The sequence below is a fragment of the Mycobacterium sp. PSTR-4-N genome (assembly GCF_022348085.1).
Classification (GTDB): Bacteria; Actinomycetota; Actinomycetes; order Mycobacteriales; family Mycobacteriaceae; genus Mycobacterium.
The window spans coordinates 112,832-226,824 of the sequence record NZ_JAKRFN010000004.1 but is presented as its reverse complement, the minus strand read 5'-3'; the positions used below and the strand labels follow the sequence as shown (position 1 = coordinate 226,824).

Genomic DNA, 113,993 nt, shown 5'->3' with positions numbered 1-113,993 from the left:
TGCGGCGCGACACCGCGACACCGCCCGGCCCGCCGGCCGACGGATCAGCCTGCTCGACCGGCCCTGCCGCGGTGACGGTCATGACGCGGGAACCGGTGACGTCGCAGGCGGGGCGGCTTCCAGGCCGGGCACGTCTCCGACGATGCTGCGGATCTTGTCGACGAACGCCTCGGGGGTGCTGGGCGAGTAGTCCTCACCGTTGATGCGGATGGTGGGCGTCGCCTTGATGCCCGCGGCGGCGGCCTGTCCCTTCACCATGTCGACGAAGCGACCCTTCGTGATGCACTCGGGCACGGTCCCGGCGGCGCCGGCCTGGCGGGCCACCTCGACGAGCCGGGCGTTGTCGGGGAACTGGGTCCCGGTCTCGCTGGGCTGCTGTGCGTAGAGCGCGGCGTGGAATCGGCGGAATGCGTCGTTGGAGTCCTCGGCCACGCAGTAGGCCGCTCCGCCGGAGCGTGACGAGTAGTTCTGGTTCTGCGGCCGGTCGAGGATGCTGACCATGTAGTAGTCGCCGGCGATGACTCCGCTGTCGATGAGCTTGTTGATCGTCGGCCCGATTTGCTGTTCGAAGTTCCGGCAGGCCGGGCACAGGAAGTCCTCATACATCGAGACCACTGCCTTGGGCTCGTCGGTGCCGTCCTTCTTGATCACGCTCGCCGAGGCGACCCGGATGGACTGCGTCTCGCCCGCCGTGGGTTGCTCGTCGGCGGACATCACGATGTAGAGCACCAACGCGACCGCGAACACGACCACGATCGAAGTGAGACCGACCTGGACGAGCAGGTTCCGCTTGCGGTCGGCTGCCTTCAGGTCGTATCGCGCGTTCTTCTTGGGTTTGGTGGCCACGGGACACAGAGTACCGGGGCGGGGTGGTGCGCCTCAGCCGACGCGGCTCAGGTGTGCCCGCATCGCCGAGATCACGTCGGCGGTGGCCGTGGCGCTGGCGCCGCCGAGGGTGAAGAAGTTCGCGAACCCGTGCACGACGGCGCCGTACTCCCGGTAGTCGACCGGTGTCCCGCCCGATCGGAGCGCCTCGGCGTAGTGCCGACCCTCGTCGCGCAGCGGGTCGAAACCGGCCGTTGCGATCAGGGCGGGGGCCAGGCCGGAGTGGTCGGCGGCGAGCAGCGGGGACACATCGGGGTGGTCACCCCCGACGGACGCCCCGTCGAGGAACCGGGCGGTGAACCAGTCCATGTCGCGCTGGGTGAGGAAGAACCCGTTGGCGAACAGGGTCCGCGACCGGGTCTGTGCGCCGTGGTCGGTGACGGGATACAGGAGCACCTGCAGCGTGGGCTGCGGCGCGCCGTCGGCGCGGGCGCGCAGCGTGACGACCGCCGACAGGTTGCCGCCCGCGCTGTCGCCGCCCACGGCCACCCGCTGCGGGTCGGCGCCGAGCGCTGCGGCGTTGTCCCTGGCCCAGAGGTACGCCGCGTAGGCATCGTCGGCTCCGGCCGGCGCCGTGTGCTCCGGCGCGAGCCGATAGTCCACCGACAGCACGTGAACCGCCCCGGATCGGCAGATCTCGCGGCAGAGGTCGTCGTGGGTGTCCAAGCTGCCGATGGCGTGGCCCCCGCCGTGGTAGAAGACCAGCAGGGGGGCGCCGGGTTCGGCGGCGCGGTAGTGCCGCGCCCGGATCGGTCCGACCGCCCCGCCGATCGTCAGGTCGCTCACCTGGGTCACCGGGATACGACGCCGGAAGCTCGCGGACAGCAGTTCGAGCTGGGTCCGCGCCGCGGTGACGTCTTCCCCGACGACCAGTCCGTCCAGGCCGAGCGCCTTCTGCCCGGCCAGCATGAGCTGCAGGGTGGTGTCGAGGGTGTTTCCGTCGATGGTGATGGAGCGGCCGCCGAGCATGGCCCGCTTCACGGGTTCGGGGATGTGCGGCAGTCCGCGCAGCGTCAGGCCCGCGATCGTGTTGGCGACGGTCTCACGACGACGGACGTGGGGCCGCCTCGTCGTGGTCAGCGTGTCGGTCATGCGGTGGGCCTTTCGCCGGCGGAACCTGATTGCGCGCAGGCCGACCGGCATGGCGCTGATTAGGTGGGGTAATACTGCGGCAATATAGTCAGTCACGCCCATTGCACGCCCACCCACTTCAGCAGAGAAGGTGACATGACTTCGGCGGCCGCAGTACCCACCGTCACGCTCAACGACGACAACACGATGCCGGTCATCGGTCTCGGCGTGGGAGAGCTGACGGATTCTGAGACCGAACGCTCGGTCCGGGCGGCGCTCGATGCCGGCTACCGGCTCATCGACACCGCCGCCGCGTACGGCAACGAGGCAGCGGTGGGCCGTGCCATCGCGGCATCGGGCGTGCCGCGCGACGAGGTGTTCGTCACGACGAAGCTGTCCCCCGAGGAGTTCGGTTTCCAGTCGTCGCAGGACGCGCTCAAGGCCAGCCTGCAGCGGCTCGGACTCGATTACGTCGATCTCTACCTGATCCACTGGCCGGCCGGCGAGCAGGGCAAGTACGTCGACAGCTGGGGCGGCATCATGAAGTCCAAGGAGGTCGGCGACACCCGCTCGATCGGTGTCTGCAACTTCAACGACCACCACCTCGACGACATCATCAGCCTGTCCTTCTTCACCCCGGCGGTGAACCAGATCGAGCTGCACCCCCTGCTCAACCAGGCCGAACTACGGGCGGTCAATGCCGGACACGGGATCGCCACCGAGGCCTACGGCCCGCTCGGCGTCGGCCGGCTGCTGGAGCATCCCGCCGTCGCGGATATCGCCGAAGCCCACGGCCGAACCCCGGCGCAGGTGCTGATCCGGTGGAGCATCCAGCTGGGCAACATCGTGATCCCTCGCTCGTCGTCGCCCGAGCGCATAGAGGCCAACATCGACGTGTTCGGCTTCGAGCTCACCGACGAGCAGATGGCCTCGCTGAACGGTCTCGACGACGGCACCCGGTTCCGCCCGGATCCCGAGTCGTACACGGGCGGCTAGCCCGATAGGGTGCCAGGCGTGACCAGGCCCTCGGTGCGTGCGCGACAGCTGCGCGGCGCCTTGGTCGGGTCGTGTTCGGCGGTGATGACGGCCGGCGCCCATGCCGCGGCCGGCGGTGGTGTCCCGCGGGGGCCCGCATTCGTCGTCGTCCTGCTGATCTGCCTCACGGCCGGCGCCCTGGCCACCTGCGTGCGCGCGGACCGCGGGGCGTACGCCGTGACCGCCGCCGCCCTGTGCGGCGCACAACTGTCGGGTCACGTCGCGCTCACGATGGCCGCCCACCACCACGGCACAGTCGGCTGGTCGATGGCCGCAGCACACCTCGGTGCTGCGCTGCTGCTGGCGGCCGCGATCACATCGGTCGAATTCCTCTACGCCGTCTGCGTTTCCGTCCTGTGCTGGGTGCGGTTGTTCGCATTGCGCGCACCACGACCGCCCGCACCGCGCATCCGGTATCGCGCAGCCATCGCGCGTCCCCGCCCCGTGCCCATCGGCGGGACGGGTATGCGGGCCCCGCCGGCCCCGTCGGCCTGCTAGCGGCCCCTCGCCGCGTCTTCACCTCCTCGTCGACACGCAGCGTGCGCTGCGTGTCCGTTGCGCGCTGATCCGTCGGCGCAGCTCCCCCTCTTCCGCGCGTCCACGCGCTGACCCGAAAGCATCGTTATGACCTTGTCCGACGACACCGTCGAACCCCTGTCCCCCACCGCCGGTCCATCCTCTGCCCGCCACGACTGGCGTCCGCTGCTGGTGCGCCTGCACTTCTATGCCGGCGTTCTCGTCGGTCCGTTCCTGATCGTCGCCGCGGTCACCGGAGCGCTCTACGCCCTGGCTCCCAGCATCGAGCGCGTCGTCTATCGCGACCTGTTGTCCGTCGACGAACGCCCTGCGATCCCCCTCGACGAGCAGGTGCAGCGCGCCCGCGCCGACCGCCCGGATCTCTCGGTCGCCTCCGTCCGCCCGGCGGCCTCCCCAGGTGACACCACCCGCGTCGCCTTCGCCGATCCGTCACTGCCGCAGGATCATTCACGCACGGTGTTCGTCGACCCCGGCACCGGCGCGGTTCTCGGCGAGCAAGTGACGTGGTTGGGTTATCTGCCCGTCAGCACGTGGCTTGACGGCCTTCACCGTCACCTCCATCTCGGCGAACCGGGACGCATCTACAGCGAGATCGCCGCGTCGTGGCTGTGGGTGGTGGCATTCGGCGGCACGGCGCTGTGGGTGAGCAAGGCCGTGCGGGACCGGCGCCGTGGGCGCCGCGGCCGTATCGTCAGCGTCGACGGCACGAGCACCGGACGGTCCCGCACGCTGAGCTGGCACGGGGCGACCGGTATCTGGCTGCTCGTCGGGCTGGTGTTCCTGTCCGCCACCGGCATCACCTGGTCCACGTACGCCGGCGCGCATGTCACCGAGATTCGTTCGGCCTTCGATTGGCAACGGCCGCAAGTGGATACGACGTCATGGGATCCGCACGCCGCACATCACGCCGGCGCGACTGCCGACGTCCACGCGTTCGACTACGCCGGTGTGGTGGCTGCCGCCGAGGCCCACGGCGTCCACGCACCCGTCGAGATCACGATGCCCGCCGAGGCGGGACAGGCCGCCACCGTGACCGAGACCGACGCGCCGTTCCGCCTGACCACCAACGCGGCCGCCGTGAACCCGGGTGACCTCTCGGTACCCAGCGTCGTCGACTACTGGCGGGACTATTCGACGATGGCGAACCTCGCCGACTGGGGCATCCGGGCGCACATGGGCTTCCTGTTCGGCCTGCTCAACCAGCTCGGGCTGCTGGCGGTCGCCGTGGGCCTGCTGACCGTCATAGTGCGCGGATACCGGATGTGGTGGCAGCGCAGGCCGACTCGTGGTTCGGCGTGGGCGCTCGGACGGCCACCCGCCCGGGGCGGTCTGCGCGCGGTGCACCCCGCGGTCGCCGCGCTGACCGTGGTGAGCGCGATCGCCGTGGGTTGGTTCCTGCCGCTGCTGGGCTGGACACTGGCCGGTTTCGTGGTGATCGACCTCGTCCTCGGCCTGCGCGCGCGCCGCACGATGCGGGACTCCCGTGCGTAGGCTGATCGGGTTGGCCCTGCTGATGGCCCTGCTGATGGTCCTGCCGATGGTTGTGGTGAGCGGCTGCGGCAGCTCTGCGCCTGACGAGAAGACCATGGCCTCGCAGGTGGCAATCAGCGATCAATGGGCCAGTGCCTCCGACACCGGGATGGCCGCTGTCTTCGGTGTTCTCACCAACACCGGCGATCGTGAGGTCCTTATCGTGGCCGCCGACTCGCCCGCCGCGGCCGATGTCGAACTGCACGAGGTGGTGCACGGGAGTGGCGGCGCCGGCATGATGCAGCCGAAGTCCGGCGGGTTCACGGTGCCCGCCGGTGGACGGCACGAGCTGGTTCCCGGCGGCGACCATCTGATGTTGATGCAGTTGCGGCAGCCGCTGCAACCCGGCACCGACGTCGGAATCACCGTGCGCTTCGCCGATGGTTCATCGCTGCCGATCACCGCCCAGGTCCGTGATTTCCCCGGCGGACAGGAGCCGTACCGACCCGGCGTGCACGGCAATGCTTGATCGACTGGCTGACCGACATGGCTGATCGACCCCGCGTCGATCGGCGGCGCCTCTTGGCCGGAGGCGCCGCCGTGGCGGCCACCGGGTCCGCCCTCGCAGGCCTCGGTGTCACCCACAAGGGAACGCACACAGAGGAATTCGGTGATGACCGCGAACCCTTTCACGGCCCACACCAAGCCGGCGTGGCCACCGCGCCGCAGGCGCACGCCGTCTTCGTCGCCCTCGATCTTCACCCCGGGCCGGCGCGCACCTCACGGGAGGCGCTCACGGCGGTGCTGAGACTGTGGACCTCCGATGCGGCCAGGCTCACCCGCGGCGAACCGGCGTTGGCCGACACCGAACCCGAGCTGGCGCTGCGGCCGGCCAGGCTGACGGTGACCGTCGGGCTGGGGCCCGCCGTGTTCGACCGGATCGGTGCCACGCGACTGCGGCCTGCCGGGGTCGCCCCGCTGCCGGCGTTCACCACCGATCACCTGCAGGCGCCCAGATGCGGCGGCGATCTGCTGCTGCAGATCTGCGCAGACGACCTGGTGTCGGTCGCCCACGCCTGCCGAGTCCTGCTCAAGAACGTCCGCAGCCTGGCCAGGCCGCGGTGGCGCCGGCACGGCTTCCGCTCCGCCCGGGGCGTCGGGCCGGACGGCGCCACGATGCGCAACCTGATGGGTCAGGTCGACGGCACCGTGAACCTGCGAACGCCGGCGGAACTCCAGCGCCACGTCTGGGATCCCGGTGTGGCACAGCCGTGGTTCGCCGGTGGCACCGTCGCCGTACTGCGGACGATTCGAGCGGAGCTGGACAGCTGGGACGAGCTGGACCGGATCAGCAAGGAGACAGCCGTCGGCCGCCGACTCGCCACCGGAGCACCTCTGACGGGTGAGCAGGAATTCGACGAACCCGACTTCGCGGCAGCGCCGAACGGCATCCCGGTGATCCCCCCGAATGCACACATCGCCCTGGCACGCGCTCACAGCGACGAGGAACATTTCCTGCGCCGGGGCTACAACTACGACGACAGCACCGGGGAATGCGGCCTGCTCTTCGCCGCCTATCAACGCGATCCGATGAAGCAGTTCGTGCCCGTCCAGCAGCGCCTGGCCGCCGCCGATGCACTCAACCCGTGGATCACGACCGTCGGGAGCGCGATCTTCGCGGTCCTGCCCGGTGTGCCGGTCGATGGATATCTGGGGCAGCCTCTCCTGGAGTCCTGACGTCGTGGCGTGAGCAAAGGCCCTAGCGCAACGCGGCGTCGCAGGGGTCCAATGGAGGCCGGGGCCCGGCGAGAGGAGTCGATGATGATCAGGCGTGCACTCATGACCGCGGGGTTGGTCGCGGCGACGGCAGCAGCGGCGCTGCTGCCGGTGTCGGCTCCGGCAACCTCGATCGCGCAGGAGCCATGGGACCCGGGATGCTGGGGTCCGTTCGCCTGGGGGTCGAACGACTGCGACTGGTCACCGACCACAGGCCCGAATTCGGGTGGGCCCTGGGATCCCTCGGTGACCGGCCCCGGCCAATTCAACCGTGCGGGAACCGGTTCCGGCTCGGCGTCCTGACCTCAGCCCGTCGGGCAGGTCGCGGCGGCATCACGGAGCACCGGTGCCGATGGCGCATCGACCGGTAACCCGTACCCGCGCAGGACAGCGATGAATTGCATGGCGTACTGGCAGTGGAACGCCACGTTCGGCGGCATCCACAGCGCGGGCTCCTTGTCTCCCTTGTCCTGATTGGCCTGCCCGTCGACCGCCAGCAGGTTGGCCGGATCGTTGGCGAACCGGCTGCGCAGATCCTCGGGCCAGCCGCGGGCCCCGAGATCCCAGGCCAGCGCAAGGGGCACGATGTGGTCGATCTGGACCGCGGCACCGATCTGGTTGCCGCGGGTGAACGCGACGACCGTGCTGGTGTACGGGTCGAGAAGGGTGCCGGTGGCCACCGCGGTGGGGCATCTCTTGATCGCGACGTAGGTCTTCTCGCTGAGGTCGCGGTCGAGGATGTCGTTACGGGTGTCGCAGCCGTTGTGCCCACCGGGAGCCGTGGTGTCGTCGCTCCACGATTCACCGAACGCGTCGCGGCGGTAATCGTGGCTGCGGATGCGTGCCGGGATCTCGGCGACACCGGCGAGAACATCCACCCCGGGCGCGACGGTGGGGATGTCGGCTTGGGCGATGAAGCGCGCCGGCCCGCGCGGTGACGTGCCGACCTGGACGGCGACGATGACGGCGAGCGCAGTGGCGACCGTGAGCCACAACAGGTGTCGGCGGGTCACGACATGTCCAGGTACTGGACCTGATCGGCGTCGACGAACGGCGCCGACAGCGTCGCCATCCCGGGATCCTGCGGATCGTCGTCGAAGACCTTCTCGCACAACTCTTTTGCCGCCTCGATGATCTCCCGGTGCGATGCCAGTGACAAGAATCGCAGGGTGATCGCGCGGCCGGACTGGTGCAGGCCGAGCACGTCGCCTTCGCTGCGCTCGAGCAGGTCGAGGTCGGCGAGGGCGAACCCGTCCAGGGTGCCGGCCACGGCCCTGAGGCGCTGACCCGCCTTCGAGGTCTCCGGCAAGTTGGTGGCCAGCAGGCACAGGCTGGGGTGCTGACCGCGCCCGATGCGGCCCCGCAGCTGATGCAGCTGGCTGATACCGAAGCGGTCGGCGTCCATCACCACCATGACCGTGGCGTTCGGCACGTCGACACCCACCTCGATCACCGTCGTGCACACCAGCACATCGATGTCCCCGGCGCGGAACGCCGACATCACGGCATCCTTGTCCTCGGCGGCGAGCCGGCCGTGCATCAAGCCGAGCCGCAACCCCGCCAGCGGGCCGTTCGCCAGGCGCTCGAACATCTGGACCACCGTGACCGGCGGCGGCCCACCCTGCCCCGAGTCCTTCCCGCCACCTTTGCCCGATGTGGCCGGCTTGTCGTTCTCATCGATGCGGGAGGCCACCACGTACGCCTGTCGACCGGCACCGACCTCTTCGACGACGCGCTGCCAGGCACGTGCCAGCCACGTCGGTTTCTCCTTCACGAAGATCGCGTTGGTGGTGATGGGTTGGCGACCCCGCGGCAGCTCCCGCAACGTCGACGTCTCGAGGTCTCCGTACACGGTCAGCGCCACGGTCCTCGGGATCGGTGTCGCCGTCATCACCAGAAGATGCGGTGTGATCCCCTCGGGAGCCTTGGCGCGCAATCGATCTCGCTGCTCGACGCCGAACCGGTGCTGTTCGTCGACCACCACCATGCCGAGGCGGTCGAACTCCACCGCGTCCTGCAACAACGCGTGCGTGCCGATCACGATGCCGGCGATCCCACCGGCGACCTCGCGGCGCGCATCGCGCTTCTGCTGCGCCGACATCGAACCGGTCAGCAATGTCACCGCGGTGGCCTGGTCGGCGGCGCCCAGTTCACCGGCCATCGCCAGCGGCCCCAGCATGGCGCGCATCGACTGGGCGTGCTGGGCGGCCAGTACCTCGGTCGGCGCCAGCAGCGCGCACTGATAACCGGCATCGATCATCTGCAGCATCGCCAGCAGTGCGACAACCGTTTTGCCGGAACCGACTTCGCCCTGCAGCATCCTGTTCATCGGGTGCGCCGCGGCCAACTCGGCGGAGATCACGTCGAGGACGTCGCGCTGCCCGGCAGTCAGGTCGAACGGCAGCTGTGCGGCCATCGCGGCGGCCAGTCCGTCGTCCCGCGGCGGGGCGGCGGGTCCTGTGCCACTCAGCTCGCTGTGCCGGCGCACCACGAGACCCCACTGCAGCCCGATCGCCTCGTCGTAGGTGAGCCGCTCGATCGCCCGTTCCCGGTCGCGGGTGTTCTCGGAGATGTGCACCGCCCGCAGCGCGTCGTCTTCGGACATCAGATCATGTTCTCGGACAACCCATTCCGGTAGCGGATCGGGTACCGGGTCGAGCACGGCGAGCATCTGTCGCATGCAGGCGTAGATGTCCCACGTCTGCACCTTCGACGTCGCCGGATAGATCGGGAAGTACTCCTTCTCGAACGCCGCGAGGACGTCGGTGCCGCCTGCGGCATCGGCGATCGCCGACAGGGATTTGGTGCCCCTGGCGGTGCCGTCGTCGCGAAGGATCAGAAACGCCGGGTGGGTGAGCTGCATGACGCCGCGGAAGTATCCGACCTCCCCGGACAACATCACCTTGGTGCCCTCCACCAGAGAATGCTTCAGATACTTGGCGTTGAAGAAGGTGGCGGTGACCTTCGGTCGGCGCTGCCCCAGCGTCACGACCAGGAATTCGCGCTTGGGTTGCCGGTTGGTCCACCGCACGGTGGCCTCGGTGATGACGTCGACGAACGTGACGTGCTCACCTTCTTCGAGGTCGAGCTCCTCCCCCTCGTCGCGCACACTCATCGCGTCGCTGTACTTGCGGGGGAAGTACCGCACCAGGTCGCCACAGGTGCGCAGACCCAGATGTTCCTCGAGCGGCTCGGCGGCCTTGCGGCCCAGCACGAAGTCGAGCCGATCACTCAGTGTCGCCACGTCATTCGACTCCGATCAGCAGCACGTCGCCGCCGTGGCCGGTGTGGAAACTGACCATGTCGGTTCCCGGGTGTTCGCGGTGGACGTGATCGCGAAGAACCTCGGCGGCACCGGGATCCACGCCGGCGCCGGTGAGCACCGTCACCAGTTCGCCGCCGGCGGCCAGCAGCAGGTCGATCAACCCCGAGCCGACGTCGATCACGCTGCGGCCCACGAGGACGACCTCGTCGCCGGCGATGCCGAGTCCGTCGCCGGGCCGGCACGCCCCGGCCCAGGTCAGGGCCTCCTCGGCGGCGACGCGCACCGAACCGTGGCGCGCGCCGGCCGCGGCCCTGGTCATCGTGTAACCGTCGTCGACGAGGCGGTGGCCCGGGTCATGGACGGCCAGCGCCGCCAGACCCTGCACCATCGATCCGGAGTACACCGGAACCATCGTGATGCCCCAGTCCGACGCGACGGCCCATCCGGCGAGCAGCTCCTCGGCGGCGACGTATCCGTTGGGCAACACCATGACCTGCTCGGCGCCGGTGTTGACGAGCGCGTGCAGCAGCTGGTGGGCGCTGACCGGTGATCCGGGTTCCGGGCGCAGGATCTGCGCTCCCTCGCTGGTGAACAACTCCTCGGCGCCGTCGCCGTCGACGACGGCCAGCACCGCGCGTTCCCGCGCCCACCCGCCCGCCGGATGACGGTCGGCGCCGCCGGTCAGCGAGGTGATCCGGATGCGACTCGGGACACCGACGGCCAGCCCGGCCTCGACGGCGGCGCCCGCATCGTCGACGTGGACGTGGACGGAGTACCGACCCGCCTCTGCGGCGGCCGCGATGGCGACGGATTCGCCGAGCTCGTCCAGACGGGCACGAAGCACCTCCACTGCGGCACGCTCGGCGCCGCTGAGCAAGTACATGACCTCGAACTGGGGAGTCGCAGCGCTGCGCGGGCGGGCCGGCTCGACCGCGCCTGCACCGACGGGTTCGGGGCGGTAACGCGGCCGCGGCTGCGCATGACCGGTGAGGGTGGTGGTCAGCGCGTCGAAGAGCACCAGGAGGCCACGGCCCCCGGCATCCACCACACCGGCGTCGGCGAGCACGTCGAGTTGGGTGGGGGTGCGGTCCAGTGCGGCGACGGCGGCCTGCGCGGCGGCGGCCACCACCTCGGACACGTCGGCTTTCTCGCCGTGACCCCGGTCATCGGCTTCGCGGGCGGCCGCATCGGCGGCGTCCTGCAACACCGAGGTGATGGTGCCGGGAACGGCTTCCCCCATCGACGTGACGACCAGGGTGACGGCGTGACGCAGCGCGGCGGCCAGGAGCGGGCCGTCGATGTCGGCGATGACGCGGTCCTCGGTGGCGGCAGCGGTGACATCGGCGATCGCACGCAGGATCTGCGACAGGATCACCCCGGAGTTGCCGCGTGCGCCGCGCAGCGCCCCGTCGGCCAGCGCGGCGGCCACGGCGGTGACGTCGTCGCTTGCGGCGCGCGAGTCGGCCTGCGCCCAGGCGGCGCGCATCGTGAACAGCATGTTGGTGCCGGTGTCGGCGTCGGCGACCGGAAAGACGTTCAGCGCGTTGATCTCGTCGGTGTGGCTGATCAGGTCCGAGACCGCGGTGTGGGCCCAGCGCCGCAGCGTCGACGCATCGAGCCGCCGAGCCGACATCCTCACCTCCGCACTGCCTGTACGCCGCTACGCCGATGCATGTGGCCGCCCGCGTCAGCCTAGCCACTGCGTCGGACAGGCAAGAGAGGGCGAGCTCACGCCTGTTGACAACCATCGGGACCGGTGGACGCCGTTTTGGCGAACCTCGGGGCGGCCCGGTAGTCTGATCGGGTTGTCGGGTCACCCGTCAGGTCGTTGACCCCCAAGCGCTGACTTACGAGGAGTTCTCACTATGGCTGCCGTGTGCGATATCTGCGGGAAGGGCCCCGGCTTCGGTAAGTCGGTGTCGCACTCCCATCGCCGGACGAGCCGCCGGTGGAATCCGAACATCCAGTCGGTGCGCGCGGTGGCCCGTCCGGGCGGGAACAAGCAGCGTGTCAACGTGTGCACGTCGTGCCTGAAGGCCGGCAAGGTCACCCGCGGCTGATCGGTCGCGGTCGTCGGCGTTTCACTGCGCCCGGCACGGGTAGCTCGCCGGTGACGGCCGAGCAGGGAGCCCGGCCAGGAAGGTGACGATCGCAGATGACGAACGCTCGAGCTGTTCGACCCGCTCTGGTCGCGGTGGCCGCGGCTCTCACCGCCGGATGGATGCTCACCGCGTGCGGTGACGACAGCAGCACCGATACCGACAGTTCGGTGGAGTCGTCGACGGAAACCACCGAGACGACGGACACCACGGACGGCGACAACACCATCGAGATTCCGTCGCCGAGCATCAGCATCCCCTCGCCCAGCCTGCCGGACGTGACTCTCAGCCCGGCACCCTGACGCGGCTCTCCGCGGTCAGGGCAGGCGCCAATCCACCGGCTCGCCGCCCATCTGCGCCAGCAGTTCGTTGGCGCGGCTGAAGGGGCGCGACCCGAAGAAACCCCGTGCCGCCGACAGCGGCGAGGGGTGGGCCGATTCGATGACGGCGGTGTCGCCGAGCATCGGCTTCAGCGTCGCGGCATCACGTCCCCACAGCACCGCCACCAGCGGGCGTCGCCGGGCGACCAGCGCCCGGATGGCGCACTCGGTGACGGCCTCCCAGCCTTTACCCCGGTGGGAGGCCGGCGTGCCGGGTCGTACGGTCAGCACCCTGTTCAACAACATCACGCCCTGCTCGGACCACGGCGTCAGATCACCGGTGCCGGGCGCCGGGTGGCCGAGGTCCTGCTGGTACTCGGTGTAGATGTTGGCCAGGCTGCGCGGCAGGGGGCGCACGTCAGGGGCGACGGAGAAGCTCAGTCCGACAGCGTGCCCGGGCGTCGGATAGGGGTCCTGTCCGACGATGAGCACGCGGACGTCCTCGAAGGGGTAGGTGAAGGCCCGCAACACCTGCTTCCCCGAGGGCAGATAGCTGTGCCCGGCAGCCAGTTCGGCGCGCAGGAACTCCCCCATCTCGGTGACGCGGGCGTGCACCGGCGCCAGGGCGCTCGCCCACGATTCGTCGACCAACTCCTGCAGTGGGCGTGCTGTCACGACAGGCCAACTTAGTGCCCGGGTGATTCACGCGTGCCAACGGGTTCGCTAGGTCCGATAGGACTGCCAGCCCGTGCTGCCGGCCCACGCGGCGCCGTCGACCGTGACCGTGCCCGGGCCGAATTGCGCTGCGGGAGCCTGCACCCGCCCGATGATCCGCCAGCCCGGCGGAGGCTCGGCCGGGAACGTGGCCACCAGCGCGTGATCTTCACCACCACCGAGCACCCACTGCCGAGCGTCGATGCCCGTGGCCTGCGCGGCCGGAAGAAGTGCGTCGAGATCGTCGCGCAGCATCGCGATGGAGAGGTCGATGTGCACCTCCGATGCGGCCGCGAGGTGCCCCAGATCGGCGAGCAGCCCGTCGGAGACATCGGTCATCGCCGTGGCACCCGCCCGGGCGGCGACGGCCCCCTGCCCGTAGGGCGGAGCCGGCACCAGGTGGCGGCGCCTCAAGTCTTCGAAAGCGTCGATGCCGTTGTGCCACAACACATATCCTGCGGCAGACCACCCGAGTTCGCCCGTCACCGCGACCACGTCGCCGGGATCGGCGCCACTGCGCAGCACGGGCGGGCGACCCTCGAGGTCGCCCAGCACCGTCACCGAGACCACCCACTGCGGGGCGGCGACCATGTCTCCGCCGACGATGCCGGCGCCCAGTCGCGCGGCCTCGTCCCACAGGCCGTCGGCCAACGCCACGGCATGTTCGGTTGCGGTGTCCCCGGGTGCGCCGAAACCGACGACGAACGCGGTGGCCCGGCCGCCCATGGCCTCGATGTCGGAAGCGTTCTGCGCGATGGCTTTTCGCCCGATGTCGTGAGGACTCGACCAGTCCAGCCGGAAGTGCCTGTCCTCGATCAGCATGTCGGTGCTCACCGCGGCCGCACCCCCGCAGGCCAGCACCGCGGCGTCGTCGCCGGGGCCGATGAGAACGAACGGCGGTTGTCGGCGGCCGGCGACCAGCCGCTCGATCACCGCGAACTCCCCGTCTCCTGCCAGCGTGCCGTCGCCCATGTCTGCACTCCTCGAGCTGTTGGATCGTGGCCTGAACGCTGGGCTCACCTGCGGTACCTTGAGGTCGCTACAGAGTTTATGCATCTGAGCACTGCCGTCGACGCCGCCGGTGTATGCGCAGACCGAACGGAGGGATCGAGGCGTGGTCGAGGCTTTCGTGCTCATCCAGACCGAGGTCGGCCGCGCCGAGATCGTCGCCAAACAGCTCGCCGGTCTGCCCGGTGTGCTCTCCTCGGAGTCGGTGACCGGACCCTACGACGTGATCGTGCGGGCAGGGGCCCCGACGTCGGCCGAGCTGACGTCCTCCGTCGTTCCGGCCGTACAGCAGGTGGCAGGCATCACCCGGACGTTGACGTGCCCGATCGCCGGTCCGATCACCGAGGTGGGCCGCCCGTAGAGTGTCGCCATGGCCAGCACCGCCGGCGACGGACCACCCCGCGCTGCGCTCATCGCAGCGATCGTGCTGGCTGTCGGTGCCGCGGTCGGCTTCCTGGCGTTCGCCGCGGTCACACAACACCGGCGGGCACCCACGCCTGTCGCGCTGTCGGCGGTGCCGGCCCCGCGCGCGGACGGCCCCGAATGTGCCGGCCTGATCGAGAAGCTGCCCGATCAGCTGGGCGACTACCGCCGCGCACCGCTGGTCGATCCCGCGCCGGCGGGGGCGGCGGCATGGCAACGCGACGACGGTGGCGAGCCGCTGGTGTTGCGGTGCGGCGTGCAACGTCCGGCCGATTTCGTGGTGGGTGCCCCGCTGACGGTGGTCGACGCGGTGTCGTGGTTCCGGGTGCAGGACTCCGGCCAGCCGTCAGACACCGATCGCGCGACCTGGTTCGCGGTGGACCGCCCCGTCTACGTGGCGCTCACGCTGCCGTCGGGTTCCGGTCCCGACGCCATCCAGACGGTGTCGACGGCCCTGGCCGAGACGTTGCCGGCGCGACCCGTGGATCCCGGTCCGGCAGCGTAGCGCTCAGCGCAGGCCCGTGCCGCGGGCGACCGCGGTGTCCACCATCGTGGCGAGCAGCGTCGGATAGTCGACGCCGCTGGCCGCCCACATGCGCGGATACATGGAGATCGTGGTGAAGCCCGGCATCGTGTTGATCTCGTTGATGACCGGGCCGTCGTCGGTGAGGAAGAAGTCGACCCGGGCCAGACCCTGGCAGTCGATGGCCTCGAAGGCGCGGATCGACAGGGCCCGGATCTCGTCGGCGACGTCGTCGTCCACCTTGGCCGGGACGTCGAGCTCGGCCGCATCGTCGAGGTACTTGGTCTCGAAGTCGTAGAAACCGTCGTCACGGCCGCGCACTCCGGCGACCCGGATCTCCCCGACGGTGCTGGCGTCGAGCCGACCGTCGGGGAACTCGAGGACGCCGCATTCCAGTTCACGGCCGACGACCGCGGCCTCGACGATCACCTTCGGATCGTGACGCCGCGCCAGCTCGATGGCGGCGGGAAGTCCGTCCCAGGACGTCACGCGGCTGACCCCGATCGACGAGCCGCCACGGGCCGGCTTGACGAAGACCGGCAGCCCGAGCCGCTCGCGGTCGGTCAGCGACACCGTGCCGTCCTGGGGCCGCAGCACGATCTGGTCGCCGATCGGCAGATCGGCGGCGGCCAGCAGCTTCTTGGTGAACTCCTTGTCCATGCCGACCGCGCTGGCCAGCACGCCGGCACCGACGTAGGGCACACCGGCCAGCTCCAGCAGACCCTGGATGGTGCCGTCCTCGCCGTAGGGCCCGTGCAGGACCGGGAACACCACGTCGACCGAGGCCAGCACCTCGCCGGCGGCCTCCCCCATCGACAGCAGCTGTCCGCGCCGGGCCGGATCGGGCGAGAGCGCGAGCGCGGTTCCGGACGTCTCGCTGACGCCGGGCAGGGTGCCGTCGGTGATGGCCAACCCCTCGGGGCGGCCATCGCCGAGCACCCACGACCCGTGCGGGGTGATGCCGACGGCGATCACCTCGAACCGCGCCGGATCGAGGTTGCGCAGGATGCTGCCTGCGGAGACACACGAGATCGCGTGCTCGGAACTCCGTCCGCCATAGACGACGGCAACGCGGGTGCGGGCAGTCACAGTCTGGAGAGGCTACCGCCCGCCTCCCCCGAGAGCCGACTCGATATCGGCCAGCAGGTCGTCGGTGTCCTCGATTCCACAGGAGATACGGGCGAACCCCTCGGGTACCGGGTCGCCCCACCGCGCCCTGCGGTCGACCGAGGTGTGCACGCCGCCGAAGCTGGTGGCGCCGACGAGCAGCGCGCTGCGGCGGACGAGGTCGTGGACCGCCTCGGCGTCGGCCAGTTCGACGGAGACGATGCCGCCGAAGCGACGCATCTGGCGGGTCGCGATGGCGTGTGACGGATCGTCGTGCAGACCCGGGTACCGCACGGAAGCCACGGCGGGGTGTGAGCGCAGCATCATGGCGAGAGCGGCGGCGTTCTGGCATTGCCGTTCGTAGCGCAGGCCCAACGTGCTCAGGCCCCGCAGCACCAGCCACGCCTCGAAGGCACCCAGGATGGGCCCGGCCAGCAGTCGCTCGCGCTGCAGCCGGTCGATCACGTCGGCCCGGTTGCCGGCGACGTAACCGGCGAGCAGATCATGATGTCCGGAAAGCGCTTTGGTGGCGCTGGCCACCACCAGGTCGGCGCCCAGGGCCAGCGGTTGCTGTCCCAACGGGGTCGCCGTCGTGTTGTCGACGAGGAGCAGAGCGCCGCGCGGTCGGCACTGCATCGCCAGGCGGTGCAGGTCCACGACGTCCAGGCCGGGGTTCGACGGTGTCTCGGCCAGGACCACGTCAGCGTCGCGGGCGGCGTCGCACATCTGCGCGCACGACGCCTGCACGACGGTGACGCCGCGAGGAGCGAGGTACTCGGTGGCATAGGCGCGCACCTGGTAGTAGCCGTCGGCCGGCACGACGAGCGTGCTGCCCGGCTCGGCCACCACGCGCAGTACCGACGTGATCGCCGCCATTCCGGAGCCGAAAGTCAGCGCCGCGGTGGCGCCTTCGAGCTGAGCCAGCGCCGATTCCAGCTGCCGCCACGTGGGGTTGTGTCGCCGGCCGTAGCTGTCCAGCGCATCGTCCTCGTCGACGCCGAGGTGATATGCCGCTGCCGGCACGGGCACCGGACCGACCGGTTCGCCCGGCACGTGTTCGCCGGCGATCGCTGCCAGGCTGCGTGTGGAGTCTCCGTACGCCTTGCCCGGATGTCCATAGGTCATGGGATCACTCCGGTTTCGTGGAGCGCCCGAGGAGCAGCGACACCGCGTCCTCGACCGACAGTCCCTTGTGGCACACGCCGTGGACGGCTTCGGTCAGCGGCATCTCGACGTCGTAACTCGCCGACAGCGCCAGCACCGACCGGCACGAGGTCACTCCTTCGGCGACGTGTCCGCCGGTGGCGGCCATCGCGGCCTCCATCGTGTCGCCCTGGCCCAGCCGCTCCCCGAAAGACCGGTTGCGCGACCGCGGGGACATGCAGGTGGCGACGAGATCTCCGATACCGGCAAGCCCGGCCAGCGTTGCCGGCTTGGCGCCCAATGCGATTCCGAGCCGCATGATCTCGGCCAGCCCGCGGGTGATGATCGCCGCCGCGGTGTTCTCCCCCAGCCCGGCGCCCGCCGCCATCCCGGACGCGAGGGCGATCACGTTCTTGCACGCTCCGCCGATCTCGGCACCGATCACATCGGCATTGGTGTACGGCCGGAAGTATCCGGTCGCCAGCGCTCGCTGCAACGCCACCGCGCGACCGGAGTCGCTGCACGCAATGACGGTGGCGGCGGGCTGCTCCGCGGCGACCTCACTGGCCAGATTGGGTCCGGTCACGACGGCGACGCGGGCGGGGTCGGCACCGGTCACCTGCACCACGACCTGGCTCATACGCATCAGCGTGTCCAGCTCGATGCCCTTGGCGAGGCTCACCAGAGTGGTGTCCGCGCCGAGGTGCGGGCACCACTGGGTCAGGTTGGCGCGCAGCGTCTGTGACGGCACGGCGAGCAGCACGGTGCACGCGCCGTCGAGCGCCTCCGCACAGTCGCCGGTGGCCCGGATCGAAGCCGGGAGATCGACGTCGACGTATCCGGGATTGCGGTGGGTCCGATTGATCTCGGCGGCCCGCTGCGGGTCGCGCGCCCACAACCTGACCCCGTTGCCGGCATCGGCCAGCACCTTCGCCAGGGCCGTACCCCACGCTCCCGCACCCATCACCGCAGCCTCGACCACGCCTGCAACACTAGCCGGGAATAACTGCTGGCAGGATGGCGCTCGTGCCCGGCATGAACACCTCTCCGGCCGCCGGCGCCCGAACCCCGGACGCGGGCGTCAGTGTGGTGATCGCGGTCAAGCGGCTGACCGCGGCCAAGACGCGCCTTGCCCCGGCGTTCCCGCCGGCCACGCGCGGCGGCATGGTGCTCGCGATGCTCGAGGACACGATCACCGCTGCGACGGCGGTGCCGGCGGTCCGGTCGGTCATCGTGGTGACTCCCGATGCCGATGCCGCTGCCGCTGCCGGCCGCCTGGGTGCGCTGGCCCTCGAAGATCCGACACCGGCCGGACATCGGGATCCGCTCAACAACGCGTTGGCCGCCGGTGAGACGCTCGCGCGCAGGAGTACTGCGAATGTGGTTGCCTTGCAAGGAGATCTGCCAGCGCTGCGGGATGCGGAGCTGGCCGAGGCGATCAGCGCGGCACGCGAGCACCGGCGCAGCTACGTGGCCGATCGCCACGGCACGGGGACCGCAGCACTGTTCGCGTTCGGCGTGCCGCTTCGCCCTCTGTTCGGGGCCGGATCGGCCGCCCGGCACCGCCGTTCGGGCGCGGTCGAATTGACCGGCGGCTGGCCCGGGCTGCGATGTGACATCGACACCGCGCAGGATCTGCTCGACGCCCGTCACCTGGGTGTCGGGTCGGCGACGTCGCAGGTGATCGGCGCGCTGCGGTGAACGGGTGTCCCTTCTGCTAGCCGCCGCGCCGGTGCATAGGGAATCATCGGGGCATGACCGAAGCGCAGACCCGGCCTGACACCGCCGACACCCCGGCGGACTCCACGGACCCCGCGGTGCCCGACACTGCACCCGAGGCGCCACCGGCCGCGACGTCACCGACGGTCGACAATCCGCTTCCCGAAGACCGTTACCTCAACCGTGAGTTGAGTTGGCTCGACTTCAATGCCCGCGTGCTGGCGTTGGCCGCCGATCCCTCACTGCCCTTGTTGGAACGCGCCAAGTTCCTGGCGATCTTCGCGTCCAACCTCGACGAGTTCTACATGGTGCGCGTCGCCGGTCTCAAGCGCCGCGACGAGATGGGGTTGTCGGTCCGCTCGGCCGACGGCCTGTCACCGCGCGAACAACTGCGCCGGATCAGCGAGCGCACCCAGCAGCTGGCGAGCCGCCACGCGCATGTCTTCCTCGACGCCGTGCGCCCGGCGCTGGCCGACGAAGGCATCGTGATCGTGACGTGGGCCGAACTCGACGACGACGAACGCGGCCGGCTCTCGACGTACTTCCACGAGCAGGTGTTCCCGGTCCTGACCCCGTTGGCGGTCGATCCCGCGCACCCGTTCCCGTTCGTCAGCGGTCTGAGCCTGAACCTCGCCATCACCGTCAAGCATCCCGACGGCGGACAGCATTTCGCACGAATCAAAGTGCCCGACAACGTGGATCGGTTCGTCGAGCTGGCCGCGCGGGAGGGCACGTCCGATGTCGCCCGGTTCCTGCCGATGGAAGAACTGATCGCCGCGTTCCTGCCGGTGCTGTTCCCCGGCCTGGAAATCGTGGAGCACCACGCCTTCCGGATCACCCGCAACGCCGACTTCGAGGTGGAGGAGGACCGCGACGAGGATCTGCTCAAAGCCCTCGAGCGGGAGCTCGCCCGCCGCAGGTTCGGCTCACCCGTGCGCCTCGAAGTCTCCGACGACATGACCGAAGGCATGCTCGAACTGCTGCTCCGCGAACTCGACGTCGCACCCGGGGACGTCGTGGAAGTGCCCGGACTGCTGGACCTCTCGTCGCTGTGGCAGGTCTACGGCGTTGACCGGCCGGCACTCAAGGACCGCCCGTTCGTGCCCGCCACACCGCCCGCATTCGGCGAACGTGAGACTCCCAAGAGCATTTTCGCGACGCTGCGCGACGGCGACGTGCTCGTCCACCATCCCTATGACTCGTTCTCGACCACCGTGCAACGCTTCATCGAGCAGGCGGCTGCCGATCCCAATGTGCTCGCGATCAAGCAGACGCTCTACCGCACCTCCGGTGACTCCCCGATCGTCAACGCGTTGATCGACGCCGCCGAGGCGGGCAAGCAGGTCGTGGCGTTGGTCGAGATCAAGGCCCGGTTCGACGAACAGGCCAACATCAAGTGGGCCCGTGCACTCGAACAGGCCGGCGTGCATGTGGTCTACGGGCTCATCGGGCTGAAGACCCATTGCAAGACATGCCTGGTGGTGCGGCGCGAGGGATCGATGATCCGCCGGTACTGCCACATCGGCACGGGCAACTACAACCCGAAGACCGCTCGGCTGTACGAGGACGTGGGTCTGCTGACGGCGGCCCCGGACATCGGTGCCGACCTCACCGACCTGTTCAATTCCCTGACCGGTTACTCCCGTAAGGAGTCATACCGCAATCTGCTGGTCGCCCCCTACGGGGTGCGGCGCGGCATCATCGAACGCATCGATCGCGAGATCGCGGCCACCCGTGACGGCGCGGAGGGCCGGATCCGCCTGAAGGCCAACGCATTGGTCGACGAGCAGGTCATCGACGCGCTCTATCGGGCCTCCCAGGCGGGGGTCCGGGTCGAGGTGGTGGTGCGTGGCATCTGTGCGCTGAAACCGGGCGGAGAGGGGTTCTCGGAGAACATCGTGGTGCGCTCGATCCTCGGTCGGTTCCTCGAGCATTCACGGATCATTCACTTCCGCGCCATCGACGAATACTGGATCGGCAGCGCCGACATGATGCATCGTAATCTCGATCGCCGCGTGGAGGTCATGGCGCAGGTCAAAGATCCGCGACTGACCTCGTCGCTGAACGACATCTTCGAATCCGCCCTGGATCCGCGGACGCGCTGCTGGGAACTCGGCGTCGACGGGAAGTGGACGGCATTGCCTCAGGAGGGACAGACGGTGCGGGATCACCAGGTGTCGATGATGGAAAGCCACCGCCATCAATAACCGGCCGATCCACCCGAGCAGGTTCGGCGCGTGAAGGCCGACCCCATCCTCGCCGCCGGCGCGGTGCTGTGGCGCCCGCACGAGTCCACAGGTGCTCCGGAGATCGCGGTCATCCACCGGCCGCGGTATGACGATTGGTCCCTGCCCAAGGGAAAACTCGAGCGCGGGGAGACCGAACCGGTCGCCGCGGTGCGAGAGATAGAGGAAGAGACGGGCTTCCGCGCACATCTCAGCCGCAGGCTGACGACGGTCAGCTACCCCGTCAAAGACACGACGAAGAAAGTCCGGTACTGGGCCGCCCGCAGCGTCAGAGGTGAATTCGCGGCCAACGACGAAGTCGACGAACTGAAGTGGCTGCCCCTCGACCAAGCGATGAGCCAAGTGGATTACGCGCTGGATCGCAAAGTGCTGCGCCGCTTCGCCAAGCTGCCGGTCGACACCAGGACGATGCTCATCGTCCGGCACGCCACCGCGGGAAGTAAGAAGCGGTACTCCGGCGATGACCGCGAGCGCCCACTGGACAAACACGGCCGTGCCCAGGCGGAGTCGCTGGTGGATCTACTGCTGGCCTTCGGCGCCCGCGAGCTGTTCGCCGCCGACCGCGTCCGCTGCCAACAGACCCTCGGCCCTCTCGCCGAGGAACTGGGCGTTCCGGTGATCAGCGAAACCGCCTTGACCGCAGAGGCATACGCGGACAAACCGAAGAGGGGCCGCCAGCGCGTGCTGGAGATCGCCGAGACGGCGTCTCACCCCGTGATCTGCACGCAGGGTGAGGTCATCCCCGATCTGATCGCGTGGTGGTGCGAACGCGACGGTGTGCGTCCCGACAAGTCACGCAACCGCAAGGGCAGCACCTGGGTGCTGACCCTGGCCGGCGGACGGTTGGTCAGCGCCGACCACATCAGTTCACCGCTGGCATCGCACTAGCCAGACACACGACAACGCCGTGGGCATCGGCCCACGGCGTCATCGGTGAAGCTGCGTTGCTCTGACTACGGTGTCGGCGAAACCGGTTACTTGCGACCGCGCTTGGCCGGAGCCTTCTTGGCCGGAGCCTTCTTCGCGGGTGCGGCCTTCTTGGCCGGAGCCTTGGTCGCGGCCTTCTTGGCCGGAGCCTTCTTCGCAGGCGCTGCCTTCTTCGCGGCAGTGGCCTTCTTGGCCGGAGCCTTCTTGGCAGGCGCTGCCTTCTTCGCGGGTGCGGCCTTCTTGGCCGGAGCCTTGGTCGCGGCCTTCTTGGCGGGAGCCTTCGTCGCGGCCTTCTTGGCGGGAGCCTTCGTCGCGGCCTTCTTGGCCGGAGCCTTGGTCGCGGCCTTCTTGGCCGGAGCCTTCTTCGCCGCCTTGCGGGCAGTGCCGGAAGCGGTCACACCGCGCTTGACGGCGGGGCCTTCGGCCGGAAGCTTCTGCGCGCCGGAGACAACCGCTTTGAACTGGGCGCCGGGGCGGAACGCGGGAACGGACGTGGGCTTGACCTTCACCGTCTCACCCGTGCGCGGGTTGCGGGCGACACGGGCCGCGCGACGACGCTGCTCGAAGACACCGAAGCCGGTGATGGTCACGCTGTCACCCTTGTGCACGGCGCGCACGATGGTGTCGACGACGTTCTCCACCGCTGCGGTCGCTTGCCGACGATCCGAGCCCAATTTCTCCGTGAGTACGTCGATGAGCTCTGCCTTGTTCATGCAAAACCTCCGGGAACTGTGGTCCTCTTTGGACCGACTAGAGGACACGGTAAACCCAATGGCTGTTGATTTCCAAGAGCCACGCGCAATTTCAGGCCGAGTCAGCGAACTTTTTTCAATCCGCTTGGCCCCCTTTGTGTCCTACCGAGCCCCCGTAAAAGAGGATTGCAGAGCGGATATTTCACGCCCGCAGACCGCCACTCAGGTCGCCAGAGTGCGAGGTTTCCAGTCGGGCCGGTGCGCCTCGTAATCTTCGATCTGATCGAGTTTTCGCAGCGTAAGGCCTATATCGTCGAGACCCTCGAGCAGTCGCCATGCGGTGTAATCATCAATCTTGAACGGCACCACCATCGTTTCGGCGGCGACGGTTCGATCTTGAAGATTGACAGTGATTTCCGTACCCGGGCGCTGCTCGATGATCTTCCACAACAATTCCACATCGTCTTGTGCGACTTCGGCCGCCAGGAGTCCGGCCTTACCCGCGTTGCCCCGGAAAATATCGGCGAATCGTGACGAGATGACCACCCGGAAGCCGAAGTCCATCAGTGCCCAGACCGCGTGTTCGCGCGAGGAGCCGGTGCCGAAGTCCGGCCCCGCCACCAGAACCGAACCCCGGTCGAACGGCTGCTGATTGAGCACGAACGACGGATCGTTGCGCCAGGCGGCGAACAGCCCGTCTTCGAATCCCGTTCGGGTCACGCGTTTCAGATAGACCGCCGGGATGATCTGGTCGGTGTCGACATTGGTGCGGCGCAGGGGCACGCCGATCCCGGTGTGGGTGGTGAAAGCGTCCATGACAGCGTCTCCGATTCTCAGTGGGTGGTCGCGGGGATCAGATCGGCCGGGGACGACAGGGTCCCCCGAACAGCGGTCGCGGCGGCGACGGCCGGCGACACCAGATGTGTGCGACCACCTTTGCCCTGCCGGCCCTCGAAGTTCCGGTTCGACGTCGAGGCGCACCGCTCACCGGGAGCCAGCTGATCGGGGTTCATTCCCAGGCACATCGAGCAGCCCGCCTGACGCCAGTCCGCTCCGGCCGCGGTGAAGATCTCGCCCAGGCCTTCGGATTCGGCCTGTGCGCGAACCCGCATGGAGCCGGGCACGATCAGCATCCGCACCCCGTCGGCGACGGTGCGGCCGCGCAGCACATCGGCCACCACGCGCAGATCCTCGATCCGGCCGTTGGTGCACGAGCCGACGAACACGGCGTCGACGGCGATGTCGCGCATCGGGGTACCCGCCTCCAGGCCCATGTAAGCCAACGCTTTTTCGGCGGTCTCGCGCTGGGCGTCGTCGAACATCGATTCGGGATCGGGCACGGCGGCGGACAGCGGCACACCCTGGCCGGGGTTGGTGCCCCAGGTGACGAACGGGCTCAGCGTCGACGCGTCGATGTGGACCTCGGTGTCGAATTCCGCACCGTCGTCGGTTCGTAGCTGCCTCCACGCCGCGACCGCCTCGTCCCACGCGGCGCCTGTCGGTGCGTGCGGCCGACCCTGGAGGAACGCGAAAGTGGTGTCGTCGGGGGCCACCATGCCGGCGCGGGCGCCCGCTTCGATACTCATGTTGCAGATCGTCATCCGGCCCTCCATGGACAGCGAGGTGATGGCGCTGCCCCGGTATTCGATGACATGTCCCTGCCCGCCGCCGGTTCCGATCTCGGCGATCACCGCGAGGATGATGTCCTTGGCGCTGACTCCGGGTGGCAGCTCACCGTCGACGGTGACGGCCATGGTCTTGAACGGCCGCAACGGAAGTGTCTGGGTGGCCAGCACGTGTTCGACCTCGGAGGTGCCGATGCCCATGGCCAACGCGCCGAAGGCCCCGTGGGTGGAGGTGTGGCTGTCGCCGCACACGACCGTCATGCCGGGCTGCGTGAGACCCAACTGCGGCCCGATGATGTGGACGATGCCCTGTTCGGCATCGCCCATCGGATACAGGCGCACCCCGAATTCGGCGCAGTTGCGGCGCAACGTCTCCACTTGGGTCCGAGACACCGGGTCGGCGATCGGCTTGTCGATGTCGACGGTGGGCACGTTGTGGTCTTCGGTGGCGATCGTCAGGTCGGGCCGCCGCACCGGCCGGCCGGCCATCCGCAACCCGTCGAACGCCTGGGGACTGGTGACCTCATGCACGAGATGCAGATCGATGTAGATGAGGTCCGGCTCCCTGGCGTCACCCTCGCCACCGCCCGCGACGACGACGTGATCGCTCCACACCTTCTCGGCGAGAGTCCGCGGCTTGTTCGCCATGTCCATTGACTATCTCACAATCTGGGAAGCTAGTATCTCCTTGTGAGACAGGATAGCGGTATCGGCGTACTCGACAAAGCGGTGGCTGTCCTCCACGCCGTCGCCGAGTCTCCCTGCGGCCTGGCCGATCTGTGCGACCGCACCGCGATGCCCCGCGCGACCGCACACCGGCTGGCCGTCGGCCTGGAGACGCACCGGCTGCTCGCGCGCGATGCCGACGGGCAGTGGCGTCTGGGCCCCGCGCTGGCCGAGCTGGGCAGCCACGTCCGAGATCCACTGGTGTCGGCGGGCGCCGTGGTGCTCCCGCGCCTGCGGGAGCTCACCGGTGAGAGCGTGCAGCTCTATCGCCGGGACGGCACCGCACGCATCTGTGTCGCGGCGCTGGAACCGCCTGCAGGTCTTCGGGATACGGTGCCTGTCGGCGCGCGCCTGCCGATGACGGCCGGCTCAGGGGCCAAGGTGCTGCTCGCCTACGCCGACCCTGCCACCCAGCGCAGCGTGCTGGCCGACGCGGCGTTCACCGACCGCGCGCTGGCCGATGTGCGCAGGCGCGGGTGGGCGCAGAGCGCGGCAGAACGGGAGCCCGGCGTGGCGAGCGTGTCAGCTCCGGTACGCGACGGCCGCGGCGCGGTGATCGCCGCGGTGTCGGTGTCCGGACCGATCGACCGGATGGGGAAGCGTCCGGGCGCGCGCTGGGCAGCCGATCTGGTGGCCGCCGCCGACGCTCTGACCCGGCGGCTGTAGACCTGAGGCTGGCCACATGAAAAAACTCGCAGGTCTGTCGAAGACCTGCGAGCAGTTGTACCCCCGATGGGATTCGAACCCACGCTACCGCCGTGAGAGGGCGGCGTCCTAGGCCGCTAGACGACGGGGGCTAGAACTCGTTACGGACGGTCAGCATAGCTGAGGGACACAGTGCTGACCTAATCCGCTCGTTGGCTGGGGTACCAGGACTCGAACCTAGAATGGCTGAACCAGAATCAGCTGTGTTGCCAATTACACCATACCCCATTGGCAGCCCATCACCGCAGGTCACGGGCTATTTTGTGGCCCTGGCGCCGCGCGGTGGTGCCGCGTGACGCCGTCTTGTAGGCCGACGAGCACACTACCAAAGATTCTCGGGTGGTTTTTCCACCCCCGTCACCCGGCCGCCGCGGCGTGGTCCCGGCCGGCTCGTAGCCGGGCCAGCGCCCGGTCTCGCCCCAGCAGTTCCAGCGATTCGTACAGCGGCGGGCTCACCGACGAGCCCGTCACCGCGACGCGAACCGGCCCGAAGGCCTTCCGCGGCTTGAGGTCGAGCCCGTCGATCAGGGCGGCCTTGAGAGCCTCCTCGATGTGCGGGCTGTTCCAGTCCTCGAGCGGCTCGAGGGCGCGCAGCGCGGCGTCGAGGACGGGCACCGCCTCGGGCCGCAGTTCCTTGCCTGCCGACTTCTCGTCGAGCGCGAACGAGCCGTCGTCGAGGAATTTCAGAAGCCCCCAGGCATCGCCGAGAACCACGATGCGGGTCTGCACCAGCGCGGCCGCTTCGGTGAACGCGTCGTCGTCGAGCCCCGTGTCATGGCCGTGGGTGCGGAAGAACTCGCCGAGACGGCGGGTGAAGTCGTGCGGCTCGAGCATCCGGATGTGCTCGGCGTTGAGCGCATCGGCCTTCTTCTGGTCGAATCGAGCGGGGTTGGAGTTCACGTCGACGACGTCGAACGCGGCCACCATCTCGTCGATGTCGAACACGTCGCGATCGTCGGCAATCGACCACCCCAGCAGCGCAAGGTAGTTGAGCAGGCCCTCGGGCAGGAAGCCACGGTCGCGATGCAGGAACAGATTCGACTGCGGGTCCCGTTTGGACAGCTTCTTGTTGCCCTCACCCAGGACCGGCGGCAGGTGAGCGAAGCGAGGCGTGTCGTCGGCGATGCCCAGCCGCACGAGCGCTGCGTAGAGCGCCAGTTGCCGTGGCGTCGACGGCAGCAGATCCTCGCCACGCAGCACATGGGTGATCTTCATCAGCGCGTCGTCGACCGGATTGACCAACGTGTACAACGGTTCTCCGTTGCCTCTGGTCAGCGCGAAGTCCGGGATCGAGCCGGCGGGGAAGGTCGTCTCGCCGCGCACCAGGTCGTTCCAGGTCATGTCCTCGTCGGGCATCCGCAGCCGGATGACGGGGGAACGCCCCTCGGCACGCAGCGCCGCGCGCTGCTCGTCGGTCAGGTCGCGATCGAAGTTGTCGTACCCGAGCTTGGGATTGCGCCCCGCCGCGAGATGGCGGGCCTCGACCTCCTCGGCGGTGGAGAACGCCTCGTAGGCCTCCCCGGCAGCGAGCAGCCGCGCCAGCACATCGGCATAGAGCTCCCGGCGGCCGGACTGGCGGTAGGGCTCGTACGGTCCGCCGACTTCCGGGCCTTCGTCCCAGTCGAGCCCGAGCCAGCGCAGCGCGTCCAGCAGAGCCTGGTAGCTCTCCTCGCTGTCGCGCGCCGAGTCGGTGTCCTCGATGCGGAACACGAATGTGCCGCCCGTGTGACGGGCGTAAGCCCAGTTGAACAACGCGGTACGGATCAACCCGACATGGGGTGTGCCCGTCGGGGACGGACAGAACCTGACTCTGACATTCGACGGGGTCACGATTTTCCTTTGCGCACAACGGGATTGGTGAGGGTTCCGATGCCTTCGATGCTGACGCTGACGCTGTCCCCGTGCTCGAGCGGGCCGACGCCTTCAGGCGTTCCGGTCAAGATGAGATCCCCGGGAAGCAACGTCATCACCGCCGAGATCCACTCGATGATCGCGCCGATGTCGTGGATCATCAACGACGTTCGGCTGCGCTGTTTCACCTCACCGTTGACCTCGGTACGGATCTCGAGGTCCGAGGCGTCCACATCGGTGACGATCCAGGGACCGACGGGACAGAACGTGTCGTGGCCTTTGGCCCGCATCCACTGGCCGTCCTTCTTCTGCTGATCGCGCGCCGACACGTCATTGGCGATCGTGTACCCGAGGATGTTCTCCGCGGCGCGCGAGGCGGGGACGTCCTTGCACGGGCGACCGATGACGGCGGCCAGTTCGCCCTCGAAGTGCACCGGGTGCGCGTCGGCGGGGAGCTGGATCGCGGTGTTGGGGCCGATGATCGCGGTGTTGGGCTTGAGGAAGATGATCGGATCCTCGAACGTGCCACCGCCCATCTCCTCGATGTGCGCGGCGTAGTTCTTGCCCATGCACACGACCTTGCTGGCGAGGATCGGCGCGAGCAGGCGCACATCGGCCAGGGGCCACTGACGGCCGGTGAATGTCGGTGTGCCGAACGGATGCTCGGCGATCTCCCGGGCGATCGCCTCGCCCGGATCGTCGAGGGGATTGTCGATGGGTCCTTCGATGGAGACGAAAGCCACACCATCTGGGCTGGCGATTCGACCGAGACGCATGTCAGTCAGCCTAGCCGCAGCGTCCTGCGCATCCGCGCGTGCACAGGCGACCCTCAGCATTTCTCATCATGTGAGAAGTGAGTTCAACATTTTGAGATACCCGTGCCACCATGGCTCCCATGGACACCTCCGCGATCAGCACCGCGCGGCGCTGGTCGATGCTGATCGTCGCTCTGGCCGCCACGTTGTGCGCCAACGTGTTCATCAACGGCGTGGCCTTCCTCATACCGACCCTGCATCGTGAGCGCGGCCTCGATCTCGCGCAGGCCGGACTGATGTCCGCGCTGCCTAGCCTCGGGATGGTGGTCACCCTGATCGCCTGGGGATATGTGGTCGACCGGTTCGGCGAGCGCACGGTGTTGACGTTGGGCTCGACGTTGACCGCGGCCGCCGGCTTCGGTGCCGCGTCGGTGGACTCGCTGCCCGCGGTCGGGGCCTTCCTCTTCGTGGGTGGAATGGCGGCCGCGAGCAGCAACACCGCCAGCGGCCGTCTCGTGGTCGGCTGGTTCGACGCCGACAAACGCGGATTGGTGATGGGCATCCGACAGACCGCACAACCGCTGGGCGTGGGCGTGGGCGCCCTGGTGATCCCCCGGCTGGCCGAAGCCGGCGGGGTGTCGGGAGCGCTGCTGTTCCCGGCCTCTGTCTGCGCCGTCGCGGCCGCCGTGTGTGCCGTCGCGGTGCTGGATCCGCCGAGGCCGGCGCGGGCAGAAGCCAGCCAGAGCGATCTCGCCAACCCCTACCGGGGTTCCACGCTGCTCGTGCGCATCCACCTCACCTCACTGCTGCTGGTGGCACCACAGGCGATGGTGTGGACGTTCACGCTGGCGTGGTTGATCACCGACCGGGGGTGGTCGGCCGGCTCGGCCGGCGCGATGGTGACGATCGCTCAACTCCTCGGCGCCGGCGGTCGGATCGCGGCGGGCCGCTGGTCCGACTTCGTCCTGCGCCGTTCCGGGGACGTCCTGAGCTCACGGATGAGGCCCATCCGGACGATCGCCGCGGCCGCCGCGGTGTCGATGGGGTTGCTGGCCCTGACCGACTGGCTGGACTCCCCCGTCAGCATCGCGCTGATGGTCGTCGCGTCGGTGGTCACGGTGTCCGACAACGGGTTGGCCTTCACCGCGATCGCCGAGGTCGCGGGACCGTTCTGGAGCGGCCGGGCCCTCGGCACGCAGAACACCACCCAGCTGCTCACCGCCGGCGTCACCCCGCCGCTGTTCGGTGCCCTGATCGGCGCCGCCGGCTACCCCGCCGCCTTCGCCGTGTGCGCACTGATCCCGCTGCTGGCGATCCCGTCGGTACCCGCGACCGCACCGGCTCACGCAGAAGACTCGGCCTGACTCGACCGTGGCAGCAGCATCAGGGCAGCGGCCAGGAAACACAGCGCCCCGACGAACGTGCCGAGGTTGGCCAGCCATTCGTCTTCGGTGACACCGGTCTTGCGCACGAACGCGGCCCCTGCAGACACCGCGAACGCGACGCAGCCGATGAGATTGACCGCTGCGGCCGACCAGTCGCGGGATCGCAGCTCGAACAGCGCGCCGACAGCCAGCATGCCCAGGACCCCACTGACCAGAAACGCCGTGGACCCGAACACGTCGGGAACCCATACGTAGCGCCGCTCACTGGCGACGGCGTGCGCCCACACCGAGGCTCCGGTGCTGACGTTGAACAGCACCGTCCCGGCCAATTGCACCGCTGCACTTGACCATTCCGCGCGACCGGCGCGGTCACTGCGGAGCAGTTGAATCCAGGCGGCGGTGGTGAAGAACCAAGATCCGCAGAAGCACAGCAGGTTCGCCCCGCCCGCGCCCCACCACGCCGCGACGCCGGGCGCGGTGGCAACGGCGAACAGCGAGGAGCCGACGACGAAGAGCCAGCACTGCGCAGACAGCGTGGCCAGTCGCCGGATGGCTACAGCTTTCCGAGGATGCGCTCGCCGACCTGCGCGGTGGAGAGCGCTGCGTCACCGCGAGTCGCCAGATGTTCGGCCACCGCCGCGTCCACACGGGCCGCCGCATCGAGCTCACCGAGGTGGGCCAGCAGCAGCGACACGCTCATGATGGCCGCCGTCGGGTCCGCGATGCCCTGCCCCGCGATGTCGGGGGCGCTCCCGTGCACCGGCTCGAACATCGACGGATTGGTCAGCGTCGCATCGATGTTGCCGCTGGCGGCCAGCCCGATGCCGCCGCACACCGCCGCGGCGAGGTCGGTGATGATGTCGCCGAACAGGTTGTCGGTGACGATCACGTCGAACCGACCGGGGTCGGTGACCATGTGGATCGTCGCTGCGTCGACGTGCTGGTAGGCCACCTCGACGTCGGGGTATTCGGCCGCGACGCTCTGCACGGTGCGCCACCACAGCGAGCCGGCGTGCGTCAGCACGTTGTTCTTGTGCACCAGCGTCAGGTGTTTGCGGCGGCCCTGCGCGCGATGGAACGCATCGAGTACGACGCGGCGCACCCCATAGGCGGTGTTGACGCTGACCTCGGTCGCGATCTCGTGTGGGGTGTCGACGCGGATCGCACCGCCGTTGCCGGTGTAGGGCCCTTCGGTGCCCTCGCGCACGACGACGAAGTCGATGTCCGGATCGCCGGCCAGCGGACTGCGCACCCCGGGATAGAGCCGACCCGGGCGCAGGTTGACGTGGTGGTCGAGCTCGAAGCGGATGCGCAGCAGCAGGCCGCGCTCGAGCACCCCGCTGGGCACCGACGGATCGCCGATCGCGCCGAGCAGGATCGCGTTGTGCGCCTTGAGTTCATCGATCACCGACTCGGGCAGCACCTCGCCGGTCTTGTGGTATTGCCGGGCGCCGAGCTCGTATTCGGTCTTCTCCACCCCGGGCAGGACGGCGTCGAGCACCGTGAGCGCCTGGCCGATCACCTCCGGGCCGATCCCGTCGCCGCCGATCACCGCGAGTTTCACCGGAGCACTCATGTCAGGTCGACCACTTCCAATGTCGCAGCGTGGACGTCCCGGCCGATGGTGGCCAGGACGTCGTCGGGCACGTTCCGATCCAGGCGCAGCATGATCGTCGCGCCCTGTCCGTCGGCGTCCTGGCTGAGCTGGGCGGCCAGGATGTTCACCTCGGCGCCGCCGAGCAGCGTGCCGATCTTGCCGAGCGCACCGGGCTGATCGTCGTAGTTGATGATCAGGTTCACGCCTTCGGCGCGCAGATCCAGGTTGCGGCCATTGATCTGAACGATCTTCTCCACCTGCTGCGGGCCGGACAGTGCGCCGGCCACGTTGACCGTGCTGCCGTCGGCGGCGACCGCGCGGACGTCGACGACGCTGCGGTGGTTCGGGCTCTCGGATTCGGTGTCGATGGACGCCTCGACGCCCCGCTCGGCAGCCAGCGCAGGCGCGTTGACGAAGGTGACCGGATCCTCGATGACCGCCGAGAACAGGCCGCGCAACGCCGAGAGGCGCAGTACCTCGACCTCCTCACTGGCCAGCTCGCCGCGCACCTGCACGCACAGGTTCGTGGGCAGTTCCGCCGACAGCGCACCGACGAGCAGGCCGAGCTTGCGGACCAGATCCAGCCACGGCGCGACCTCTTCACCGACCGCACCGCCACCGACGTTGACGGCGTCCGGCACGAACTCACCGGCCAGCGCGAGCTTCACGCTGGCCGCCACATCGGTGCCGGCGCGGTCCTGGGCTTCGGCCGTCGACGCACCGAGGTGCGGCGTCACCACGACCTGGGGCAGTTCGAACAGCGGGCTGTCGGTGCACGGCTCGGTGGCGAACACGTCGAGGCCGGCACCGCGCACGTGGCCGCTGGTGATCGCGTCGGCGAGGGCCTGCTCGTCGATCAACCCGCCGCGCGCGGCGTTGACGATGATCACGCCCGGCTTCGTCTTGGCCAGCGCGTCCTTACCGATCAGCCCGGCCGTCTCCTTGGTCTTGGGCAGGTGCACCGAGATGAAGTCGGCGCGGCCGAGGAGCTCGTCGAGGGTGAGCAGTTCGATGCCGAGCTGCGCCGCGCGGGCGTGCGAGACGTAGGGGTCGTAGGCGGTGATGTGCGCGCCGAATGCGGCCAGGCGCTGGGCCACCAGCTGGCCGATCCGCCCCAGGCCGACGACACCGACCGTCTTACCGAAGATCTCGGTGCCGGAGAACGACGACCGCTTCCAGGTGTGCGCGCGCAGCGTGGCGTCGGCGGCCGGGATCTGACGGGCCGCCGACAGCAGCAGCGCCAGCGCGTGCTCGGCGGCGCTGTGGATGTTCGAGGTGGGGGCGTTCACCACCAGCACACCGCGGGCGGTGGCTGCGTCGACATCGACGTTGTCCAGTCCGACGCCGGCACGGGCGACGATCTTCAGCTTGGGTGCCGCGGCCATCACCTCGGCGTCGACGGTGGTGGCGGAGCGCACCAGCAGCGCGTCCGCGTCGACGACGGCGGCCAGCAGCTTCTCCCGGTCCGGGCCGTCGACCCAACGGACCTCTACCTGGTCGCCCAACGCTTCGACGGTCGAGGGGGCCAGCTTGTCGGCGATCAATACCACGGGCAGACTCACGAGGCCTCAGCCTAGTGGGCTCTAATGATCGGGTGGTGGGCGGGAGAAACTCGAGCGTGGACGTCACCGTCGTCGGAAGCGGTCCGAACGGGCTGGCGGCCGCCGTCATCTGTGCGCGCGCGGGCCTGTCGGTCCGAGTGATCGAGGCCCAACCCACCGCCGGTGGTGGCGCCCGCTCGGCGCCTGACCCCGAGTACCCCGGCGTCGTCCACGACATCTGCTCGGCCGTGCACCCGCTCGGGGTGGCCTCTCCGTTCTTCGCCGAGTTCGACCTCGCCGCACGTGGGGTACAGCTGCGCACGCCGGAGATCTCGTACGCGAACCCGTTGCCGGACCGGCCCGCTGCCGTCGCCTACCGCTCGCTGGAGCGCACCTGCGCAGAACTGGACGACGGCGCGTCCTGGCGCCGGCTGTTCGGCCCGCTGACCGAACACGTCGACGGCGTGCTCGGCTTCTTCCTCGGCGACAAGCGTTCACTGCCACCGGATCTCGTCACCACGGTGCGCACCGGGTTGCGGGTTCTGGCGATGGGTAGCCCCGCATGGGGACTGTTGCGCGGCGGGGATGCCCGGGCTCTGTTCACCGGGGTTGGCGTACATGCCATTTCGACGATGCCCTCACCTGTCAACAGCGGCGCGGGCTTGATGCTCGGGACGGTGGCGCACACCGCCGGCTGGCCGGTGCCCGTCGGCGGCACGCAGGCGATCGCCGATGCCCTGATCGCCGACCTGCAGGCCCACGGGGGCGACGTGGTGCTCGGCGAACCCGTCACCGCACCGCCCCGCGGGGTCGTCATCTGGGATACCGCGCCGACCGCACTGCTCGACATCTACGGCGACGCGGTACCGGCGCGTTATGCAAAAGCACTGCGGCGCTACACGTTCGGCCCTGGCGTCTGCAAGGTCGACTTCGTGCTCTCCGGCGAGATCCCCTGGCGCGACCCGCGCCTCGCCCAGGCGGGCACCCTGCACATGGGCGGTACGCGAGCGCAGATGGCGCTGGCCGAACGCGAGATCGCCGCAGGCCGCCACGCCGAGTGGCCGATGACACTGGCCGCGCTGCCGCACGTGGCCGATCCGTCCCGCGTCGACGACCAGGGCCGTCGGCCGCTGTGGACCTACGCTCATGTTCCCGCGAACTCGAGCGCAGACCTGACCGAGACGATCACCGGCCAGTTCGAGCGCGCCGCGCCCGGTTTCCGCGATCTGGTGCTCGCCGCGCGGTGCGTGCCCGCCGCCCGGATGGCCGCCCACAACGCGAACTACGTCGGTGGCGACATCATCGTCGGCAGCGCAACGTTGTTCGCGGCGATGGTGGGACCCACACTGCGGGCGAACCCATGGACCACGCCGATTCCCAAGGCCTACCTGTGCTCGTCGGCCACGCCGCCGGGGACGGGTGTGCACGGCATGGCGGGCTACTACGCGGCGCGCACGGTGTTGCGGCGCGAATTCGGCATCACGACCCTGCCGCAGCTGTCGCCCTGATCGTCGCCCCCAGTCCCCCAGACCCGCGCGTAGTCTCGCGTCATGACCAAGCTTGCAGTGATCTACTACTCGGCCACCGGACACGGCACCACGATGGCCAATCGCGTGGCCGCCACGGCGGAATCGGCGGGCGCCGAGGTGCGCCTGCGCCACATCGCCGAAACCCGCGACCCGGAATCCTTCGCCGAGAACCCCGCATGGACCGCCAATTACGAAGCGACAAAAGAACTTCCGGCCGCGACCGGCGACGACATCGTCTGGGCCGACGCGGTGATCTTCGGATCCCCCACCCGCTTCGGCAACACCGCCTCACAGTTTCGGGCCTTCATCGATTCTCTCGGCGGCCTGTGGGCCCAGGGCAAGCTCGCCGACAAGGTCTATGCCGGCTTCACCTCGTCACAGACCGCGCACGGCGGCCAGGAGACCACGCTGTTGACCCTTTACGTCACGCTGATGCACTTCGGCGGGATCATCGTCGCGCCCGGCTACACCGACGGAGTGAAGTTCGCCGACGGAAATCCCTATGGCGTGGGGCATGTGACAGGTCCCGAGAACCGCAACGAGTTGGACGAGGCCACCCTGGCCGCACTCGACCATCTGGCGCGTCGGGTGGTCAGCACCGCCGAGCGCCTCTCCTAGAGACACGAAAGTCGGTGCCGTTCACACAGAACGGCACCGACTTTCGGGGGCGAACCTAAGCGGTTTCGGTGATCGGGCGGTCGACCCAGCTCATCAGGTCACGCAGCTTCTTGCCGGTGACCTCGATCGGGTGCTCGGCGTTCTCCTTGCGGAGCTGCTCGAGTTCCTTGTTGCCACCCTCGACATTGGCGACGAGCCGCTTGACGAACGTGCCGTCCTGGATGTCCTTGAGGATGTCCTGCATCCGCTTCTTGGTGTCGGCGTCGATGACGCGCGGACCCGACAGGTAGCCGCCGAACTCCGCGGTGTCGGACACCGAGTAGTTCATCCGCGCGATGCCGCCCTCGTACATGAGGTCGACGATCAGCTTGAGCTCGTGCAGCACCTCGAAGTAGGCCATCTCGGGGGCGTAGCCGGCCTCGACCATGACCTCGAAGCCGGTCTTGACCAGTTCTTCGGTGCCGCCGCACAGCACGGCCTGCTCACCGAAGAGGTCGGTCTCGGTCTCCTCTTTGAAGGTGGTCTTGATGACGCCGGCGCGGGCACCGCCGATGGCCTTGGCGTAGGACAGCGCGAGCGCCTCACCCTCGCCCTTGGGGTCCTGATCGACGGCGATCAAGCAGGGCACGCCCTTGCCGTCGACGAACTGACGACGCACGAGGTGGCCCGGCCCCTTGGGCGCGACCATGCCGATCGTGACGTTGGCGGGAGGCTTGATCAGCCCGAAGTGGATGTTCAAGCCGTGGCCGAAGAACAGCGCATTGCCGTCTTCGAGGTTCGGCTCGATGTCATTCGTGAAGATCTCGGCCTGCGCGGTGTCGGGTGCCAACAGCATGATGACGTCGGCCCACTTGGCGACCTCAGCCGGGGTGTCCACCTCGAGGCCCTGCTCGGTGACCTTCTCGCGGGACTTCGACCCCTCCTTGAGGCCGACCTTCACCTGCACACCGGAGTCACGCAGGCTCAGCGAGTGCGCGTGCCCCTGGCTGCCGTAGCCGATGACGCCGACCTTGCGGCCCTGGATGATCGACAGGTCCGCGTCGTCGTCATAGAACATCTCAACTGCCATTGTCGTGAATCTTCTTTCTGCTCTTCGCTTGTCGTTGACTACTTGGTGCTGATACCGCGAGGGCCGCGGGACAGCGACACCACACCGGATTGGACGATCTCCCGGACCCCATAGGGCTCGAGCACCCGTAACAGCGCCTCGATCTTCTCAGGTGTCCCGGTGGCCTCGACCGTCAGTGACTCGTTGGAGACGTCGACGACCTTCGCGCGGAACAGGTTGACCGCCTCGATGACCTGACCGCGGGTGGCGGCGTCGGTGCGGACCTTGATGAGGGCGAGCTCGCGGGAGACGGAGGCCTCCTCGTCCTGCTCGACGATCTTGATCACGTTGATCAGCTTGTTGAGCTGTTTGGTGATCTGCTCCAACGGCGACTCCTCGACGTCGACCACGATGGTCATCCGCGAGAGGTCCTTGTGTTCGGTGGCGCCGACGGCCAGGGACTGGATGTTGTACCCGCGCCGCGAGAACAGCGATGCCACCCGGGCCAGGACGCCCGGTTTGTCCTCGACGAGCACCGACAGGGTGTGCGTGGTGGTCATCAGGCGTGTCCCTCTTCGTTGTCGAACAGCGGCCGAATCCCGCGCGCTGCCTGGATCTCGTCGTTGCTGGTGCCTGCGGCGACCATCGGCCACACCTGCGCGTCGGCGCCCACGACGAACTCGATGACCACCGGGCGGTCGTTGATCTCGCGCGCCTGGTTGATCACGTCTTCGACGTCCTCTTCGCGTTCACAGCGCAGCGCGACACAGCCCAGCGCCTCGGACAGCTTGACGAAATCCGGGATGCGACGGGTGTGTGTGGCCAAATCGGTTTGGCTGTAGCGCTCCTCGTAGAACAGGGTCTGCCACTGCCGCACCATGCCGAGGTTGCCGTTGTTGATCAGCGCGACCTTGATCGGCACACCTTCGATGGCGCAGGTGGCGAGCTCCTGATTCGTCATCTGGAAGCAGCCGTCGCCGTCGATGGCCCACACCTCGGTGTCGGGGCAGCCCATCTTCGCGCCCATCGCGGCGGGCACCGCGTAGCCCATCGTGCCCAGCCCACCGGAATTCAGCCAGGTCTTGGGCTTCTCGTACTTGATGAACTGCGCCGCCCACATCTGGTGCTGGCCCACGCCGGCCACGTAGATCGCGTCCGGGCCGGCGATCTTGCCCAGCGTCTCGATCACGTACTCCGGCGAGAGGCTGCCGTCGCTCTGCGGCCCGTAGCTCAGCGGGTACGTCGACTGGATTCCGCTGAGGTACTCCCGCCAGTTGTCCAGCGGTGTGGAGCCGAGGCCACCGTCCCGGCGCAGGGCGTCGATCAGGTCGGCGATGACGGCCTTCACGTCGCCCACGATCGGCACGTCGGCGTGCCGGTTCTTGCCGATCTCGGCGGGATCGATGTCAGCGTGGATCACCTTGGCTTCGGGCGCGAACGAATCCAGCTTGCCCGTCACGCGGTCGTCGAAGCGGGTGCCCAGGGCGATCAGCAGATCGCTGCGCTGCAGCGCCGCCACCGCTGCCACGGTGCCGTGCATGCCGGGCATGCCGAGGTTCTGCGGGTGGCTGTCGGGGAACGCGCCCCGCGCCATCAACGTGGTCACCACCGGGATACCGGTGAGCTCGGCCAGCGCCAGCAACTCCTCGGAGGCTTCGCCGCGGATGATGCCGCCGCCGACGTAGAGGACCGGCTTGCGTGCTGCCGCGATCAGCTTGGCGGCTTCCCGGATCTGCCGGTTGTGCGGTTTGGTGTTCGGCTTGTAGCCGGGCAGCTCGAATTTCGGCGGCCAGCTGAAGGTGCACTGGCCCTGCAGCACGTCCTTCGGGATGTCGACCAGCACGGGCCCCGGCCGACCGCTGGCAGCGATGTGGAACGCCTCGGCGATGACGCGGGCGATGTCGTCGCCGTTGCGGACCAGGAAGTTGTGCTTGGTCACGGGCATGGTGATGCCGGAGATGTCGGCTTCCTGGAAAGCGTCGGTGCCGATCAACCCGCGGCCGACCTGACCGGTGATGGCCACCACCGGAATCGAATCCATGTAGGCGTCGGCCAGCGGTGTAACCAGGTTGGTGGCGCCGGGGCCAGAGGTGGCCATGCACACCCCCACCCGCCCGGTCGCATGGGCGTAGCCGCTGGCGGCGTGGCCGCCGCCCTGCTCGTGCCGGACCAACACGTGGCGCAGCTTCACCGAGTCGTAGAGCGGGTCGTAGACGGGCAGCACCGCACCGCCGGGGATGCCGAAGATGACGTCGACATCGAGTTCCTCGAGTGCGCGGATGACGGCTTGTGCGCCGGTGAGCGCAACGGGCGCAACCTTTTTGGGCTGCGACGGAGTGGGGGCGGCGGTGCGGGTCCCGTTGGCCGGGGTCGCCGGCTGCTCAGGTGCTCGCGTGGTGGGTGCGCTCACGGTGTCCTCTGTGTCCTGTCCGGCCTGGTCTGGCTTGGGTAGATCTTCTCAAATCGGTGCTGGGGCAACAAAAAACCCCCGTCAGCCGGGAGGCTGAGCGAGGGTTGCGCGTCGATGCGGTGGTGCTATGCCCGGACCAGGGCTAGCGCGGCATCAACGCGCAACCCAATTACTACGAGCGAGCCCGGGATCTGCATAGCTCCCGACGGTAGCCCGCGAACCGGACTTCGGTCAAATTGCGGCGTGGGTGGGGATGGGATGATGGGACGCATGGCCTCCACGTCGTCGCCCGCCCCGGTCGTGATCCGCATCTCCCCCATGGCGCACCTCGCGGTCGTGCTCTTCGCGCTGGCTCTGCTGTCTATCGTGTTCGCCGGGCCCGGCTGCTTCGTCCTGTTGCTGTTGATCCCGGTCGCCCTGTCGATCGTGATCGCGCGCTACCGCACGGTCGCCGACCGGGACACCGTCACCGCGCGCACACTGTTCGGCACGCAGACGATGCGGTGGGAGGACATCGACGGACTGCGATTCGGCAAGAAAGCCTGGGCCCTGGCTCGGCGTTCCGACGGGACCGAGGTCTCGCTGCCCGCCGTCACGTTCGCCAGCCTGCCGGTGCTGACGGCCGCCAGCGGCGGGCGAGTGCCGAACCCGTACGACTAGCCCCTCAGGACAGCGGGTTCGCGCCGTTGAGCAGCACCCAGATCGCGACGCCTGCGCCGATGCCGAGAACGAGCGCGGCGAAGGAGCCGAGGAACGGGCGGCGGGCCCACCCGCGCCCAGCGTCCAGACCGTAGCGGCCGGGACCGGCGAGGATGATCGCTGCCACAGCCGCCACGAGCACGATCTGGTACTCGTGACCGTCGGTGAGGAAGGCCGACAGCCGCGCGTCGTTGTGGGCCTCGATCGCCTCGGCGAGTACCGCGTTGATCAGGTAGGCCAGCGCACCCGCGGCCGCCAGCGGAGTGAACAGGCCCAGCACCAGCAGGATGCCGGCGGCGATTTCCCCGCCGGCGGCGACGTAGCCGAGGACCTCCGCGTACCGGAAGCCCGCGTCGGCGATGTAGTCGCGGAACCCGCCCAGCCCGGGGCCGCCCCACAGCCCGAACATGTTCTGCAGCCCGTGCGCGACCAGCAGGACGCCGACGGAGACGCGCAGCACCAACAGGCCGAGGTCCTGGGTGCCGCGGCGGTCCCGCTCGCGGCGCTCATCGAGACTGCCGACCTCGGTCGGGGCGGCCGCGGGCGAGCCGTAGGAGCCGGCGGCCAAGCCCCCTCCCGGCTGGACGTACGGGAGGGGTTCGGCATCTCCCAGCAGTCCGAACGGTTGCTGATCAGCCGGTTTGGCGGTGTCGTAGCGCGGGATCGCCGTGGTCTCGAAGTCGCCGCCGTAGTGCGCCGAGGGCAGATCGTCCTCCGGGTCCACCAGACGTGCCGAGGCGGGCCGGCCGGCCGAGTCGGCGGGCCGCTGCCAGGGTTGTGAGTCATGCGGGCTGGTCACACCTGCCAGGGTAGGTGCTGCTCAAGTCGTGGCCGGGAATTCGCTCGGCGCGCCCGACCACGTGTTTTCTTCCTGGTTGCGGCTGCTCGACCCGGTCGGCGTCCAGGCGCCGTGGCGAGCACTGCGCAACGATCCGTAATCTGGCTCGCATGAGTCGACGCCGCGCATTGCGGGCAGCCACGGTGGTGGCCAGTGCTGCGCTGATCGGCATCACCGGCTGTGCGCGCTTCGATTCGGCCCAGTCGCAGCCCTTCACCACGGAACCTCGGATGGCGCCCGGCTCCGAGTCGACGCCGCCTCCACCGCCACCGCTGCCCGCCCAGCCGTTTCCCAAGCAGTGCCCGGCACCCGGGGTGATGCAGGGCTGCCTCGACAGCACCAGCGGACTGATCATGCTGCCGGACAGTCAGTCGGCACTGGTCGCCGAGCGGGTGACCGGGGAGGTCAAACAGGTCGCGACGAGGGTCGAGCCGTTCGTCAAGATGACGATTCCGGTCGACGCCAGCGGTGACGGCGGGCTGATGGACATCGTGCAGTCCCCGACCTACCAGCAGGACCGGTTGACCTACGCCTACATCAGCACCCCGACCGACAACCGCGTGGTTCGCATCGCCGACGGCGACGTGCCCAAGCCGATCCTGACCGGCATCCCCAAGGGCGCCACGGGCAACACCGGGTCCCTGATCTTCACCAGCCCCACCACGCTGATGGTGCAGACCGGCGACGCGGGCGATCCCGCGCTGGCCGCCGACCCCACGTCGCTGGCGGGCAAGCTGCTGCGCATCGAGCAACCCACCACGGTCAACCAGGCGCCCATCACCACCGCGCTGTCCGGCCTCGGGCCCGGGGGCGGCATGTGCATCGATCCGTCCGACGAATCGCTGTATGTCACCGACCGCACCCCGACCGCCGACCGGCTGCAGCGCATCACCAAGGACTCGAAGGTGTCCACGGTGTGGACCTGGCCGGACCGGCCGGGAGTGGCCGGGTGCGCCGCGCTCGACGGCACCGTTCTGGTGAATCTCGTCAACACCAAGCAGACCGTCGCAGTGCGCATGGCGCCGGACACCGGCGCGGTCACGGGCGACCCCGAGGTGGTGCGCCAGGATCAACACGGCCACGCCTGGGCACTGGAGGTCGCTCCCGACGGCAACATCTGGGGCGCCACCGTCAACAAGACCTCCGGCGACGCGCAGAAGCTCGACGACGTGGTGTTCCCGTTGTTCCCGCAGGGCGGCGGCTTCCCCCGGGCCAACGACGAGAAGACCTAGGCCGGCTCAGGCCTGGCTGGGCCCCGACCCCGGTAGACGCAGGATCAGGCGGGTGCCGCCCAGGGGGCTGTGCTCCAAAGCCGCTGTGCCACCGTGAATCTCGGCCTGCTGAGCAACCAGGGCGAGCCCCAGGCCGGAACCGGAACGCGACGCGGTCGACCCGCGGTGGAAGCGCTGGAACACGTCCTGGCGTTCCTCGTCGGGCACTCCGGATCCGTTGTCGTCCACCGCGATCTCCACGCCGTCGGCCGAGCTGATCACGCTGAGCTGCACGCGCGTCGCACCCCCGTGCTTGACGGCGTTGGCGATCGCGTTGTCGATCACCAATCGCAGGCCGGCGGGCATCCCCAGCATCAACACCGTCGTCGACGAGGCCAGGGTGACCTCCAGCCCCGGATAATTGTGCATGGCGTCGTGAGCGGCCCGGTCGAGCAGCTCGGCAACATCGAGGGGAACGAAGTCGGCCACGGTGGTCAGCTCGCCCTGGGCCAGCCGCTCGAGCGCGGACAGTGTCGCCTCGATCCTCGACTGCGTGCGCATGACGTCACCGATGACCTCGCGGCGCTGCTCGGGGCCGAGGTCGAGCGTCATCAACACCTCGAGGTTGGTGCGCATGGCCGTCAACGGGGTGCGCAACTCATGGGAGGCGACCGCCGCGAAGTCGCGCGCCGATTCCAGCGCCGCTCGGGTCCGCTGCTGTTCGTCGCCGATGCGGGCGAGCATGCCCTCCACCGCCTCGGAGATCTCGACGGCCTCCCACACCCCACGTACCTGCACCTCGTCGGGGTTGGACTGGGCGTTGATCGCGCGGGCCTGCTGGGCCAGCAGCCGGAACGGGTTCACCATGATCAACGCGATCACCCACCCCACGAGCAGCGTGGCCAGGATGACGCCGGTGCAGATCCAGAACACTCGCCAGTGCAACGAGTCGATCCGCGCCTTGGTCTCGGCCAGCGGCGCACCCAGCGCGATGGACGCGGTGCCGGTGGTGATCGTCCGGATGCGGTACGGGACACCGTCGATCGTCGCGTCGGAGTACCCATTGGACAGCTCGGGCAGCACGATGTCGGCAGGAATCGACACCACGACCGAGCCGATCCGCGCCGTGCGTACCAGCCCGCCCTCGGCCGGTTCGGGGCCCACGCCGTCCTGCGCGCTGCGAAGCAGGGTGTTCACATCACCCAGGCTGGACAGCGAGTCCAGCCGGCGGTCGAGCTGGTCGTACTGGTCGTTGGTGACCCCCACCCACACCCAGACGCCGAGGGTCAGCACCAGGATGATCACGCCGACCTGGGCCAGGATGACGATCGAGCGCAGCGACAGCAGCCGCAGCGGATGCGAGAGCAGCCGCAGTACGAGGTCCTGGGCGCGCTTCATCTGCAGCGTCAACTGCAGGCGGCCATGACCAGTTCACGCACGCGCGCGGCGTCGGCCTGGCCCTTGGTCGCCTTCATGACGGCGCCGACGATGGCCCCCGCGGCAGCCACCTTGCCGCCGCGGATCTTCTCGGCGATGTCGGGATTCGCGGCCAGCGCCTCGTCGACCGCGGATTGGATCAGCGAGTCGTCGCGGACCACGGCCAGTCCACGGTCGTTCATGACCTGCTCGGGTTCTCCCTCTCCCGCGAGCACACCCTCGACGACCTGGCGGGCCAGCTTCGTGGTCAGTGTGCCGTCATCGACGAGCTTGACCACTGCGGCCACCTGGGCGGGCGTGATGGGTAGCTCGTCGAGTTCGGCGCCGCGCTCGTTGGCCTTTTGCACCAGGAAGTTGCCCCACCACGCGCGGGCGGCTTCGCTGGACGCACCGTGCTCGACGGTGGCCGTGATCAGATCGAGCGCTCCGATGTTGACGAGATCGCGCATCACCTCGTCGGAAACACCCCAGTCCTGCTGAATGCGCTTGCGCGCCAACCAGGGAAGCTCTGGGATGGTGGCGCGCAACCGCTCGACGAGTTCGTCACTGGGGGCGACGGGTTCGAGATCGGGTTCGGGGAAATAGCGGTAGTCCTGCGCGGTCTCCTTGCTGCGGCCCGGCGAGGTGTAGCCGTCTTCGTGGAAGTGGCGGGTCTCCTGGGTGACTGTGCCGCCAGATCCCAGAACGGCTGCCTGCCTACGCATTTCGTAGCGAACCGCAACTTCCACGCTCTTGAGCGAGTTGACGTTCTTGGTTTCGGTGCGGGTACCGAACTCGGCTTGGCCGATGGGTTTGAGCGAGACGTTGGAGTCGCAGCGCATCGAGCCCTGATCCATCCGGACATCGGAAACGTCCAAGGCGCGCAACAGATCTCGCAATGCGGTCACGTACGCACGGGCGATCTCGGGGGCGCGGGCACCGGCGCCTTCGATCGGCTTGGTGACGATCTCGATCAGCGGCACACCGGAGCGGTTGTAATCGGCCAGCGAGGTCGTCGCGCCGGCGATGCGGCCGGTGTCGCTGCCCAGGTGGGTCAGCTTGCCGGTGTCCTCCTCCATGTGCGCACGCTCGATCTCCACGCGCCACGTGCTGCCGTCGTCGAGCGGTACGTCCAGGTGACCGTCGACGGCGATCGGCTCGTCGTACTGGCTGATCTGGTAGTTCTTGGGCTGGTCGGGATAGAAGTAGTTCTTGCGGGCGAACCGGCCCCACGGCGCGATCTGGCAGTTCAGCGCGAGGCCGATGCGGATGGCGGACTCGACCGCGGCCTCGTTGAGCACCGGCAGCGAGCCGGGCAACCCGAGGCAGACCGGGCACACCTGGGTGTTGGGTTCGCCCCCGAAGCGGTTCGGGCAGCCGCAGAACATCTTGGTCTGCGTCGAGAGCTCGACGTGCACCTCGAGGCCCAGCACCGGCTCGTAGGAGGCGATGACCTGGTCGTAATCCAGCAGCTCGGCGGTGTCGACAGACATGACCCCGATCCTAGTGGGTCACTTTTCCCCGGCGAACAGACGCGAACTCGAGCATTTTCCCCCGCGAGTCACTCGAGTTCATGTCTTCTCGGCGGAAAGAGCTCAGCCGAAGAACTCCGCGGCGTCGTCGTAGCGACTCTGCGGCACCAGCTTGAGTTGGCGCACGGCCTCCTCGAGTGGCACGCGGCCGATGTCCTGCCCACGCAGCGAGACCATCATGCCGTACTCACCGGCGTGGGCAGCGTCGGCGGCGTTGACGCCGAAGCGGGTGGCCAGCACGCGGTCGTAGGGCGTTGGGGTGCCGCCACGTTGGACGTGGCCCAGCACGGTCACGCGCACCTCCTTCTTGATGCGCTGCTCGACCTCGAGCGCCAACTGCTGCGCGACGCCGGTGAACCGCTCGTGACCGAACTCGTCCATGCCACCCTTGCGCAACTGCATGGTGCCCTCCGCGGGTTTCGCGCCCTCGGCGACAACGCAGATGAAGTGCGAATCTCCGCGCTGGAAGCGACGTTTGACCAGTCGGCACACTTCCTCGACGTCGAACGGCTGCTCGGGGATCAGCGTCATGTGCGCACCCGAGGCCATTCCGGCGTTCAACGCTATCCACCCCGCGTGCCTGCCCATCACCTCGACGAGCATGACGCGCTGATGCGACTCGGCCGTGCTGTGCAGCCGGTCGATGGCCTCGGTGGCGATCGTCAGCGCGGTGTCGTGCCCGAATGTCACGTCGGTGCAGTCGATGTCGTTGTCGATGGTCTTCGGAACCCCGACGACCGGCACGCCCTCCTGCGAGAGCCAGTGTGCGGCGGTCAGCGTGCCCTCCCCGCCGATGGGGATCAGCACGTCGATGCCGTTGTCCTCGAGCGTCTGCTTGATCTGGTCCAAGCCGGCGCGCAGCTTGTCGGGGTTGGTCCTGGCCGTGCCGAGCATCGTGCCGCCCTTGGCGAGCAGCCGGTCATTGCGGTCGTCGTTGGCCAGCTGGATGCGCCGGTCCTCGAGCAGTCCGCGCCACCCGTCCAGGAAGCCGACGACCGAGGACCCATACCGCGCGTCGCAGGTCCGCACGACCGCCCTGATCACCGCGTTCAGTCCTGGGCAGTCACCGCCGCCGGTCAGTACTCCGATGCGCATGGTCACCATCCTCCCCTGTCACAGCGCAGTCGGCAGAGCACCCCGGGCAACTTCATAGGCCGCACCCACTCGGTAGAGCCGGTCGTCGGCCAGCGCCGGCGCCATGATCTGCAGTCCCACCGGCAGGTTGTCGTCGCTCGACAGCCCCGAGGGCACCGACATCCCGCAGTGGCCGGCCAGATTCAGCGGAAGCGTGCACAGGTCGAACAGGTACATCGACAGCGGGTCGTCGACCTTCTCGCCCAGGGCGAAGGCCGTGGACGGTGTGGTCGGCGTCACCAAGACATCGACCTTCTGATACGCCTCGTCGAGATCGCGCGCGATCAGCGTGCGAACCTTCTGCGCTTGGTTGTAGTAAGCGTCGTAGTAGCCGGCCGAGAGCGCGTAAGCGCCGATCATGATGCGACGCTTGACTTCTGGGCCGAAGCCGGCCGCCCGGGTCAGCGCCATCACCTCTTCGGCGCTGTGGGTTCCGTCGTCGCCGACGCGCAGCCCGTAACGCATGCCGTCGAACTTCGCGAGGTTGGACGACACCTCCGACGGCAGGATCAGGTAGTAGGCCGGCAGCGAGTAGTCGAAGTGCGGGCAGTCCACCTCGGTGATCTCAGCGCCGAGCGCGCTGAGCTGGTCGACGGCCGCGGTGAACGACTCGAGCACGCCGGGCTGGTAGCCCTCACCGCTGCGCAGCTGCTTGACCACACCGATGCGCACGCCCGAGAGATCACCGGCCGCTCCGGCCCGCGCCGCGGCGACGACGTCGGGCACCTCGGCGTCGATCGACGTCGAGTCGAGCGGATCGTGGCCTGCGATGACCTGGTGCAGCAGCGCGGTGTCCAGCACGGTGCGGGCGCACGGGCCGCCCTGGTCGAGGGACGACGCACACGCGATGAGTCCGTACCGCGACACCGTGCCGTAGGTCGGCTTCACCCCGACGGTGGCGGTCAGCGCGGCGGGCTGGCGGATCGATCCGCCGGTGTCGGAGCCGATGGCCAGCGGGGCCTGGAACGCAGCCAGAGCGGCGGCGCTGCCACCGCCGGAACCGCCGGGCACCCGCTCGATGTCCCACGGGTTGCGGGTCGGTCCATAAGCCGAGTTCTCGGTCGAGCTGCCCATCGCGAACTCGTCCATGTTGGTCTTGCCGAGGATCGGGATGCCGGCGGCACGCAGCCGGGCGGTGACCGTCGCGTCGTACGGGGACGTCCACCCTTCGAGGATCTTCGATCCGCAGGTGGTGGGCATGTCCGCGGTGGTGAACACGTCCTTGAGTGCCAGCGGGACACCGGCCAGCGGCGAGGGGAGCTCCTCACCGGCCGACACGGCTCTGTCGATCTCGGCCGCGGCGGCCAGGGCCTGCTCCCCCGCGACGTGCAGGAACGCGTGGTAGTCACCGTCAGTGGCGGCGATCTGGTCCAGGCAGGCCCGCGTCGCCTCGACCGAGGACACCTCCCCGGTGGCGATCTTGCCGGCCAGCGTGGCGGCGTCGAGCCGGATCAGATCGGTGGAGGTCATTCGGGCTCCCCCAGGATGCGCGGCACCGCGAAGCGCCCGTCTGCGGCGCTGGGCGCCTCGGCCAGCGCCTGCTCCTGCGTGAGGCACGGCTGCGGTTCGTCGGCTCGGAAGACGTTCACGCTCGCGAGCGGGTTGTCGGTGGCGGCGACGCCGGTGACGTCGACCGCCTGGATCTGGCTGACGTGGCCGAGGATGGCGTCGAGCTGACCGGCGAAACCACTCAGTTCCTCGTCGGTCAGGGCCAGACGGGCCAGCCGCGCCAAGTGCGCTACCTCGTCTCGGGAGATCTGGGACACGACCACGAAGCCTAGTTCACCGTGGCACCGGCGCTTCCGTCCGAGTCGCCGCTGCCCAGGAGTCCGTGACACAGTGTTGCGCGTGCCGTCGTATCTGCTGCGCGTCGAGCTGGAGGACCGCCCGGGCCGCCTCGGTTCGCTGGCCGTGGCCCTGGGGTCCGTCGGCGCCGACATCCTGTCGCTCGACGTGGTCGAGCGCGGGTCCGGCTATGCCGTCGACGATCTGGTGGTCGAGCTCCCTCCGGGCGCCATGCCCGACATGCTGATCACCGCGGCGGAGAAAATCAACGGCGTCTACGTCGACAGCATCCGGCCGCACACCGGGCTGCTCGAAGCGCATCGAGAGCTCGAGCTGATCGATCACGTGGCCGCCGCGGACGGCAAGGACCGCCGTCTGCAGGTGTTGGTGGACGAGGCACCCAAGGTGTTGCGGGTCGGATGGTGCACGGTGACACGCCTCACCGAGCAGGGGCCGCACCGCGTGGTTGGTAGCTCCGGGGCACCCGAGACGCAGGCTGCGCAGACGCCGTGGCTGCCGCTGACCGCTCCGACGGCCCTGGACGGCCACGCGGACTGGGTGCCCCAGGTGTGGCGGGACATGGACACGACGCTGGCCGCGGCGCCGCTCGGCGACAGCCACACCGCGATCGTGCTCGGCCGCCCCGGGGGCCCCGAGTTCCGTCCCAGCGAGGTCGCGCGGCTCGGTTACCTCGCCGGCATCGTCGCGACGATCCTGCGTTAGGTCTCGGGCTGCACGGCCTCCGACACCGCATCGGGACCATCGGCGAGCAGCCGCCGGAACCCGTCTTCGTCCAGCACGGGGACCCCGAGCTCGATGGCCTTGTCGTATTTCGATCCCGGGGCGTCGCCGGCGACCACGTACGCCGTCTTCTTCGACACCGAGCTGGCGGCCTTGCCGCCGCGCGCGATGATCGCTTCCTTCGCGTCGTCGCGACTGAACCCGGTCAGTGAGCCGGTGACGACGATCGACAGACCCTCGAGCGTGCGCTCGATGCTGGCGTCACGCTCGTCCTCCATCCGCACACCGGCGGCCCGCCACTTGTCGACGATCGCGCGATGCCAATCGACGGTGAACCAGTCGGTGACCGCGGCGGCGATCGTCGGGCCGACGCCTTCGGTGGCCGCCAGCTGTTCCTCCGATGCCGACGTGATCGCCTCGAGGCTGCCGAACTCGGTGGCCAGCGCGCGCGCCGCGGTCGGGCCGACGTGCCGGATGGACAGCGCCACCAGCACCCGCCACAGCGGTTGCGCCTTGGCCTTGTCCAGATTCGCCAACAGTCGCTTGCCGTTCGCCGACACCTGGCCGGCCTTGGTGGTGAACAACTCCGTGCGCAGCAGGTCCTGCGCGGTCAGCCCGAACAGATCCCCCTCGTCGGTGATCACCCCGGCCGCCAGCAGGGCGGTCGCGGCTTCGTAGCCCAGTCCCTCTATGTCGAAGGCGCCGCGACCGGCGACGTGGAACACCCGCTCGCGCAGTTGCGCCGGGCAGGACCGCGAATTCGGGCAGCGGATGTCGGCGTCACCTTCTTTGGCCGGCGCCAGCTCGGTACCGCACTCGGGGCAGTGCGTCGGCATGGTGAACTCGCGCTCGGAGCCGTCGCGCAGATCCACCACGGGGCCGAGCACCTCGGGGATCACGTCGCCGGCTTTGCGGATCACCACCGTGTCGCCGATCAGCACGCCTTTGCGTTTGACCTCCGACCCGTTGTGCAGCGTGGCCAGCCCGACCGTCGACCCCGCGACCTTGACCGGCTCCATGTAGGCGAACGGCGTCACCCGGCCGGTGCGGCCCACGTTGACGCGGATGTCGAGGAGTTTGGTGGTCGCCTCTTCCGGCGGGTACTTGTAGGCCACCGCCCAGCGGGGTGCGCGCGACGTCGCCCCCAGTCGGCGTTGCAGCGCCACCGCGTCCACCTTGACCACCACGCCGTCGATCTCGTGCTCGACGTCATGGCGGTGCTCACCCCAGTAGGCGATGCGTTGGGTGGCCGCGTCCAGACCCCTGACCTGCGCGGTGTGCTCGGACACCGGGAGCCCCCACGCACCGAGGGCGCGGTAGGCGTCGTGCAGCGTGGCGAACGGAAAACCGCCCGGGCTCTCGATGTGTCCCAATCCGTGGCAGATCATCCGCAGCCGGCGCTTCGCCGTGACCGCCGGATTCTTCTGGCGCAGCGAGCCCGCGGCGCTGTTGCGCGGATTGGCGAACGGCGGCTTGCCCTCGGCCACCAGGCCTGCGTTGAGCTCCTCGAAGTCGGTCACCCGGAAGAACACCTCACCACGCACCTCGAGCACCGGAGGGACCGGGAATTCGTCTGTGGGAGTGAGTGTTTCGGGGATGTCTTCGATGGTGCGCGCGTTGAGCGTGACGTCCTCGCCGGTGCGACCGTCGCCCCGGGTGGCCGCGCGGACGAGCCTACCCTCGCGATAGACGAGCGCGAGTGCCACACCGTCGATCTTGAGCTCACACAGGTATTGGGCATCCGGGCCGATCTCGTTCGCGATGCGCGCCGCCCAGGCGGCCAACTCGTCGGGGTCGAAGACGTTGTCCAGGCTGAGCATCCGCTCGAGGTGCTCGGCCGGGGTGAAGTCGGTCGCGAATCCGGCGCCACCGACGAGCTGGGTCGGCGAGTCGGGCGTGCGGAGCTCGGGGTGCTCCTCCTCCAGAGCCTGCAGGCGACGCAGCATGGTGTCGAACTCGGCGTCGGAGATGACCGGTGCATCGCGCACGTAGTAACGGAACTGATGCTCGCGCACCTCGTCGGCGAGGTCTTGCCAGCGCCGACGCACTTCGGCATCCGGGGCGTCGTCGGCCTGCTCGGCCAGCACTGCCTCGGGATTGGGCGACGCCTCAGGACTCACCCCCGCAGGCTATCGAAACCGACCGACACCTCCGTCCGGGACCGCTGGCTACGCTGCATGGTGGCGTCCTACAAATTGATGACGCAGCTCGACGAAGACCGACCCGGCGCGACCCGGACATGATTCGATCGGAGACACCATGAGCTTCTCGAGCCCCTTCCCCGAAGTCGACATCCCCACCGCGAGCGTCTACGACTACCTGTTCTCGGGACTGACAGGCCCCGACGCCGAGCACCTGGATCGGGTCGCCTTGATCGACTCCACGACAGGCCGGCAGACCAGCTATCGCGAAATGGTCGCGCGCATCGACTCATTCGCGGGTGCTCTCGCTGCCAGGGGGTTGGGCGTCGGCGACGTCGTCGGGCTGTTGGCCCCCAACAGCTCGGCGTTCGCGGTGGCGTTCCACGGCATCCTGCGCGCCGGAGTCACCGCGACGACCATCAACGCGCTGTTCACCGCGAAGGACATCGCCAAGCAGCTGACCGACTCCCGGGCGGCCATGCTGATCACGGTGTCCGCGCTGGCTCCGCAGGCCGCCGAGGCCGTCGCGATGGTCGGGCTGGACGCCGAGAACCTGGTGGTGCTCGACGGGCCGGGCCGGGCCGCCGACGGCCACCCGAACGCCGTCGAGCTGCTTGACGGCAACCCTGCACCTCCGGAGGTGACGTTCGCGCCATCGTCGCATCTGGCCGCGCTGCCCTACAGCTCCGGGACGACGGGCAACCCCAAGGGCGTGATGCTGACGCACCGCAACCTGGTGGCCAACGTGGCGCAGATCCGACCGCTGCACGGCATGGTGCCCGACGACGTGGTGCTGGCGGTGTTGCCGTTCTTCCACATCTACGGGATGACGGTGCTGCTCAACGCCGCGCTGCATGCGCGCGCCCGCCTGGTCATCATGCCGAGCTTCGACCTCGCGAAGTTCCTGGGCAACATCGCCGAGCACCGAGCCACGATCGCGTTCATCGCGCCGCCGGTGGCTGTCGCACTGGCCAAGCACCCGATGGTCGACGAACACGACCTGTCGTCTCTGAAGGTGGTGATGTCGGGGGCGGCTCCCTTGGACGCCGACCTCGGTCGCGCCGTCGCCGAGCGGCTGGGCTGCCGGGTGGTGCAGGGCTACGGGATGAGCGAGCTCAGCCCCGTCAGCCACATCACCCCCTTCGACGCGGGCAAGCACGACATGCACGTCGATGCGCCTTTGAGTTCGGTGGGCTGGACGGTGTCGAACGCGGTGTCCAAGATCGTCGACCCCGAGACGGGCGACGACATCAACCCGCCCGAGGAAGGCCTCAGCGCGACCGGCGAACTGTGGTTCAAGGGCCCCAACGTGATGGCCGGATACCTCAACAACGACGACGCCACTCGTTCCACCATCGACGACGAGGGCTGGCTGCACACCGGTGACCTCGCCCAGGTGGACGCCCACGGTTGCGTCTACATCGTCGACCGGCTCAAAGAGCTCATCAAGTACAAGGGGTACCAGGTGCCCCCCGCCGAGTTGGAGGCCGTGCTGCTCGGCCACCCCGGCATCGCCGACGCGGCGGTGATCGGGGTGCCGGACGACGAGGGTGAAGAGGTGCCCAAGGCCTACGTGGTGAAGCAGCCCGACGCGGAGCTCACCGAGGACGAGGTCATCGAGTTCGTCGCCGGCCAGGTCGCGCCCTACAAGAAGGTACGTCGGGTCCAGTTCATCGACGCCATACCGAAATCGGCGTCGGGCAAGATCCTGCGCAAGGATCTGCGCACGGTCTGAGAGCTACAAGCACCACCCCTAGGCGGAGTCCGGGTCCTCGGCCAGACCGTCGGCGACCTTCTGTGCCGTCTCCACCGCACGCCGGGCCCAATCGACCGTGGCGCCGGCGAGCCCGCACGCGGGGGTGACACCCACGCGGTCGCGCAGCACGCTCCGCGGGAAGCCGAGCCGATCGGTCACCGCGGCCACCGTCGCTGCCACCTCCTCGACCGCGGGGCGGGTGGCGGGCGCGAGCGCGGACACGGCGCCGAGCAGCACCGTCCGACCCGATTCCAGGAACTCCCCCACGCCGTCGAGATCCGTCGCGGTCAGCGTCGAGACGTCCACCATGACAGCGTTGATCGTGCTGCGCTGCAACACCTTCCACGGGACACCGGCGGCGCAGCAGTGCACCGCGACCTCGCCGCCCACGCCGGCGACACACTCGTCGAGCAGACCGGTGACCACCGCATCGTCCACCGGGTGGACCGGGTTGAGGCTGCTCACCCCGCTCAACCGCCCGGCCAGCGCCGCGGGCAGCGTGGGCTCGTCGAATTGCACGACGACCGTCGTCTGCAGTCGCCGCTCCAGCTCGGCACGGTGCACCGCCACGCCCTCGACCAGCGAGGCGGTGAGATCCCGCACGGCGCCGGCGTCGGTGATCGCCCGGTGTCCGCCGCCCAGTTCCAGATGCGCCGCCAGTGTCACCGGCCCGGGCGCCTGCACCTTGACCATCCGGTCGCCGCCGCGCAAACCCGCCTTCTCCCAAGCCTCTTCGAGCGCGTCGACGTCCTCGTCGAGCAGGCTCACCGCGCGGCGCGTCACTGAACTACGCCCCGCCGCGATGCGGTAGCCGCGGGGCACGGTGTCCAGCGCGATGTCCACCAGCAGCGCACCGGCGCGACCAATCAGGTCCGCGCCCACGCCCCGGGCCGGCAACTCGACCAGATGCGGCAACCGATGAAGCTCGCCCACCACCACCTCGGCTGCCTCGCGGGCCGAGGTACCCGGCCACGATCCGATCCCCGTCGCAGTGGCGTAAGCAGTCACTCGCCCGACGATAGGCGACGCACTACTGTCGGGGCATGACGGGCCGTGTGCTGCTGTGCGCGCTGGCGATCGCCGTTTCCGGCTGCACACAGACGGTCCCGGGCCTGGCCACCCGGCCGCCACCCGCCATCGACGAGGACTCCCGGTCGCCGGTCGATGTCGACACCGTGCTGCTCGACCGGTCGCAGATGCAGGCCCTCAGCGGCGCGGGCGCGGACCTCACCGAGATACCCGGCACGGAAAGCAAAGTGCCGGTGGACATTCCGACCGATCAAGGCTTTCTTCCCGACGTGTTCGCCCGGGATCTACCCCAGGAGTGTGACTGGCTCTTCGCCGAGACCGAGGTGTTCGGTCCTGACGTCGAGGAGTTCCACAAGACCACCTATCAAAGTCCCCGGCGGGGCGGCCTGCTCTCGCAGGCCGCTGCCGGCTACCGCGACACTGCGACGGCGGCGGCCGCGCTGACCGACCTGACCCGGCAGATCTCCGCCTGCAGCGGCACCGAGCAGGGCCCTGCGCTGGTCGGCGAGGTGGCCGCGACCGGCGATGCGGTGCGCATCCGGCCGGGCGCCTGCGGCCGCAACTATCGGGTGAAGTCGGCCGTGCTGATCGAGGTGACGTTCTGCTCGTTCCCCGATTCGGTGCCCGACCTCGTGATGACGAACATCGCCGACAACGTGCCGGGCTGACACAGGGCTAGGGCAGGACCGGGGCGGGGTGCGGGAGTGGGTGGGCACCCTGGGGGCGCAACCCGTCGAAGATGATCGCGAGGTAGCGCCGCCAGAGGGCAGGTGGCGGATCGGCGACGTTCTCGACCGCATGGACGGGCGCGCACATGAGCAGGAACACGTCGGCTTCGGTGATGTCGGAGCGAATGACTCCCGCCTCGTGCGCGTGCCTGACGAGTACGGCGAGGCTCTCGTGCAGCTCGGTGCGCGCTCGGACCACTCGGCGATCGTTGTCGCTGGCGGTCTGCAGGAATGTCAGGTCGTGTTGGCGTCGCTGATCCGCGGCGACGGTGAGGAATTCGAGCAGGGCCTCACCGGGGTCGGCAGCGTCGGCGAGTTCCCTTGCCGTGCAGGACAACACGTTGATGTGATGGCAGACGATCGAGGCGATCAGGTCCTCTTTGGTGGCGAAGTGCCGGAACACGGTGCCCTTGGCCACCCCGGCGGCCGCGGCGATGTCGGCGACAGAGGCGGTGTGCCCTTTATCGGCGAACACCTTTTCGGCTGCCGCCAACAGCGACGCGCGATTGCGGGTCGCGTCGGCGCGTTGGGGACGGGCGGGCGACGACATGGCCCCAGGGTACCAAGTTGACCACTCGGTCATCTTCTGCCAGGGTGACAACATGACCGCGTGGTCATGTTCATCGGATGACGAGGAGACCCTCATGCAGATCCACGGCGCCACCGCCCTGGTGACCGGCGCGAACCGCGGCCTCGGCCGCGCCTTCGCCGTCGAACTACTCCGCCGCGGAGCGACGGTCTACGCCGGCGCCCGACATCCCGAGCTCGTCGACGTTCCGGGCGTCCGCGCCCTGCGCCTCGACATCACCGACGCCACCCAGGTCAGCGCCGCAGCCGACCTCGCCGGCGACGTCGACCTCCTGATCAACAACGCCGCCGACACCGCCGGCGGCAATCTGATCACCGGCGACCTGCGCGCGATCAGATCCGTGATGGACACCAACTACCACGGCACGCTGGCGATGATCCGCGCATTCGCCCCCGTCCTGGCCCGCAACGGAGGCGGCGCGATCCTCAACGTGCTGTCCGCGGCCGCGTGGACCACTGTGGACGGCAACGCCGCCTACGCTGCCTCGAAGTCGGCCGAGTGGGGTCTGACGAACAACGTGCGCATGGAACTCGCCGCGCAGGGAACGCATGTCGCAGCGTTGATTCCGGGCCTGATCGGCACGCAGACGCTGTTCGACTTCGCCGAACGACAGGGAATCGAGTTCGGCGAGGGCGCCGTCATCGACCCGGCCGATCTCGTCAGCGTGGCCCTCGACGGGCTCGAAGCGGGTGAGGTGGAGATCTTCGACGCGCTCGGCCGCAAGGCCAAGGAGTCCCTGTCCGGGCCCCCGACCAGCTTTCCGTTCGCGGTGTGACCGTCACGTCTCCAGGCGCGACTCCTCGAGATCGATGTCACGCAGGATCCGGTTGAAGGCCTCGTTGGAGAGCTCGCCCCGGCGCCGCATCGCCAGCAGCTCGCTGCGCTGCGCCGCCAGGACCGAACGCACCATGTCCTGATACGTCCGCGACCGCTCCTCGTAGTCACCGGCCTCGTCGCCGGCCAACCTCGCCTCGAACCGCTGTGTCCGGTATTCGTACAGGCCCCGCATGCGCTCGGCGGTATCGGCACGCGTCCACTGCTCATCGGCCAGCTCGTCGATACGCTCGATCGCCGCGCGGGCGGCCGCTAGACGCGCGCGATCCTCCTCGGCGGTCTCGGGGTCGGCGGTGCGATCCAGCCGGTCGATCAGCGCCGGCAGCGTCAGCCCCTGCACCACCAGGGTGAAGAAGATGACCGCGAAGGTGAGGAACAGGATCAACTCTCGGTGCGGGAACGCGCCGCCGTCGGCTGTCTGCGCCGGCACCGCCAACGCCACGGCCAGCGACACGGCACCTCGCATCCCGCTCCACGCCAACACGATTCGCCATGATGCGGGCGAGCGTCGCGCACGCTGCCGGGGTCTTCGGTCGAGCACCCGGATCAGATACGGCACGGTGAAGAACCACAGGAAGCGGCTGGCCACCACGGCGGCGATGACGGCCGCCGCATACCCCGCCAGCGCGGCGAAGCGATACTCGTGCAGACCGGACACGATCGCGTGCAGCTGCAGACCGATCAGCGCGAACAACGTGGCGTTGATCAGGAAATCGACGATGTCCCAGACGAAGTAGCCCTGCAACCGGGGCCGGGCCTCGAGCACTTCCGGGCTGCGGATCGCCATGACGATGCCGGCGGTGACGACCGCCAGCACGGCCGACGCCCCGGCCGCCTCGGCGGGCAGGAACGCCGCGTAGCCGGTGAGCAGTGAGATCGTGACACTGATCTGCGCGTCGTAGATGCGGGCGCGGACCCAGCCCGACAGCCAGCCCACCACGAAACCGATCGCGATGCCACCGAGCGCACCGGCCACGAAGCTCAGGCCCGCGTCGGCCAGCGAGAACCCACCCGCGACCGTCGCGGCGATCGCCACCCGGAACGCCACGAGTGCGGTCGCGTCGTTGAACAGTCCCTCCCCCTCGATGCTGCTGATCAACCGGCGGGGCGCACCGAGTCGACGCATGATCGTGGCCGCGGCGACGGGGTCGGTGGGCGACACGATCGCACCGAGCACGAACGCGGCCTCCCACGGCATTCCGGGAATCACGGCGTGGGCCGCGCAGGCCACGATGACCATCGTGACGACGACGAGAGCCACCGCGCTGAGGGTGAGACTGCGCAGCCCCGTGCGGAAATCACCGAAGTTGGCGTAGATCGCCGACTTGTAGAGCAGCGGGGGCAGAAACAGCGCCAACACCAGATCCGGTTCCAGGCTGATGTCCGGCAGGCCGGGAATGAACCCGGCCAGGGCGCCGCCGAGCACCAGCGGTATCGGATAGGGCACCGACAGCCGGCATGCGAGCGCACCCAGGGCCGCGACGGCCATCAACAGTGCGGTGATCAGCACCTCGGCATGGTCCACGTCGACACCCTCACGCCACGGCGCACACCTGTCAATCGGTGTCAGCTGCAGTACACGTCGCGATGCACTGGCAGCGGTCGGTCAGCGCGCCTCGGCGATCGTGGCGCTACCCAGCACCTCGTCCCCCTCGGGGTCCGGCCGATAGAGCACCAGCGTTTGTCCCGGCGCCACCCCACGCAGCGGGCTGCGCAGCGCCACGACGACGGCGCCGTCACGGACGTGAGCCACGGCGTCGGCCGTGCCGCCGTGGGCGCGCACCTGCACGGTGCACTCCACCGGACCGTCGGGGGCGGCTCCCGAGGTGAACACCGGCCGCTCACCGAGCAGCGAGTGCACCTCGAGGTCGGCGACGTCACCGACGTAGACGGTGCCGGTGTCCGCGTCGATACCCGTCACGTAACGCGGTCGGCCGTCCGGACCGGGACCGGGGATGCCGAGGCCCTTGCGCTGACCGATCGTGAAGCCGTGCACACCGTCGTGTTCGGCCAGCACAGCACCGGTGGTGTCGACCACCGCGCCCCGGCGCACGCCGATTCGAGCGCCCAGGAATGCCCGCGTGTCTCCGGACGGGATGAAGCAGATGTCGTGGCTGTCGGCCTTGTCGGCGACCGACAGTCCCCGGCGCGCGGCCTCCTCGCGGATCTGCGCCTTGGGGGTGTCCCCGATCGGGAACACCGCGTGCCGCAGCTGCTCGGCGGTCAGCACCGCCAGCACGTAGGACTGGTCCTTGTCGTGATCGACCGCCCGGCGCAGCCGACCGTCGGACAGCCGCGCATAGTGGCCGGTGGCCAGCGCGTCGAAACCCAATGCCAGAGCGCGAGAAGCCAACGCGGAGAACTTGATTCGCTCGTTGCAGCGTACGCACGGGTTGGGCGTCTCGCCCCGCGCATAGGACTCGACGAAGTCGTCGATGACGTCTTCTTTGAAGCGGTCGGCGAAATCCCAGACATAGAACGGGATGTCGAGCACGTCCGCGACCCGGCGGGCGTCACCGGCGTCTTCCTTCGAACAACATCCGCGCGAGCCGGTGCGCAGTGTGCCGGGCGCGGACGAGAGCGCCAGGTGCACGCCCGTCACGTCGTGTCCGGCGTCGACCATCCGCGCCGCCGCCACCGAGGAGTCGACGCCACCGCTCATCGCGACCAGAACCCGCATGGCTACGCCCGTCCCGCCGCACTCGCCAGGGCCGCCTGGCGCGCGCGCTCCACAGCGGCCGGGAGCACGGCCAGCACCGCATCGATGTCGTCGTCGGTGCTGGTGTGCCCCAGGGAGAACCGCAGCGAACCGCGTGCGCTGGCGGGATCGGCCCCCATCGCGGTCAGCACATGCGAGGGTTGCGCCACCCCGGCTGTGCACGCCGACCCGGTGGAGCACTCGATCCCCTTGGCGTCCAACAGCATCAGCAGTGAGTCACCCTCACACCCGCGGAATGTGAAGTGGGTGTTCCCGGGCAACCGGCCGGCACCCGCCGGGCCGTTGAGGTCGACGTCGTCGATGGTCGCGAGTACGCGGTCGATCATCCGGTCCCGCAGGGCACGCACCCGGGCGGCCGTGGCGTCCATCGTCTCGACGGCGTCGCGGGCAGCGGCCGCCATACCGGCCACCCCGGCGACGTCCTGGGTGCCGGATCGCACGTCGCGTTCCTGGCCACCGCCGTGCAACTGAGAAACGCAGGCGGTGTCCCGCCGCAGCAGAAGCGCACCCACACCGGTGGGGCCGCCGAACTTGTGGGCGGTGAGGCTCATCGCCGACAGACCGGATGCGGCGAAGTCGACGGGGATCTGACCGACGGCCTGCACCGCGTCACTGTGCATCGGGACAGCGGCGGCCGCGCACACGGCGGCCAGTTCGGCGATCGGCATGATGGTGCCGACTTCGTTGTTGGCCCACATCACCGACACCAGGGCGACGTCGGCGGGATCGCCGATCGCGGCGCGCAACGCCTCCGCCGAGACCACTCCGTGCCGATCGACCGGCACCCAGGTCACCTCTGCCCCTTCGTGGTCGACCAACCATTCCACGGCATCGAGCACCGCGTGGTGTTCGATCGGGGTCGTGACGATCCGGCGGCGGGCGGGGTCGGCGTCGCGGCGGGCCCAGTAGATGCCTTTGACGGCGAGGTTGTCGCTCTCGGTACCGCCGGCGGTGAAGATCACCTCCGAGGGGCGCGCACCCAGCAGGCCGGCCAGCGTCTCCCGAGACTCCTCCAGCCGGCGCCGCGCCAGGCGGCCCGATCCGTGCAGCGAGGACGCGTTCCCGACCGAGGTCAGCGCAGAGCTCATCGCCTCGATGGCGGCCGGGCGCATCGGGGTGGTGGCAGCGTGGTCGAGATACACCGCGGACGCAATCACAACGCTCCACAATAGCCGCGACGGTGCCCTCGGCCGTATTCGAGAGGTCAGGCCGCCAGGGCGTGACCCTCTCCGCGGACGCCGATCGCAGAGGCGTTCGTCCCCCGCACCGCGGCCTCGCACCGGGCTGCCAGGTCGCGGCGATCGACACCCGGCAGCTGCAACGATTCGACGCGGACGTGCACGACGGTGCGCTGCGCCGTGACGAGCCTGCGGATCGAGGTGAGCAGGCTGTCGTCACCGATGTAGGCCGCCGCCGTCGACGCGCGGCCGTCGCGATGGTGATAGCTCAGCCGCAACGGTTGCACCGGCCGGCCCGCGTCGATCGCGGCCTGGAACATCGCCGGCCGGAATGGCCCATAGGCCAGGCCACACCACGTCGTGCCCTCGGGGAACGCCACCACGGTGCGGCCCGCGCGCAGCCGCTCGGCGACCGCGTTCACCACCTCGGGCAGTCGGCGCAGGTTGTCCCGTTCGATGGGGATCACCTTCATCAACCGGGCGAGTGCGCCGAGTCCGGGCCAGCCGATCATCTCCGCCTTGGCGACGAAGGCGCCCGGCATGACGGCGCCGATCGCGAAGACGTCGACCCAGGACACGTGCCCGCTGACGACGAGCACCCCGGGTACGTTGCGAATCGGTCCGCCGGACACAGTGATCCGGATGCCCAGGCAGCGCAGCACGACGCGGCAGTAGCGGCGCTGCAGGTGCGCGCGGCCGGGCAGCGGCACCGCGAGCAGCGGCAGTGTCGGCAGCAGGACCACCGTCAGCGTGGCGCGGAGCGCAACACGGAAGACGACGGCAGCGCGTCGACTCGCCGTGGCGCCGCCCGCGGAGATACAGGTCGGGCCGCACGACGCGGCGGGCAGCCAGGCATGTGGGCGGGCGCTCACGACGCGGTCACTGTCGCCGTCGCGGCGCCCGCCGAGCGCAGCCGGGTGAGATAGCGCACGTCGGCACGGCGTTTGTCCAGCAAGGCGGGGAAGTCCCCGACCCCGAAGTCCGGGTCGTGGGCCGGTTCGCCGCACACCTGGGCGCCCAGCCGCAGGTATCCGCGCATCAGCGGCGGCACGGACACGCGCGCGGGCGGGGCGATGTCGTCGAGGGTGCGGCCGTCGACGACCACCGGTCGGTAGGGGCGCACGGTCAGGTCGTGCGGTGCGCGGTGCCGGCGCATCACGAAGTCGCGGACGCCGCGCAGATGGGCGCCGGCGGGTTCGACGCCGGCCGGATCGGCGACCGGCACCGAGACACAGCCGGTCACGTAGTCGTAGCCGCTGTGGTCCAGGTAGGCCAGGATGCCTGCCCACATCATCAGCACGACAGCGCCGTTGCGGTGCCCGTCGCGCACGACAGCGCGGCCCATCTCGACCAGCGACGGCCGCAGCGCGTCGAGGGCCGAGACGTCGAATTCGGTCGCGGTGTACAGGCCGCCGGCGGCGATGGCCCCCGGCGGAGGCAGCATGCGGTAGCAGCCGACCAGCTCGCCGGTGCGGTCCTCCCGAACCAGCAGGTGGTCGCAGTACTCGTCGAAGCGGTCGACATCCAGTCCGTCCGAGCGGCCATTTCCGCCGTCGACGAGCGCAAAACCGGGCTCGGAGGTGAACACGTCGTGGCGCAGCCGCTGGGCCGCCTCGATCGAGTCGTCGTCACGGCACAGCAGAAGCGAATAGCGGGGCGTCGGGCCGGTCGGCGCATTGGTGTCGTCGGGGGCGTCCTGGGTGGAGATGAGTACAGAAGCAGTGCTCATGGTCAGCACGGTCGCTCAGGCGATCAGCGCGATGGCAAGCGATGCGTGACGTGTTCATGAGCGGTGGGTGACGGTTCGGGTGCACGTCCCCGAGACAGCGAACGGCCCCCGCCGGATGGCGGGGGCCGTTCGGTGTGCCTCGCGGCGATCAGCCCTTGCGGGCCTTGATGGCCTCGGTCAGCTGCGGGGTGACCTTGAACAGGTCACCGACGATGCCGAGATCGGCGATCTCGAAGATCGGCGCCTCTTCGTCCTTGTTCACCGCGACGATCGTCTTCGACGTCTGCATGCCGGCGCGGTGCTGGATGGCTCCGGAGATACCGAGCGCGATGTAGAGCTGCGGCGACACGGTCTTGCCGGTCTGGCCCACCTGGAACTGGCCCGGGTAGTAGCCGCTGTCGACCGCCGCACGGGAGGCACCGACGGCACCGCCGAGCGAGTCGGCGAGCTCTTCGACGACGTTGAAGTTCTCCGCGCTGCCGACACCACGGCCGCCGGAGACGACGACGGTCGCCTCGGTGAGCTCCGGGCGGTCACCCGCGACAGCGGGCTCGCGCTTGGTGATCTTGGTTGCGTTCTCCGCGGGTGCGGGGACCTCGACGCTGACGACCTCACCGGCGCCGTCGGACGGCGCGGCCTCGATCGAGCCCGGACGAACGGTGATCACCGGGGTGTCGCCGACGGCCTCGGCCTCCACGGTGTATGCGCCGCCGAAGATCGAGTGGATACCGACGCCGCCCTCACGCACCTCCACGACATCGTTGAGGATGCCCGCGCCGATGCGCGCGGCCAGGCGCCCGGCGATCTCCTTGCCGTCCGCGCTGGAGGCGAGGATGACCGCAGCCGGCGATGCGGACTCGGCCAGCGAGGCGAGCACGTCGACGTACGGGGTGATCAGGTAGTTCTCGGCGTCGTCCGATTCGGCGACGTAGATCTTCGCGGCACCGGCCGCTTTGAGCCCGTCGACGAGCCCGTCGGCGGTGCCGGGCTTGCCCACCACGACCGCGGAGGGCTCGCCCAGGGTGCGGGCGGCGGTGATCAGTTCGGAGGTGACCTTCTTCAGCGCACCTTCAGCGTGCTCGACGAGCACCAGTACTTCAGCCATGAGATTCGTTGCCTCTGAGTCTTTCGGTGATGGAAGGGGGAAGTGTTCGGGGTCTACTAGACGATCTGCTTAGACGATCTTTTGAGCGACCAGGTACTCGGCGATCTTGGTGCCGCCTTCGCCTTCGTCGGTGACCTTCTCGCCCGCGGTCTTGGGCGGCTTCGGCGTCGACGAGCGCACCTTCGACCCGGCGTTGGCGACCCCGACCTCATCGGACTCGACGCCGATCTCGGCGAGTGTCAGCTTCGTCACTTCCTTCTTCTTGGCGGCCATGATGCCCTTGAAGGACGGGAAGCGGGGCTCGTTGATCTTCTCGTTGACGCTGACCACGGCGGGCAGGGTCGCCTCGAGGGTGAACACGCCGTCATCGGTCTCGCGCTCACCGGTGACCTTGCCGCCTTCGACGGTGAGCTTGCGCACGTGCGTCAGCTGCGGCAGACCGAGGTACTCGGCGATGATCGCCGGCACGGCGCCGCCGGTTCCGTCGGTGGCCTCGTTACCCGCGATGACCAGCTCGGTGCCCTCGATGGTGCCCAGCGCGCGGGCCAGCGCCCACCCGGTCTGCACCATGTCCGAACCGTGCAGGCCCTCGTCGACGAGGTGCACCGCCTTGTCGGCGCCCATGGACAGTGCCTTGCGGATCGCCTCGGTGGCGCGCTCGGGGCCGGCGGTGAGCACCGTCACCGTGCTGTCGCCACCTTCGCGTTCCTTGATCAACAGCGCCTCCTCGACGGCGCGCTCGTTGATCTCGTCGAGCACGGCGTCGGCGGCTTCGCGGTCGAGGGTCCAGTCACCCTCGGACAGCTTGCGCTCGGACCAGGTGTCGGGGACCTGCTTGATCAGAACCACGATGTTCGTCATGAGTTCGTCCTTCTCGAAGGGGCCGGTGACCGGCCCGCCTTATCACGTTTGGAGCTCTCACCCCCATGTTACCAGCGGGTAACTTAAGGCGGTTCGCAAAAACACCATAGCTGGTCGAAGTGTGCGATCTCGCCCGCCCGGGTGCGACGAACTATTCGTCATCGCCCGGTTACGGGTTAGCCTGCCTTCCGATGAGCACACATGTGACCACCTCCGAGGTGGGTGAGCCGCCGGCCGACGCGCCCATGGCGCTGACCGGCGAGCGAACCGTGCCCGACGTTGCCGAGGAGAACTACTGGTTCCGCCGTCATGAGATCGTCTACCGCGATCTGGTCGACAGGCTGGCCGACCGCTTCGCCGATGCCGAGGTGCTGGAGGCCGGGTGTGGCGAAGGTTACGGTGCCGATCTGATCGCCGGCGTCGCGCGCCGGGTCATCGGCCTGGATTACGACGAGTACGCCGTCTCCCACGTGCGGGCCCGCTACCCCCGCGTCGACATGCGCCACGGCAACCTGGCCGAGCTGCCACTGCCCGACGAGTCCGTCGACATCGTGGTCAACTTCCAGGTGATCGAACATTTGTGGGACCAGGGTCAGTTCGTCGCCGAATGCCGCCGGGTGCTCCGGCCGGGCGGCCTGCTGCTGATGTCGACGCCGAACAGGATCACCTTCTCCCCCGGCCGCGACACTCCGGTCAATCCGTTCCACACGCGCGAGCTCGACGCCACGGAGCTGACGGAACTGCTCACCGGCGCGGGTCTGCGGGTGGACGGTCTCTACGGCGTGCACCACGGTGCTCGGCTGCGCGAACTGGACGCACGCCACGGCGGGTCGATCATCGATGCGCAGATCACTCGGGCACTGTCCGATGCGCCGTGGCCGGCAGACCTGCTCGCCGACATCGCCTCGATCACGATCGAGGACTTCGACATCGACCGCGACACCGATCGAGACATCGATGAGAGCCTCGATCTGGTCGCGATCGCGGTACGGCCGTGACCTCGGGGCGGCCCTCGGCCGAGCCGGTGCCCGGACTGTTCACCTTCGTCCTCCACACCCACCTGCCGTGGCTGGCGCATCACGGCCGTTGGCCGGTCGGTGAAGAGTGGCTCTACCAGTCGTGGTCGGCGGCCTATCTGCCACTGGTGCGGGTGCTGCGCACCCTGGCCGCCGAGAATCGGAGCCACCTTCTGACCCTCGGCGTCACCCCCGTCGTCGCCGCGCAGCTCGACGATCCGTACTGCCTGCAGGGCATGCACCACTGGGTGGCCAACTGGCGGCTGCGGGCTCGCGAGGCCGCGACGATGCGCACCCCGACCGGGCCGTCCCCCGCTTCTGCGCCAGAAGCATTGCGGCGCTTCGGGTCCCGCGAGCTCGCCGAGGCGGACCGGGAGCTCGCCGAGTTCGAGACCCTGTGGCGACACGGCGGCAGCCCGGTGCTGCGTGAGTTGATCGACGGCGACGTCATCGAACTGCTGGGCGGCCCGTTGGCCCACCCGTTCCAGCCGCTGCTCACCCCGCGGCTGCGGGACTTCGCTCTGCGCGAGGGCCTCGCCGATGCGGACCAACGCTTCGCACACCGGCCGGCAGGCATCTGGGCGCCCGAATGCGCCTACGCCCCCGGCATGGAAAACGACTACGCCGCAGCCGGAGTCGGCCACTTCATGGTCGACGGCCCGTCACTGCACGGGGACACGGCGCTGGGGCGACCGATCGCCGATTCTCCGGTCGTGGCGTTCGGCCGCGACCTGACCGTGAGTTACCGCGTGTGGTCGCCGCGCTCGGGTTACCCGGGTCACGCCGCCTATCGCGACTTCCACACCTACGACCACGCCACCGGGCTCAAACCCGCACGGGTCACGGGACGCAACGTGCCCTCGGAGGAGAAGGCCCCCTACGACCCGGAGCGCGCCGCTGCCGCCGTCGACGTCCACGTCGCCGATTTCGTCGCGACAGTGCGGGAGCGGCTGATCAGCGAGAGCGCGCGCATCGGGCGGCCCGCCCACGTCATCGCGGCGTTCGACACCGAGCTGTTCGGGCACTGGTGGTACGAGGGCCCGCAGTGGCTCGAGCAGGTGCTGCGCGCGCTGCCGGCTGCGGGCATCCAGGTCGGCACCCTGGCCGACGCACTGGCCGCCGGGTATGTCGGCCAGCCGGTCGAATTGCCGCCCAGCTCTTGGGGTTCGGGCAAGGATTGGCAGGTGTGGTCGGGTGAGCAGGTGGCCGATCTGGTGCGATTGAACACCGAGGTCGTCGACACCGCACTGACCACTGTGGACAAGGCGCTGGCACATTCGGCAGCGCGCGGTGCGCCGGGCCCGCGCATGTTCGTCGCCGACCAGATCCTGCGGGAGACACTGCTGACGGTGTCCAGCGACTGGCCGTTCATGGTCAGCAAGGACTCGGCGGCCGACTACGCGCGCTACCGAGCGCACCTGCACGCCCACGCCACCCGCGAGATCGCCGACGCCCTGGCCGCGGGTCGCACCGAGCACGCGCAGCGGCTCGCCGCCGGCTGGAACCGCGCCGACGGCCTGTTCGGCGCGCTGGACGCGCGCCGACTCCCGAGCCCGTGACGATGAGAATCCTTCTGGTGTCGTGGGAGTACCCGCCGGTCGTCATCGGTGGCCTGGGCCGTCACGTCCACCACCTGGCGACCGAACTCGTCGCCGCCGGCCACGACGTCGTCGTACTGAGCCGCAGGCCCACCGGCACCGATCCGGCCACCCATCCGACCACCGACGAGGTCAGCGACGGCGTGCGCGTGATCGCCGCCGCCGAGGATCCCCACGAATTCGCCTTCGCCACCGACATGATGGCGTGGACCCTGGCCATGGGCCATGCGATGGTGCGCGCCGGCCTCACCCTCGGCGACTGGCGACCCGACGTCGTCCACGGTCACGACTGGTTGGTCGCCCATCCCGCCGTCGCGCTGGCCCAGCACTTCGACGTGCCGTTGGTGTCCACGATCCACGCCACCGAGGCGGGCCGACACTCGGGCTGGGTCAGCGGTGCGGTCAGCCGGCAGGTGCATGCACTGGAATCCTGGCTGGTGGGTGAATCCGATTCGCTCATCACGTGTTCGGAGTCGATGCGTGAAGAGATCACCGCGCTGTTCGGTCCCGGCCTCTGCGAGATCACCGTGATACGCAACGGAATCGACACCGCCGGTTGGCCTTTCGCCGCCCGCCGGCCACGTACCGGCGCCGCCGAGTTGCTCTACTTCGGCCGGCTCGAATACGAGAAGGGCGTACACGACGCGATCGCCGCCCTGCCCCGCGTTCGTCGCACCCATCCCGGCACCACGCTGACCATCGCCGGGGACGGCACCCAGCTGGCGTTCCTGACCGAGCAGGCCCGCAGACACCGCGTGCTCAAGGCCGTCGACTTCGTCGGCCTCGTCGACCACGAACAACTCCTGGCGCTGCTTCACCGCGCCGACATCGCGTTGCTGCCGTCGCGCTACGAGCCGTTCGGCATCGTCGCGTTGGAGGCTGCCGCGGCCGGTGCACCCCTGGTGGTGTCCACGGCGGGCGGCCTCGGGGAGGCGGTCGGCCACGGCACCACGGGCCAGACGTTCCCGCCGGGCGACGTCGCCGCGCTGGCGGCCGCCGTGCGCACAGTCCTCGACGATCCCGACGCCGCTCAGCGCCATGCGACCGCCGCGCGTGAGCGACTCACCTCCGACTTCGCGTGGGCGACCGTCGCCGCCGAGACCGCACAGGTGTATCTCGGCGCCAAACGCGGCGAACGCCGTCCGCAACCGCGCCGACCGGTCGCCGAACTGGCGCTGCCCGAGCGACACCTGGAGGGCTAGCGGCGGCGTCTGTTTGCCCGCTTCCTCGACCGCCTCGTGCCTCGCCGCCCTTCGTCAGCGGGCGGCGTCTGATTGCCCGCTTCCTCGACCGCCTCGTGCCTCGCCGCCCTTCGTCAGCGGGCGGCCTTCTTCCGTTCGATGTCCGCCAGCGCAGCCGCCAGCTCGGCACGCTGGGCAGCGGACGTCTCCCAGGACGTCTTGCGGTTCTTGACCACCTTGGCCGGCGCTCCCACCGCGATCGAGAAATCCGGGATGTCGCCGCGGACCACCGCATGCGAGCCGAGCACGCACCCGCGCCCGATCGTGGTGTTGCGCAGCACGCTGACCTTGACCCCGACCCACGTGTCCGGGCCGATGCGCACCGGACCCTTGATGATGCCCTGGTCCTTGATCGGCAACTCGATGCTGTCCATCCGGTGGTCGAAATCGCAGATGTAGCACCAATCGGCCATCAGCACCGAATCCCCGAGCTCGATGTCGAGGTAGGTGTTGATGACGTTGTCGCGTCCGAGCACCACCTTGTCACCGATCCGCAGCGAACCCTCATGGCAGCGGATGGTGTTCTTGTCACCGATGTGCACCCACCGGCCGATCTCCATCTGCGACAACTCGGGGGTGGCCTGGATCTCGACGTCCTTGCCGAGGAACACCATTCCGCGGGTGATGATGTGCGGGTTGGCGAGCTTGAACTTCAGCAGACGCCAGTACCGGACCAGATACCACGGCGTGTATGCGCGGTTGGCGAGCACCCATTTGAGCGACGCCACGGTGAGGAAGTTCGCCTGGCGAGGATCCCGCAGCCGCGATCCACGCCAGCGCTTGTGCAGCGGCGCACCCCACATCGTCGTCATGGCCGGAAAGCCTACGCGAGGAGAGGACCCCGAAGCGGTTACCCTCACGGGGGCTCTCGGTCCACCGCAACCAGGCCCACCGGCGATAATGTCCACCGGCGACCAGAAGGGAACCCGTGCTCCGGCGAATCATCGTGCTGGCCAGCGCCGTGCTCGTCGCCGCAGCGGCGGCAGGTTGCGGAAACACCGATTCCTGGGTCGACGCCAGCGCCGCGTCCGGCTGGGCCGCGCAGTACGCCGACGCCGCCAACCGGAGTTCCGTCGCTCGCGCGGGTGCCGACACGCTGCGGCTGGAATGGGTGCGATCGGTCAAGGGCGAGCTCGCCGCGCAAGCCGCACTCGGCTCGGGCGACTACCTCGCCGTGAACGCGCAGACCGCCGGCGGCTGTTCGCTGATGGTCTGGGAGACCGACAACCGGGCGCGCCAGCGGTGGTGCACCCGCCTCTGGCAGGGCGGCGGCCTGTCCAGTCCTCTTTTCGACGGCTTCGACAACCTCTACGTCGGTCAGCCCGGCGCGGTGCTGTCGTTCCCGCCGACACAGTGGATCCGCTGGCGTCAACCCGTGATCGGCATGCCGACCACGATGCGCTTCCTCGATCCGGGCCGGCTGCTGGTGATCACCCACCTCGGTCAGGTGCTGGTGTTCGACGCGCACCGGGGAACGGTCGCGGGTAGCTCGCTGGACCTGGTGGCCGGCCTGGATCCCCGCGACTCCGAACGTGGCCTGCAGGACTGCCGGCTCGGCGGACCGGAGTGTCCCGTCGCGGCCGCACCGGCCTATTCCGAGTCCTCCGGGTCCTCCGGCACCATCGTGCTGACCCTGTGGCAACCCGGCGCCGAGGCGCCCGAACTGGTGGGGCTGCGCTACCGGCCCGGTCAGACGCCGCTGATCACCCGGGAATGGACCAGCGACGCCGTCGGCGGCGGTCCGCTGGGCAGCCCGGTGTTCTCACCGGACGGCAACACCGTCTACATCAACGGCCGCGACGAGCGGCTGTGGGCAATCAACGGCGAAGACGGTTCGGTGAAATGGTCGCAGCCGCTGGACTACCTCGCGCAGACCCCACCCTCGGTGACGCCCGAGGGGTTGATCCTGGCCGGCGGAGGGCCGGGTGCGAGATTGACCGCCATCCGCGACACCGGCGACGGGCCGGAGCAGCTGTGGCGTCGTGACGACACCGCTCCGTTGACCACCAGCAGCGTCGCCGGCGTGGGATACACGGTCGCCCCGGACGCGGACGGGATGGCGCTCATCGTGTTCGATCTCGGCGACGGCCACACGCTGCACTCCTACCGCCTGCCGGGCGCCACCGGGTGGCCCGTCGGGGTGTCAGTGGGCCACGACCGCCGGGTCGTGACCGCGACCAGCGACGGCCGGGTCTACGGTTTCGCGCCGGCGTGACACCGGTATTCCTTTAAGAGTTCTTACAGCGACTTCACAGCGCGGTAACCGGCGCTGGCCCAGAATGGGGCCTGACCACATCACGATCAGGGGAGGCGCGAGGCATGTCGGAGTTCCTGAGCACCGTCAACGGATACGTCTGGAGCAACGCCCTCGTCTATCTCTGCCTGGCCGCCGGCGTGTACTTCTCGATCCGATCCCGCTTCGTCCAGGTCCGTCAGGTACCGGAGATGGTGCGGTTGATGCTCAAGGGCGAGAAGTCGCCGTCGGGAGTGTCGAGTTTCCAGGCGCTGACCATCTCCCTGGCCGGCCGCGTGGGCACCGGCAACATCGCCGGCGTCGCCACCGCCATCGCGTTCGGCGGGCCAGGGGCGATGTTCTGGATGTGGTTGGTCGCCTTCCTCGGCGCGTCGACGTCCTACGTGGAATGCACGCTCGGCCAGATCTACAAGGATCGCGACAAGATCACCGGCGAGTATCGCGGCGGACCGGCCTACTACTTCAGCCGCGCTTTCGCCCACACCGCCGCGGCGCCGGCCATGAAGGTCTACGGCTACGTCTTCGCTGCGGTCACGATCCTGGCGATGGGCCTTCTCCTGCCCAGTGTGCAGTCCAATTCGATGGCCTCGGCGATGAACTCGGCGTGGGGGTTCTCGAAGTGGTGGGTCGCCGTCGGAACGGTGATCGTGCTGGCGTTCGTCATCATCGGCGGGGTGAAGCGAATCGCCACGTTCGCCTCCATCGTGGTGCCGTTCATGGCTGTCGTCTACATCGTGTTGGCGCTGATCATCGTGCTGCTCAACGCCGGTGAGATCCCCGGTGTGCTGAACCTGATCTTCTCCAGCGCCTTCGGCATCGACTCGGCATTCGGGGCCATTCTGGGCGCGGCGGTGATGTGGGGCGTCAAGCGCGGCATCTACTCCAACGAGGCCGGCCAGGGCACCGGGCCGCACGCGGCTGCGGCCGCCGAGGTGTCCCACCCGGCCAAGCAGGGCCTCGTGCAGGCCTTCGCCGTCTACATCGACACGCTGTTCATCTGCTCGGCGACCGGGTTCTTGATCCTGTCCACCGGGGCCTACCGGGTGTTCGAAGGGGAAAGCGCCGACGGTGCGGTGCTACGCGAGGGCGGCACGGTGCTGGCGGCCGACGCGGAGGTGGGGCCCGCTTTCGCTCAAGCCGGTTTCGACACCCTGTGGGGCGGGGCGGGCGCCAGCTTCATCGCGATCTCGCTGGCGTTCTTCTGCATCACCACGATCATCGCCTACTACTACATGGCCGAGACCAATCTGCGCTTCGTGCTCGGCAGGTTCGCCCCGAGGGAGGTGCCCTTCATCCGCGGCACCGTCGGCACCAACACGACGATGCTGCTGCAGGCGCTGATCCTCGTGTCGGTCACGATCGGTGCGATCTCCACCGCGTCGGATGCCTGGGTGCTCGGCGACATCGGAGTCGGGCTGATGGCATGGCTGAACATCGTCGGCATCATCGTGTTGCAGCAGCCGGCCTACAAGGCGCTGTGGGACTACGAGAAACAGAAGAAGCAAGGCCTCGATCCGGTGTTCGACCCGGTGAGCCTCGGAATCAGCGGCGCCACGTTCTGGGAGAACTACGATCCCGTCGAGGCTCGCGGCGAGCGAACGGATGCGACCCTCTAGGCGTCGAGCGGGCTCAGCTCATCATCGTGGCGACCGCCGAGCGCGGCACCGTCGCCTGCAGCGCGCCCCCGGCACCGGCCATAATCTCGCCCTGGCCGAAGAAGAAGATGATCGAGTCGTCGGTCAGGGCGAACTCCGAATACTTGGCCGGATCGAGCCCGTCGGATGCGCTGATCGGAGAATCGACGCCCAGTTGACGGGAGATCTCCGACTGCACGATCGGGAAGATCACGTCCAGGGGCCGGGTGTCGGGCTTGAACAGCGACTCGAAGGTGAGCGGCGCCTTCTCGGCGACGTCCCAGTTGAACGATTTGTACCAGGTCTGCGGGTGAGCGCCGCCGACGTTCTCGTACACCTCGAACACGACGCTGCGGGTGCCGCCGTCATCGGGACCGCTCCGATACGCGGTGCCCTTGGCGTCGAGAACGTACGGCAGGTTCCACGAGCCGGGCATCTCGGCGACGTTGACGAATCCGTCCCTGGTCTGTGTCAGGTAGCCGATGAGAGCCTGTTGATCGGGATAGTCGGCCGGGAACGTGAAGTCGAGGGTGTAGGTGGGGTTGTTCACCTGCACGGTGCACACCTGCTGCGCATCGATCGTGCCGCCCAGGTCGGCGCACGCCGGCTCCGCAGCGGCGGCCGGGGTCGCGGCCGCGCCGGCGAGCACAGCGGCGGCCAGCAGGGCGGCGGCGGTAACGCGCATCGTCAACAGAATCCTCATCGTCGGCGCCGCGGTCGCGTCGGCGCATCGGTATACAACTGGTGCGATCACCGCCAGGGTACGTGAGCGGTCATCGTGACGGACGACATATGAATGCCGTTGCCCGGCTTGCCGGCCCGGAACCGAGGCGGGTGATCACGACCGACGCGTGGTGCGCCCCGCGCAGGCGCAGCCGCCTGCGCAGCGCGTCGGGATCGACGTCGACGCCGCGCACCAGGATCTCGACCACCCCCACTGCGCGCGCCGAAAGGTGCTGGCGCAGGTGACGTTCATTGAAGGCGAGCTGCTCGAGCACCTCGAATCCGCGTACCCCGTCGGGCAGCCGGTCACCGGAGAGGTACGCGATGTCGGGGTCGATCTGCCAGAGCCCGTGCCGCGCCGCGTAGTGACGCACGAGGCCGGCGCGCACGACTGCCCCGTCCGGGTCGACGAGCCAGCGACCGACCGGCGCGACCCCGCAGTCGTCGGGGTCGGTGTCGACGATCTGCTCGCCCGTGTCGAGGATCGTCGCGCGCCGGCGCACCCCGGCGTCGGTCAGACCGCACGACCACAGGCAGGCCTCCCGCACACTGCCGGCGAGCGAGGTGATCTCGATCTCGCCGGTGAAACCCATCTGCGCGACCGCCACGAAATCGATTCCGGGAGCGCACTTCACCGCGTAGTCGCGGCCTGCCAGTGCCGCGAGCAGATCGTCCAGCCGCGGCTGGTAGGCGCGAGGGTCGAAGCGGCGTGCTGATCCGCTACGCCGCGCCGGATCGGCGAGTACCACTGCATCGCTGGACACGGGATGCAGCACATCGGCGAGACAGAGCGCGACATCGGAACCGGCGTTGTGCCGCGCCATGGCCAACCGCACCGGATCAAGATCGCTCCCCATCACGAACGCGGCCGAATTCGCAAGGGCCACCAGCTCGGAACCGATCGAGCAGGTGGCGTCGTGCACCACCGTGCCGGCGAGGCGCCGTGCCCGATGCGCAGCGACTGCGCCCGCGGTGGCCTGCTGCAGCGCCTCGTCGGTGAACAACCACTGCTCGGCGCCGTCGAACTTGGCCGCCGCCTTGCGCCGCAGCCGCACCGTCTCCACCAGGACCGTGGCCTGCTCACCGAATCGTGTTCGCGCCCTTGCCACGTCGGCGACGAGTGTGGCGGCGCTCAGGTCGAGCCGGTCGACCTCGGCGAGCGCCTGCCGTCCGGTCTCGGTGCGCAGGAAGCGCACATCGTCGAGGCCGAACGCTACGACGACGCGCCGCCCGGCTTGACCCCCGTCACCATCACGTTGTAGAACCAGCCCTTCGGCACGACCCGCCGCCAGAGGTTGGAGTCCACCCACGACAGCGTCGTCCAGCTGTTGAACGCGAATTTCGCCCAGCCCCAACCGAGGCGACCGGGCGGGACGGCCGCCTCGAAGGTCCGGACGGGCCACCCGAGCATCGCGGCGGTGAATTCCTCACTGGCCGTGCGCACATCGACGGCACCGGCGTTGACCGCCATCCGCTCGAGGTCGCCCGGGTCGAACGTGTGCAGATCGACGACGGCCTCCAGAGCCGCGGCCCGGGACGATTCGTCGAGCTCGGCCTGCGGGCGACGCCAGTCGGACAGCATCGGGAGCTTCGTGACGTTGGTGGCGATCCGCCACGTCAACGTCGACAATTCGCGGGCGTAGCGGTTGCCCACCGTGGTCGGCTCACCGGCGAACACGAAGCGGCCGCCCGGCTTGAGCACCCGCACCACCTCCCGCAGGGACAGCTCGACGTCGGGGATGTGGTGCAGCACGGCATGTCCGACGACGAGGTCGAACGTGTCGTCCGGATACGGAATCCCCTCGGCGTCGGCGACCCGTCCGTCGATGTCGAGCCCGAGGGACCGGCCGTTGCGGGTGGCCACCTTCACCATGCCCGGGGACAGGTCGGTCACCGAACCGCGCCGGGCGACCCCGGCCTGGATCAGGTTGAGCAGGAAGAACCCCGTGCCGCAGCCCAGCTCGAGTGCGCGGTCATACGGCAGCTGCCGCTGCACGTCGTCGGGCACCGCGGCGTCGAAGCGGCCGCGCGCGTAGTCGACGCAGCGCTGGTCGTAGGAGATCGACCACTTCTCGTCGTAGGTCTCGGCCTCCCAGTCGTGGTAGAGGACCTGGGCCAGTTTCGAGTCGTGCATCGCGGCTTCGACCTGCTCTTTGGTCGCGCGCGGTTGCGGAGCGGGGTCGGCGACACCAGAGGTCGACGCCGCGGGAGCGCCGGTTTCCTTCGTTTCCGTCATGCCGGGCAGCCTAACGCTCCGCGCACCCGGTCGGTCACGGCCGGTCGAAGGCGGCCTTGGCCGCAGCCAGCACGTCAGGGGCGTAGTCGAGGAAGCGGCGCGCCCGCGTCACGGCCGCGTCGTACACGCCGTCCGGCGCCACCAGTTCGTCGACCAGGCCCATCTCGAGCGCTTCCCGCGCGTCGAGGAAGCGTCCCGTCATCACCAGGTCCTTGGCCTTGCTGGGACCGACTGCGGCCGCCAGGCGAGCCGCACCGTCGCCGGCCGGGACCATCCCGGCCAGGATCTCCGTCGCCCCGAACTTCGCGTTGTCGCCGCTGATCCGCCAATCGGCGGCCAACGCGAGGCTCAGGCCCGCCCCCAGGGCATAACCGGTGACGGCGGCGATCGTCGGGCGCGGGACCGCGGCGAGCGCCTCGACCGCGATCTGGCACAGCCGGGCGGCCGACGCGGCCTCCGCTGTGTTCAGGGTCTGTAGCTCGGACATGTCCTCGCCGGCGGAGAAGATCTCGTGGCCGCCGAACACGATGATCGCCGCGAGGTCGGAGCGCTCCCCCAGCTCCACAGCGGCCTCGGCGATCTCCCGGTAGACCTGGCGGGTCAGGGCGTTGGTCGGCGGACGTGACAGCAGCAGCGTCGCGAGGCGGGGCTCGTCTGCATCGGTGTGGACGCTGATGAACTCCCTCACGGCTGCGGCGTGGCGTCGCTGTGGCCCTGCGGGGCGCGCCGATTGCGTGCGGCGTTGTAGCGGTCGCTGTTGAAGAACTCGATCTCCCAGTTGCCGCCCGGCTTCGCTGTCAGTGACGGCTCCACCGCGGTGATCTGCCGCTCGACGGCCAACACCTCGGCCATGGTTCGGCCGGCCAGCGCGTCGAGCTGTGTCCACGTCGGCGGGAGCAGGAAGCTGCGGCCGTCGGCGAAGTCGTCGAGCGCGGCCTGCGGAGTCACCCAGTCCGCTTTGTCGGTCTCGGTGTTGTCCCCGTCGGCACGCTGCCCCTCAGGAAGCGCGCCGACGAAGAAGTACGTGTCGTAGCGGCGGGTGCGCTCTTCCTTCGGCGTCACCCAGTTGGCCCACGGCCGGAGCAGATCCGAACGCAGGACGAGCTTCTCGTCGCGGAGGAACTCGCCGAACGACAACTGCTTGCTCTCCAGCGCGGCCCGCTGTTCGCGGTAGACCGAGGCGTCGTCGACGAGCAGGTCGGGATCGTCGGCCGAGCCCGCGAACAACACCCCGGACTCCTCGAACGTCTCCCGCGCGGCCGCGCACACCAGGGCTTCGGCGAGCTCGGTGTCGACGCCGAACCGCTGCGCCCACCAGCTCGGCTCGGGTCCGTGCCAGGCGATGTCGGCGTTGCGGTCGCGATCGTCGACTCCACCGCCGGGAAACACCATCACCCCGGCAACGAAGTCCATCGCCGCGTGGCGACGCATCAGGAAGACTTCGATTCCCTGTGCGATCCCCTGGCCCTTGTCGCGCACCAGCATCACGGTCGCCGCAGGCCGCGGCACCAGCGGATCGTCGGACCGGGTCTGCGAACTCATGAACGCCTCCTGTGGGCGGCTCGGCTGCGCGTGCGGCGCGCGAAATAGCGCCCGTCGATCAGATCCAGCGCGATCGACTGGCCGAACGCGGCCGACAGGTTCTCGGCGGTCAGCACATCGGTCAGCAGGCCCGCCGCGACCACCTCGCCCTCGGACAGGATCAGGCAGTGCGAGAAGCCGGGTGGGATCTCCTCGACGTGGTGGGTGACCAACACCATCGCGGGCGCGTCGGGGTCCAGTGCGAGATCGCTCAACCGTGCCACGAGCTCCTCGCGGCCGCCGAGGTCCAGCCCGGCGGCGGGCTCGTCGAGCAGCAGCAGCTCGGGGTCGGTCATCAACGCGCGCGCGATCAGCACCCGTTTGCGCTCGCCTTCCGACAGCGTGCCGTAGGTGCGGTCGGACAGATGCTCGCCCCCGACGCTTTCGAGCATGTCGAGAGCCTGGGCGTAGTCGACGTCGTCGTAGCGCTCCCGCCAGCGGCCGAGCACCGCGTAGCCCGCCGACACGACGAGGTCCCGCACGATCTCGTCGTCGGGGACCCGCTGGGCTAGGGAGGCGCTGCTCAGCCCGATCCGGGCGCGCAGCTCCGACATGTCCACCCGCCCGAGCCGCTCCCCCAGGATGTGGGCGGTGCCCGACGACGGATGTTCCATCGCGGCGGCGATGCGCAGCAACGACGTCTTTCCCGCTCCGTTCGGGCCGACGATCACCCAGCGTTCGTCGAGCTCCACCGACCAGGTGACGGGCCCGACGAGCAGTCGGCCGTTGCGCCGCAACGTGACCTCTGCGAAGTCGATGAGCAGGTCTTGATCGGCTGCTGGTTCTTCATCTTCGGGGTCGGCTGGCACCCGCCCATCGTAGTCAGCCCGCGGGGCCGGACCTGAGCCCAGCCGCCGACGGCGAGGAGCCGCTGCGGGACCAGACGCACGAAGAGTTGCACCAGAGGCCCGATCCCGAACGCGTAGGCCACCGTCCCGACGCCCACCGTCCCGCCGAGAAGCCAGCCGAGCGTCAACACGGTGACCTCGATCGTGGTGCGGACCAGACGCACCGAACGTCCGGTGGCGACGACGAGTCCGGTCATCAACCCGTCCCGCGGGCCGGGCCCGAGGCCGGCGCCGATGTAGAGGACCGTGCTCATCGCGTTGAGCACCACTGCCGCGACCATCAGCGCCGCGCGCGCCGGAAGTGACTGCGGCGTCGCGATCAGCGACAGTGCGACGTCGACGGTCACGGCGATGACGACCACGTTGGCGACGGTGCCGATGCCGGGCCGGTTGCGCAGCGGTATCCACGCCAGCAGCACGGCCACCCCGACCACCGCCGACGCGGTACCGATCGTCATCCCGGTCCGCAGCGCCAGCCCCTGGTGGAACACGTCCCAGGGGTCCAGTCCGAGGCCGGCGCGCACCATCATCGCCATCGACGTGCCGTACCCGGTGAGCCCGGCGAGCAGCACGGCACCCCGCACCGCTCCCCGGCCGATCGCGGTCACGCGTGATCGGGGAAGTGCATGCGGATCGCATCCAGTTCGGTGCGCACCCGGCGGGCGTCGGCATCACGCTCGTCGAGCGCGCCGCCGATCGACGGTGAGTAGTACAGATCAGCCAGCCGGAGGGCCAGTCGAGAAATCCAGGGAGCCATGACGCCATCATCTGGCCCGACTGGCTTGCTCATCAATAGCCAGTTGGGCAATACTGGCCTCAATGACTGCGTCGATGACTGCCAGATCGCTCAATGTGGACCTCTTGTGCCGTGAACTGGGTAACTGGCGCACATCCAGTCGCACCGGGCCGGCATATCACGGCCTGGCCGACGCCATCCGGCTACTGATCGTGGACGGCCGCATCCCGATCGGGGCGCGGTTGCCCAGCGAGCGCGCGCTGGCCGAAGCCCTGCGCGTCTCCCGGACCACGGTGACCACGGCCTACACCCAGCTGCGCGAGGACGGCTACCTCAACGCACGGCAGGGTGCGCGCAGCACGACCGCTCTGCCGGTGACTCCGGCACCGCCCTCGCTGACCATCCCGACCGCCAACCTCGCCGCCGCGACACTCGCCGCTCCCGCCGCCGTCGTCTCGCAGGCATACTCCGAAGCGACCCAACTGGTCACGCCCTACCTACGCGACATCGGCATCGAACTGCGCGGCGTGCCGCCCCTGCGCGAAGCCATCGCCGAGAGGTACTGCGCCAGAGGGCTTCTGACCGAACCGGACGAGATCATGGTGACCACCGGTGCCCTGCACGCCATCGGGCTCATCCTGGCCACCTACACCCAGCCCGACGATCGCGTGCTCGTCGAACAGCCGACCTACCACGGTGGCCTTGCGGCGATGGCGACCCGCGGCGTGCGGCCGGTGCCGGTCGCGATGACATCCACCGGCTGGGAGCTCGACGCGGTGGACGCGGCGATCCGGCAACTGGTGCCGAGCCTGGCCTACCTGATCCCCGACAACCACAACCCGACCGGGCTGACGCTGCCACCTGCGGGCCGGCGTCGACTCGCGCAGATCATCGCCGACACCCGCACTCGCACGATCATCGACGAGACCATCACGGACATGTGGCTCGACGAGCAGGTCCCGGCCCCGTTTGCCGCGTCGCTGACGGCCGGCCGCGATCTGGTGCTGACCGTCGGCTCCATGTCGAAGTCGTTCTGGGGAGGCCTGCGCATCGGCTGGATCCGTGCGGAGCGCACCACGTTGGCGACGGTCGCCGCGCTGCGGCCGGCAGTCGACATGGGCACTCCGGTGTTCGAACAGCTGGCTGCGGCAAGGCTTTTGGCTGCAGAGAACGATGTGCTGCCGGAGCGACGGGAGATTTTGCGGGCGCGGCGCACGCTGCTGCTCGAGCTGCTGGCCGAGCATCTGCCCGATTGGCGGCCGGCGCCCGGGACGGGGGGAATGTCGGTGTGGGTGCGGCTGCCCGCGCCGATGAGTTCGGCACTCTCGGCGGCGGCGTCCCGAATGGGACTGGAGATTCCGCCCGGACCTCGCTTCGGTGTCGACGGCACGCTCGAGCGGTTCATCCGGGTGCCCTACACGTTGCCCGACGACCAGCTCGTCGAGTCGATCACGCTGCTGGCGCGAGCCTGGCGCACGGTGACGGGCTCGGCGCCGGTCGAACCGGCCGCCGTCATCGTGTGAGCTCCCGGTCGGGTGGCTCAGTCCGGGATCTCGACCCGACGAAAAACCCCGTCGAGGGCATCCGCAGCCTCGATCTCGCCACGAGTGATGCCGAGGATGAACAGCACCGTATCCAGGTAGGGATGGCTCAGCGAGGCGTCGGCCACTTCGCGCAGTGCCGGCTTGGCGTTGAACGCCACCCCGAGTCCGGCGGCGGTCAGCATGTCGATGTCGTTGGCGCCGTCCCCGACCGCCACCGTCTGCTCCATCGGCACCCCGAACGCAGCGGCGAAGTCCCGCAACGCTTTTGCCTTCCCCGGCCGGTCCACCACCGTGCCGGTGACGCGCCCGGTCAGCACGCCGTCGACGATCTCGAGGTGGTTGGCTGCGACGAAATCGAGCATCAGATCCTCGGCGAGCGGTTCGATGACCTGCCGGAAACCGCCGGAGACGACGCCGCAGTGGTAGCCGAGCCGGCGCAGGGTGCGCAGCGTGGTGCGGGCACCCGGGGTGAGCTCGATCTGGTCGGCGACCTCGTCGACCACGCCCGCGGGCAGTCCGGCCAGCGTCGCGACCCGCTCGCGCAGCGACTCCTCGAAGTCCAGTTCGCCACGCATCGCGGCCTCGGTGATCTCGGCGACCTTCGCCTCGACACCGGCGCGCGCAGCCAGCATCTCGATCACCTCGCCCTGGATCAACGTCGAGTCCACGTCGAAGACGATCAGCCGCTTGGCCCGCCGGGAGAGGCTGGAATCCTCGACGGCGATGTCGACGCTCTCGTCGACGGCCACCCGGGCCAGCACCGCCTGCAGTTCGGCGTAGCGACCGGCGGGCACGGACACACGCAACTCCAGGCCGGTCACCGGGTAGTCGGAGACGCCGCGGATGAAGTCGATGTTCACGCCGAGTGCGGCGGCCTCCCGGGCCACCACGCCGAACGCCTGGGCGGTGATCGGTCGGCCGAGCACCACGATCGTGTGCGTGGAGGGCTCTCGCAGCACGGGCAGACCATCACTGCTCTCGATCGTGACCTCGAGCCCGACCTCGTGAATCGCTGCCCTGACTTCGTCGCGCAGCTGCGCTGTGGCAGCCACCTCGGCGGTGGCGGCGACCAGAACGCCCAGTGTCAGCCGGCCGCGGATGACGACCTGTTCGACGTTGAGGAGCTCGACCCGGTGCCGCGACAGCACCTCGAACAGGGCCGACGTCACACCCGGCTGGTCGCGTCCGGTCACCGTGATCAACAGCGACGCACGATTGCGCGACGCAGCTACGCTACCGATGCGCGTTCACCCCCGAGTGCCACTCGCCTCTGCGTGCGCTCAGGTGCGGACTTCGGCATCGTCGAGCCGCGTCACGTCGCCGTCCTCTGGACCGTGCGCCCGCCCGACGTGGGCTTCACGCCGCATGCGCTCCACCATGTGCGGGTAGTGCAGCTCGAACGCGGGCCGCTCGGAGCGGATGCGGGGCAGCTCGGTGAAGTTGTGCCGCGGCGGCGGGCAGCTGGTGGCCCACTCCAAGGAGTTGCCGTAGCCCCACGGGTCGTCGACCATCACCGGCTCGCCGTAGCGCCAGCTCTTGAAGATGTTCCACAGGAACGGCAGCGTCGACAGGCCCAGGATGAACGCACCGATGGTCGAGACGATGTTCAGCGTGGTGAACCCGTCGCTGGGCAGGTAGTCGGCGTACCGGCGCGGCATGCCCTCGTCGCCCAGCCAGTGCTGCACCAGGAACGTGGTGTGGAAGCCGATGAACGTGAGCCAGAAGTGCACCTTGCCCAGCCGCTCGTCGAGCAGACGGCCGGTCATCTTCGGGAACCAGAAGTAGATGCCGGCGTAGGTCGCGAACACGATGGTGCCGAACAGCACGTAGTGGAAGTGCGCGATCACGAAGTAGCTGTCGGTGACGTGGAAGTCCAGCGGCGGGCTGGCCAGCAGCACACCCGACAGTCCGCCCAGCAGGAACGTGACGATGAATCCGACCGAGAACAGCATCGGTGTCTCGAAGGTCAACTGCCCCTTCCACATCGTGCCGATCCAGTTGAAGAACTTGATGCCCGTGGGCACGGCGATCAGGAACGTCATGAACGAGAAGAACGGCAGCAGCACCGCGCCGGTCGCGTACATGTGGTGCGCCCAGACGGCCACCGACAACGCCGCGATCCCCAGAGTGGCGTAGATCAGCGTGGTGTAGCCGAAGATCGGCTTGCGCGAGAACACCGGGAAGATCTCGCTGACGATGCCGAAGAACGGCAGCGCGATGATGTACACCTCGGGGTGACCGAAGAACCAGAACAGGTGTTGCCACAGCAGGACGCCGCCGTTGGCGGGGTCGTAGACGTGGGCGCCGAGATGGCGGTCGGCCGCGAGACCGAAGAGTGCCGCGGTCAGCAGCGGGAAGGCCAGCAGCACCAGGATCGACGTCACCAGGATGTTCCAGGTGAAGATCGGCATCCGGAACATCGTCATACCCGGGGCGCGCATGCACACCACGGTGGTGATCATGTTGACGGCACCGAGGATCGTGCCCAGACCGCCGACGGCCAGGCCCATGATCCACAGGTCGCCGCCCGCGCCGGGCGAGTGGATCGAGTCGGTCAGCGGCGAGTACGCCGTCCAGCCGAAGTCCGCGGCGCCGCCAGGGGTGATGAAGCCGGCGATCGCGATCATGGCGCCGAAGAGGAACAGCCAGAACGAGAACGCGTTCAGACGCGGGAACGCGACGTCAGGGGCGCCGATCTGCAGCGGCAGCACCAGATTGGCGAAGCCGAACACGATGGGGGTTGCGTAGAACAGCAGCATCACCGTGCCGTGCATGGTGAACAGCTGGTTGTACTGCTCGTTGGACAGGAACTGCAGACCCGGCACCGCGAGCTCGGTGCGGATGAACAGCGCCATCAACCCACCGATGAGGAAGAACGCGAAGCACGCGACGCAGTACATGATGCCGATCAGCTTGTGATCGGTGGTCGTGACCAGCTTGTAGATCAGGTTGCCTTTGGGCCCGATACGCGACGGGAAAGGACGCCGTGCCTCGAGTTCTCCGATTGGGGGCGCTTCGGCTACCAATTGGTCCTCCAACCTTCCTGACGCACCGGGACGGCACAGGCTTGCCGACACGCTTTCCCGGTGAAGTTCGACCGCAATCCTAACCCCCGAACCCGACAGAAGTCGGGGTGGTCCTACAAACTGTCGTAATCACGTCAGCAGCGGTGACGCCGACCCGTGTGACCAGCATCGGGAGTCCCCGCGCCAGACGCCGGTGTTACCGTCGGCGTCGTGTCGATGGCCGTGTCGCTGGCAGCAGCGTGGACCCGCCGGTGCGGCGCGCTCCGCCTGCCCGTGATCGCACTCGGCGCGGCGGTGGCGACTGCCCTGTCCGGGTGCGGCCAATCGGACCAGCCGGCCGGACCGGCAGCAGGTGCGACGTCGATCGTCACCAGCACCACCCGCATCGCCGGCGCAGGAGTGCTCGGCAATGACCGGCGGCCGGACGAGTCGTGCGCGCCGGAGCCGGCACCGCTCGACGACGGCCCGCCCGAACGTCAGGTGCGCAACGCCACCGGACACGCCATCACTCCCCCGATCCCGGACACCACGACGGTGGTGGCGGACCCTCAGCGCATCGTCGCGCTCGCCGGCGATCAGCTCGATGCCCTCTGCGCCCTGGGGCTGCAGTCCCGCATCGTCGCAGCCGCCCTGCCCGATGGCTCCGACGATCAACCGTCCTATCTCGGCACCGTGATCCACGAGCTGCCTGCCGCCGGCAGCCGCACCGATCCCGATCTCGACGCGGTGCGCGGGGCGCGCCCCGACCTGATCCTCGGCTCGGTGGGCCTCACACCCGAGTCCCATCCGGCCCTCGCTCAGATCGCGCCGACCGTGTTCACCGGTCCGCCCGGGGTGGCCTGGAAGGACGACCTGCGCACCGTCGGAGCCGCGACCGGCCGCCTCGAGGCCGCCAACCGGCTCGTCGAGGACTTCGACCGCCAGGCCGACCGGGTGGGCGCCGACAGCGACGCGGTGCACTTCCAGGCGTCGGTGGTGCAGTTCACCGACACCACCATGCGCGTGTTCGGCACGGACAACTTCCCGGCCAGCGTGCTCGCCGATGTCGGCGTCGATCGGCCTCCGACGCAACGCTTTTCCGACAAGCCCTACGTCGAGGTGGGGATCACCGACACCGACCTCGCGGACTCCCCGGACTTCTCCGCCGCCGACGGCGACATCGTCTACGTCTCGTTCGCCACCGCCGAGGCGCGGGAACGAGCCCACGAGGTGATGACCAGCGATGCGTGGAAGAAGTTGTCGGCCAACCGCGACAACCGCATCTACGCCGTCAACAACGAGGTCTGGCAGACGGGCCAGGGCATCGTCGCGGCCCGCGGCATCATGGCCGACCTCCGGCTGGTCAACGCGCCGATCAACTGACCCGGTCGCGGTGCCGCGACTGTTGACCGAACTGGTTGGGTTCGAGCGCTCCGTCGGGCAGCACCAGCTCGCCGGAGTCGATACGGCGGCGTAGATACGCGAACGTCTGAGCGGTCTGGGCGAACAGGTGCTCCCCCGCGCGCAATGCCGGACGTTGCGCGGCGCCCGCGTCGGCGAACTGAGGAAGCGGGGCGACGACGGTGTCGTAGTCGACGTTGAAGAACAGCGGGAAGGAGTAGCGCTCCTCGGCGACGCGCCGCACGCGATGGCTGGTGGCCACGAACGCTCCGTTGGTCCACAGTTCGAGCAGGTCACCGATGTTGACCACGTAGGTGCCCTCGATCGGCGGCACGTCGATCCACTCGCCGCTGCCGTTCTGCACCTCCAGGCCCGGCGCTGTCGGTTTGAGCAGCGTGAAGCATTCGTAGTCGGTGTGCGCACCGATCCCGGGGGCGTCGCTGGCGTCGGGGTTGAACGGGTAGTGCACCAGGCGTAGTTGGCTCGGGGGTTTGGTGGCGTGGCGGGAGAAGACGTCGGGGTCCTCCCCCAGGGCCACTGCGAACGCCCGGAGCAGCCGATGCCCGACGGCCATGATCGCGTCGTAGTAGGCCGTCACCGCCTCCGCGAAGCCCGGTGCCGCGGGCCAGGTGTTCGGCCCGAGCATCGGATTTCCGCGCAGGTGGTCGGGGTCGTCGGCGGGGAGGTCGAGCGCGGTGTCGAACGCCTCCTTGTAGTCGCCGACCCCGGTTTCGACTCCCTCCTCGCCGACCGGGACGTATCCGCGGTGGCACCGGGACAGGCCGATGTAGCTGCGCATCTTGTCCTCGAGAGGAAGGGCGAAGAACGTCTTCGTCGCGGCCAGCAGCTGCTCGAACAGGTCCTCGTCGATGCCGGACCCGCTGATGTAGAAGAAGCCGGTGACGCGGGCGGCGGCCCCGATCTCGGCCGCGACCCGCTCCCGGTCGGCGGGCTCGTTCGAGCTCAGACCCCTGATGTCGATGACGGGTATCGACGTGAAAGACCCCGAGGCGCTCACTGCACTGGTCACGGTGTGATGGCTCCTTCTCGTGCGGTGATCGTCCAGCACACACCGTCGGCGACGACGTGGTCCTCGTGGCATTGCCAGGCCTGCATCCGGTTCGCATCCGCGACCACCGCACCGGCGGCGGTCGCCCACCCGATCAGGTCGCCCACGCGCACCGCAACGGCGCGCTGCGGACCGGCAGACAGGAACAGCGCGCCGGCGGGTTCGACGGGCCCGACTTCGCGCACCCAGTGTTCGGTGTAGCGTTCGTGAACACCGGTCTCGACGAGTGTGGTTCCCTCCCAACGCATCCGGCCGTCGTCCGGCAGGCCGTTCGGGTGGGTGTCGACGTCGCGGCGCCAGCTGAAGACGTCTGCGCTCTGCGAAAGGGTGCCAGCGAATCCGCGGGTGTCCACATACCCCGTCGGCCCCTGCAGCCACAGCACGTCGGTCGAGGTGTCCGGCGGTCCGTCGGCCGGCACGAGCAGCACGCGTCGCCACAATCCGATGCAGTCGCGGGCCGACACCGCGGTCATCGGGCGTCGTCCCACCGTGACCGAAGACTGCTCATGCCCGCCGTTGTCGGTGTGCCGATCGCCCTCACCCGGGCGACCCCGCCGTCCGGGTACGCCTGCACCCGCAGCGCGCAGACGTCGTCGACGGCGATCGCGAATCGATGCCGGGCATCAGCGGCCAGCGGTGTGCGGGCCAACACCGGGACGTCGAAGGGCACCATCGCCCAGCCGTCGCGGCCCGGCCGGTGACGCGTTGCGAGCACCGACACTTCACGGGAGGCGTTGAACACGAACCACGAGGTGTCGATCTCCAGCCGGCGCAGGTCCGCCGGTACCGCGAACGAGATCAGGACGGCGTCGTGTGTCTCCGGGCCGACGTCACGGCGCCGCCGGGTCTCCCACCCGTCGCCCATCGTGCGGGGACGGTCCGGCCGGATGAGTGCGCAGGCATCCGAATAGAAGCTGTCGCTGGACCATTCGACGCGACCACCCTGCTCCAGCCCGGACACCTCGACGCTGACATCACGGAAGTCGGCCGGGTCAGGCAGGACCTCACCGTAGACACGGACACGGGCCACCCCGCCGTCGGAGGCGAGCCGCAACCGGATGTGCGTCCACCGTCTGCGATCCGTGACAGTCAGGAGGTTCGTCGAATCCGGTTCCAGCGCAGTCCATTCCGTCACCGAGATCCACTCCACGGTGGCCGCGGTCGGGTCGTCGGCGAGGCCGAGCACGCAGGCGTCCACGCGGCACGCGGTCGGGTGGTTGCCCGAGAAGAACCGGGTGTCGACGTCGACGGCGCGTACGACACCGGCCGCACCGAGCCGGATGACGACCCAATCACCGTCGGGTCCGGCGTGCCGACGTGTCTCCCATCCGTCGACCACTTCGCCACGCAGGTCGTAGGTGCCGGGCAGGAACGCGGGTTCGGCCGGATCGAGGAGACGTTCTTTGACGCCGAACGATTCGTCGCTCGCAGCGACGACACTGCCGCCGAGGATGCGGGACGCGAGGTCGATCCCGTTCTGTGCGGTCACGAGCCGAGCCCCAGCGCCACGGACAGCGGCCAGTGGCTGCGCGCGTTGGCCGGCCCGGGCGCGTACACGCCGGCCTTGCTGGTCGACAGCCCCAGTCCGACGACCGCCTGGGCCAGCGCGACCGCCGCTGCGACTCCGTCGACGGCGGGCACTCCGGCGTCCGCGGAGATCGCGGCGGTCACCCCCGCCATGCCCGCACAGCCGAGGCAGATCACGTCGGCGCCGTCCTCGGTCACTGCGCGTACCGCTTCGGCGACGATTGCCCGGACCGCGCCTTCGGGGTCGGCGTCCACCTCCGCGGTACCCAGACCGCAGGCCCGCACGGAGGCGCAGTGCGCGTCGAGGCCGGCCAGCAGCAGCCGGTCCTGGATCGGGGCGATCGATCGGGTGAGCGTCGTGACGACCGTGAACCGGCGCCCGATCAAGTGGGCCACGTGGGCTGCGCATTCGGCGATGTCGAACACCGGGACGGTCAGCATCTCGGCCAGTGCGTCGCGGCCGTGCTCGCCGAATCCCGCGAGCACGACGGCGTCGAAATCGAACTCCCCCGCCTCCTGCAGAGTCGCGACAGCATCCATCACCGCGACCGCCGACAGGTAGCTCTCGGCCGCCGAATCGATCGCGCTCGCACCAAACGAAGCGCTGCGGCAGACGATCTCGGTGCCCGGACGGGCGGCCGCGGACGCTGCCGATGCGATCTCGGCGCCCATCGACGCCGATGTGTTGGGGTTGAGCACGAGCAGTCTCATGCGGCCACCCCGGTGGCGTCGTAGACCTGCCTGCCCGCCACCCATGTCGCGAGAACTCGGCCGCGCAGCATCATGCCGTCGTAGGGCGTCAGCGGGTGCCGGTGCCGCAGCTCTGCCGCTGTCACGGCCTCGGTCGCGTCGGGGTCGAACGCGCACAGGTCCGCCCGGGCACCGTGGGTGATGGCGCCCCGGTCGGTCCAGCCCGCGAGCCGCGCGGGCCGTTCCGACATCCACTGGCTCAGTTCGGTCAGACCGACACCGCGCCGCACAGCCTCCGTCCAGACCGCGCGGGGGCTCACCTGCAGCGAGCTGATGCCTCCGAACGCGGCGCCGAAGTCCCCCGCTCCCTTGAGGTCCGGCGCGCAAGGCGAGTGATCGGAGACCACCATGTCGAGTGTTCCGTCGACCAGGGCGGCCCACAGCGCGTCGCGGTCGTCGCCGGATCGGATCGGTGGACACGCCGCGAACTGGGTCGCGCCGGCGGGGATCTCGTCGGCGGTGAAGGTCAGATAGTGCGGGCACGTCTCAGCGGTGACGCAGACACCGGCCGCCTTGGCAGCGGCCAGAATTCCGACCGCCTGCGCACTCGACACGTGCACGATGTGGATGTGGGCTCCGGTGTCGCGTGCCACGGCGACCGCGAGCTCGACGGCGCCGGCCTCGGCGGCCGCCGGACGTGACGCCAGGAACGACCGATAGGACCGCCCGGACGCGGGCCCGCACCCCGCCAAGACGTCGTGGTCTTCGGCGTGTACCAGCAACACCGAGCCGAGATCGGCGATCTCCCGGCCGGCGGCGGTGAACTGCTCCGGCGTGAGGTGACCGAAGTGGGGGTTGCCGGAGTCGGCGAGGAAACACTTGAAGCCGCGCACTCCGGCGTCGGCGAGACTCCCCAACATACCGAGGTTGTCGGGCACCACCCCGCCCCAGTACGCGACCGCAACCTCGCATCGACCCTGCGCCACTTCCCTTTTCGCCTCCAGTGCGGCAACGGTGGTGGTGACCGGCAGCGAGTCCAGCGGCATGTCCACCAGCGTCGTGATACCGGCTCGCGCAGCGGTCTCGGTCGCGGTGGCGAAACCCTCCCAGTCGGGCCCCGGCTCGCTGACGTGCACATGGGTGTCGACGAAGCCGGGTAGCAACACGGCACTCTCGGGCACGGTGACGTCGGCGCGCGCATCGTAGGCGGTGTCGCGAGCACCGACACCGACGATGAACCCGCGCGCCACGGCCACCGCCGCCGGCCGAAGGGTGCCGCCGATCAGCGCCCGGTCGGCCCGCAGCACCAGATCGATCACCGCGCGAACCGCTCGTCGAAGTGCTGCGTCATCTCCGGCCAGACGTGCGGGTCGTGGCCGGGGATCAGCGGATAACCCTTCTCCTCGGCCAGTCGCTTGAGTCGCCGGATCGGCTCCACCGTGTCTTCGGGTTGGACGTCGATGAAACCTCCGACGGGCAGCTCGTTCTCGATGTTCTCGGTCAGATCTGCCGCGTCGAAGGCAAAGACATATCCTGCGGGCCGCCCGGCCTCGCAGACGGTCTCGTCGAGTTCCACGACGAAGCTCTGATGCCCCGGGGTGTGCCCGTAGGTGGGCACCGCGGTGATCCCGGGGGCGATGTCGGCCTCTCCGTCGGCGAGGTGCCAGTCGATCGACGGATCGTCGAAGTCCACCCGGAAGATCGCATGCCGTTCAGGCTCTGGATGACCGGACAACCCGTAGTCCAGCTCCCGTCGCTGGGCGTGCACCGGCACCCTGCCGGCGAACAGCTTCAGTCCACCGGCGTGATCGGTGTGCAGGTGCGACACCGCCACCACCCGGATGTCGTCGACGTCGACTCCGATGCCGGACAACGACTCTTCGATCGGCTCCCCGGGTCCGGGCAGGATGGGCTGGTATTCGACACTCGGGTAGTAGCGCCGCCGCAGGTATGGGTCGCGGATCAGCGCCGTGTTGAACCCGGTGTCGAGCAGGACCCAGCCACCGTCGGTCTGCAGCAACACACCGGGAACCGGCTCCCGCAGCCTGATGTCCGATGGTGCGCCGTGCACCGACACCGACTTCGGCAGGTCTTCCCACCCCAGGGTGAGCAGGACGATCCGCCGGACCCCGCTGCGCTGCGTCAGCGTTGCCATCAGCCCACCGACAGTGCCGCCAGGCGCAGCGAATTGGGGTTCGTCACGACGTGGGCCGCTTCGACGCCCTTGAGCCACGGCTGGGCCACCATGAAGTCGTTGACGTCGGCGACGTTGAGCCAGCAGCCCGTCTTCACCGCTTCCTCACCCGCGGTGGAGAAATCGGCGTCCGATCCGGTGGGCAAGCCCTTGGCCAGCGCATCGGTGATCCCGGGTGAGGAGCATCCGAAGAAGTTCAGACCACCGTCGGCGTCCCAGGAGATGTGGCCCCACGTGTAGGGCGATGGCGCGTCGGGCCACCCGAGGTAGGTCATGATCTCGGGGCCGGCCTGGCCGTCACCGCCGATCCACCCGTAGATCTCCGAGGTCGGGTAGGCCTGCACCTTGGCAGTCAGACCGGCTGCGGCCAGCTGGGTTTGGAGCAGGTTGCTGATCAGCTGGTTGTCCGGGTTGGACGAGTCGTAGCCGATGGTGACGGCCTTCTGGTCGGCGGACAGGCCTGCCGCGATGCCGGACAGTACCGACGGATCGTGGGCCACCGACTGCTTGGCGTACTGCGCAGCCATGATGTTCGGCGGGTAGATCTGCTCGGCTTTCTTTCCGCGGCCGAAATAGGTCTGCTTGACCAATTCGTCGACGTCCACGGCCTGCATCACGGCGTTGCGGTTCTTCGCGTCGGTCATCATCCCCTTCTTGGGGTTGATGTAGACGAAGTTCGACATCATGGTCGGCAGCGAGTAGTTCGTATAGGACTTGTTGTCGAGGTAGGACTGCACGGCCGACGAGGGCAGATCGTGCAGGATCGCGGCGAGCTGACCGTTGTTGAACTGCAGCTGCTGCGCCGAAACGTCGGTGATCACAGGGATGTCGACCTTCTCGAAGTACGGCTTCGTGCCCCAGTAGTCCGCGAAGGCGGTCAGCTCGTACTTCGAACCGACCTCGGCGGCGGTCAGCGTGTACGGGCCGGTACCCAGGTCGTGGGTGGTGAGGTAGCCCTGCGCGTTGTCGGCACCGGCATTCTTCTGCAGCCCTTCGGGACTCAGCATCCTCGGGCCGTACGGGCAGGCCAGGTAGTCGAGGAACGCCGAGTTGGGTGCCTTGAGCGTGACGGTGACGTCGTAGTCGCCCTGGGTGGTGACCGATTCGATGTCGGCGACCATGTACGCGGGTCCCTGGTTGACCGCGGCCCGCCGGTCGAAGGAGGCCTTGACCGCCGCGGACGTGAACGGCGTCCCGTCGTGGAACTTCACGCCCTGGCGCAGCTTGAAGGTGTAGACCCGGTTGTCGGGTGAGGCCGTCCACTCGGTCGCCAGCAGCGGCTCGAACTCGGGCTTCTCGGTGCCGGCCTTGTACTGCAACAGACCTTCGTAGGTGTTGGTGGTCAGCAGCAGACCTTGGCCGGCGTAGAAGATGTCCGGGTCTGGGGGCTGGCCCGGGTCCTGCAGGAACGACAGATGCAGCACCTTGTCGGTCGGCGCCGCACTGGACACACCGCTTCCGGAATCCGAACCCCCGCAGGCACTCAGGGTCAGCACGAGCGCGGCCAGGGCGGCGCCGAACTTCAGACGTCGGCTCATCGTGCCGCTCCTTCCAGAACAGGTGTCGCCGCGCCGATTCCGGCGAAGGCGTCGAGGATTTCCTCGGTGGTGCGCATGGCACCGGTCTGCAGGTACTCCATCGCGTCGAGCGCTGCGTCGTGGCGGTACTGCGTCGAGCCGCCGACGCAGTCGGTCACCACGCGCACGTAGAAATCGCGCTGGTGGGCGTCGGCGAACGTGTAGTGCACACAGACGTCGGTGAGGCCGCCGATGAGGATCAGCGTGTCGGCCTTGAGCCCGGAGAGCACGATCTCGAACTCCGTTCCGATGAAGCCGGAGTAGCGCCGTTTGACGATGTGGAACTCGTGGTTGGGCCCGTCGAGGTCGGGCAGCAGCGCGGGGTGCAGCGGAGTGCCCGGGCGGCCGTCCACGCAGTGCTCACCCTCCACACCGTCGAGTTCCCGGCCGAAATCGATACCGCTGGGCCGGTGCACCTCCTGGAAGAACACGATGGGGATGCCCGCCGCACGGGCGGCGTCGATCATGCGTTGGGCGCGGGCGACGCGGTCGTCGTAGCCGGGCATGTGTTCGATGCCCACCTCCTCGGCGGGCATACCGCCGGCTTCCTGCATGTCGACGACGACGAGCACGGGATTGCCCACGATCAGTGGCTGTTTCGGCACCTATCCTCCTGTGACTGCGATGCGGGGGTCTGCGGCGGCCTGGAGCAGGTCCACGGCCGTGTTGATGACGACGTAGAGGGCGCCGAGCATGAGCGTGACGCCGGCGATGGCGGGAAAGTCCGCGACGGGGATGCTCTGGGCGATGTACTGCCCGATGCCCGGCCAGCCGAACACCTGCTCGACGACCAGAACGCCGGAGAACATCAGGCCGACTTGCAATCCCGTCATCGACAATGCGGCACCGACGCTGTTGCGCAGCACGTGGCGGGCCATGATCTGGGTTTCCGACAGACCCTTGGCGCGCGCCGTCCGGGCGTAGTCGCTGTCGATGTCGTCGAGCAGGCTACTGCGCAGCACCCGTCCGATGGCCACCGCGGGCCCGAGCGCTATGACGACGGCCGGCAGTAGGAGGTGGTGCAGCGCGTCGCCGACGACGTCGAACCGGCCGTGCAGGAGTCCGTCGACTGTGAGAAGCCCGGTCGGTCCGTCCGGGAGGTCGGCCAGCCCGGTCCGGCCGTTGGCCGGCACCCATCCGAGCGTCTTGTAGAACACCAGCAGCCCGAGAATGCCGAGCAGGAACATCGGCGCCGACGAGCTGGTGAACAGGACAGCGCGCAACACCTGCGCGCCAGGCCATTTCAGCGTGGTACTGAACGCGAGAAGGGCGGCGAGCACCAGCGCGATCACCAGACCGTACATCGCCAGTTCCAGCGTCGCGGGGAAGAACGTGCCGAGATCGGACAGCACGGGGTGCCTGGTCCGATAGGACGTGCCGAGGTCACCGGTCGCAGCGCCCGTCAGATAGTTCCAGAACTGTACGAGCACAGGGTCGTTGAGGCCCAGCGCCTCCCGGCGCGCAGCGACGGCCGCACCGGATGCCTGCGCCCCCAGCTGCGCCTTCACCGGGTCCAGCGGCGAGATGTGCTGGAGCAGGAACATCACCCCGGTCAACGCGATCAGGATGGCGAACATCGCACCCACTCGTGTCATCACGAACGTCTTCATGCGCGGTCCTTCATCAGGTTGCGCAGGCAGTCGCCTGCGATGTTCCCCACGAGAGCCAGCACCAGCACGGAGAGGCCCGGCATCACCGGGATCCACCACTGCTGCAGGAAGTAGCTGAGGTTGCGCGCGGAGTCGGCGCCCAATTCGGGCGCCGGTGCGGCCTGCCCGAGCCCGAGGAAGGACAGCGCAGCCAGGGTCAGGATCAACGTGCCGATGTCGAGGCTCGCGGCGACCAGACCATTGGGCAGCGCGCCGGGCAGTAGGTGCCGGATGGCCAGCCGAATCGGGTTGACCCCGGCCAGTTTTGCGGCCTCCACGTGCGGGCGGGCCGCCAACCGTGCCACTTCTCCGCGGATGAGCCGTGCATAGAAGGGCCACCACACGATCGACACCGCGATCAACGTGTGGACGAACCCCGGTCCGAGCGCGGCGACCACGGCGATCGCGAGCACCGGCGCAGGCAGTGAGAGGAAGGCGTCCGTGATGCGCATCAGCACGGTGTCGAGCCAGCCGCCTGCCGCGCCGGCGATCAGGCCGATCAGCCCGCCGATGAACAACCCGACGGCGACGACGACCAGGGCGGCGAACCAGCTGGACCGCGCGCCGTAGAGCACCCGGGACAGGATGTCGCGGCCGATGCTGTCGGTGCCCAGCAGGAACCCGTCGGTGCCCGGCGGCTGCAGCGGCATACTCACGGGCAGCAGTGGGTCGTGCGGGGCGAGCACCGGCACCGCCACTGCGACGATCGTGACGACGAAGATCGAGGCGAATCCGATCCAGTTCAGCAGGGGCAGCGTCGATGTCGGCATGCGTAGCAGGCGCGTGAGACGCCGGGAGCGAACCGGGGCCATCGGGACCGCCAACGCCATCAGTCGGCCCTCCGTTCGATGCAGGCCACGCGGTGTGCGCTGCCGGGGCGGCCCTCGAGCCGGACGTCGAGGCCGGGGTCGGCGCATGCATCGATGGAGATCGGGCAGCGCGGGTGGAACGCGCAGCCATCCGGCGGCGCCAGCGGGCTGGCGGGTTCGCCTGACAGCGATCGCAATTCGCGGCCGAGATCGGGAATCGAGGCGACCAGCGCCTGGGTGTAGGGATGGGCGGGCCGATTGATCACCTGATCCGCGTAGCCGATCTCGACGATCCGGCCCAGGTACATCACCGCGATGCGATCGGCGACGACACGCGCCACCGCCAAGTCGTGGGTGACGAACAGCACCGACATGTTCAGGGAGCGACGGAGATCGGCGATCAGGTTCAGCACCGACGCGGCGAGGGAGACGTCGAGCGCGCTGGTCGGCTCGTCGCACAGCAGTACCGACGGCGGGATCACGGTGGCCCGCGCCAGCGCGACGCGCTGCCGCTGCCCGCCGGAGAGCTGACCGGCCCGGGCGGTGGCGATGTCGGCCGGTAGCCCGACGCGTTCGAGCACCTCGGTCACCGCAGCGCGGCGCTGGGCGCGGGAACTCCTGCGGATCCGCTCGCCGATGATCTCACCGACCGACAGCCACGGCGTCAGCGATGCGCCGGCGTCCTGGAACACCATTTGGGGGCGTTGCCCGTCCGGTAGCGCCACGGTGCCCGAGGTCGCCTTCTCGAGACCGGCGATCACCCGCAGCAGCGTCGACTTGCCCGAGCCGCTCTCCCCGACCAGCGCCACCGATTCGCCGTGCGCGACCCGGAGCGAAACCCCGCGTAGCGCTTGGAGTTTGCCCGCTCCGGAGGTGCGATCGAGCCAGCGTCGTGCGACGGTGAAGGTCTTGGTGACGTCGCGCAGGTCCACGGCGGGAGGTCCGTCCTCGCCCGAGAGCACCTCTGCTGCGGCAGCATCGGCGCCGGGTTCGACGGGTGTCCGATAATGCTCGGCGACGTCGGCGGGGGTGCGCACGCAGGCACTGACCCGTCCCGGGCCGATCGCGACGGGATCCGGCGGAGTCTGCTCGCATTCCGGCGCGGCGAGAACGCAGCGGGGCACGAACGCGCAACCCGGCAGTGGATCGGCAGCGCTGGGCACCGAGCCCGCCAGCGCCGCCAGTGTGCGGTCTCGCGCGGTGTGCAGCGTCAGCCGGGAGCCGAGCAGGCCTGCGGTGTAGGGATGCGCGGGGCTGGCGAGAACATCTGCGGTGGGCCCGATCTCGGCGATGCGTCCCGCGTAGAGCACCGCGATCCGGTCGGCGATCTGCGCGGCGACACCGAGATCGTGGGTGATCAGGACGATGCTGCAGCCGATCTCGTCGCGCAACCGCTGCAGCAGGGCCAGCACCTGCGCCTGCACGGTGACGTCGAGGGCGGTGGTGGGTTCGTCGGCGATGACGAGCTCGGGATCGCCGGCGATCGCGATCGCGATCATCACGCGCTGCCGCAGACCACCCGACAGCTCATGTGGGTAGGCGCGCATCCGGGACTTCGGGTCGGGAATCCCGACGGCGGTCAACAGCCGCAACGCCTCGGCGGGGCTGCCTGCGACCTCTTCGACCTGTTTACCGATGCGCATCGTCGGGTTCAGCGACGTCATCGGATCCTGGAACACCGCACCGAGATCGAGACGGCGCACTTTCCGCAGGTTCTTGGCGTCGAACCCGGGCGTTCCGGGCAGCATGTCCGACCCGGCGACGCGGACCCGGCCGCCGACCCGGGCACCGTCGGCGAGCAACCCGAGCATGCTGAAGCCGAGCACACTCTTGCCCGATCCCGATTCACCGACCAACCCGACGATCTCACCCGGTGCGATCGCCAACGACACACCTCGCAAGGCGTGGATGTCGCGGCCCCGGCGGGAGAACGTGACGTGCAGGTCAGCGACCGTGGCCACCGGGGTTCCCGTCGCCGACGCGTCCGGGACCGCCGCCGTGTCGGCAACGGTGGATGCGGTGGTGCCCACGTGGACGCTCCTGAGGTCTCGGGTGGTGAATGTGAGCGCGGCGGGCTGCTCGTCGATGTGCGGCCGGCCTGTCGATCGACAGTTTTCTCGGACTGGACGCCCGGTGGGTGTCGCTGGCGTAACCAATTGACGGCCGAGGTAACCGATGGGTGTCCCGTGTTTCTATCGTGTGACAGATATGAACCGCAGTACCGAACCGGCGGGCCATGAGACACGATGAAGCCATGCCGCTGACCCGCGCGGGACGACCCCGGCTGCAGGCCCAGCGCCGCCCTGGTGTCACCGCTCGCGACGAAATCCTCGATGCCGCAGGCGAATTGTTCACCACGCAGGGCTACGCGGGGACCTCGACGCGCCACATCGCCGAATCCGTCGGCATCCGGCAGGCGTCGCTGTACCACTACTTCAAGACCAAAGACGACATCCTGTGCGCGCTGCTAAGCCAGACCGTCTCCCCCACGCTGTCGATCATTCCCGTCCTGCGTGAGGCGGAACCCGCGATGACCGAGGCTCAGCAGCTGCACGCGCTGGCGGTCTTCGACGGCGGAGCGCTCCTCAGCGGACGTTGGAACCTGGGCGCCCTCTATCTGCTGCCCGAGCTGCGCGACGCGCGCCTGGAACCCTTCTACTCAGAACGGGAGCGGCTGCGCCGGCACTACCTCGAGTTGAGCATGACCATCCTCGCCGGCACCGGCGTCGATCCGGCAGCCGCCGACCTGCCGTTCCGACTGGTCGAATCCCTGGTCAACATGTGGTCCACGCCCGAGGGGACGGCCCGGCAACGGCTCCCCGGCCACGTCGCCGACGCCTGTCTGAGAGTTCTCGGCGTGGCCGACCCGACCGCGTTGCACGACCGCACCCGAGAGGCACTGACCGCCGCCAACCGGTGACGATTCTCACCGAGAGGTATGCGCATGGATGAATACGGGGCATTCTCGACGTTGAAGTGCTCGGCCCGCGGCGCGGGCCGCTCATGCAGTGAAGACGAGAAGAGGATGACACTTTGACCACCGTTTCCGCATACGCAGCCACCTCGGCCACCGAGCCGCTCACCAAGACCACGATCACCCGGCGCGACGTCGGCCCGCACGACGTCGCCTTCGACATCCACTTCGCCGGGATCTGCCACTCCGACATCCACACCGTCAAAGCCGAGTGGGGACAGCCGAACTACCCCGTCGTCCCGGGTCACGAGATCGCCGGTGTGGTGACCGAGGTCGGTTCCGAGGTCACCAAGTACAAGGTCGGGGACCACGTCGGCGTCGGCTGTTTCGTCGATTCCTGTCGCGAGTGCGAGAACTGCAAGGAAGGCCTCGAGCAGTACTGCACCGGCACCGGCATGGTCGGCACCTACAACGCCGTCGGCCGTGACGGCGAGCCCACCCAGGGTGGCTACAGCGGCGCGATCGTCGTCGACGAGAACTACGTGCTGCGGATTCCCGACTCCATTCCGCTGGACAAGGCCGCACCCCTGCTCTGCGCGGGCATCACGCTGTTCAGCCCGCTGCGCCACTGGGAGGCCGGCCCCGGCAAGAACGTCGCGATCATCGGTCTCGGCGGCCTCGGCCACATGGGCGTGAAGCTCGCCAAGGCGATGGGCGCTCACGTCACCGTGCTGAGCCAGTCGCTGAAGAAGATGGAGGACGGTCTGCGCCTCGGCGCCGACGAGTACTACGCGACCAGCGACAACGACACCTTCAAAGCCCTGCGGGGCAAGTTCGACCTGATCCTCAACACGGTGTCGGCGAATCTCGACCTCGGCGCCTACCTAGGCCTGCTCAAGCGCGACGGCACGCTGGTCGAGCTCGGGATGCCCGAGCGGCCCATGGAGGTTCCGCCGTTCCCGCTCGCCGGCATGCGTCGCAGCCTGTCCGGTTCCATGATCGGTGGCATCCCCGAGACCCAGGAGATGCTCGACTTCTGCGCCGAGCACGACGTCACCCCGGAGATCGAGGTCATCGAGCCCGAGTACGTCAACGAGGCATACGAGCGCGTGCTCGCCAGCGACGTGCGCTACCGGTTCGTCATCGACACCTCGACGCTCAGGTAGGTCGAGTCCGTCAGTTCGGCCGCTCGTCGGTGTTCACCCCGGCGAGCGGCCAACCGGCCGCCGCCAACCGCGCGGCCACGCGTGCGACGTTCTCCGGTCCCGCATCGTGATGGGTGACATCGGAGATGAACGTGGCGATCACGTCACGCTCGAGTGGCCCCTCCGGGTGTGGGGTCTCGGTGATGTGACTGATCACCTGCCCGATCTGCTCTTCGGTGAGCGGTGTCGCCCGCAACAGCGCCAACAGCGGCACGCGGTCGGGCCCCGGCACACCTGTCGGGTAACCCGCGCGAAGCCAGTTCAGGATCGAATTCAGCAACGACGTGGCGGTCACCGCTTCATTCTGATTCGCCCCGCTGCGCCGCGCCATGTCCGAAGGTCACCTGTGTGCTCGCTGGGTGCTGTGTAAACACTTCATTTCCCAGGTTGTCGCGTGGTCTATACAGTGCGACGCTGTCGTTCGGTCCGCCTGCGGGCGGGCCGTTCTCGCACTGATCACGTATCCAGGAGACGCGATGGCCACCGAATCCGCAGCTGAACCCGCTGCAGTCACCACCGCTGCGCCCGCGGGGTTGAAGAAGGGCGCGATCGGCATGGTCGCGGTCATCTTCATGGCGGTCGCCAACGCCGCACCGATCACCGCCATGACCGGAAACGTGCCGATCGCCGTCGGTTTCGGCAACGGTCTCGGCGCACCGGCCGGCTTCCTGTTCGCCACGATCGCCCTGACACTGTTCGCCCTCGGTTATGTGGCGATGGCCAAACACATCACCACCACCGGCGCGTTCTATGGCTTCATCTCCCACGGCCTCGGGCAGGTGTGGGGTATGGCCAGCGGCTTCTTGGCGACCTTCGCCTACGTGGTGTTCGAAGGCTCCCTGATCGGCGGTTGTGCCTATTTTGCCAACGACGCCGTGAACACCATTGTGGGAGTTGACATTCCGTGGCTGGTGTTCGCGATCGCCGCGATCGTGGTCATCGGGGTGCTGTGCCACTTCCACATCAGCCTCACCGCCGCGATCCTCGGGGTCACCCTGGTGTCCGAAGTTCTGATCCTGTTCGCGCTGGCGTTCACCGTGATCGCCAAGGGCGGCGGACCCGACGGGTTCATGCTCGATCAGACCGTGCTGCTCAACAATGCGTTCGAGAGCCTGCCCGAGGGTGCTTTCGGCACGGCCGCGGCCGCCGGCTCGATGGCGATCGGTCTGTTCTTCGCATTCTGGTCCTGGGTGGGTTTCGAGACCACCGCCGTCTACGGCGAGGAATCGCGCAACCCGAAGAAGATCATCCCGCGCGCCACGCTGATCGCGGTGATCGGACTGGGCCTGTTCTACACGTTCATCTCCGCGATGGTGCTGGCCGGCAACGGTGCGAAGACGTCGGTCGAGGCGTCGATCAGCTCGTCGCCGCTCGATCTGTTCTTCAACCTGGTGCATGCCAATCTCGGCGGATTCCTGCTCGATGTGTACAAGATCCTGTTGGTGATCGGCTCGTTCGCCTGTGCGTTGGCCTTCCACAACGCAGCGTCGCGGTACCTGTTCGCCCTCGGCCGCGAGATCCCGGTCAACGCGGTCAAGTCCACCCTCGGCGCCGCGCACCCCAAACACGGCTCTCCCTACATCTCCTCGGCGGTGCAGAGCGTGATCACGCTGGTGATCGTCCTGCTGTTCGCGGTGTTCACCGCCGTGCAGGTGCCCGACGCCGATGGCGTGCCGGTCGACACCCCGACGCTGGTGCCGTACGTCAACATCTACGGCCTCCTCGCCCTGATCGGCACCGCGGCGATCCTGCTGGTGCAGGCCATCTGCTCGATCGCGGTGATCTGGTACTTCTGGGTGCGAAAGACCCACCGCGGCAACGTGATCACCACCCTGGTCTGCCCCTTGCTCGGCGGCGTCGCGATGGCGTATGTCGTGTGGCTGCTGTGGGACAACCGGGCCTTCGCGGCCGGGTACGCGGCGAACTCACTGGTGTTCAAGAACGCGCCGTTCTTCATCCTCGCGGTGTTCGTGATCGGCATCGCGTACGCGCTGTGGTTGCGTTATGCGAAGCCCGACACCTACGCCGAGATCGGACGCACGGTCATGGAGGACGCCCACGAGCGCAGCTAGGCGCGTGCAGCGGCGCGCGTCAATGCTCGGATGACGCTGTTGTGGGCCAGTGTCACCTTGAAGGCGTTCTGACTCAACGGCTCCGCGCCCGCCACGGCGGCGCGCGCGGCCGCCGCGAACACCTCGGGTCCCGGCGGATTGCCCACCAGTTCCGCCTCGGCCGCCGGCACCCGCCACGGGGTGGCCGCGACGCCGCCCAGCACCACCGCCGCCGATCGGATCACCCCGTCGACGACGTCGAGGCCCGCTGCGACCGACACCAGCGCGAACGCATAGCTGTGGCGATCGCGGACCTTGAGATACCAACTGTGCCTGCCGAATTCGCTGGCGGGTACCTCGACTGCGGTGATCAGCTCGTCCGGCGCCACAGTGGTGTCGCGCTGCGGCCGGTCGCCGGGCAGGGCGAAGAAGTCGCCGATCGGAATCGACCGCGAACCCGAGGACCCGGTGACGTGGACGACGGCATCCAGCGCGGCGAGCGCGACCGCCATGTCGGACGGATGCACGGCGATGCACGACGCACCTGACGCCGCCGCGGCGCCGAAGATCGCGTGTTCACGATGAAACCCGTCCACGGCGGCGCAGCCCGTCCCCGGGTCGCGCTTGTTGCAGCCGCGCAACTCCGGGTTCATGAAGTAGGGGCAGCGCGTGCGCTGCATCAGGTTCCCACCGACCGTGGCCATGTTGCGGATCTGCGTGGTCGCTCCCGACAAAATGGCCTGCGAGAGCATGGGATACGACGCCCGCACCAGCGGGTCGTTGGCGACCGCGCTGTTGGACACCCCCGAGCCGATGTGCACACCACCCGACTCGGTGGCGTACAGCGAATCGAGGGCCAGGGAACCGACATCGACGAGCGCGTCGGGATGTTCGACCCCGGTTTTCATCAGATCGAGCAGGTTCGTACCGCCCGCGTAGTAGCGCGCACCGCCGGCAGCGCGCCCGACCGCGTCGTCCAGCGTCACCGCGCGGTGGTAGGTGAAGGTCAGCATGGCTGCCCGTGCACGCTGCTGATCGCGGCGACGATGTTCGCATACGCGCCGCACCGACAGATGTTGCCCGCCATCCGCTCCCGGATCTCGGCCTCCGTCAGCCGGGGCGGGCCCGACACCACGTCCTCGTGCGGTCCCTCGAAAGACGCCGCCGACAGATCACCCGAGGCGTACTCGCGCAGCACCGCCCGCGACGAACACAGCTGACCCGGTGTGCAGTACCCGCACTGGAAGCCGTCGTGGTCGATGAACGCCTGCTGCAACGGGTCCAGGGTGTCCCCGTCGGCGATCCCCTCGACCGTGTCGACTTCTGCGCCGTCGATGGAAACGGCCAGCGTCAGGCAGCTCAACACCCGGCGGCCCTTCACCTCGACCGTGCACGCGCCACAGAGGCCGTGATCGCACCCCTTCTTCGTCCCGGTCAGCAGCAACCGTTCCCGCAGCACGTCGAGCAGGGTCGAGCGGATGTCGATGTCGATCTCGTGCGGCGCACCGTTGACGGTGAGCTGGACACGATGCGCACAGGTGCTCACAGCTGTCCTTCCGTACCGAATTCCATCAGGTCCTCCACGACGATGGGTAGGGAGCGCAACCGTTTTCCGGTGGCATGGTGGATGGCGTTGGCGATGGCGGCGGGCACCCCGCACGCGCCGATCTCCCCGATGCCGCGCACACCGATCGGATCGAGCTCGTGATCGGGATGCTCGAGGAAGGTGATGTCGAATTCCGGTCGATCGGCGTGGGTGGGTACGTAGTACTCGCCCAGGGGCGCTCCGGTCATGGGGTCGTGCGGTACCTGTTCGAGCAGCGCCATGCCCAGCCCGAAGGTGATGCCGCCCATCACCTGGTTGGCCGCCAGCTTCGGGTTGAGCACGCGCCCGCAGTCCATCACCGCCACCCAGCGGGTCACCGTCGCCCGACCCAGCGCTTCGTCGACCTCGACTTCGCAGAAGTGCGCACCGAAGGACTGCGAGACCGCGCCACCGTCCGGTGCGCCGTCGCTCGTCGCCGTGAAGGTGAGTTCTGCTGCCAGCTCGGGGGTGACGTTGTCGGTGGGGAATGCCCGACCGCCCAGCCGGCGCGTCCATTCCAAGGCCGCGGCGTACACAGCAGAGCCGACGGTGGCCGTCGTCTGCGACGCCCCGCTGTAGGGGGCGTCGGGGAAGAACGAATCGCCGGAATGAAAGCTCACCCGATCCAGCGGCAGGCCTGTGGTGTCGGCGGCGACCTGGGTCATGACGGTGCGCACGCCGGTGCCCACCTCGTGAGTGGCGGCGCTGAACCGCACATGCCCGTCGGGAAGCGTCTGCACCCGACAGCTCGCCGGCATGCGCCGGCCCGGATAGGTCGCCGTGGCCATCCCCCATCCGATCGGAAGTCCGTTGCGCGTCAACGATCGCGGTGCTGACGGTCGGTCGTCCCACCCGAACCGGCGCGCCCCGGTCCGGTAGCACTGTGCGAGATCGGCGGCCGACCACGGCTTTCCGTTGGTCTGGTCACGATCGGTCACATGCGCGATCCGCAGGTACAGCGGGTCCTGGTTCGTCGCGGCGGCGAGCTCGTCCATCGCGACCTCGAGAGCGAACAGGCCGGGTGCCTCACCCGGCCCGCGCATGAAGCACGGGGTGGGCGCGTTGATGCGGGCGACGGTGTGAGACACACTCATTCGTGGTGAGCGGTACAGCAGCCGAGTGGACAGACCGGCGGGCTCGCAGAAGTGCGCAACGGTAGAGGTCTCGGTCAGGGTGTGGTGTTCGGTGCTGGTGATGGCGCCGGCGTCGTCGGCCACCAGCCTCACCGTTTGTTCGGTGCGCGGCCGATGACCGGTCGAGGTGTACATCTGATCGCGGGTCAGCACCAGTTTGACCGGCCGGCCGATCTCACGCGCTGCCACCGCGCACAGCACCACGTGCATCCACAAGAAGCTCTTGCTGCCGAACGCACCACCGACCAGCGGCGAGAGAATCCGAACCCGATCCTCGGCGATCCCCAGATAGGCCGCAACCGCGCGTCGTTCGCCGGTGATCCATCGGGTGCTGTCGTGCAGGACGAGGTCCTCACCCTCCCACCTGGCGACCGTCGCCGACAGCTCGATCGGATAGTGGGTGTTGATCGGGGTGCGGTAGGTGGACTCGACTCGGACGCCGGCGGGTTCGTCCGCCGGACCCCGGTGGTCCTGCAACTTCTCCTCGTCGAGCTTCACGAAGTGGTCTGGCCGGTAGACGCCGTGCCGGACGGGGCCGTCGTCGGGGACGCCCGGCTCGGCCAGCACCTGCCGGGCGCTCAGCTGGGCGGGCGACACCTCGTAGTCGAAGCTCATCAACGACGCGGCGTAGGTGGCGTTCTCCGGTGAGTCGGCCACCACCATCGCCAGGTGCTGGCCCACGTGCTGAACCGTCAGATCCGACAGCGGCGGGCGGCGCTCCAGCGGCAGATCCCACGTCATGTCCTTCGGAATCGATTGCAATCGAGGACAATTGAGCGGCGTCAGCACGAAGATGGTCCCCGGCGCGTTCGCGGCCCTGGCGGCCGCGGCGGCCATCGACTCGGCGGTTACGCGGCCATGCGCAATCGTGGCCTGCACCAGGACCGCGAAAGTGGGGTCGTCGACGGGAGTGTCCGCGGTGTAGCGCGCCGCGCCCGTCACCTTCTGCCTTCCTTCGACTCGCGACACGGGTTGACCGATCGATCGCTGCATGGCCACCAGTCTCGTGCATTCGGTCACGGGATGCGTAGATGCTGACCGGACATCACACTTACCGCTGGCACCCAGACCGCAGCGACCACGCCGATGTCGGCTCGATGTCAGAATGTCAGACCATGGGCGCTCTGAGGATCGCGATCGCCGACGACGACGTGCTGCTGCGCGAGGGGCTGGCCAGCCTGCTCCAACGCTCGGGCCTGGAGGTCGTCGGCCAGGCAGGAGACGCGTCGGCTCTTCTCGGGCTGGTCCGCACCGAGGAGCCCGACCTGGTGCTCGTCGACATCCGGATGCCGCCCACCCACACGACGGAGGGGCTTGATGCCGCGCGGGTGATCCGCGAGGAGGCACCAGGGATCGGCATCGTCGTGCTCTCGGCGCATGTCGACGTCGACCACGCCATGGAACTGCTGGCCGGTGGCCACGCGATCGGGTACTTGCTCAAGACTCGCGTCACCGACGTCGACGACTTCATCGACACCGTGCACCGTGTCGCCAACGGCGCATCGGTGGTCGATCCGGCGTTGGTGGCCGAGCTGGTCGGTGCGCGTAAGCGCAACGACCCGCTGGCCGCGTTGAGCGCCCGCGAACGCGAGGTCCTCACACTGATGGCCGAGGGCCTGTCCAACGGCGGTATCGGCCGCCGTCTGTGGGTCACCGAGGGCACCGTCGAAAAGCACGTCCGCAGCATCCTGACCAAACTCGACCTGCCCGAGACCGGTGACGACCACCGCCGCGTCCGCGCGGTGATCCTCTACCTGGAATCCCGCTGACCCACGCGGCCCAGCATGGTGAGCACCGCCGTCGGCGAGAGCGCCAGTTTGGGAAGGAACCCCAGCGCGGGGCTCGCCTCGATCAGGTCGGCGAAATCCTGCTCGTCGTGGGTCGAGGTGAGGATGACCGCGGTGCCGGAAAGCCGCTCGGCGACGTCGAATCCGCTGTCGGCGCCCAGGTTCACATCGACCAGAGCAACATCGGGGTGGAGCGCGTCAGCCTTCTCGACCGCTTCCTGCGCGCCGGCCGCCGTCCCGACCACGACGAAAGCGGCGCGCTCCAACATGGCACGTGCGGCGTCGCGGAATGACGAGCTGTCATCGACGATCAAACAGCGCACACCGGTCATCCCTCTAGTGTGCCTACGCGCGCTCGCGTCGGCATTCCGGTTAACGGGAATCCTTGCCACTACGATCGGCCGGTGACCTGGCGTTCGCTCACTACCACGCTGCTGTCCGTGGTGGTGCGACCCACAGCCCGTCCGCTCGGGGCGGGCATCGTGGTGGCCTGCGCGTTCCTCGTCGCCGAGGTTCTCGCCGTCGTCGCGCTCAAACGGGTTGCGCCCATGAACGCTTTCGGGGCCCTACTGCTGCTGGGTGTGTTGGTCGTCTCCGCAGGTTGGGGTTTCGGCCTCGCCGTCGCGACGTCGTTCGCGAGCGCGGCGGTGTACGCCTATCTGCATCTCGAGGGCCGCGACAGCCTCGCGCCCGCGGTGGCGATCTTCCTGACGCTGGCACTGCTCACCAACGCGCTGGTCGGGCAGGCGCGGGTGCGGGCAGCCGAGGCCGAGCAACGCCGGCGGCAGGCCGACAGCCTCGCTGCGCAGCAGGCCGCGCTGCGTCGCGTCGCCACCCTGGTCGCGCGCGGCGCCGATCCCCCGGAAGTCTTCGGAGTCGCGGTCACCGAGCTGGCGCGAAGCCTGGCCGTCGATCAGGTCACACTGCTGAGATTCGAACCCGACGACACCTGCGTGGTGCTCGCCGCATGCGACCGGCCCGGGAAACCCAGTCTGTCGCCGGGCGAGCGGCTCCCCATGGCCGGGGACAGCGTCAGCACCAGGATTCGCCGGCTAAGCGCACCGGCCCGGATCGAGGACTACGACGAGGCGACCGGCCCGATCGCGAACCGGTTGCGCGCCCTGTGGGTGCGGTCGGCCACGGGCGTTCCGTTGATCGTGGACGGCGCAGTGCGCGGCGCGCTGCTGGTGGGGTGTCTGGATTCCGAGGCGATCGCTGCGGACCTCGACGCCCATGTCGGCGACTTCGCCGATCTCATCTCCACCGCCATCGCCAACGCTGAAACGCGGGCGGCGCTGACCGCGTCGCGGGCCCGGCTCGTCGCGGCGGCCGACGAGGCACGCCGCGGCTTCGAGCGCGACCTCCACGACGGCGCCCAACAGCGAATCGTGTCGCTGAGCTTGCAGCTGCGCGCCGCTGAGGCGGCCGCCGGCACCGACGACCTCCGCGATCAGCTGTCCGCAGCGGTGGCCGGCCTGGCAGACCTCTACTCGGACCTGCAGGAGCTGTCCCGCGGAATGCATCCCGCCGTTCTCTCCAAAGGCGGACTACCGGCTGCGCTCAAGGCGCTGGCACGCCGCTCGACCGTGCCGGTCGAGCTGACCGTCGAGGTGGACCGCAGGCTGCCCGAGTCCGTGGAGGTGGCGGCGTATTACCTCGCGGCAGAGGCGCTGACCAATGCCGCCAAGCACGCGCAGGCCGAGGTGGTCACCATCGAGGCCAGGCTCGAGGACCGGGCGCTGCGCCTGTCGGTCTGCGACGACGGCATCGGTGGCGCCGCCGCCGGGGCCGGCTCGGGTCTGATGGGTTTACGAGACCGCGTCGAGGCCCTCTCGGGCTCGCTCACCCTGACGAGCCCGCCAGGCGAGGGCACCCGCATCACCGCGACCATCCCGGTTGCCGAGCCCGCGCTGTCGTAGCGGGCGTTCTAGAAGTCCCAGTCCTCGTCCTCGGTGACCACGGCCTTGCCGATCACGTAGCTGCTGCCCGACCCGGAGAAGAAGTCGTGGTTTTCGTCGGCGTTGGGGCTCAGCGCCGACAGGATCGCCGGGTTGACGTCGGTCTCGTCGCGCGGGAACAGCGCCTCGTAGCCCAGGTTCATCAACGCCTTGTTGGCGTTGTACCGCAGGAACTTCTTGACGTCCTCGGTCAGCCCGACCTCGTCGTAGAGATCCTGGGTGTACTCGACCTCGTTGTCATACAGCTCGAACAGCAGCTCGTAGGTGTAGTCCTTGAGCTCCTGGCGGGTGTTCTCGTCGGTCAACGCCAGACCGCGCTGGAACTTGTAGCCGATGTAGTAGCCGTGCACGGCCTCGTCGCGGATGATCAGCCGGATCATGTCGGCGGTGTTGGTGAGCTTGGCCCGGCTGCTCCAGTACATCGGCAGGTAGAACCCGGAGTAGAACAGGAAGCTCTCGAGCAGGGTGGAGGCCACCTTGCGCTTCAGCGGCTCGTCGCCCTTGTAGTAGCGCATGACGATCTCCGCCTTGCGCTGGAGGTTTGGGTTCTCCTCGGACCAGCGGAACGCGTCGTCGATGTCCGCGGTCGAGCACAGCGTCGAGAAGATGTTGGAGTAGCTGCGGGCGTGCACCGACTCCATGAACGCGATGTTGGTGTACACCGCCTCCTCGTGCGGCGTGAGCGCGTCGGGGATGAGGCTCACCGCGCCGACGGTGCCCTGGATCGTGTCGAGCAGAGTCAGTCCGGTGAAGACCCGCATCGTGAGCTGCTTCTCGTGGGCCGTCAGCGTGTTCCACGACGGGATGTCATTGGACACGGGCACCTTCTCAGGCAGCCAGAAATTGCCGGTGAGGCGCTCCCACACCTCGGCGTCCTTCTCGTCCTGCAGGCGGTTCCAGTTGATCGCGGAGACACGGTCGATCAGCTTCATTCCCTCGGACACCTGGACCCCATTTCGCCGGATTTCACCTGTGTGAGCTGTTCTACAGGCCGCCACCGACAGTACAACTTGTTGGGTCGCAAAACGGGTTCCGACGCCACATCTTGTGGTGGCGTGTCGCATCCTCACCTCGGGGACGCCATCGGTCATTAGGCTCACCGCCATGTCATCGGGCGCGCCGCCACAGGAGGTGCGGTTCTGCCGCAGTGCGGACGGCACCCGCATCGCGTACGCAATACACGGCAGCGGCCCACCGCTGCTGCTCACCACGTGCTGGCTCAGTCACCTGGAGTTCGACTGGGAGAGCCCGGTGTGGCAGCACTTCCTGCGGGATCTGGGCAGTATCGCGACGGTCATACGCTATGACGAGCGCGGCTTCGGCATGTCGGACTGGAACGTCACCGACTTCAGTCTGCCCACCCGCGTCGCCGATCTGGCGGCCGTCATCGACGCGGCGGAGGTACCGCGCTGCGCCATGATCGGGATGTCGCAGGGCGGTCCGGTGGCCATCGCCTACACCGCGGACAACCCGGACCGCGTGAGCCGCCTCATCCTCTACGGCACCTATGGCGTGGCACGCCGTGACGATGAGGCCGTCGACCTGGAACACGCTTTTCAGCAATTGATCAAAGTGGGGTGGGCGCGGCCCGAGAGTACGTTCCGCCGGGTCTTCACCGACCTGATGATCCCGGGCGCGTCACCAGTTCAGGCCGGTTGGCTCGACGACCTGCAGGCGCGGGCGACCTCGACGGAGAATGCGATGCGTTCGCGCGCGGCTCGCGCGGAGGTGGACGTGGGTGCGCACTTGAGCCGGATCACCGCGCCGACGCTGGTGGTCCACGCTCGGGGCGACCGCATGAACCCGTTCGCCGATGGGCGGGAGCTGGCGGCGCGGATCAGCGGTGCGCGGCTCGTCGCGCTCGACAGCGCCAACCACATCACCCTCGCCGACGAGCCCGCCTGGGAGGTCTTCGTCACCGAAGTCACCGCGTTCCTCGCCGGTGAGGGCCTGCACCCACCCAGCTCGCCTGCCGCCCTGCAGACTCTGACCAGCCGCGAGCTCGAGGTCCTGCGCCTGGTGAGTCAGGGCCGGGACAACGCGGAAGTCGCCGCCGCCATGGCCCTGTCGATCCGCACGGTCGAGCGTCACCTGACCAGCGTCTACACGAAGTTGGGCGTGGCGGGCAGGTCCGCCCGCGCGGCCGCCGTCGCCCGCCTGCTCAGCCGTTGACCTGCGTGCCGGCCGCCATCGTCGCCGCCGAACACCCACCCGAAGTCGGCGGTCGACACCGATTCCGCGACACCCACGAATTCCTAACGTTCCCTGTGTCAGCACACCGCTCACAAGGGAGACGAGATGAACACCGACCGCAAAGCCGCACTGACGGTGACCACCGGACTGGAGGACCCCGAAAAGGTGACCGTCGCCTTCCTGGTCGCCGTCGGCGCCGCGGAGTCCGGGCGCCCCACCATGATGTTCCTGGCCAAAGAGGCCGTCCGGCTGGTGGTGGCGGGCGTTGCCGTCGCCACGGCCTGTGAGGGATGCCCGCCGCTGTCAGAGCTGATCGAGCGCTATCGCAGCGCCGGCGGGCGCTACCTGGTGTGTCCGCTGTGCATCAACGCCAAGAAGCTGGACCCGGCCACCTTCATCGAGGGTGCAGAGGCCGGTGGAACTGTGCAGCTGTGGGAGTGGATCGGCGATGGGGCAACGACATTCAGCTTTTGAAGCGATGCGGCGCCGACGTCGCCGTGGCCGTCCGCGCCGCGCTGCTGAGCGGCCGCCCTCAGGCGACCTGTTCCCGCCGCGTGACGCCTTCGTGCAGCGGCAGATCCGGGTCGATCCGGATGCCCAGCACCTCGCAGGTGCCGTTGATCGAGCCGAGCATGATCGTGGTCAGATAGTCGACGAACGTCTCCGCAGGCAGCCGTCGCGGCGTGTCCTGCTGGGCGCCCAGCCACCAGTCCGTCGCCGACGCAGCGGCCCCGAACGTGGCGAATGCGGCCAGCTCGAACGCCGCACCGTCGAGCTCCATGTCCTGCAGCTCGTGGCTGAACATGTCGGCCATCGCCAGCGTGATGTCGCGGCCCTCGTTCACCGCGCGGATCGCCGATTCGCTTTCGGCGAACCGGCTCTGCATCAGGAACCGGATCACGTTCGGGTGTTCGTCGACCAGCCGCACGTACTGCTCCACGGCCCGGCGGATGATGGTGTGCGCCGGGTCGGTCGAGACGTTGATCGACGGGAAGATGGCCGACCACAACATGTCCCGCATGCGCTGCCCGATCGCCTGGAACAGATCCGATTTGTCGGTGAAGTGCCGGTAGATCTTCGGCTTGGCCGTGCCCGCCTCTTCGGCGATCTCCCGCAGCGACACCTCGGGGCCCTGTCGGTCGATCGCCCGGAACGCGGCGTCGACGATCTCGGACCGCACCTTCTTGCGGTGTTCGCGCCAGCGTTCACTGCGGGCGTCCACCTTGACGCCCGGCTCTTCGGCTGCGCGCCCTCGTGGCCCTCGTCGCACGCGGTCACTCTACCCGGTGTAATACGGCTGACCTGCCCTGACCGCGCGACGCGGCGCGGGCGTCACGAACACATCATCACGGCCGTGCCGCGCGGCGAGCCCCGGAATCGGTACTATCTCGAGCGACAGCCGCGCAACGAGACGAGAGATATGACGCAGCGATACGACCTGGTCATCGCAGGCGGGGGGCCGTCCGGATCGGCAGCCGCATGGCAGGCCGCCCAGACCGGAGCGAACGTGGTGGTGCTCGACAAGGCACAGTTCCCGCGGGCCAAACCGTGTGGTGACGGCCTGACCGCGCGCGCCGTGAGCTACCTGCAGAAGATGGGACTGGCCGACGAGGTGGCCACCTACCACCGGGTCAACAGGGTGACCGTCTACAGCCCCAGCCGCTGGGAACTGTCGTTCCCGACCCGGCCCGGTATGCCCAACCACGGACACACCGTCAGCCGCGAGCACCTCGACACGACGCTGCTCAAGCACGCCGAATCCGCCGGGGCCGAGGTGCGCCAAGGCGCAGAGGTGGCCGGGCCGGAGGTCGACGCCAACGGACGCGTCATCGGCGTGGTTCTCAAGAGCGGCGAGAAGGTCTACGGCGACGCGGTGATCGCCGCCGACGGCGCCTACTCCCCCATCAAGCGAGCGCTGAAGATCGACTCCGAGTACAACGGCTATTCGGCGATCGCGATCCGCTCGGAGATGCCGGCCAACCGCGCGGACTCCGACAGCCTCGACATCTATCTCAAGCTGCAGTTCCAAGGTGACCAGCTGCCCGGATACGGCTGGGTCTTCCCGATGGGCAACGGAATCTTCAACATCGGCCTGGGCTACGTCAACAGCTACAAGAACTGGCAGTCGATCAACGCGACGCAGTTCCTCGGCGACTTCCTGCGCACGCTGCCCCGCGAATGGGACCTGCCGCCCATCGAGGAGCTGAAGAAGAACAAGAGCGTGCGCGCCTGGCGGCTGCCCATGGGCTTCACGGCGTGGCCGGCGTGGCGCCCGGGAGTGCTGTTCACCGGCGACTCGCTGGGCGCAGGCAAGCCCGCCTCCGGCGCTGGCATCTCCAAAGCGCTGGAATCCGGACTCGCAGCCGGTGAGTGCGCGATCGCCGCGCTGACCAACGGCGGCCCGGACGACTTCACCAACTACGGCCAGCGCATGGAAGCCGCATGGGGCCGGGAGTACAAGCGTGGCAGGTACTTCCACAAACTCGCGGGAATCCCCGCGGTCGCCAACAACGGCATCAAGCTGATCGACAACGCCTTCTTCCGCGACCGGATGCTCAAGGCTCTGTACAAGAAGGCCCAGGGCCCCCAGCACACCTACTGAAACCACCCCGCCGCAACGTCGGCGCCCCGCCGGGTGTTGGAGTGACAGTCCACACCCGGCGGTGTGGTTTTCACCAGCAGGCACCCTCTCGACCCCGCGATCACTAGACTCCCCGGCGTGCGGCCCGCGAACAGCCTGGCGAACGGCGTCGTCGGCCGCGCCGCCGCGACGCGCACCGCACTGTGGGCACTCACGGGCGTTCTGCTCGGATATCTGGCCGTGATCGCCGCCTGGCCGCAACTGCGCGAACGGTTGCCGACGGGGATTCGCTGGTTCGGGGCACCGAACTCCGCGGTCACCATCGGGATCGTCGTCACGGTCATGATCCTGCTCGGCCTGACACTCGCCCGCCGCTCGCCGGGCCGGCGGTCGGACGCTCCGGTCGCCATCGTCGCAGCGCTGGCGGTCGGCACGGCCGTCCTGGGCATCGCCTCCTACTGGCGCTGCCAGGACGATCAACATCCCGACGTCTTCACCCCACTGCTGTGGACGGCCGCCCTGGTCAAAGGAGGCGATCCCGCCCGCAGCCTGAGCGGCGGCAGCTGCCCCTCTCCTATGCCGGTGGCTCTCAACATCGCCCAGATCTCCGCTCTGGCAGCGCTGTTCATGTCGATCGTCGGCGTCGCGATGGCGCTGTTCCGGTCCCGATTCGACCGCCTCCGAGTGCGTCTGGCGCGCTCGGTCACCGTGGTGGTCGGACTCGACGAGGACTCGCTACCTCTGGTGCGGGCGGTGGCGCACACGGTGCGACGGGGCCGCGTGCCGGTGGTCATCACCGACAACGACGACAGCGACCTCGCCGCGCTCGCGCGCGCCGCCGGCGCCCGCGTGCTCGCCGTTGCTGTCGACCAGCCCGAACCGCTTGTCGCACTGCCCCTCTGGCACAAGATCGACCGGCTCTACCTGCTGGGGCCGGATCCGTCGACGAACCTCCTGCGGTTGCGGTGGATCACCGCGCACGGCGGGGACGAGCGGCAGCGAATCCCGTTGATCGTCCGGATCGACGACCCGTGGCAAGCCGCGGCGTGGCGAGCCCAGCACTTCGGCGGCGCGCACAACCGCTGGGCGGCGGACACCGTCGGAATCTACGAGGTGACCGCACGCCGCCTTCTCGACCGCATCCTCACGGGTGCCCGCGTGCAACGACTACTGGTGTGTGGCTCGTCGCAGCTGACCACCGCGCTCTGCGCCGACATGCTCACCCGGCGACTGGAACTCGAGTACCGCGGCCGCGGACACCTCCCCGACCTGCACGTGGTCACCGGCGATGCGATCCAGCACCGACGCGACTACGAATTCACCTGCGACCAACTGGGCCATCCCGACCGAGCCTCGGACGTCATCGCCGTCGATGCCGACCCCACCTTCGACACGGTGAGCGAACTGATCGCCGGCGGCGATCCGACGACGACAGCCCTGGTGTTCGTCGACAGCGCCGAGCACACCTCGACGGCCACCCGGATCGCAGCACGCCTGCCCGACACCGTGATCCACGTGCACAACCCTCTGGCCGACGCCACCCAGGAACGGGTCGCGGTCGTCGGGCGCCTCTACACCTACCGACTCAGCCTCGACCTTCCCGGCGGTCAGGCGCACGACGCCTGGGAACGTGCCGCGGCGTTGATCCACGACCGCTACGTCGGCGATGCCGGCACCGGAGCCACCGCGGTTCCGTGGAACCGACTCGACGAGTTCTATCGCGAATCGAATCGTCGACAGGTGCGCAACGCGTTGTGGATCGTCGAGAAGATCGGGGGGCACACCTGGAACTGCTGGGGACACCCGTTCGACGGCGTGACACCGGCCGAGCTGAAGGGCCGGCCACCTGCAGAGCAGTTGCGTCGCCTGGGTTTCGACCGACCCACGGCCGAGGCGATGGCGCGTGCCGAACACGAGGACTGGTGCCGGTACTACCGCGGCCACGGCTGGCGGTTCGGAACGCGCCGTGACGACCGCACCAAGGTGCACGACAAACTCATCGACTGGTCGCAGGTCTCGTCCGAGCCCGCACTGCTCGACGACGCGTTGCGCAGTTTGGCCGCGACGCTGATCACGTTGCGGGAACTGGGATATCGCTCCCTCCCGGCGCCCGCAGCGGGCTGGGCGCCGTATCGCAGAACCGGCGCGGTGCTCGCCGAGCAGCGCCCGGCCGGATGGACGTGGACCGCACCCGACGGATCGACGTTGACGGCGCAGGCCGGGGACTGGGAAGTGCGCGAGGAATCGGGTGGTGCGCCCTGGTCGGTGCGTGACGACATCTTCCACGCCACCCACCGCCACCTCGGTGGGCGACGCTGGCGCCGCACCGGCACCGTACTCGCTCGGCCCGCGCGCGACGGCGAGGCCGTCGAGACCCTGGAGGGGTCGATCACCGCACCCGGCCAGTCATGGCTCGTGCAGGGTGACCACGGCGACGTCTGGGCGGTGCCCGGCGACGAGTTCCGGCGTCGCTACGAGCCGGTGACTCAGGACAGGTCGAACGCGGCAGGGAAATGATCGGGCTGCACCTGCCGTGCCGCAGCGGCCACTCCGATCCGGGACAGTTGTGCGAGGTTGCGCGGATTGTCCATCGCGTACAGCTCGTCGCAGGCGGCCTCATCCAGGTTCAGCCCGAGATTGGCTCTGAGCCACTGCGACTCGAGAGCCACCTCGTAACGCAGATAGCTGATCATGTCGGGGCCACCGCCGAGCCGATCGTCGCGCAGATCCCCGACTTCGCCGTCGATCGACCACGCCGTCGGACTCGATGACATCCATTGCAGCACAGCCTGTCCCAGCCAGTTCGCGTCCGCCATGATGGACAGCATCGACTGCGCGGCCAGGACGACCGCCGGCATGTCCATGACGTCGGTGGCCGGCATCTGCACCGGGCGCAGTCCGGTGCCCGCGGACACCAGCAGCAGCCTGTCGGCGCCGAACGGCCACGACAATCCGTAGCCGCCGCACGTCGCGAGCATCAGCATCTGCAGCGCGGGGTTGTTGTAGGGACTCACCCCGCCGTCGACGAAGGCTCCGGAGGTGCCCGGCGCGATGTGCAGCAACTCCGGTTCGAAATAGTGCGGCGCGGCGGTGCTCGCGCGAACGATGTTGCGCAGCAAGAAATCCTGGTTCGGATAGCTGCCATCGTCGCCGGCGAAATACCTGCCCCGCGGGCTGTTGTGCAGGAGCCACGGACTGCCCGTGTCCAGCCGTTTGGTCATCACCATGAGCCCGGTGCGCACCTCGTCACCGCCGAGCGTGACGTCACCGAAGTGCCGGTCCAGGGCGTCGAGCAGCGGCTCTTTCGGGAACTTCGCACCGAGCAGCCCGAAGCGCAGCAGGCCTTTGTCGAACACCTTGTCGCCCAACGAGCGGTACAGCTCGACCAGCTCGTCGACCGCGAAGCCGAGCGCCAGCCCCGTCGCGATGATCGAGCCGGTCGACGTCCCGCCGATCAGGTCGAAGTAGTCGGACAGCCGGAAATCAGGATCGCCGCCATGACGGTCGCGCAGGATCTCCTCGATGCGGGCGAGGTAGCCGAGCGTCAACGCGCCGCGGATGCCGCCGCCGTCGAGGGCGAGGATGCGCTTGGGTCCATCGCCGAGGAGGTGCTCGTCGCGCGTGCGGTGCTGCATGGTCACCTCTCAGTCCGGTGCGATCGGGAGATCAGGGCATCCGGGCATGTAGTCGATGTCCGGTGACACCCACTCGTTCCATTGCCTGTGGCTCATGTTCGCGGTGAGCTTGGCGCACAGATCGTTCGGCGAGGCGGAAGCGGTGTGCACCCGTATGGTGGCGTCGTTGCTCGCGGTCGCGAAGCCGGCACCGTCGGGGTTGTACGCAACGCTGGTGACCCGTTGTTGATGACCGCCATAAGGATCTGCCAACTGACGACCGGTCGCGACATCCCAGAGCCGGGCGGTGGTGTCTGCGCTACCGGTGATCAACCGGGAGCCGTCGGGGCTGAAGGCGAGGTCGAGCACCTCGTCGGTGTGCCCGGCGAGGGGTTCCCCGATGGTCTCCCCGGTGCCCGGGTTCCATCTGCGGACCGTGGTGTCGTCGCTCGCGGACACGAGCAGGGTTCCGTCGCCGTTGAACACGAGTCTGCCCACCCTGTTCGTGTGGCCCTCCAACGTCACCTGCGACGACTGCTCGTCCCCGCCGATCGGCAACACGTACACGCTGTATTCGGACCTGCGGCTGGTTGCCGCGCGATCCCATGCCGGTGACAAGGTGATCGCTTCGATGTCGGGGATCGCCTCTCCGATTCGTTCACCGGAACCGGCGTCCATCACGCTGGCGTTGCCGGCCCAGTCGAGCACGCTGAGCCGACTTCCGTGCTGGTTGAACTGCAATGTCCGCACGGATGCCCTCTCGCTGGTCTCGAACCGTCCGACCTGCTGCCGCGACCCCAGATTCCACACCACGACCGTTCCGCTGTCGCCACCGGCCGCGAGCAGGGTGCTGTCCGGGCTGAAA

108 protein-coding genes and 2 tRNA genes (2 of these 110 running past the window's edge) are annotated in these 113,993 nt (G+C 68.8%); 39 read left to right on the top strand and 71 right to left on the bottom strand.

The genetic code is table 11. The features are described 5' to 3' along the window. The 3 genes in view from MHN84_RS07920 to MHN84_RS07910 are tightly spaced (at most 33 nt apart) and all read right to left on the bottom strand, a layout consistent with a single transcriptional unit that may run on beyond the window. A protein-coding gene (locus tag MHN84_RS07920; protein ID WP_241204079.1) for a vitamin K epoxide reductase family protein crosses the window boundary here: on the bottom strand, positions 1 to 82 show its 5' portion. 554 nt of this gene lie to the left of the window's left edge; 82 of the gene's 636 nt are visible here — the first part of the coding sequence; it begins with the start codon at positions 80 to 82; its stop codon lies off the left edge, out of view. Further along, entirely contained in the window at positions 79 to 846 is a 768-nt protein-coding gene (locus MHN84_RS07915) for a thioredoxin domain-containing protein (RefSeq protein ID WP_241204078.1), read from the bottom strand. The genes MHN84_RS07920 and MHN84_RS07915 overlap by 4 nt, the downstream gene beginning before the upstream one ends. Before the next feature lie 33 nt (positions 847 to 879). Next, positions 880 to 1,977 (bottom strand): alpha/beta hydrolase, encoded by a 1,098-nt coding sequence (locus MHN84_RS07910; protein WP_241204077.1) that lies wholly within the window; start codon positions 1,975 to 1,977, stop codon positions 880 to 882. A gap of 135 nt (positions 1,978 to 2,112) precedes the next feature. Between MHN84_RS07910 and MHN84_RS07905 the strand changes: the two genes are divergently transcribed. The 6 genes from MHN84_RS07905 (at position 2,113) to MHN84_RS07880 (ending at position 7,077) form a co-directional block, all read left to right on the top strand. Beyond that, entirely contained in the window at positions 2,113 to 2,952 is an 840-nt protein-coding gene (locus MHN84_RS07905; RefSeq protein WP_241204076.1) for an aldo/keto reductase, read from the top strand. 18 nt (positions 2,953 to 2,970) lie between these two features. Next, positions 2,971 to 3,489: a hypothetical protein gene (locus MHN84_RS07900; protein WP_241204075.1), complete on the top strand. Its 519-nt coding sequence runs from the start codon at positions 2,971 to 2,973 to the stop codon at positions 3,487 to 3,489. 126 nt (positions 3,490 to 3,615) lie between these two features. Then, entirely contained in the window at positions 3,616 to 5,019 is a 1,404-nt protein-coding gene (locus MHN84_RS07895; RefSeq protein WP_241204074.1) for a PepSY domain-containing protein, read from the top strand. Positions 5,020 to 5,053: 34 nt separating this feature from the next. Beyond that, positions 5,054 to 5,527, top strand: a complete 474-nt coding sequence (locus MHN84_RS07890; protein ID WP_374238342.1) for a copper chaperone PCu(A)C — start codon at positions 5,054 to 5,056, stop codon at positions 5,525 to 5,527. Between the two features lie 17 nt (positions 5,528 to 5,544). Then, a complete protein-coding gene (locus tag MHN84_RS07885) occupies positions 5,545 to 6,735 on the top strand; it encodes a Dyp-type peroxidase (protein WP_241204073.1) in 1,191 nt (396 codons plus the stop codon). Positions 6,736 to 6,819: 84 nt separating this feature from the next. Next, positions 6,820 to 7,077: a hypothetical protein gene (locus MHN84_RS07880; protein ID WP_241204072.1), complete on the top strand. Its 258-nt coding sequence runs from the start codon at positions 6,820 to 6,822 to the stop codon at positions 7,075 to 7,077. Between the two features lie 2 nt (positions 7,078 to 7,079). Here the strand turns inward: MHN84_RS07880 and MHN84_RS07875 are convergent, their stop codons facing one another. Genes MHN84_RS07875 through MHN84_RS07865 form a run of 3 tightly spaced genes read right to left on the bottom strand, consistent with a single transcriptional unit; the run spans position 7,080 to position 11,672 of the window. Then, on the bottom strand, positions 7,080 to 7,787 hold the full coding sequence (locus MHN84_RS07875) for a DUF1524 domain-containing protein (RefSeq protein WP_241204071.1): 708 nt from the start codon (positions 7,785 to 7,787) through the stop codon (positions 7,080 to 7,082). Beyond that, positions 7,784 to 10,018, bottom strand: a complete 2,235-nt coding sequence (gene recG / locus MHN84_RS07870) for an ATP-dependent DNA helicase RecG (protein WP_241204070.1) — start codon at positions 10,016 to 10,018, stop codon at positions 7,784 to 7,786. The genes MHN84_RS07875 and recG overlap by 4 nt, the downstream gene beginning before the upstream one ends. 1 nt (position 10,019) lies before the next feature. Then, positions 10,020 to 11,672, bottom strand: coding sequence for a DAK2 domain-containing protein (locus MHN84_RS07865; RefSeq protein WP_241204069.1), 1,653 nt, complete (start codon positions 11,670 to 11,672; stop codon positions 10,020 to 10,022). Positions 11,673 to 11,904: 232 nt separating this feature from the next. Here MHN84_RS07865 and rpmB point away from each other — a divergent pair, with 232 nt between their 5' ends. Then, entirely contained in the window at positions 11,905 to 12,099 is a 195-nt protein-coding gene (gene rpmB, locus MHN84_RS07860; RefSeq protein WP_014815134.1) for a 50S ribosomal protein L28, read from the top strand. 95 nt (positions 12,100 to 12,194) lie between these two features. Continuing rightward, a complete protein-coding gene (locus MHN84_RS07855) occupies positions 12,195 to 12,440 on the top strand; it encodes a hypothetical protein (protein WP_241204068.1) in 246 nt (81 codons plus the stop codon). A 15-nt stretch (positions 12,441 to 12,455) separates the two neighbouring features. Here MHN84_RS07855 and MHN84_RS07850 read toward each other — a convergent pair whose 3' ends face one another. Together MHN84_RS07850 and MHN84_RS07845 are read right to left on the bottom strand one after the other, a co-directional pair. Beyond that, on the bottom strand, positions 12,456 to 13,133 hold the full coding sequence (locus MHN84_RS07850) for a uracil-DNA glycosylase (RefSeq protein WP_241204067.1): 678 nt from the start codon (positions 13,131 to 13,133) through the stop codon (positions 12,456 to 12,458). A 48-nt stretch (positions 13,134 to 13,181) separates the two neighbouring features. Next, on the bottom strand, positions 13,182 to 14,144 hold the full coding sequence (locus MHN84_RS07845; protein WP_241204066.1) for a thiamine-phosphate kinase: 963 nt from the start codon (positions 14,142 to 14,144) through the stop codon (positions 13,182 to 13,184). Positions 14,145 to 14,286: 142 nt separating this feature from the next. Between MHN84_RS07845 and MHN84_RS07840 the strand changes: the two genes are divergently transcribed. Together MHN84_RS07840 and MHN84_RS07835 are read left to right on the top strand one after the other, a co-directional pair. Beyond that, on the top strand, positions 14,287 to 14,541 hold the full coding sequence (locus MHN84_RS07840) for an Lrp/AsnC ligand binding domain-containing protein (protein ID WP_241204065.1): 255 nt from the start codon (positions 14,287 to 14,289) through the stop codon (positions 14,539 to 14,541). 9 nt (positions 14,542 to 14,550) lie between these two features. Continuing rightward, entirely contained in the window at positions 14,551 to 15,108 is a 558-nt protein-coding gene (locus MHN84_RS07835; protein WP_241204064.1) for a DUF3515 domain-containing protein, read from the top strand. Positions 15,109 to 15,111: 3 nt separating this feature from the next. On the opposite strand, the gene MHN84_RS07830 is transcribed toward MHN84_RS07835, so the two are convergent. Genes MHN84_RS07830 through MHN84_RS07820 form a run of 3 tightly spaced genes read right to left on the bottom strand, consistent with a single transcriptional unit; the run spans position 15,112 to position 18,340 of the window. Beyond that, positions 15,112 to 16,215 (bottom strand): D-alanine--D-alanine ligase family protein, encoded by a 1,104-nt coding sequence (locus MHN84_RS07830; RefSeq protein ID WP_241204063.1) that lies wholly within the window; start codon positions 16,213 to 16,215, stop codon positions 15,112 to 15,114. A gap of 12 nt (positions 16,216 to 16,227) precedes the next feature. Then, positions 16,228 to 17,358 (bottom strand): cystathionine gamma-lyase, encoded by a 1,131-nt coding sequence (locus MHN84_RS07825; RefSeq protein WP_241204062.1) that lies wholly within the window; start codon positions 17,356 to 17,358, stop codon positions 16,228 to 16,230. A gap of 4 nt (positions 17,359 to 17,362) precedes the next feature. Next, positions 17,363 to 18,340 (bottom strand): NAD(P)H-dependent glycerol-3-phosphate dehydrogenase, encoded by a 978-nt coding sequence (locus MHN84_RS07820; RefSeq protein WP_255730143.1) that lies wholly within the window; start codon positions 18,338 to 18,340, stop codon positions 17,363 to 17,365. A gap of 71 nt (positions 18,341 to 18,411) precedes the next feature. On the opposite strand from MHN84_RS07820, the gene cofC reads away from it, so the two are divergent. From cofC to MHN84_RS07805, 3 genes are read left to right on the top strand one after another with little or no spacing between them, the layout of a single operon-like run. Then, on the top strand, positions 18,412 to 19,077 hold the full coding sequence (cofC, locus tag MHN84_RS07815) for a 2-phospho-L-lactate guanylyltransferase (protein WP_241204060.1): 666 nt from the start codon (positions 18,412 to 18,414) through the stop codon (positions 19,075 to 19,077). Between the two features lie 53 nt (positions 19,078 to 19,130). Then, positions 19,131 to 21,302 carry an RNA degradosome polyphosphate kinase gene (locus tag MHN84_RS07810; protein WP_241204059.1) on the top strand — a complete coding sequence of 724 codons (2,172 nt, stop codon included), beginning with the start codon at positions 19,131 to 19,133 and terminating at the stop codon, positions 21,300 to 21,302. Between the two features lie 30 nt (positions 21,303 to 21,332). Further along, the gene (locus tag MHN84_RS07805) at positions 21,333 to 22,229 is read left to right on the top strand and encodes an NUDIX domain-containing protein (protein ID WP_241204058.1); all 897 of its coding nucleotides are present in this window, start codon (positions 21,333 to 21,335) and stop codon (positions 22,227 to 22,229) included. Between the two features lie 86 nt (positions 22,230 to 22,315). Here the strand turns inward: MHN84_RS07805 and MHN84_RS07800 are convergent, their stop codons facing one another. From MHN84_RS07800 to leuC, 3 genes are all read right to left on the bottom strand, one after another. Further along, complete coding sequence (locus tag MHN84_RS07800) at positions 22,316 to 22,981, bottom strand: HU family DNA-binding protein (RefSeq protein WP_241204057.1); 666 nt, start codon at positions 22,979 to 22,981, stop codon at positions 22,316 to 22,318. Between the two features lie 201 nt (positions 22,982 to 23,182). Next, entirely contained in the window at positions 23,183 to 23,776 is a 594-nt protein-coding gene (gene leuD / locus MHN84_RS07795) for a 3-isopropylmalate dehydratase small subunit (protein WP_241204056.1), read from the bottom strand. Between the two features lie 17 nt (positions 23,777 to 23,793). Further along, positions 23,794 to 25,239, bottom strand: a complete 1,446-nt coding sequence (leuC, locus tag MHN84_RS07790) for a 3-isopropylmalate dehydratase large subunit (protein WP_374238337.1) — start codon at positions 25,237 to 25,239, stop codon at positions 23,794 to 23,796. 36 nt (positions 25,240 to 25,275) lie between these two features. Between leuC and MHN84_RS07785 the strand changes: the two genes are divergently transcribed. After that, positions 25,276 to 25,977: an IclR family transcriptional regulator gene (locus tag MHN84_RS07785; protein ID WP_241204054.1), complete on the top strand. Its 702-nt coding sequence runs from the start codon at positions 25,276 to 25,278 to the stop codon at positions 25,975 to 25,977. Between the two features lie 58 nt (positions 25,978 to 26,035). Here the strand turns inward: MHN84_RS07785 and MHN84_RS07780 are convergent. The 4 genes from MHN84_RS07780 to MHN84_RS07765 all read right to left on the bottom strand — a co-directional run bounded on the left by MHN84_RS07780 (position 26,036) and on the right by MHN84_RS07765 (position 28,643). After that, a tRNA-Glu gene (locus tag MHN84_RS07780) sits at positions 26,036 to 26,108 on the bottom strand. Between the two features lie 61 nt (positions 26,109 to 26,169). Continuing rightward, positions 26,170 to 26,244: transfer RNA gene (locus MHN84_RS07775), tRNA-Gln, on the bottom strand. A gap of 129 nt (positions 26,245 to 26,373) precedes the next feature. After that, positions 26,374 to 27,846 (bottom strand): glutamate--tRNA ligase, encoded by a 1,473-nt coding sequence (gene gltX, locus MHN84_RS07770; protein ID WP_241204053.1) that lies wholly within the window; start codon positions 27,844 to 27,846, stop codon positions 26,374 to 26,376. Next, positions 27,843 to 28,643, bottom strand: coding sequence for a fumarylacetoacetate hydrolase family protein (locus MHN84_RS07765; protein ID WP_241204052.1), 801 nt, complete (start codon positions 28,641 to 28,643; stop codon positions 27,843 to 27,845). The genes gltX and MHN84_RS07765 overlap by 4 nt, the downstream gene beginning before the upstream one ends. A gap of 119 nt (positions 28,644 to 28,762) precedes the next feature. Here MHN84_RS07765 and MHN84_RS07760 point away from each other — a divergent pair, with 119 nt between their 5' ends. Further along, on the top strand, positions 28,763 to 29,986 hold the full coding sequence (locus MHN84_RS07760) for an MFS transporter (RefSeq protein ID WP_241204051.1): 1,224 nt from the start codon (positions 28,763 to 28,765) through the stop codon (positions 29,984 to 29,986). Here the strand turns inward: MHN84_RS07760 and MHN84_RS07755 are convergent. The 3 genes from MHN84_RS07755 to serA are packed head-to-tail and all read right to left on the bottom strand — an operon-like array spanning position 29,965 to position 33,166. Then, entirely contained in the window at positions 29,965 to 30,558 is a 594-nt protein-coding gene (locus MHN84_RS07755; protein WP_374238341.1) for a hypothetical protein, read from the bottom strand. The two genes, MHN84_RS07760 and MHN84_RS07755, sit on opposite strands and share 22 nt — an antisense overlap. A gap of 2 nt (positions 30,559 to 30,560) precedes the next feature. Further along, on the bottom strand, positions 30,561 to 31,571 hold the full coding sequence (locus MHN84_RS07750) for a 3-isopropylmalate dehydrogenase (protein ID WP_241204211.1): 1,011 nt from the start codon (positions 31,569 to 31,571) through the stop codon (positions 30,561 to 30,563). Between the two features lie 8 nt (positions 31,572 to 31,579). Beyond that, the gene (gene serA / locus MHN84_RS07745) at positions 31,580 to 33,166 is read right to left on the bottom strand and encodes a phosphoglycerate dehydrogenase (protein ID WP_241204050.1); all 1,587 of its coding nucleotides are present in this window, start codon (positions 33,164 to 33,166) and stop codon (positions 31,580 to 31,582) included. A 56-nt stretch (positions 33,167 to 33,222) separates the two neighbouring features. Here serA and MHN84_RS07740 point away from each other — a divergent pair, with 56 nt between their 5' ends. Continuing rightward, positions 33,223 to 34,653 carry an NAD(P)/FAD-dependent oxidoreductase gene (locus MHN84_RS07740; protein WP_241204049.1) on the top strand — a complete coding sequence of 477 codons (1,431 nt, stop codon included), beginning with the start codon at positions 33,223 to 33,225 and terminating at the stop codon, positions 34,651 to 34,653. A 42-nt stretch (positions 34,654 to 34,695) separates the two neighbouring features. Next, positions 34,696 to 35,292, top strand: coding sequence for an NAD(P)H:quinone oxidoreductase (gene wrbA, locus MHN84_RS07735; protein WP_241204048.1), 597 nt, complete (start codon positions 34,696 to 34,698; stop codon positions 35,290 to 35,292). 55 nt (positions 35,293 to 35,347) lie between these two features. On the opposite strand, the gene ilvC is transcribed toward wrbA, so the two are convergent. Genes ilvC through MHN84_RS07720 form a run of 3 tightly spaced genes read right to left on the bottom strand, consistent with a single transcriptional unit; the run spans position 35,348 to position 38,750 of the window. Next, positions 35,348 to 36,349, bottom strand: a complete 1,002-nt coding sequence (ilvC, locus tag MHN84_RS07730) for a ketol-acid reductoisomerase (RefSeq protein ID WP_241204210.1) — start codon at positions 36,347 to 36,349, stop codon at positions 35,348 to 35,350. Positions 36,350 to 36,399: 50 nt separating this feature from the next. Beyond that, positions 36,400 to 36,903, bottom strand: a complete 504-nt coding sequence (gene ilvN / locus MHN84_RS07725; protein ID WP_241204209.1) for an acetolactate synthase small subunit — start codon at positions 36,901 to 36,903, stop codon at positions 36,400 to 36,402. Further along, positions 36,900 to 38,750, bottom strand: coding sequence for an acetolactate synthase large subunit (locus tag MHN84_RS07720; protein WP_241204047.1), 1,851 nt, complete (start codon positions 38,748 to 38,750; stop codon positions 36,900 to 36,902). The genes ilvN and MHN84_RS07720 overlap by 4 nt, the downstream gene beginning before the upstream one ends. Before the next feature lie 270 nt (positions 38,751 to 39,020). Between MHN84_RS07720 and MHN84_RS07715 the strand changes: the two genes are divergently transcribed. Further along, complete coding sequence (locus tag MHN84_RS07715) at positions 39,021 to 39,410, top strand: PH domain-containing protein (protein ID WP_241204046.1); 390 nt, start codon at positions 39,021 to 39,023, stop codon at positions 39,408 to 39,410. A gap of 4 nt (positions 39,411 to 39,414) precedes the next feature. Here the strand turns inward: MHN84_RS07715 and MHN84_RS07710 are convergent, their stop codons facing one another. Beyond that, complete coding sequence (locus tag MHN84_RS07710; protein ID WP_241204045.1) at positions 39,415 to 40,248, bottom strand: DoxX family protein; 834 nt, start codon at positions 40,246 to 40,248, stop codon at positions 39,415 to 39,417. Positions 40,249 to 40,397: 149 nt separating this feature from the next. Here MHN84_RS07710 and MHN84_RS07705 point away from each other — a divergent pair, with 149 nt between their 5' ends. After that, positions 40,398 to 41,519, top strand: a complete 1,122-nt coding sequence (locus tag MHN84_RS07705) for a sorbosone dehydrogenase family protein (protein ID WP_241204044.1) — start codon at positions 40,398 to 40,400, stop codon at positions 41,517 to 41,519. A gap of 6 nt (positions 41,520 to 41,525) precedes the next feature. Here the strand turns inward: MHN84_RS07705 and MHN84_RS07700 are convergent, their stop codons facing one another. The 5 genes from MHN84_RS07700 to gatC all read right to left on the bottom strand — a co-directional run bounded on the left by MHN84_RS07700 (position 41,526) and on the right by gatC (position 47,346). After that, positions 41,526 to 42,896, bottom strand: coding sequence for a sensor histidine kinase KdpD (locus MHN84_RS07700; RefSeq protein ID WP_241204043.1), 1,371 nt, complete (start codon positions 42,894 to 42,896; stop codon positions 41,526 to 41,528). Between the two features lie 8 nt (positions 42,897 to 42,904). Further along, entirely contained in the window at positions 42,905 to 44,407 is a 1,503-nt protein-coding gene (gene gatB / locus MHN84_RS07695; RefSeq protein ID WP_241204042.1) for an Asp-tRNA(Asn)/Glu-tRNA(Gln) amidotransferase subunit GatB, read from the bottom strand. A gap of 102 nt (positions 44,408 to 44,509) precedes the next feature. Beyond that, entirely contained in the window at positions 44,510 to 45,541 is a 1,032-nt protein-coding gene (locus MHN84_RS07690) for an ATP-dependent 6-phosphofructokinase (protein WP_241204041.1), read from the bottom strand. An 18-nt stretch (positions 45,542 to 45,559) separates the two neighbouring features. Further along, the gene (gene gatA, locus MHN84_RS07685) at positions 45,560 to 47,050 is read right to left on the bottom strand and encodes an Asp-tRNA(Asn)/Glu-tRNA(Gln) amidotransferase subunit GatA (RefSeq protein WP_241204040.1); all 1,491 of its coding nucleotides are present in this window, start codon (positions 47,048 to 47,050) and stop codon (positions 45,560 to 45,562) included. After that, the gene (gatC, locus tag MHN84_RS07680; RefSeq protein WP_241204039.1) at positions 47,047 to 47,346 is read right to left on the bottom strand and encodes an Asp-tRNA(Asn)/Glu-tRNA(Gln) amidotransferase subunit GatC; all 300 of its coding nucleotides are present in this window, start codon (positions 47,344 to 47,346) and stop codon (positions 47,047 to 47,049) included. The genes gatA and gatC overlap by 4 nt, the downstream gene beginning before the upstream one ends. Positions 47,347 to 47,428: 82 nt before the next feature. On the opposite strand from gatC, the gene MHN84_RS07675 reads away from it, so the two are divergent. Continuing rightward, positions 47,429 to 48,088 carry an amino acid-binding protein gene (locus tag MHN84_RS07675; protein WP_241204038.1) on the top strand — a complete coding sequence of 220 codons (660 nt, stop codon included), beginning with the start codon at positions 47,429 to 47,431 and terminating at the stop codon, positions 48,086 to 48,088. Here the strand turns inward: MHN84_RS07675 and ligA are convergent. Next, positions 48,085 to 50,193 (bottom strand): NAD-dependent DNA ligase LigA, encoded by a 2,109-nt coding sequence (ligA, locus tag MHN84_RS07670; RefSeq protein WP_374238340.1) that lies wholly within the window; start codon positions 50,191 to 50,193, stop codon positions 48,085 to 48,087. The two genes, MHN84_RS07675 and ligA, sit on opposite strands and share 4 nt — an antisense overlap. A 172-nt stretch (positions 50,194 to 50,365) precedes the next feature. On the opposite strand from ligA, the gene MHN84_RS07665 reads away from it, so the two are divergent. Continuing rightward, positions 50,366 to 51,982, top strand: a complete 1,617-nt coding sequence (locus MHN84_RS07665) for a 4-coumarate--CoA ligase family protein (protein WP_241204037.1) — start codon at positions 50,366 to 50,368, stop codon at positions 51,980 to 51,982. An 18-nt stretch (positions 51,983 to 52,000) separates the two neighbouring features. Here the strand turns inward: MHN84_RS07665 and MHN84_RS07660 are convergent, their stop codons facing one another. Then, a complete protein-coding gene (locus MHN84_RS07660) occupies positions 52,001 to 53,011 on the bottom strand; it encodes a methionine synthase (RefSeq protein WP_241204036.1) in 1,011 nt (336 codons plus the stop codon). Between the two features lie 35 nt (positions 53,012 to 53,046). Between MHN84_RS07660 and MHN84_RS07655 the strand changes: the two genes are divergently transcribed. Further along, a complete protein-coding gene (locus tag MHN84_RS07655; protein WP_241204035.1) occupies positions 53,047 to 53,700 on the top strand; it encodes a sensor domain-containing protein in 654 nt (217 codons plus the stop codon). Between the two features lie 7 nt (positions 53,701 to 53,707). Here the strand turns inward: MHN84_RS07655 and MHN84_RS07650 are convergent, their stop codons facing one another. Continuing rightward, on the bottom strand, positions 53,708 to 54,310 hold the full coding sequence (locus tag MHN84_RS07650) for a TetR/AcrR family transcriptional regulator (RefSeq protein ID WP_241204034.1): 603 nt from the start codon (positions 54,308 to 54,310) through the stop codon (positions 53,708 to 53,710). A gap of 94 nt (positions 54,311 to 54,404) precedes the next feature. Between MHN84_RS07650 and MHN84_RS07645 the strand changes: the two genes are divergently transcribed. Next, a complete protein-coding gene (locus MHN84_RS07645; RefSeq protein WP_241204033.1) occupies positions 54,405 to 55,124 on the top strand; it encodes an SDR family NAD(P)-dependent oxidoreductase in 720 nt (239 codons plus the stop codon). A gap of 3 nt (positions 55,125 to 55,127) precedes the next feature. Here the strand turns inward: MHN84_RS07645 and MHN84_RS07640 are convergent, their stop codons facing one another. From MHN84_RS07640 to MHN84_RS07610, 7 genes are all read right to left on the bottom strand, one after another. Next, positions 55,128 to 56,708 carry a Na+/H+ antiporter gene (locus tag MHN84_RS07640; RefSeq protein WP_241204032.1) on the bottom strand — a complete coding sequence of 527 codons (1,581 nt, stop codon included), beginning with the start codon at positions 56,706 to 56,708 and terminating at the stop codon, positions 55,128 to 55,130. A gap of 81 nt (positions 56,709 to 56,789) precedes the next feature. After that, on the bottom strand, positions 56,790 to 57,863 hold the full coding sequence (gene mnmA / locus MHN84_RS07635; RefSeq protein ID WP_241204031.1) for a tRNA 2-thiouridine(34) synthase MnmA: 1,074 nt from the start codon (positions 57,861 to 57,863) through the stop codon (positions 56,790 to 56,792). Between the two features lie 2 nt (positions 57,864 to 57,865). After that, positions 57,866 to 59,059: a cysteine desulfurase family protein gene (locus tag MHN84_RS07630; protein ID WP_308192922.1), complete on the bottom strand. Its 1,194-nt coding sequence runs from the start codon at positions 59,057 to 59,059 to the stop codon at positions 57,866 to 57,868. 47 nt (positions 59,060 to 59,106) lie between these two features. Beyond that, positions 59,107 to 59,952 (bottom strand): 1-acyl-sn-glycerol-3-phosphate acyltransferase, encoded by an 846-nt coding sequence (locus MHN84_RS07625; protein ID WP_241204030.1) that lies wholly within the window; start codon positions 59,950 to 59,952, stop codon positions 59,107 to 59,109. After that, the gene (locus MHN84_RS07620) at positions 59,949 to 60,809 is read right to left on the bottom strand and encodes a GNAT family N-acetyltransferase (RefSeq protein WP_241204029.1); all 861 of its coding nucleotides are present in this window, start codon (positions 60,807 to 60,809) and stop codon (positions 59,949 to 59,951) included. The genes MHN84_RS07625 and MHN84_RS07620 overlap by 4 nt, the downstream gene beginning before the upstream one ends. A gap of 148 nt (positions 60,810 to 60,957) precedes the next feature. Continuing rightward, positions 60,958 to 61,914 carry an electron transfer flavoprotein subunit alpha/FixB family protein gene (locus tag MHN84_RS07615; RefSeq protein WP_241204028.1) on the bottom strand — a complete coding sequence of 319 codons (957 nt, stop codon included), beginning with the start codon at positions 61,912 to 61,914 and terminating at the stop codon, positions 60,958 to 60,960. Between the two features lie 69 nt (positions 61,915 to 61,983). After that, positions 61,984 to 62,775 (bottom strand): electron transfer flavoprotein subunit beta/FixA family protein, encoded by a 792-nt coding sequence (locus MHN84_RS07610; protein WP_221355199.1) that lies wholly within the window; start codon positions 62,773 to 62,775, stop codon positions 61,984 to 61,986. A gap of 191 nt (positions 62,776 to 62,966) precedes the next feature. Here MHN84_RS07610 and MHN84_RS07605 point away from each other — a divergent pair, with 191 nt between their 5' ends. The 3 genes from MHN84_RS07605 to MHN84_RS07595 are packed head-to-tail and all read left to right on the top strand — an operon-like array spanning position 62,967 to position 66,591. Further along, positions 62,967 to 63,773, top strand: a complete 807-nt coding sequence (locus tag MHN84_RS07605) for a bifunctional 2-polyprenyl-6-hydroxyphenol methylase/3-demethylubiquinol 3-O-methyltransferase UbiG (RefSeq protein ID WP_241204027.1) — start codon at positions 62,967 to 62,969, stop codon at positions 63,771 to 63,773. Next, positions 63,770 to 65,350: a glycoside hydrolase family 57 protein gene (locus tag MHN84_RS07600; protein ID WP_241204026.1), complete on the top strand. Its 1,581-nt coding sequence runs from the start codon at positions 63,770 to 63,772 to the stop codon at positions 65,348 to 65,350. The genes MHN84_RS07605 and MHN84_RS07600 overlap by 4 nt, the downstream gene beginning before the upstream one ends. A gap of 2 nt (positions 65,351 to 65,352) precedes the next feature. Continuing rightward, entirely contained in the window at positions 65,353 to 66,591 is a 1,239-nt protein-coding gene (locus MHN84_RS07595) for a glycosyltransferase family 4 protein (RefSeq protein WP_241204025.1), read from the top strand. 113 nt (positions 66,592 to 66,704) lie between these two features. On the opposite strand, the gene MHN84_RS07590 is transcribed toward MHN84_RS07595, so the two are convergent. After that, the gene (locus tag MHN84_RS07590; RefSeq protein WP_241204024.1) at positions 66,705 to 67,442 is read right to left on the bottom strand and encodes an acyltransferase; all 738 of its coding nucleotides are present in this window, start codon (positions 67,440 to 67,442) and stop codon (positions 66,705 to 66,707) included. Between the two features lie 116 nt (positions 67,443 to 67,558). On the opposite strand from MHN84_RS07590, the gene MHN84_RS07585 reads away from it, so the two are divergent. Further along, positions 67,559 to 68,845, top strand: coding sequence for a PQQ-binding-like beta-propeller repeat protein (locus tag MHN84_RS07585; RefSeq protein WP_241204023.1), 1,287 nt, complete (start codon positions 67,559 to 67,561; stop codon positions 68,843 to 68,845). Positions 68,846 to 68,949: 104 nt separating this feature from the next. Beyond that, positions 68,950 to 70,500: a sodium:alanine symporter family protein gene (locus tag MHN84_RS07580; protein WP_241204022.1), complete on the top strand. Its 1,551-nt coding sequence runs from the start codon at positions 68,950 to 68,952 to the stop codon at positions 70,498 to 70,500. 13 nt (positions 70,501 to 70,513) lie between these two features. Here MHN84_RS07580 and MHN84_RS07575 read toward each other — a convergent pair whose 3' ends face one another. The 8 genes from MHN84_RS07575 to MHN84_RS07540 form a co-directional block, all read right to left on the bottom strand. Continuing rightward, on the bottom strand, positions 70,514 to 71,203 hold the full coding sequence (locus MHN84_RS07575; RefSeq protein WP_241204021.1) for an esterase: 690 nt from the start codon (positions 71,201 to 71,203) through the stop codon (positions 70,514 to 70,516). An 88-nt stretch (positions 71,204 to 71,291) separates the two neighbouring features. Then, positions 71,292 to 72,437 carry a class I SAM-dependent methyltransferase gene (locus MHN84_RS07570; RefSeq protein ID WP_241204020.1) on the bottom strand — a complete coding sequence of 382 codons (1,146 nt, stop codon included), beginning with the start codon at positions 72,435 to 72,437 and terminating at the stop codon, positions 71,292 to 71,294. Between the two features lie 17 nt (positions 72,438 to 72,454). Beyond that, a complete protein-coding gene (locus MHN84_RS07565; RefSeq protein WP_241204019.1) occupies positions 72,455 to 73,477 on the bottom strand; it encodes a class I SAM-dependent methyltransferase in 1,023 nt (340 codons plus the stop codon). A 34-nt stretch (positions 73,478 to 73,511) separates the two neighbouring features. After that, positions 73,512 to 74,165, bottom strand: coding sequence for an enoyl-CoA hydratase (locus MHN84_RS07560; protein ID WP_241204018.1), 654 nt, complete (start codon positions 74,163 to 74,165; stop codon positions 73,512 to 73,514). Next, on the bottom strand, positions 74,162 to 75,019 hold the full coding sequence (locus MHN84_RS07555) for an NUDIX hydrolase (RefSeq protein ID WP_241204017.1): 858 nt from the start codon (positions 75,017 to 75,019) through the stop codon (positions 74,162 to 74,164). The genes MHN84_RS07560 and MHN84_RS07555 overlap by 4 nt, the downstream gene beginning before the upstream one ends. Then, positions 75,016 to 75,822 (bottom strand): ABC transporter ATP-binding protein, encoded by an 807-nt coding sequence (locus tag MHN84_RS07550; protein WP_241204206.1) that lies wholly within the window; start codon positions 75,820 to 75,822, stop codon positions 75,016 to 75,018. The genes MHN84_RS07555 and MHN84_RS07550 overlap by 4 nt, the downstream gene beginning before the upstream one ends. Further along, positions 75,726 to 76,505, bottom strand: a complete 780-nt coding sequence (locus tag MHN84_RS07545; protein WP_241204205.1) for a YitT family protein — start codon at positions 76,503 to 76,505, stop codon at positions 75,726 to 75,728. The genes MHN84_RS07550 and MHN84_RS07545 overlap by 97 nt, the downstream gene beginning before the upstream one ends. 5 nt (positions 76,506 to 76,510) lie before the next feature. Beyond that, positions 76,511 to 76,663 (bottom strand): hypothetical protein, encoded by a 153-nt coding sequence (locus MHN84_RS07540; protein ID WP_241204016.1) that lies wholly within the window; start codon positions 76,661 to 76,663, stop codon positions 76,511 to 76,513. A 62-nt stretch (positions 76,664 to 76,725) separates the two neighbouring features. Here MHN84_RS07540 and MHN84_RS07535 point away from each other — a divergent pair, with 62 nt between their 5' ends. Further along, the gene (locus tag MHN84_RS07535; RefSeq protein WP_241204015.1) at positions 76,726 to 78,165 is read left to right on the top strand and encodes a PLP-dependent aminotransferase family protein; all 1,440 of its coding nucleotides are present in this window, start codon (positions 76,726 to 76,728) and stop codon (positions 78,163 to 78,165) included. A 17-nt stretch (positions 78,166 to 78,182) separates the two neighbouring features. On the opposite strand, the gene serB is transcribed toward MHN84_RS07535, so the two are convergent. Both serB and ctaD read right to left on the bottom strand, forming a co-directional pair. Next, positions 78,183 to 79,427 (bottom strand): phosphoserine phosphatase SerB, encoded by a 1,245-nt coding sequence (serB, locus tag MHN84_RS07530; protein ID WP_241204204.1) that lies wholly within the window; start codon positions 79,425 to 79,427, stop codon positions 78,183 to 78,185. Between the two features lie 39 nt (positions 79,428 to 79,466). Beyond that, entirely contained in the window at positions 79,467 to 81,212 is a 1,746-nt protein-coding gene (gene ctaD, locus MHN84_RS07525) for a cytochrome c oxidase subunit I (protein ID WP_221355228.1), read from the bottom strand. A gap of 216 nt (positions 81,213 to 81,428) precedes the next feature. On the opposite strand from ctaD, the gene MHN84_RS07520 reads away from it, so the two are divergent. Further along, the gene (locus MHN84_RS07520) at positions 81,429 to 82,574 is read left to right on the top strand and encodes an iron-siderophore ABC transporter substrate-binding protein (RefSeq protein WP_241204203.1); all 1,146 of its coding nucleotides are present in this window, start codon (positions 81,429 to 81,431) and stop codon (positions 82,572 to 82,574) included. Here MHN84_RS07520 and MHN84_RS07515 read toward each other — a convergent pair. The 11 genes from MHN84_RS07515 to MHN84_RS07465 are packed head-to-tail and all read right to left on the bottom strand — an operon-like array spanning position 82,567 to position 94,137. Then, positions 82,567 to 83,622 (bottom strand): isopenicillin N synthase family dioxygenase, encoded by a 1,056-nt coding sequence (locus MHN84_RS07515; protein WP_374238336.1) that lies wholly within the window; start codon positions 83,620 to 83,622, stop codon positions 82,567 to 82,569. The genes MHN84_RS07520 and MHN84_RS07515 overlap by 8 nt on opposite strands. Beyond that, positions 83,619 to 84,134 carry a hypothetical protein gene (locus MHN84_RS07510; protein ID WP_241204014.1) on the bottom strand — a complete coding sequence of 172 codons (516 nt, stop codon included), beginning with the start codon at positions 84,132 to 84,134 and terminating at the stop codon, positions 83,619 to 83,621. Before MHN84_RS07510 ends, MHN84_RS07515 begins: the two co-directional genes overlap by 4 nt. After that, entirely contained in the window at positions 84,131 to 85,150 is a 1,020-nt protein-coding gene (gene alc, locus MHN84_RS07505; RefSeq protein WP_241204013.1) for an allantoicase, read from the bottom strand. The genes MHN84_RS07510 and alc overlap by 4 nt, the downstream gene beginning before the upstream one ends. Further along, positions 85,147 to 85,899, bottom strand: coding sequence for an aspartate/glutamate racemase family protein (locus tag MHN84_RS07500; RefSeq protein WP_241204012.1), 753 nt, complete (start codon positions 85,897 to 85,899; stop codon positions 85,147 to 85,149). The genes alc and MHN84_RS07500 overlap by 4 nt, the downstream gene beginning before the upstream one ends. Further along, a complete protein-coding gene (gene allB, locus MHN84_RS07495; RefSeq protein WP_241204011.1) occupies positions 85,896 to 87,197 on the bottom strand; it encodes an allantoinase AllB in 1,302 nt (433 codons plus the stop codon). The genes MHN84_RS07500 and allB overlap by 4 nt, the downstream gene beginning before the upstream one ends. Continuing rightward, positions 87,194 to 88,033 (bottom strand): N-acyl homoserine lactonase family protein, encoded by an 840-nt coding sequence (locus MHN84_RS07490; protein ID WP_241204010.1) that lies wholly within the window; start codon positions 88,031 to 88,033, stop codon positions 87,194 to 87,196. The genes allB and MHN84_RS07490 overlap by 4 nt, the downstream gene beginning before the upstream one ends. Next, positions 88,033 to 89,610 (bottom strand): ABC transporter substrate-binding protein, encoded by a 1,578-nt coding sequence (locus MHN84_RS07485; RefSeq protein ID WP_241204009.1) that lies wholly within the window; start codon positions 89,608 to 89,610, stop codon positions 88,033 to 88,035. Before MHN84_RS07485 ends, MHN84_RS07490 begins: the two co-directional genes overlap by 1 nt. After that, positions 89,607 to 90,254 carry a cysteine hydrolase family protein gene (locus MHN84_RS07480; protein WP_241204008.1) on the bottom strand — a complete coding sequence of 216 codons (648 nt, stop codon included), beginning with the start codon at positions 90,252 to 90,254 and terminating at the stop codon, positions 89,607 to 89,609. Before MHN84_RS07480 ends, MHN84_RS07485 begins: the two co-directional genes overlap by 4 nt. Further along, entirely contained in the window at positions 90,255 to 91,259 is a 1,005-nt protein-coding gene (locus tag MHN84_RS07475) for an ABC transporter permease (protein ID WP_241204007.1), read from the bottom strand. Next, on the bottom strand, positions 91,256 to 92,128 hold the full coding sequence (locus tag MHN84_RS07470; protein WP_241204006.1) for an ABC transporter permease: 873 nt from the start codon (positions 92,126 to 92,128) through the stop codon (positions 91,256 to 91,258). The genes MHN84_RS07475 and MHN84_RS07470 overlap by 4 nt, the downstream gene beginning before the upstream one ends. Next, the gene (locus MHN84_RS07465; RefSeq protein WP_374238335.1) at positions 92,128 to 94,137 is read right to left on the bottom strand and encodes a dipeptide ABC transporter ATP-binding protein; all 2,010 of its coding nucleotides are present in this window, start codon (positions 94,135 to 94,137) and stop codon (positions 92,128 to 92,130) included. The genes MHN84_RS07470 and MHN84_RS07465 overlap by 1 nt, the downstream gene beginning before the upstream one ends. A gap of 224 nt (positions 94,138 to 94,361) precedes the next feature. Between MHN84_RS07465 and MHN84_RS07460 the strand changes: the two genes are divergently transcribed. Both MHN84_RS07460 and MHN84_RS07455 read left to right on the top strand, forming a co-directional pair. Continuing rightward, the gene (locus MHN84_RS07460) at positions 94,362 to 95,027 is read left to right on the top strand and encodes a TetR/AcrR family transcriptional regulator (RefSeq protein WP_241204005.1); all 666 of its coding nucleotides are present in this window, start codon (positions 94,362 to 94,364) and stop codon (positions 95,025 to 95,027) included. A 113-nt stretch (positions 95,028 to 95,140) separates the two neighbouring features. Continuing rightward, a complete protein-coding gene (locus MHN84_RS07455; protein WP_241204004.1) occupies positions 95,141 to 96,187 on the top strand; it encodes an NAD(P)-dependent alcohol dehydrogenase in 1,047 nt (348 codons plus the stop codon). A gap of 10 nt (positions 96,188 to 96,197) precedes the next feature. Here the strand turns inward: MHN84_RS07455 and MHN84_RS07450 are convergent, their stop codons facing one another. Then, positions 96,198 to 96,557, bottom strand: a complete 360-nt coding sequence (locus MHN84_RS07450) for a DUF3349 domain-containing protein (protein ID WP_241204003.1) — start codon at positions 96,555 to 96,557, stop codon at positions 96,198 to 96,200. A gap of 145 nt (positions 96,558 to 96,702) precedes the next feature. On the opposite strand from MHN84_RS07450, the gene MHN84_RS07445 reads away from it, so the two are divergent. Then, the gene (locus MHN84_RS07445) at positions 96,703 to 98,298 is read left to right on the top strand and encodes an APC family permease (RefSeq protein WP_241204002.1); all 1,596 of its coding nucleotides are present in this window, start codon (positions 96,703 to 96,705) and stop codon (positions 98,296 to 98,298) included. Here the strand turns inward: MHN84_RS07445 and MHN84_RS07440 are convergent. From MHN84_RS07440 to MHN84_RS07430, 3 genes are read right to left on the bottom strand one after another with little or no spacing between them, the layout of a single operon-like run. Continuing rightward, positions 98,295 to 99,290 (bottom strand): xanthine dehydrogenase family protein subunit M, encoded by a 996-nt coding sequence (locus tag MHN84_RS07440; protein ID WP_241204001.1) that lies wholly within the window; start codon positions 99,288 to 99,290, stop codon positions 98,295 to 98,297. The two genes, MHN84_RS07445 and MHN84_RS07440, sit on opposite strands and share 4 nt — an antisense overlap. Then, positions 99,284 to 99,823 (bottom strand): (2Fe-2S)-binding protein, encoded by a 540-nt coding sequence (locus MHN84_RS07435; RefSeq protein WP_241204000.1) that lies wholly within the window; start codon positions 99,821 to 99,823, stop codon positions 99,284 to 99,286. The genes MHN84_RS07440 and MHN84_RS07435 overlap by 7 nt, the downstream gene beginning before the upstream one ends. Further along, on the bottom strand, positions 99,820 to 101,988 hold the full coding sequence (locus MHN84_RS07430; RefSeq protein WP_241203999.1) for a xanthine dehydrogenase family protein molybdopterin-binding subunit: 2,169 nt from the start codon (positions 101,986 to 101,988) through the stop codon (positions 99,820 to 99,822). Before MHN84_RS07430 ends, MHN84_RS07435 begins: the two co-directional genes overlap by 4 nt. A 122-nt stretch (positions 101,989 to 102,110) precedes the next feature. On the opposite strand from MHN84_RS07430, the gene MHN84_RS07425 reads away from it, so the two are divergent. Continuing rightward, positions 102,111 to 102,764 carry a response regulator transcription factor gene (locus tag MHN84_RS07425; RefSeq protein WP_241203998.1) on the top strand — a complete coding sequence of 218 codons (654 nt, stop codon included), beginning with the start codon at positions 102,111 to 102,113 and terminating at the stop codon, positions 102,762 to 102,764. Here the strand turns inward: MHN84_RS07425 and MHN84_RS07420 are convergent. Beyond that, positions 102,746 to 103,114: a response regulator transcription factor gene (locus MHN84_RS07420; RefSeq protein WP_241203997.1), complete on the bottom strand. Its 369-nt coding sequence runs from the start codon at positions 103,112 to 103,114 to the stop codon at positions 102,746 to 102,748. The two genes, MHN84_RS07425 and MHN84_RS07420, sit on opposite strands and share 19 nt — an antisense overlap. A gap of 72 nt (positions 103,115 to 103,186) precedes the next feature. On the opposite strand from MHN84_RS07420, the gene MHN84_RS07415 reads away from it, so the two are divergent. After that, complete coding sequence (locus MHN84_RS07415; protein WP_241203996.1) at positions 103,187 to 104,701, top strand: GAF domain-containing sensor histidine kinase; 1,515 nt, start codon at positions 103,187 to 103,189, stop codon at positions 104,699 to 104,701. Positions 104,702 to 104,709: 8 nt separating this feature from the next. Here the strand turns inward: MHN84_RS07415 and nrdF are convergent, their stop codons facing one another. Further along, a complete protein-coding gene (nrdF, locus tag MHN84_RS07410) occupies positions 104,710 to 105,672 on the bottom strand; it encodes a class 1b ribonucleoside-diphosphate reductase subunit beta (protein WP_255730095.1) in 963 nt (320 codons plus the stop codon). Between the two features lie 172 nt (positions 105,673 to 105,844). On the opposite strand from nrdF, the gene MHN84_RS07405 reads away from it, so the two are divergent. Both MHN84_RS07405 and MHN84_RS07400 read left to right on the top strand, forming a co-directional pair. After that, positions 105,845 to 106,912 (top strand): alpha/beta fold hydrolase, encoded by a 1,068-nt coding sequence (locus MHN84_RS07405; protein ID WP_241203994.1) that lies wholly within the window; start codon positions 105,845 to 105,847, stop codon positions 106,910 to 106,912. A gap of 126 nt (positions 106,913 to 107,038) precedes the next feature. Beyond that, entirely contained in the window at positions 107,039 to 107,407 is a 369-nt protein-coding gene (locus MHN84_RS07400; RefSeq protein WP_241203993.1) for a DsrE family protein, read from the top strand. Between the two features lie 58 nt (positions 107,408 to 107,465). Here MHN84_RS07400 and MHN84_RS07395 read toward each other — a convergent pair whose 3' ends face one another. After that, complete coding sequence (locus MHN84_RS07395) at positions 107,466 to 108,203, bottom strand: TetR/AcrR family transcriptional regulator (RefSeq protein ID WP_241203992.1); 738 nt, start codon at positions 108,201 to 108,203, stop codon at positions 107,466 to 107,468. Positions 108,204 to 108,353: 150 nt separating this feature from the next. On the opposite strand from MHN84_RS07395, the gene MHN84_RS07390 reads away from it, so the two are divergent. Next, positions 108,354 to 109,535 (top strand): geranylgeranyl reductase family protein, encoded by a 1,182-nt coding sequence (locus tag MHN84_RS07390; RefSeq protein WP_241203991.1) that lies wholly within the window; start codon positions 108,354 to 108,356, stop codon positions 109,533 to 109,535. Positions 109,536 to 109,652: 117 nt separating this feature from the next. Continuing rightward, positions 109,653 to 112,031: a hypothetical protein gene (locus MHN84_RS07385; protein ID WP_241203990.1), complete on the top strand. Its 2,379-nt coding sequence runs from the start codon at positions 109,653 to 109,655 to the stop codon at positions 112,029 to 112,031. Here MHN84_RS07385 and MHN84_RS07380 read toward each other — a convergent pair. Further along, the gene (locus MHN84_RS07380) at positions 112,001 to 113,149 is read right to left on the bottom strand and encodes a patatin-like phospholipase family protein (protein WP_241203989.1); all 1,149 of its coding nucleotides are present in this window, start codon (positions 113,147 to 113,149) and stop codon (positions 112,001 to 112,003) included. The genes MHN84_RS07385 and MHN84_RS07380 overlap by 31 nt on opposite strands. A gap of 9 nt (positions 113,150 to 113,158) precedes the next feature. Then, positions 113,159 to 113,993 carry the final stretch of a TIR domain-containing protein gene (locus tag MHN84_RS07375; protein WP_241203988.1) on the bottom strand. Its footprint extends 3,344 nt past the window's final position, so the window shows 835 of its 4,179 coding nt (coding positions 3,345-4,179); its start codon lies beyond the right edge, outside the window; it ends in the stop codon at positions 113,159 to 113,161.

Coding starts and splice junctions, on each gene's coding strand:
- mnmA (WP_241204031.1), bottom strand. CDS start 57,863: ATGCGGGTTCTGGTCGCGATGAGCGGTGGCGTCGACTCCTCGGTGGCG.
- MHN84_RS07400 (WP_241203993.1), top strand. CDS start 107,039: ATGAACACCGACCGCAAAGCCGCACTGACGGTGACCACCGGACTGGAG.
- MHN84_RS07810 (WP_241204059.1), top strand. CDS start 19,131: ATGACCGAAGCGCAGACCCGGCCTGACACCGCCGACACCCCGGCGGAC.
- MHN84_RS07535 (WP_241204015.1), top strand. CDS start 76,726: ATGACTGCGTCGATGACTGCCAGATCGCTCAATGTGGACCTCTTGTGC.
- MHN84_RS07540 (WP_241204016.1), bottom strand. CDS start 76,663: ATGGCTCCCTGGATTTCTCGACTGGCCCTCCGGCTGGCTGATCTGTAC.
- MHN84_RS07880 (WP_241204072.1), top strand. CDS start 6,820: ATGATCAGGCGTGCACTCATGACCGCGGGGTTGGTCGCGGCGACGGCA.
- MHN84_RS07405 (WP_241203994.1), top strand. CDS start 105,845: ATGTCATCGGGCGCGCCGCCACAGGAGGTGCGGTTCTGCCGCAGTGCG.
- MHN84_RS07430 (WP_241203999.1), bottom strand. CDS start 101,988: ATGCAGCGATCGATCGGTCAACCCGTGTCGCGAGTCGAAGGAAGGCAG.
- MHN84_RS07590 (WP_241204024.1), bottom strand. CDS start 67,442: ATGACGACGATGTGGGGTGCGCCGCTGCACAAGCGCTGGCGTGGATCG.
- MHN84_RS07620 (WP_241204029.1), bottom strand. CDS start 60,809: ATGAGCACTGCTTCTGTACTCATCTCCACCCAGGACGCCCCCGACGAC.
- MHN84_RS07555 (WP_241204017.1), bottom strand. CDS start 75,019: ATGAGTTCGCAGACCCGGTCCGACGATCCGCTGGTGCCGCGGCCTGCG.
- MHN84_RS07715 (WP_241204046.1), top strand. CDS start 39,021: ATGGCCTCCACGTCGTCGCCCGCCCCGGTCGTGATCCGCATCTCCCCC.
- MHN84_RS07910 (WP_241204077.1), bottom strand. CDS start 1,977: ATGACCGACACGCTGACCACGACGAGGCGGCCCCACGTCCGTCGTCGT.
- MHN84_RS07645 (WP_241204033.1), top strand. CDS start 54,405: ATGCAGATCCACGGCGCCACCGCCCTGGTGACCGGCGCGAACCGCGGC.
- MHN84_RS07820 (WP_255730143.1), bottom strand. CDS start 18,340: ATGGGTGCGGGAGCGTGGGGTACGGCCCTGGCGAAGGTGCTGGCCGAT.
- MHN84_RS07845 (WP_241204066.1), bottom strand. CDS start 14,144: ATGGGCGACGGCACGCTGGCAGGAGACGGGGAGTTCGCGGTGATCGAG.
- MHN84_RS07390 (WP_241203991.1), top strand. CDS start 108,354: ATGACGCAGCGATACGACCTGGTCATCGCAGGCGGGGGGCCGTCCGGA.
- MHN84_RS07610 (WP_221355199.1), bottom strand. CDS start 62,775: ATGACGAACATCGTGGTTCTGATCAAGCAGGTCCCCGACACCTGGTCC.
- MHN84_RS07765 (WP_241204052.1), bottom strand. CDS start 28,643: ATGCGTCTCGGTCGAATCGCCAGCCCAGATGGTGTGGCTTTCGTCTCC.
- MHN84_RS07865 (WP_241204069.1), bottom strand. CDS start 11,672: ATGTCGGCTCGGCGGCTCGATGCGTCGACGCTGCGGCGCTGGGCCCAC.
- MHN84_RS07475 (WP_241204007.1), bottom strand. CDS start 91,259: ATGAAGACGTTCGTGATGACACGAGTGGGTGCGATGTTCGCCATCCTG.
- gatA (WP_241204040.1), bottom strand. CDS start 47,050: ATGACCTCCACCGATCTGATCCGGCTCGACGCCGCCACGCTGGCCGGC.
- MHN84_RS07655 (WP_241204035.1), top strand. CDS start 53,047: ATGACGGGCCGTGTGCTGCTGTGCGCGCTGGCGATCGCCGTTTCCGGC.
- MHN84_RS07510 (WP_241204014.1), bottom strand. CDS start 84,134: ATGACCGCGGTGTCGGCCCGCGACTGCATCGGATTGTGGCGACGCGTG.
- MHN84_RS07470 (WP_241204006.1), bottom strand. CDS start 92,128: ATGGCGTTGGCGGTCCCGATGGCCCCGGTTCGCTCCCGGCGTCTCACG.
- MHN84_RS07825 (WP_241204062.1), bottom strand. CDS start 17,358: ATGACCTATGGACATCCGGGCAAGGCGTACGGAGACTCCACACGCAGC.
- MHN84_RS07575 (WP_241204021.1), bottom strand. CDS start 71,203: ATGCGCGTTACCGCCGCCGCCCTGCTGGCCGCCGCTGTGCTCGCCGGC.
- MHN84_RS07580 (WP_241204022.1), top strand. CDS start 68,950: ATGTCGGAGTTCCTGAGCACCGTCAACGGATACGTCTGGAGCAACGCC.
- leuC (WP_374238337.1), bottom strand. CDS start 25,239: ATGGACATGGCGAACAAGCCGCGGACTCTCGCCGAGAAGGTGTGGAGC.
- MHN84_RS07420 (WP_241203997.1), bottom strand. CDS start 103,114: ATGACCGGTGTGCGCTGTTTGATCGTCGATGACAGCTCGTCATTCCGC.
- MHN84_RS07885 (WP_241204073.1), top strand. CDS start 5,545: ATGGCTGATCGACCCCGCGTCGATCGGCGGCGCCTCTTGGCCGGAGGC.
- MHN84_RS07520 (WP_241204203.1), top strand. CDS start 81,429: ATGGCCGTGTCGCTGGCAGCAGCGTGGACCCGCCGGTGCGGCGCGCTC.
- MHN84_RS07665 (WP_241204037.1), top strand. CDS start 50,366: ATGAGCTTCTCGAGCCCCTTCCCCGAAGTCGACATCCCCACCGCGAGC.
- MHN84_RS07835 (WP_241204064.1), top strand. CDS start 14,551: ATGGCCAGCACCGCCGGCGACGGACCACCCCGCGCTGCGCTCATCGCA.
- MHN84_RS07855 (WP_241204068.1), top strand. CDS start 12,195: ATGACGAACGCTCGAGCTGTTCGACCCGCTCTGGTCGCGGTGGCCGCG.
- MHN84_RS07800 (WP_241204057.1), bottom strand. CDS start 22,981: ATGAACAAGGCAGAGCTCATCGACGTACTCACGGAGAAATTGGGCTCG.
- MHN84_RS07595 (WP_241204025.1), top strand. CDS start 65,353: ATGAGAATCCTTCTGGTGTCGTGGGAGTACCCGCCGGTCGTCATCGGT.
- MHN84_RS07650 (WP_241204034.1), bottom strand. CDS start 54,310: ATGTCGTCGCCCGCCCGTCCCCAACGCGCCGACGCGACCCGCAATCGC.
- nrdF (WP_255730095.1), bottom strand. CDS start 105,672: ATGAAGCTGATCGACCGTGTCTCCGCGATCAACTGGAACCGCCTGCAG.
- MHN84_RS07905 (WP_241204076.1), top strand. CDS start 2,113: ATGACTTCGGCGGCCGCAGTACCCACCGTCACGCTCAACGACGACAAC.
- MHN84_RS07705 (WP_241204044.1), top strand. CDS start 40,398: ATGAGTCGACGCCGCGCATTGCGGGCAGCCACGGTGGTGGCCAGTGCT.
- MHN84_RS07380 (WP_241203989.1), bottom strand. CDS start 113,149: ATGCAGCACCGCACGCGCGACGAGCACCTCCTCGGCGATGGACCCAAG.
- MHN84_RS07460 (WP_241204005.1), top strand. CDS start 94,362: ATGCCGCTGACCCGCGCGGGACGACCCCGGCTGCAGGCCCAGCGCCGC.
- MHN84_RS07605 (WP_241204027.1), top strand. CDS start 62,967: ATGAGCACACATGTGACCACCTCCGAGGTGGGTGAGCCGCCGGCCGAC.
- MHN84_RS07565 (WP_241204019.1), bottom strand. CDS start 73,477: ATGACGGAAACGAAGGAAACCGGCGCTCCCGCGGCGTCGACCTCTGGT.
- MHN84_RS07440 (WP_241204001.1), bottom strand. CDS start 99,290: ATGCTGACCTTCACCTACCACCGCGCGGTGACGCTGGACGACGCGGTC.
- leuD (WP_241204056.1), bottom strand. CDS start 23,776: ATGGACGCTTTCACCACCCACACCGGGATCGGCGTGCCCCTGCGCCGC.
- cofC (WP_241204060.1), top strand. CDS start 18,412: ATGAACACCTCTCCGGCCGCCGGCGCCCGAACCCCGGACGCGGGCGTC.
- MHN84_RS07425 (WP_241203998.1), top strand. CDS start 102,111: ATGGGCGCTCTGAGGATCGCGATCGCCGACGACGACGTGCTGCTGCGC.
- rpmB (WP_014815134.1), top strand. CDS start 11,905: ATGGCTGCCGTGTGCGATATCTGCGGGAAGGGCCCCGGCTTCGGTAAG.
- MHN84_RS07760 (WP_241204051.1), top strand. CDS start 28,763: ATGGACACCTCCGCGATCAGCACCGCGCGGCGCTGGTCGATGCTGATC.
- MHN84_RS07485 (WP_241204009.1), bottom strand. CDS start 89,610: ATGAGCCGACGTCTGAAGTTCGGCGCCGCCCTGGCCGCGCTCGTGCTG.
- ilvC (WP_241204210.1), bottom strand. CDS start 36,349: ATGTTCTATGACGACGACGCGGACCTGTCGATCATCCAGGGCCGCAAG.
- gatB (WP_241204042.1), bottom strand. CDS start 44,407: ATGTCTGTCGACACCGCCGAGCTGCTGGATTACGACCAGGTCATCGCC.
- MHN84_RS07690 (WP_241204041.1), bottom strand. CDS start 45,541: ATGCGCATCGGAGTACTGACCGGCGGCGGTGACTGCCCAGGACTGAAC.
- MHN84_RS07890 (WP_374238342.1), top strand. CDS start 5,054: ATGGTCCTGCCGATGGTTGTGGTGAGCGGCTGCGGCAGCTCTGCGCCT.
- MHN84_RS07615 (WP_241204028.1), bottom strand. CDS start 61,914: ATGGCTGAAGTACTGGTGCTCGTCGAGCACGCTGAAGGTGCGCTGAAG.
- MHN84_RS07895 (WP_241204074.1), top strand. CDS start 3,616: ATGACCTTGTCCGACGACACCGTCGAACCCCTGTCCCCCACCGCCGGT.
- MHN84_RS07445 (WP_241204002.1), top strand. CDS start 96,703: ATGGCCACCGAATCCGCAGCTGAACCCGCTGCAGTCACCACCGCTGCG.
- MHN84_RS07500 (WP_241204012.1), bottom strand. CDS start 85,899: ATGAGACTGCTCGTGCTCAACCCCAACACATCGGCGTCGATGGGCGCC.
- MHN84_RS07700 (WP_241204043.1), bottom strand. CDS start 42,896: ATGAAGCGCGCCCAGGACCTCGTACTGCGGCTGCTCTCGCATCCGCTG.
- wrbA (WP_241204048.1), top strand. CDS start 34,696: ATGACCAAGCTTGCAGTGATCTACTACTCGGCCACCGGACACGGCACC.
- MHN84_RS07450 (WP_241204003.1), bottom strand. CDS start 96,557: ATGGCGCGGCGCAGCGGGGCGAATCAGAATGAAGCGGTGACCGCCACG.
- MHN84_RS07490 (WP_241204010.1), bottom strand. CDS start 88,033: ATGGCAACGCTGACGCAGCGCAGCGGGGTCCGGCGGATCGTCCTGCTC.